Annotated in this window: 112 protein-coding genes and 1 pseudogene (2 of these 113 running past the window's edge); 51 read left to right on the forward strand and 62 right to left on the reverse strand. The window is 63.1% G+C overall.

Annotated features, from left to right (window positions below; translation table 11 throughout):
- The 6 genes from AC1RCO_RS11635 to AC1RCO_RS11660 all read right to left on the reverse strand — a co-directional run.
- Positions 1 to 350, reverse strand: partial view of an ExbD/TolR family protein gene (locus tag AC1RCO_RS11635; RefSeq protein ID WP_011059344.1) — the 5' portion only. It extends 58 nt beyond the left edge of the window; the window shows 350 of its 408 coding nt (coding positions 1-350); its start codon is at positions 348 to 350; its stop codon lies off the left edge, out of view.
- Positions 351 to 518: 168 nt separating this feature from the next.
- Complete coding sequence (locus tag AC1RCO_RS11640; protein WP_015634214.1) at positions 519 to 1,508, reverse strand: FecR family protein; 990 nt, start codon at positions 1,506 to 1,508, stop codon at positions 519 to 521.
- The gene (locus AC1RCO_RS11645) at positions 1,505 to 2,083 is read right to left on the reverse strand and encodes an RNA polymerase sigma factor (RefSeq protein ID WP_011059342.1); all 579 of its coding nucleotides are present in this window, start codon (positions 2,081 to 2,083) and stop codon (positions 1,505 to 1,507) included. The genes AC1RCO_RS11640 and AC1RCO_RS11645 overlap by 4 nt, the downstream gene beginning before the upstream one ends.
- Positions 2,084 to 2,094: 11 nt before the next feature.
- A complete protein-coding gene (locus tag AC1RCO_RS11650; RefSeq protein ID WP_047283981.1) occupies positions 2,095 to 2,421 on the reverse strand; it encodes a DUF3325 domain-containing protein in 327 nt (108 codons plus the stop codon).
- Positions 2,422 to 4,005 carry a PepSY-associated TM helix domain-containing protein gene (locus AC1RCO_RS11655; protein WP_492617718.1) on the reverse strand — a complete coding sequence of 528 codons (1,584 nt, stop codon included), beginning with the start codon at positions 4,003 to 4,005 and terminating at the stop codon, positions 2,422 to 2,424.
- Positions 4,002 to 4,307, reverse strand: a complete 306-nt coding sequence (locus AC1RCO_RS11660) for a DUF3649 domain-containing protein (RefSeq protein WP_011059339.1) — start codon at positions 4,305 to 4,307, stop codon at positions 4,002 to 4,004. Before AC1RCO_RS11660 ends, AC1RCO_RS11655 begins: the two co-directional genes overlap by 4 nt.
- A 219-nt stretch (positions 4,308 to 4,526) precedes the next feature.
- Between AC1RCO_RS11660 and AC1RCO_RS11665 the strand changes: the two genes are divergently transcribed.
- The 3 genes from AC1RCO_RS11665 to fecA all read left to right on the forward strand — a co-directional run bounded on the left by AC1RCO_RS11665 (position 4,527) and on the right by fecA (position 8,552).
- Positions 4,527 to 5,015 carry a sigma-70 family RNA polymerase sigma factor gene (locus tag AC1RCO_RS11665; RefSeq protein WP_019093370.1) on the forward strand — a complete coding sequence of 163 codons (489 nt, stop codon included), beginning with the start codon at positions 4,527 to 4,529 and terminating at the stop codon, positions 5,013 to 5,015.
- Positions 5,016 to 5,023: 8 nt separating this feature from the next.
- Positions 5,024 to 5,989 carry a FecR domain-containing protein gene (locus AC1RCO_RS11670; protein ID WP_053156423.1) on the forward strand — a complete coding sequence of 322 codons (966 nt, stop codon included), beginning with the start codon at positions 5,024 to 5,026 and terminating at the stop codon, positions 5,987 to 5,989.
- Between the two features lie 202 nt (positions 5,990 to 6,191).
- Positions 6,192 to 8,552 (forward strand): TonB-dependent Fe(3+) dicitrate receptor FecA, encoded by a 2,361-nt coding sequence (gene fecA / locus AC1RCO_RS11675; protein WP_492617719.1) that lies wholly within the window; start codon positions 6,192 to 6,194, stop codon positions 8,550 to 8,552.
- A 70-nt stretch (positions 8,553 to 8,622) separates the two neighbouring features.
- Here fecA and AC1RCO_RS11680 read toward each other — a convergent pair whose 3' ends face one another.
- Positions 8,623 to 9,030, reverse strand: coding sequence for an HPF/RaiA family ribosome-associated protein (locus tag AC1RCO_RS11680; RefSeq protein WP_011059335.1), 408 nt, complete (start codon positions 9,028 to 9,030; stop codon positions 8,623 to 8,625).
- A gap of 213 nt (positions 9,031 to 9,243) precedes the next feature.
- Positions 9,244 to 10,191: a LysR substrate-binding domain-containing protein gene (locus AC1RCO_RS11685; RefSeq protein ID WP_011059334.1), complete on the reverse strand. Its 948-nt coding sequence runs from the start codon at positions 10,189 to 10,191 to the stop codon at positions 9,244 to 9,246.
- A 136-nt stretch (positions 10,192 to 10,327) separates the two neighbouring features.
- Between AC1RCO_RS11685 and AC1RCO_RS11690 the strand changes: the two genes are divergently transcribed.
- From AC1RCO_RS11690 to AC1RCO_RS11700, 3 genes are all read left to right on the forward strand, one after another.
- On the forward strand, positions 10,328 to 11,704 hold the full coding sequence (locus AC1RCO_RS11690) for an L-serine ammonia-lyase (protein ID WP_492617720.1): 1,377 nt from the start codon (positions 10,328 to 10,330) through the stop codon (positions 11,702 to 11,704).
- 63 nt (positions 11,705 to 11,767) lie between these two features.
- Positions 11,768 to 13,063, forward strand: a complete 1,296-nt coding sequence (locus AC1RCO_RS11695) for a serine/threonine transporter (RefSeq protein ID WP_492617721.1) — start codon at positions 11,768 to 11,770, stop codon at positions 13,061 to 13,063.
- A gap of 218 nt (positions 13,064 to 13,281) precedes the next feature.
- Positions 13,282 to 13,599, forward strand: coding sequence for a DUF3509 domain-containing protein (locus tag AC1RCO_RS11700; protein WP_011059331.1), 318 nt, complete (start codon positions 13,282 to 13,284; stop codon positions 13,597 to 13,599).
- Here AC1RCO_RS11700 and AC1RCO_RS11705 read toward each other — a convergent pair.
- Positions 13,596 to 14,096 carry a phosphate-starvation-inducible protein PsiE gene (locus AC1RCO_RS11705; protein ID WP_011059330.1) on the reverse strand — a complete coding sequence of 167 codons (501 nt, stop codon included), beginning with the start codon at positions 14,094 to 14,096 and terminating at the stop codon, positions 13,596 to 13,598. The genes AC1RCO_RS11700 and AC1RCO_RS11705 overlap by 4 nt on opposite strands.
- Before the next feature lie 266 nt (positions 14,097 to 14,362).
- Here AC1RCO_RS11705 and AC1RCO_RS11710 point away from each other — a divergent pair.
- A pseudogene (locus tag AC1RCO_RS11710) lies at positions 14,363 to 14,617 on the forward strand (YebG family protein); the annotation flags it as partial.
- 135 nt (positions 14,618 to 14,752) lie between these two features.
- On the opposite strand, the gene AC1RCO_RS11715 reads toward AC1RCO_RS11710, so the two are convergent.
- The 3 genes from AC1RCO_RS11715 to AC1RCO_RS11725 form a co-directional block, all read right to left on the reverse strand.
- A complete protein-coding gene (locus AC1RCO_RS11715) occupies positions 14,753 to 15,205 on the reverse strand; it encodes a hypothetical protein (RefSeq protein WP_401334245.1) in 453 nt (150 codons plus the stop codon).
- An 11-nt stretch (positions 15,206 to 15,216) separates the two neighbouring features.
- Complete coding sequence (locus tag AC1RCO_RS11720; protein ID WP_019093365.1) at positions 15,217 to 15,471, reverse strand: hypothetical protein; 255 nt, start codon at positions 15,469 to 15,471, stop codon at positions 15,217 to 15,219.
- 79 nt (positions 15,472 to 15,550) lie between these two features.
- A complete protein-coding gene (locus AC1RCO_RS11725; protein ID WP_011059327.1) occupies positions 15,551 to 16,570 on the reverse strand; it encodes a Leu/Phe/Val dehydrogenase in 1,020 nt (339 codons plus the stop codon).
- Positions 16,571 to 16,752: 182 nt separating this feature from the next.
- Here AC1RCO_RS11725 and AC1RCO_RS11730 point away from each other — a divergent pair, with 182 nt between their 5' ends.
- Positions 16,753 to 17,556 carry a SirB1 family protein gene (locus tag AC1RCO_RS11730; RefSeq protein ID WP_011059326.1) on the forward strand — a complete coding sequence of 268 codons (804 nt, stop codon included), beginning with the start codon at positions 16,753 to 16,755 and terminating at the stop codon, positions 17,554 to 17,556.
- Positions 17,557 to 17,786: 230 nt separating this feature from the next.
- Positions 17,787 to 18,254, forward strand: a complete 468-nt coding sequence (locus AC1RCO_RS11735) for a GNAT family N-acetyltransferase (protein ID WP_015634198.1) — start codon at positions 17,787 to 17,789, stop codon at positions 18,252 to 18,254.
- 13 nt (positions 18,255 to 18,267) lie between these two features.
- On the opposite strand, the gene AC1RCO_RS11740 is transcribed toward AC1RCO_RS11735, so the two are convergent.
- From AC1RCO_RS11740 to hmgA, 4 genes are all read right to left on the reverse strand, one after another.
- Positions 18,268 to 19,635: an MFS transporter gene (locus AC1RCO_RS11740; protein WP_065364607.1), complete on the reverse strand. Its 1,368-nt coding sequence runs from the start codon at positions 19,633 to 19,635 to the stop codon at positions 18,268 to 18,270.
- A gap of 138 nt (positions 19,636 to 19,773) precedes the next feature.
- Positions 19,774 to 20,412, reverse strand: a complete 639-nt coding sequence (gene maiA, locus AC1RCO_RS11745) for a maleylacetoacetate isomerase (RefSeq protein WP_015634196.1) — start codon at positions 20,410 to 20,412, stop codon at positions 19,774 to 19,776.
- A 12-nt stretch (positions 20,413 to 20,424) separates the two neighbouring features.
- Positions 20,425 to 21,729, reverse strand: coding sequence for a fumarylacetoacetase (gene fahA, locus AC1RCO_RS11750; protein WP_123473911.1), 1,305 nt, complete (start codon positions 21,727 to 21,729; stop codon positions 20,425 to 20,427).
- A gap of 3 nt (positions 21,730 to 21,732) precedes the next feature.
- The gene (gene hmgA / locus AC1RCO_RS11755) at positions 21,733 to 23,037 is read right to left on the reverse strand and encodes a homogentisate 1,2-dioxygenase (RefSeq protein ID WP_011059321.1); all 1,305 of its coding nucleotides are present in this window, start codon (positions 23,035 to 23,037) and stop codon (positions 21,733 to 21,735) included.
- A 167-nt stretch (positions 23,038 to 23,204) separates the two neighbouring features.
- On the opposite strand from hmgA, the gene AC1RCO_RS11760 reads away from it, so the two are divergent.
- Positions 23,205 to 24,005: an IclR family transcriptional regulator gene (locus AC1RCO_RS11760; protein ID WP_401334252.1), complete on the forward strand. Its 801-nt coding sequence runs from the start codon at positions 23,205 to 23,207 to the stop codon at positions 24,003 to 24,005.
- 10 nt (positions 24,006 to 24,015) lie between these two features.
- Here AC1RCO_RS11760 and AC1RCO_RS11765 read toward each other — a convergent pair whose 3' ends face one another.
- The 9 genes from AC1RCO_RS11765 to AC1RCO_RS11805 all read right to left on the reverse strand — a co-directional run bounded on the left by AC1RCO_RS11765 (position 24,016) and on the right by AC1RCO_RS11805 (position 34,996).
- Positions 24,016 to 26,571 carry a LuxR C-terminal-related transcriptional regulator gene (locus tag AC1RCO_RS11765; protein WP_410036438.1) on the reverse strand — a complete coding sequence of 852 codons (2,556 nt, stop codon included), beginning with the start codon at positions 26,569 to 26,571 and terminating at the stop codon, positions 24,016 to 24,018.
- A gap of 261 nt (positions 26,572 to 26,832) precedes the next feature.
- Positions 26,833 to 28,200 (reverse strand): DUF1329 domain-containing protein, encoded by a 1,368-nt coding sequence (locus AC1RCO_RS11770; protein ID WP_015634191.1) that lies wholly within the window; start codon positions 28,198 to 28,200, stop codon positions 26,833 to 26,835.
- A gap of 24 nt (positions 28,201 to 28,224) precedes the next feature.
- Positions 28,225 to 30,015, reverse strand: a complete 1,791-nt coding sequence (locus tag AC1RCO_RS11775) for a DUF1302 domain-containing protein (protein ID WP_053156403.1) — start codon at positions 30,013 to 30,015, stop codon at positions 28,225 to 28,227.
- 497 nt (positions 30,016 to 30,512) lie between these two features.
- On the reverse strand, positions 30,513 to 30,872 hold the full coding sequence (locus AC1RCO_RS11780) for a hypothetical protein (protein ID WP_019093356.1): 360 nt from the start codon (positions 30,870 to 30,872) through the stop codon (positions 30,513 to 30,515).
- Between the two features lie 183 nt (positions 30,873 to 31,055).
- Positions 31,056 to 31,967: an SDR family oxidoreductase gene (locus AC1RCO_RS11785; protein WP_492617722.1), complete on the reverse strand. Its 912-nt coding sequence runs from the start codon at positions 31,965 to 31,967 to the stop codon at positions 31,056 to 31,058.
- Positions 31,968 to 32,105: 138 nt separating this feature from the next.
- Complete coding sequence (locus AC1RCO_RS11790; protein WP_019096053.1) at positions 32,106 to 33,008, reverse strand: alpha/beta fold hydrolase; 903 nt, start codon at positions 33,006 to 33,008, stop codon at positions 32,106 to 32,108.
- The gene (locus AC1RCO_RS11795; RefSeq protein ID WP_011059313.1) at positions 33,008 to 33,790 is read right to left on the reverse strand and encodes a class II aldolase/adducin family protein; all 783 of its coding nucleotides are present in this window, start codon (positions 33,788 to 33,790) and stop codon (positions 33,008 to 33,010) included. The genes AC1RCO_RS11790 and AC1RCO_RS11795 overlap by 1 nt, the downstream gene beginning before the upstream one ends.
- A 143-nt stretch (positions 33,791 to 33,933) precedes the next feature.
- Complete coding sequence (locus tag AC1RCO_RS11800) at positions 33,934 to 34,620, reverse strand: LrgB family protein (protein ID WP_011059312.1); 687 nt, start codon at positions 34,618 to 34,620, stop codon at positions 33,934 to 33,936.
- Positions 34,610 to 34,996 (reverse strand): CidA/LrgA family protein, encoded by a 387-nt coding sequence (locus AC1RCO_RS11805; protein WP_169892792.1) that lies wholly within the window; start codon positions 34,994 to 34,996, stop codon positions 34,610 to 34,612. Before AC1RCO_RS11805 ends, AC1RCO_RS11800 begins: the two co-directional genes overlap by 11 nt.
- Before the next feature lie 98 nt (positions 34,997 to 35,094).
- Here AC1RCO_RS11805 and AC1RCO_RS11810 point away from each other — a divergent pair, with 98 nt between their 5' ends.
- Complete coding sequence (locus AC1RCO_RS11810; RefSeq protein WP_011059310.1) at positions 35,095 to 35,991, forward strand: LysR family transcriptional regulator; 897 nt, start codon at positions 35,095 to 35,097, stop codon at positions 35,989 to 35,991.
- Here AC1RCO_RS11810 and AC1RCO_RS11815 read toward each other — a convergent pair.
- Positions 35,972 to 36,427 carry a flavodoxin gene (locus AC1RCO_RS11815; RefSeq protein ID WP_011059309.1) on the reverse strand — a complete coding sequence of 152 codons (456 nt, stop codon included), beginning with the start codon at positions 36,425 to 36,427 and terminating at the stop codon, positions 35,972 to 35,974. The genes AC1RCO_RS11810 and AC1RCO_RS11815 overlap by 20 nt on opposite strands.
- A 154-nt stretch (positions 36,428 to 36,581) precedes the next feature.
- Here AC1RCO_RS11815 and AC1RCO_RS11820 point away from each other — a divergent pair, with 154 nt between their 5' ends.
- Both AC1RCO_RS11820 and AC1RCO_RS11825 read left to right on the forward strand, forming a co-directional pair.
- Entirely contained in the window at positions 36,582 to 37,040 is a 459-nt protein-coding gene (locus AC1RCO_RS11820; protein WP_011059308.1) for a PAS domain-containing protein, read from the forward strand.
- Positions 37,041 to 37,108: 68 nt separating this feature from the next.
- The gene (locus AC1RCO_RS11825) at positions 37,109 to 37,714 is read left to right on the forward strand and encodes a hypothetical protein (RefSeq protein ID WP_011059307.1); all 606 of its coding nucleotides are present in this window, start codon (positions 37,109 to 37,111) and stop codon (positions 37,712 to 37,714) included.
- A gap of 11 nt (positions 37,715 to 37,725) precedes the next feature.
- On the opposite strand, the gene AC1RCO_RS11830 is transcribed toward AC1RCO_RS11825, so the two are convergent.
- Complete coding sequence (locus AC1RCO_RS11830; RefSeq protein ID WP_492617723.1) at positions 37,726 to 38,667, reverse strand: MerR family transcriptional regulator; 942 nt, start codon at positions 38,665 to 38,667, stop codon at positions 37,726 to 37,728.
- Between the two features lie 211 nt (positions 38,668 to 38,878).
- Here AC1RCO_RS11830 and AC1RCO_RS11835 point away from each other — a divergent pair, with 211 nt between their 5' ends.
- The 6 genes from AC1RCO_RS11835 (at position 38,879) to AC1RCO_RS11860 (ending at position 41,991) form a co-directional block, all read left to right on the forward strand.
- Positions 38,879 to 39,448 (forward strand): antibiotic biosynthesis monooxygenase, encoded by a 570-nt coding sequence (locus AC1RCO_RS11835; RefSeq protein WP_311167498.1) that lies wholly within the window; start codon positions 38,879 to 38,881, stop codon positions 39,446 to 39,448.
- 176 nt (positions 39,449 to 39,624) lie between these two features.
- Positions 39,625 to 40,335: a dihydromonapterin reductase gene (gene folM, locus AC1RCO_RS11840; RefSeq protein ID WP_220223710.1), complete on the forward strand. Its 711-nt coding sequence runs from the start codon at positions 39,625 to 39,627 to the stop codon at positions 40,333 to 40,335.
- Positions 40,336 to 40,358: 23 nt separating this feature from the next.
- Positions 40,359 to 40,919: a GTP cyclohydrolase I FolE gene (gene folE, locus AC1RCO_RS11845; RefSeq protein WP_011059303.1), complete on the forward strand. Its 561-nt coding sequence runs from the start codon at positions 40,359 to 40,361 to the stop codon at positions 40,917 to 40,919.
- Between the two features lie 2 nt (positions 40,920 to 40,921).
- Entirely contained in the window at positions 40,922 to 41,302 is a 381-nt protein-coding gene (gene folX, locus AC1RCO_RS11850) for a dihydroneopterin triphosphate 2'-epimerase (RefSeq protein ID WP_011059302.1), read from the forward strand.
- 60 nt (positions 41,303 to 41,362) lie between these two features.
- A complete protein-coding gene (locus AC1RCO_RS11855; protein ID WP_011059301.1) occupies positions 41,363 to 41,656 on the forward strand; it encodes a DUF1244 domain-containing protein in 294 nt (97 codons plus the stop codon).
- Positions 41,653 to 41,991: a HopJ type III effector protein gene (locus tag AC1RCO_RS11860; RefSeq protein ID WP_019093350.1), complete on the forward strand. Its 339-nt coding sequence runs from the start codon at positions 41,653 to 41,655 to the stop codon at positions 41,989 to 41,991. The genes AC1RCO_RS11855 and AC1RCO_RS11860 overlap by 4 nt, the downstream gene beginning before the upstream one ends.
- Before the next feature lie 146 nt (positions 41,992 to 42,137).
- Here AC1RCO_RS11860 and trxB read toward each other — a convergent pair whose 3' ends face one another.
- On the reverse strand, positions 42,138 to 43,100 hold the full coding sequence (gene trxB, locus AC1RCO_RS11865) for a thioredoxin-disulfide reductase (RefSeq protein WP_011059299.1): 963 nt from the start codon (positions 43,098 to 43,100) through the stop codon (positions 42,138 to 42,140).
- A gap of 310 nt (positions 43,101 to 43,410) precedes the next feature.
- Here trxB and cysZ point away from each other — a divergent pair, with 310 nt between their 5' ends.
- On the forward strand, positions 43,411 to 44,160 hold the full coding sequence (cysZ, locus tag AC1RCO_RS11870; RefSeq protein ID WP_011059298.1) for a sulfate transporter CysZ: 750 nt from the start codon (positions 43,411 to 43,413) through the stop codon (positions 44,158 to 44,160).
- A gap of 45 nt (positions 44,161 to 44,205) precedes the next feature.
- Positions 44,206 to 45,486, forward strand: a complete 1,281-nt coding sequence (locus AC1RCO_RS11875; RefSeq protein ID WP_492617724.1) for a glycosyltransferase family 4 protein — start codon at positions 44,206 to 44,208, stop codon at positions 45,484 to 45,486.
- Here AC1RCO_RS11875 and AC1RCO_RS11880 read toward each other — a convergent pair.
- The 3 genes from AC1RCO_RS11880 to AC1RCO_RS11890 form a co-directional block, all read right to left on the reverse strand.
- The gene (locus AC1RCO_RS11880; RefSeq protein WP_011059296.1) at positions 45,483 to 46,586 is read right to left on the reverse strand and encodes an NADH:flavin oxidoreductase; all 1,104 of its coding nucleotides are present in this window, start codon (positions 46,584 to 46,586) and stop codon (positions 45,483 to 45,485) included. The two genes, AC1RCO_RS11875 and AC1RCO_RS11880, sit on opposite strands and share 4 nt — an antisense overlap.
- A gap of 187 nt (positions 46,587 to 46,773) precedes the next feature.
- Positions 46,774 to 47,256 carry a glutathione peroxidase gene (locus tag AC1RCO_RS11885; RefSeq protein WP_015634175.1) on the reverse strand — a complete coding sequence of 161 codons (483 nt, stop codon included), beginning with the start codon at positions 47,254 to 47,256 and terminating at the stop codon, positions 46,774 to 46,776.
- Between the two features lie 121 nt (positions 47,257 to 47,377).
- Entirely contained in the window at positions 47,378 to 47,863 is a 486-nt protein-coding gene (locus AC1RCO_RS11890; protein WP_011059294.1) for an FKBP-type peptidyl-prolyl cis-trans isomerase, read from the reverse strand.
- On the opposite strand from AC1RCO_RS11890, the gene AC1RCO_RS11895 reads away from it, so the two are divergent.
- Genes AC1RCO_RS11895 through yihG form a run of 3 tightly spaced genes read left to right on the forward strand, consistent with a single transcriptional unit; the run spans position 47,832 to position 51,232 of the window.
- Entirely contained in the window at positions 47,832 to 48,170 is a 339-nt protein-coding gene (locus AC1RCO_RS11895) for a DUF3565 domain-containing protein (protein WP_011059293.1), read from the forward strand. The two genes, AC1RCO_RS11890 and AC1RCO_RS11895, sit on opposite strands and share 32 nt — an antisense overlap.
- Positions 48,171 to 48,226: 56 nt before the next feature.
- Complete coding sequence (gene pta, locus AC1RCO_RS11900) at positions 48,227 to 50,326, forward strand: phosphate acetyltransferase (RefSeq protein ID WP_492617725.1); 2,100 nt, start codon at positions 48,227 to 48,229, stop codon at positions 50,324 to 50,326.
- On the forward strand, positions 50,327 to 51,232 hold the full coding sequence (gene yihG, locus AC1RCO_RS11905; protein WP_011059291.1) for a 1-acylglycerol-3-phosphate O-acyltransferase, YihG family: 906 nt from the start codon (positions 50,327 to 50,329) through the stop codon (positions 51,230 to 51,232). It begins immediately after the preceding gene.
- A gap of 121 nt (positions 51,233 to 51,353) precedes the next feature.
- On the opposite strand, the gene cysN is transcribed toward yihG, so the two are convergent.
- The 3 genes from cysN to AC1RCO_RS11920 form a co-directional block, all read right to left on the reverse strand.
- The gene (gene cysN, locus AC1RCO_RS11910) at positions 51,354 to 53,252 is read right to left on the reverse strand and encodes a sulfate adenylyltransferase subunit CysN (RefSeq protein WP_011059290.1); all 1,899 of its coding nucleotides are present in this window, start codon (positions 53,250 to 53,252) and stop codon (positions 51,354 to 51,356) included.
- Positions 53,253 to 53,261: 9 nt separating this feature from the next.
- Positions 53,262 to 54,179 (reverse strand): sulfate adenylyltransferase subunit CysD, encoded by a 918-nt coding sequence (gene cysD / locus AC1RCO_RS11915; RefSeq protein ID WP_011059289.1) that lies wholly within the window; start codon positions 54,177 to 54,179, stop codon positions 53,262 to 53,264.
- 235 nt (positions 54,180 to 54,414) lie between these two features.
- Complete coding sequence (locus AC1RCO_RS11920) at positions 54,415 to 55,173, reverse strand: Nif3-like dinuclear metal center hexameric protein (protein WP_019093347.1); 759 nt, start codon at positions 55,171 to 55,173, stop codon at positions 54,415 to 54,417.
- A 102-nt stretch (positions 55,174 to 55,275) separates the two neighbouring features.
- Between AC1RCO_RS11920 and algW the strand changes: the two genes are divergently transcribed.
- The 3 genes from algW to AC1RCO_RS11935 all read left to right on the forward strand — a co-directional run bounded on the left by algW (position 55,276) and on the right by AC1RCO_RS11935 (position 59,362).
- Positions 55,276 to 56,430: a Do family serine endopeptidase AlgW gene (gene algW / locus AC1RCO_RS11925; RefSeq protein ID WP_011059287.1), complete on the forward strand. Its 1,155-nt coding sequence runs from the start codon at positions 55,276 to 55,278 to the stop codon at positions 56,428 to 56,430.
- Positions 56,431 to 56,515: 85 nt separating this feature from the next.
- On the forward strand, positions 56,516 to 58,621 hold the full coding sequence (locus AC1RCO_RS11930; RefSeq protein ID WP_258611476.1) for a TonB-dependent siderophore receptor: 2,106 nt from the start codon (positions 56,516 to 56,518) through the stop codon (positions 58,619 to 58,621).
- Positions 58,622 to 58,633: 12 nt separating this feature from the next.
- Positions 58,634 to 59,362, forward strand: coding sequence for a DUF4198 domain-containing protein (locus AC1RCO_RS11935; protein ID WP_011059285.1), 729 nt, complete (start codon positions 58,634 to 58,636; stop codon positions 59,360 to 59,362).
- A gap of 33 nt (positions 59,363 to 59,395) precedes the next feature.
- Here AC1RCO_RS11935 and hisC read toward each other — a convergent pair whose 3' ends face one another.
- The 10 genes from hisC to AC1RCO_RS11985 all read right to left on the reverse strand — a co-directional run bounded on the left by hisC (position 59,396) and on the right by AC1RCO_RS11985 (position 67,386).
- A complete protein-coding gene (gene hisC / locus AC1RCO_RS11940; RefSeq protein WP_011059284.1) occupies positions 59,396 to 60,448 on the reverse strand; it encodes a histidinol-phosphate transaminase in 1,053 nt (350 codons plus the stop codon).
- Positions 60,449 to 60,450: 2 nt separating this feature from the next.
- Complete coding sequence (gene hisD, locus AC1RCO_RS11945) at positions 60,451 to 61,779, reverse strand: histidinol dehydrogenase (protein ID WP_011059283.1); 1,329 nt, start codon at positions 61,777 to 61,779, stop codon at positions 60,451 to 60,453.
- Positions 61,780 to 61,933: 154 nt separating this feature from the next.
- Positions 61,934 to 62,569, reverse strand: coding sequence for an ATP phosphoribosyltransferase (gene hisG / locus AC1RCO_RS11950; protein ID WP_011059282.1), 636 nt, complete (start codon positions 62,567 to 62,569; stop codon positions 61,934 to 61,936).
- A 129-nt stretch (positions 62,570 to 62,698) separates the two neighbouring features.
- Entirely contained in the window at positions 62,699 to 63,964 is a 1,266-nt protein-coding gene (gene murA / locus AC1RCO_RS11955; protein WP_011059281.1) for a UDP-N-acetylglucosamine 1-carboxyvinyltransferase, read from the reverse strand.
- Positions 63,965 to 63,986: 22 nt separating this feature from the next.
- Positions 63,987 to 64,226 (reverse strand): BolA family protein, encoded by a 240-nt coding sequence (locus AC1RCO_RS11960; protein WP_011059280.1) that lies wholly within the window; start codon positions 64,224 to 64,226, stop codon positions 63,987 to 63,989.
- A gap of 116 nt (positions 64,227 to 64,342) precedes the next feature.
- Entirely contained in the window at positions 64,343 to 64,651 is a 309-nt protein-coding gene (locus AC1RCO_RS11965; protein ID WP_011059279.1) for an STAS domain-containing protein, read from the reverse strand.
- Positions 64,648 to 65,301, reverse strand: coding sequence for an MlaC/ttg2D family ABC transporter substrate-binding protein (locus tag AC1RCO_RS11970; RefSeq protein ID WP_019093344.1), 654 nt, complete (start codon positions 65,299 to 65,301; stop codon positions 64,648 to 64,650). Before AC1RCO_RS11970 ends, AC1RCO_RS11965 begins: the two co-directional genes overlap by 4 nt.
- An 11-nt stretch (positions 65,302 to 65,312) precedes the next feature.
- On the reverse strand, positions 65,313 to 65,780 hold the full coding sequence (gene mlaD / locus AC1RCO_RS11975) for an outer membrane lipid asymmetry maintenance protein MlaD (protein ID WP_011059277.1): 468 nt from the start codon (positions 65,778 to 65,780) through the stop codon (positions 65,313 to 65,315).
- Positions 65,780 to 66,577, reverse strand: a complete 798-nt coding sequence (mlaE, locus tag AC1RCO_RS11980; protein ID WP_011059276.1) for a lipid asymmetry maintenance ABC transporter permease subunit MlaE — start codon at positions 66,575 to 66,577, stop codon at positions 65,780 to 65,782. Before mlaE ends, mlaD begins: the two co-directional genes overlap by 1 nt.
- Complete coding sequence (locus tag AC1RCO_RS11985) at positions 66,577 to 67,386, reverse strand: ATP-binding cassette domain-containing protein (protein ID WP_011059275.1); 810 nt, start codon at positions 67,384 to 67,386, stop codon at positions 66,577 to 66,579. Before AC1RCO_RS11985 ends, mlaE begins: the two co-directional genes overlap by 1 nt.
- Before the next feature lie 264 nt (positions 67,387 to 67,650).
- Here AC1RCO_RS11985 and AC1RCO_RS11990 point away from each other — a divergent pair, with 264 nt between their 5' ends.
- From AC1RCO_RS11990 to AC1RCO_RS12035, 10 genes are all read left to right on the forward strand, one after another.
- A complete protein-coding gene (locus tag AC1RCO_RS11990; protein ID WP_011059274.1) occupies positions 67,651 to 68,625 on the forward strand; it encodes a KpsF/GutQ family sugar-phosphate isomerase in 975 nt (324 codons plus the stop codon).
- Positions 68,625 to 69,149 carry a KdsC family phosphatase gene (locus AC1RCO_RS11995; protein WP_015634163.1) on the forward strand — a complete coding sequence of 175 codons (525 nt, stop codon included), beginning with the start codon at positions 68,625 to 68,627 and terminating at the stop codon, positions 69,147 to 69,149. The genes AC1RCO_RS11990 and AC1RCO_RS11995 overlap by 1 nt, the downstream gene beginning before the upstream one ends.
- A gap of 9 nt (positions 69,150 to 69,158) precedes the next feature.
- Complete coding sequence (lptC, locus tag AC1RCO_RS12000) at positions 69,159 to 69,731, forward strand: LPS export ABC transporter periplasmic protein LptC (RefSeq protein WP_492617726.1); 573 nt, start codon at positions 69,159 to 69,161, stop codon at positions 69,729 to 69,731.
- Complete coding sequence (gene lptA / locus AC1RCO_RS12005; RefSeq protein WP_011059271.1) at positions 69,718 to 70,263, forward strand: lipopolysaccharide transport periplasmic protein LptA; 546 nt, start codon at positions 69,718 to 69,720, stop codon at positions 70,261 to 70,263. Before lptC ends, lptA begins: the two co-directional genes overlap by 14 nt.
- On the forward strand, positions 70,263 to 70,988 hold the full coding sequence (lptB, locus tag AC1RCO_RS12010) for an LPS export ABC transporter ATP-binding protein (protein WP_011059270.1): 726 nt from the start codon (positions 70,263 to 70,265) through the stop codon (positions 70,986 to 70,988). The genes lptA and lptB overlap by 1 nt, the downstream gene beginning before the upstream one ends.
- Before the next feature lie 182 nt (positions 70,989 to 71,170).
- Entirely contained in the window at positions 71,171 to 72,664 is a 1,494-nt protein-coding gene (locus AC1RCO_RS12015) for an RNA polymerase factor sigma-54 (RefSeq protein WP_011059269.1), read from the forward strand.
- Positions 72,665 to 72,789: 125 nt separating this feature from the next.
- Positions 72,790 to 73,095 (forward strand): ribosome hibernation-promoting factor, HPF/YfiA family, encoded by a 306-nt coding sequence (gene hpf, locus AC1RCO_RS12020; RefSeq protein ID WP_011059268.1) that lies wholly within the window; start codon positions 72,790 to 72,792, stop codon positions 73,093 to 73,095.
- Between the two features lie 12 nt (positions 73,096 to 73,107).
- Positions 73,108 to 73,572, forward strand: a complete 465-nt coding sequence (gene ptsN / locus AC1RCO_RS12025) for a PTS IIA-like nitrogen regulatory protein PtsN (RefSeq protein ID WP_011059267.1) — start codon at positions 73,108 to 73,110, stop codon at positions 73,570 to 73,572.
- A gap of 2 nt (positions 73,573 to 73,574) precedes the next feature.
- On the forward strand, positions 73,575 to 74,432 hold the full coding sequence (gene rapZ, locus AC1RCO_RS12030; RefSeq protein WP_011059266.1) for an RNase adapter RapZ: 858 nt from the start codon (positions 73,575 to 73,577) through the stop codon (positions 74,430 to 74,432).
- Positions 74,433 to 74,448: 16 nt separating this feature from the next.
- On the forward strand, positions 74,449 to 74,721 hold the full coding sequence (locus AC1RCO_RS12035) for an HPr family phosphocarrier protein (RefSeq protein WP_492617727.1): 273 nt from the start codon (positions 74,449 to 74,451) through the stop codon (positions 74,719 to 74,721).
- A 29-nt stretch (positions 74,722 to 74,750) separates the two neighbouring features.
- Here the strand turns inward: AC1RCO_RS12035 and AC1RCO_RS12040 are convergent, their stop codons facing one another.
- The 6 genes from AC1RCO_RS12040 to pmbA form a co-directional block, all read right to left on the reverse strand.
- Entirely contained in the window at positions 74,751 to 75,644 is an 894-nt protein-coding gene (locus AC1RCO_RS12040) for a ZIP family metal transporter (RefSeq protein ID WP_011059264.1), read from the reverse strand.
- Between the two features lie 34 nt (positions 75,645 to 75,678).
- The gene (locus AC1RCO_RS12045; RefSeq protein WP_011059263.1) at positions 75,679 to 76,290 is read right to left on the reverse strand and encodes a superoxide dismutase; all 612 of its coding nucleotides are present in this window, start codon (positions 76,288 to 76,290) and stop codon (positions 75,679 to 75,681) included.
- A gap of 1 nt (position 76,291) precedes the next feature.
- Positions 76,292 to 76,741: a DUF2753 family protein gene (locus AC1RCO_RS12050; protein ID WP_011059262.1), complete on the reverse strand. Its 450-nt coding sequence runs from the start codon at positions 76,739 to 76,741 to the stop codon at positions 76,292 to 76,294.
- 28 nt (positions 76,742 to 76,769) lie between these two features.
- Positions 76,770 to 78,146, reverse strand: coding sequence for a class II fumarate hydratase (locus AC1RCO_RS12055; RefSeq protein ID WP_015634159.1), 1,377 nt, complete (start codon positions 78,144 to 78,146; stop codon positions 76,770 to 76,772).
- Positions 78,139 to 78,534, reverse strand: coding sequence for a hypothetical protein (locus tag AC1RCO_RS12060; protein WP_011059260.1), 396 nt, complete (start codon positions 78,532 to 78,534; stop codon positions 78,139 to 78,141). Before AC1RCO_RS12060 ends, AC1RCO_RS12055 begins: the two co-directional genes overlap by 8 nt.
- 238 nt (positions 78,535 to 78,772) lie before the next feature.
- Complete coding sequence (gene pmbA / locus AC1RCO_RS12065) at positions 78,773 to 80,119, reverse strand: metalloprotease PmbA (protein WP_445494558.1); 1,347 nt, start codon at positions 80,117 to 80,119, stop codon at positions 78,773 to 78,775.
- Positions 80,120 to 80,227: 108 nt separating this feature from the next.
- On the opposite strand from pmbA, the gene yjgA reads away from it, so the two are divergent.
- A complete protein-coding gene (gene yjgA, locus AC1RCO_RS12070) occupies positions 80,228 to 80,749 on the forward strand; it encodes a ribosome biogenesis factor YjgA (RefSeq protein WP_011059258.1) in 522 nt (173 codons plus the stop codon).
- A gap of 49 nt (positions 80,750 to 80,798) precedes the next feature.
- On the opposite strand, the gene tldD is transcribed toward yjgA, so the two are convergent.
- The 8 genes from tldD to mreB form a co-directional block, all read right to left on the reverse strand.
- Positions 80,799 to 82,241, reverse strand: a complete 1,443-nt coding sequence (gene tldD / locus AC1RCO_RS12075) for a metalloprotease TldD (protein WP_207239817.1) — start codon at positions 82,239 to 82,241, stop codon at positions 80,799 to 80,801.
- 26 nt (positions 82,242 to 82,267) lie between these two features.
- Positions 82,268 to 83,107: a carbon-nitrogen hydrolase family protein gene (locus AC1RCO_RS12080; RefSeq protein WP_011059256.1), complete on the reverse strand. Its 840-nt coding sequence runs from the start codon at positions 83,105 to 83,107 to the stop codon at positions 82,268 to 82,270.
- A gap of 58 nt (positions 83,108 to 83,165) precedes the next feature.
- Positions 83,166 to 86,969 carry a YhdP family protein gene (locus tag AC1RCO_RS12085; RefSeq protein ID WP_492617728.1) on the reverse strand — a complete coding sequence of 1,268 codons (3,804 nt, stop codon included), beginning with the start codon at positions 86,967 to 86,969 and terminating at the stop codon, positions 83,166 to 83,168.
- Positions 86,970 to 87,044: 75 nt separating this feature from the next.
- A complete protein-coding gene (gene rng, locus AC1RCO_RS12090) occupies positions 87,045 to 88,502 on the reverse strand; it encodes a ribonuclease G (protein ID WP_011059254.1) in 1,458 nt (485 codons plus the stop codon).
- 56 nt (positions 88,503 to 88,558) lie between these two features.
- A complete protein-coding gene (locus tag AC1RCO_RS12095; protein ID WP_011059253.1) occupies positions 88,559 to 89,164 on the reverse strand; it encodes a Maf family protein in 606 nt (201 codons plus the stop codon).
- Between the two features lie 43 nt (positions 89,165 to 89,207).
- Positions 89,208 to 89,699, reverse strand: coding sequence for a rod shape-determining protein MreD (mreD, locus tag AC1RCO_RS12100; protein ID WP_011059252.1), 492 nt, complete (start codon positions 89,697 to 89,699; stop codon positions 89,208 to 89,210).
- The gene (gene mreC / locus AC1RCO_RS12105; protein WP_072443017.1) at positions 89,699 to 90,796 is read right to left on the reverse strand and encodes a rod shape-determining protein MreC; all 1,098 of its coding nucleotides are present in this window, start codon (positions 90,794 to 90,796) and stop codon (positions 89,699 to 89,701) included. The genes mreD and mreC overlap by 1 nt, the downstream gene beginning before the upstream one ends.
- Before the next feature lie 142 nt (positions 90,797 to 90,938).
- Positions 90,939 to 91,976, reverse strand: a complete 1,038-nt coding sequence (gene mreB / locus AC1RCO_RS12110) for a rod shape-determining protein MreB (RefSeq protein ID WP_002555108.1) — start codon at positions 91,974 to 91,976, stop codon at positions 90,939 to 90,941.
- A 211-nt stretch (positions 91,977 to 92,187) separates the two neighbouring features.
- Here mreB and gatC point away from each other — a divergent pair, with 211 nt between their 5' ends.
- From gatC to AC1RCO_RS12140, 6 genes are all read left to right on the forward strand, one after another.
- Positions 92,188 to 92,475, forward strand: a complete 288-nt coding sequence (gene gatC / locus AC1RCO_RS12115; protein ID WP_011059250.1) for an Asp-tRNA(Asn)/Glu-tRNA(Gln) amidotransferase subunit GatC — start codon at positions 92,188 to 92,190, stop codon at positions 92,473 to 92,475.
- A 16-nt stretch (positions 92,476 to 92,491) separates the two neighbouring features.
- A complete protein-coding gene (gene gatA / locus AC1RCO_RS12120) occupies positions 92,492 to 93,943 on the forward strand; it encodes an Asp-tRNA(Asn)/Glu-tRNA(Gln) amidotransferase subunit GatA (protein ID WP_492617729.1) in 1,452 nt (483 codons plus the stop codon).
- Between the two features lie 10 nt (positions 93,944 to 93,953).
- Entirely contained in the window at positions 93,954 to 95,399 is a 1,446-nt protein-coding gene (gatB, locus tag AC1RCO_RS12125) for an Asp-tRNA(Asn)/Glu-tRNA(Gln) amidotransferase subunit GatB (RefSeq protein ID WP_011059248.1), read from the forward strand.
- A gap of 187 nt (positions 95,400 to 95,586) precedes the next feature.
- Positions 95,587 to 95,961, forward strand: a complete 375-nt coding sequence (locus AC1RCO_RS12130; protein WP_019095661.1) for a septal ring lytic transglycosylase RlpA family protein — start codon at positions 95,587 to 95,589, stop codon at positions 95,959 to 95,961.
- Positions 95,962 to 96,011: 50 nt separating this feature from the next.
- Positions 96,012 to 97,076 (forward strand): calcium/sodium antiporter, encoded by a 1,065-nt coding sequence (locus tag AC1RCO_RS12135; protein ID WP_492617771.1) that lies wholly within the window; start codon positions 96,012 to 96,014, stop codon positions 97,074 to 97,076.
- Positions 97,073 to 97,453 (forward strand): carboxymuconolactone decarboxylase family protein, encoded by a 381-nt coding sequence (locus AC1RCO_RS12140; protein ID WP_011059245.1) that lies wholly within the window; start codon positions 97,073 to 97,075, stop codon positions 97,451 to 97,453. The genes AC1RCO_RS12135 and AC1RCO_RS12140 overlap by 4 nt, the downstream gene beginning before the upstream one ends.
- 54 nt (positions 97,454 to 97,507) lie before the next feature.
- Here AC1RCO_RS12140 and AC1RCO_RS12145 read toward each other — a convergent pair whose 3' ends face one another.
- Positions 97,508 to 98,449, reverse strand: a complete 942-nt coding sequence (locus tag AC1RCO_RS12145; RefSeq protein ID WP_011059244.1) for an AEC family transporter — start codon at positions 98,447 to 98,449, stop codon at positions 97,508 to 97,510.
- 259 nt (positions 98,450 to 98,708) lie between these two features.
- Here AC1RCO_RS12145 and AC1RCO_RS12150 point away from each other — a divergent pair, with 259 nt between their 5' ends.
- A complete protein-coding gene (locus AC1RCO_RS12150) occupies positions 98,709 to 100,349 on the forward strand; it encodes a hypothetical protein (RefSeq protein ID WP_015634152.1) in 1,641 nt (546 codons plus the stop codon).
- A gap of 13 nt (positions 100,350 to 100,362) precedes the next feature.
- On the forward strand, positions 100,363 to 100,554 hold the full coding sequence (locus AC1RCO_RS12155; protein WP_015634151.1) for a hypothetical protein: 192 nt from the start codon (positions 100,363 to 100,365) through the stop codon (positions 100,552 to 100,554).
- Between the two features lie 98 nt (positions 100,555 to 100,652).
- On the opposite strand, the gene AC1RCO_RS12160 is transcribed toward AC1RCO_RS12155, so the two are convergent.
- The 3 genes from AC1RCO_RS12160 to AC1RCO_RS12170 form a co-directional block, all read right to left on the reverse strand.
- The gene (locus AC1RCO_RS12160) at positions 100,653 to 102,380 is read right to left on the reverse strand and encodes an ABC transporter ATP-binding protein/permease (RefSeq protein ID WP_053156367.1); all 1,728 of its coding nucleotides are present in this window, start codon (positions 102,378 to 102,380) and stop codon (positions 100,653 to 100,655) included.
- A gap of 98 nt (positions 102,381 to 102,478) precedes the next feature.
- Positions 102,479 to 103,039 carry a response regulator transcription factor gene (locus AC1RCO_RS12165; protein WP_011059240.1) on the reverse strand — a complete coding sequence of 187 codons (561 nt, stop codon included), beginning with the start codon at positions 103,037 to 103,039 and terminating at the stop codon, positions 102,479 to 102,481.
- Positions 103,032 to 104,294 carry an ATP-binding protein gene (locus AC1RCO_RS12170; RefSeq protein WP_015634149.1) on the reverse strand — a complete coding sequence of 421 codons (1,263 nt, stop codon included), beginning with the start codon at positions 104,292 to 104,294 and terminating at the stop codon, positions 103,032 to 103,034. Before AC1RCO_RS12170 ends, AC1RCO_RS12165 begins: the two co-directional genes overlap by 8 nt.
- A gap of 229 nt (positions 104,295 to 104,523) precedes the next feature.
- Here AC1RCO_RS12170 and AC1RCO_RS12175 point away from each other — a divergent pair, with 229 nt between their 5' ends.
- The 5 genes from AC1RCO_RS12175 to AC1RCO_RS12195 all read left to right on the forward strand — a co-directional run.
- Positions 104,524 to 105,240: an SIMPL domain-containing protein gene (locus tag AC1RCO_RS12175; protein WP_011059238.1), complete on the forward strand. Its 717-nt coding sequence runs from the start codon at positions 104,524 to 104,526 to the stop codon at positions 105,238 to 105,240.
- A gap of 196 nt (positions 105,241 to 105,436) precedes the next feature.
- Entirely contained in the window at positions 105,437 to 106,000 is a 564-nt protein-coding gene (locus tag AC1RCO_RS12180) for a helix-turn-helix domain-containing protein (RefSeq protein WP_015634148.1), read from the forward strand.
- A 265-nt stretch (positions 106,001 to 106,265) separates the two neighbouring features.
- Positions 106,266 to 106,673 carry a hypothetical protein gene (locus AC1RCO_RS12185; protein WP_019096050.1) on the forward strand — a complete coding sequence of 136 codons (408 nt, stop codon included), beginning with the start codon at positions 106,266 to 106,268 and terminating at the stop codon, positions 106,671 to 106,673.
- Positions 106,674 to 106,786: 113 nt separating this feature from the next.
- On the forward strand, positions 106,787 to 108,412 hold the full coding sequence (locus AC1RCO_RS12190; RefSeq protein WP_011059237.1) for an ABC transporter substrate-binding protein: 1,626 nt from the start codon (positions 106,787 to 106,789) through the stop codon (positions 108,410 to 108,412).
- Between the two features lie 309 nt (positions 108,413 to 108,721).
- Positions 108,722 to 110,041, forward strand: partial view of an ABC transporter substrate-binding protein gene (locus AC1RCO_RS12195; RefSeq protein ID WP_011059236.1) — the 5' portion only. Its footprint extends 282 nt past the window's final position; the window shows 1,320 of its 1,602 coding nt (coding positions 1-1,320); it begins with the start codon at positions 108,722 to 108,724; the stop codon falls past the right edge of the window.

Raw genomic sequence — 110,041 nt, forward strand, 5'->3', positions numbered from 1 at the left:
ATCACCGAAACCAGGCGTTTAACTTCCACGCCCTGATCGCTGTTGATAATGATCACCAACTTTTCACTGCTGTCGTTCAACACTTTGAGTTGCGCCAGCAATGCACTTTCATCCAGGTCCTGGCCATCGAGTTGCAGGCGCTCTTGCAGACCCAGGGTAATCACTGCCTTGTTTTGCGGCTTCAACTGTTGCGCGGTACTGGCGACCGGCAACTGCGTCTTGATCCCTACGGCCGGGATCACGTTGAGGCTGATGAGTACGAAGAACACCAGCAGAAACATCATCACATCGATCATCGGAATGATCTCGATATGAGCTTTTTTCTTTTTAGCTACATCCCAGCTGCGCATCGTCTTGCTCCCGCTTCAGCCATCCCTCCCTTGTGAGAGCTGAATCACAACCCTCGCCGATCCTGACCATGTGCTCAGGAATGCGCAGATCATCCCCGTCTGATGTAACGGTTTGGTGACAGAACGGAGTGATAACGATGAATGTTCGGGAGCTCTGGGACGCGGTTCTCAGCGCAGGACGATGAACCTCCCGAGCACCCGATGCTGCTGGAAGCCGAGCACCGCCTGCAGTGAATCGAGGACCGCCTGCGGGTCCTTGCTGGAGAAACTGCCACTGATGCGCCGCGCCGCCAGTTCATCGTTGAGCAGCAGGATACGCCCGGGGAAATAGCGCCGCAGGTCGTCCACCACCTCGGCCAGAGGCGCGTGGTAATAGTTCAGCCAGCCCTGGCGCCAGGCCAGTTGCGCCTCACTGTCGACAGCGTGTAGCGGGGCCGCAACGCCATGTCCGTAGGCCACTTGCTGCCCGGCGCCGAGCACCTGCTGCGCCGCGCCCTTGGCCGGCGTGACCCCCACCCGGCCGGACAGCACCGTGACCTGGGCCCCGCCCGGCTGCAGGCGCACTTCGAACTGGGTGCCCAGCACCCGCGCCTCCCCCTCTTGCGCGTCCACCACAAAGGGCTCGCCGGTGTGGCTGACGCTGAAGAAACCGGCGCCGCGACGCAGCTGCACATGCCGCTCGCCGCGGCTGAAATCCACGGCAATGGCGCTGTCGGCATCCAGGGTCACCTGGCTCTGGTCGGCCAGGATCAGGGTGCGCACCTGGCCCGGCGCGGAAACGTAGTCGGCCCCCAGGTCATCGACCCAGCGCCCGGGCTGCCAGCCGGCGCCCAGGGCCACCGCCAGCAATACACTGGCGGCCAGCGCCAGCCCCGCCGACCAGCGCCGCCGGGCCCGGCCCCTGGCAGCATCCATGGAACGCAGCAGGCCGTGCAGGGCAAAGGCGTCTTCATCGGCCAGGGTGCGCGCCGGCTGCTCGCTCAGCTCCCACACCACCTGGGCCTGGGCATAGGCCTCGATATGCGCGGGGTCGGCCTGCAACCACTGGCTGAAGGTGGCCTGGTCGCCACTGCTGGGCTGATCGTGGAGCAGGCTCAGCCAGGCCAGCGCGGCCTGCTCCTGAGCGGGCGTCGGGCAGATACTCGTGCGGTGGTTCACGGTGCATTCCTTGGCGTGCGCGTGCCCGGGGCTTCCCGCAGGCTGGCCTTGCAGGCTTCGAGGGCGCGCATCATATGTTTTTCCACGGCGCTTTGGGACAAGCCCATGGCCTTGGCGATCTCGGCGTACTTGCGCCCGTGGATGCGGTTGAGCAGGAAGATCTGCCGGGTGCGCTGCGGCAGGCTGCGCAGGGCCGCTTCGACATGCCGCAGGTCGTTGCCGGCTTCCAGCGCCGCCTGGGGCTCGCTGCCCTGGTTGTCCTGCTGCTCTGGCAGCCAGCCTTCATTGACCCGCACTCGTGCGCCCTCGCTGCGCAGGTGGTCGATGGCGATATTGCCGGCGCAACGCAGCAAGTAGGTGCTGAGTTCCTCGACCTGCACCAGGGGCCGGCGCCAGAAGCGCAGGAACAGGTCCTGCACCAGGTCGGCGGCGGTAGCCCGGCAACCGACCCGGCGGCTGACCAGGGCCTCCATCTGCGAACGCTGGGACAGGAACACCTGGAGAAAATGCGCACGGCTGCCCTGCGGATCAGGGTGATCCCCCTCGGCAGGCTCCGGTGGCAGGGTGCTCATCATCGTCGGTCCGCTCAGAAGTGGGCCAGGGCCGCGACCGGGCTGGCCAGCAGGCTGGCCCCCGCCATCGTCAGCACCAGGCGCGGCCGATAGGGCAACAGCAGCACCAGCAGCAAGGCGCTGAACATCAGCACCGCGCACCACTGCACCAGCCCCAGGCTCCAGCCGGTGCCCTGCACTGCTGCTGCCAGCGACAGGCCCAGCAGCATCCAGCCGCCCAGACGCAGGCCGTGGCGGCGCAGGGCCGAAGGCTTGTGCCCGAGCAGCTCGCCGTGATGCCGGTCCAGGGACAGGCACAGGCCGGTAAAGCCGGCATAACAGAGCAACAGCACCAGGAGCATTCAATTCACCTCGGTTTCAGGAGCCGGCGGGCGTTGCCGGGGCACCCGGGGCGTGGCTGTGGCGGCGGCCCCCGCGCGATGCAGCTTGCGCGCCGCCCAGGCCAGGAACAGGCCACTGCCCAGGCACGCCAGGTCGAAGCTCGCCATGGCCCAGTCGCCCCGGACCATGAAGCCATCCATCAGGCTCGGACTGGTGAGCACGCTGAGTACCGGCACCCCGGCGAACAGCAAGGCGCCAAGGCCCAGTTGTTCAACCCAGGCGCGACGGCCAGGGCGGACGCAGGCGTGCAACAGGCTCAGGCCCCAGGCCCAGAAGAAGCTGTTGACCTCCCAGTCGGCACGTTCGGCGAAGCCTGCGGGCAACAGGCGGTTGGCCCAGAAGAACGCCACCACCGCCAGCAGCAGCCCAGCCATGCTGGCGATGTTCAACACTTCCACCAGGCGCAGTTCGAAAGGCTGGGCGGCACTCTTGGCATGCTTGAGCTGGCGCTTGCCCAGCCAGATCACCAGCCCGGTGCCGATCATCGCGGTGCTGGCCAGCCCACAGAGGAAGTACAGCCAGCGCAACACCGGCCCGGCGAAGCGACCCATGTGCAAGCCATAGAAGCTGCCGCCGATGGCCAGCGGCAGGGATTGCTCGGCAGAGGCCTGCAACGGCTGGCCGGTCACGCCGTTGAACGCCACTTGACTGCCGAAATCCCGGGCCACCCGGTCGGCTTCATGGCGAAACACCTGCACCGAGGCATTCAGGTCCCCCGGGTAACTGACTACCAGGCGCTGCGCATGGCCGCCCGACCAACGTTCCCGGGCCTGCTTCAGCATGGGTTCGAGGGGGGCCAGCGGGGCACTCTGCCCGGCGGCCGAGGCAGCGGCAGCAGCGGGCCGCAAGTCCTCGAAGAAGGCATCGGAATCCCCTTTGTAGGCCACCAGGATGCTCGCCGGCATGACCATGTACATGAAGATCACCAGGCTGCTGTAGGTGATCATCAGGTGAAACGGCAGCACCAGCACGCCCACCGCGTTGTGCCCGTCGAGCCAGGTGCGCTGGCCCTTGCGCGGGCGGAAGGTGAAGAAGTCCTTGAAGATTTTCTTGTGGGTGATGATGCCGCTGATCAGCGCCACGAACATCACCATGGCTGCCATCGTCGACAGCCAGCGGCCCCAGGGATAGGGCATCTGCAGCTGGAAGTGGAAGCGGTAGAAGAACTCGCCGCCGCGGGTGTCGCGCACCTGCACTTCGCTGCCGGTGGCCGGGTCCAGCAGTTTCTCGGTGAAGGCACCGCGCTCGCCGGGTTTGCCGGGCGCCTGCCAGCCCACCGACAGGCTCGGCTGGCGGGCATCGGGCAGGCCGATGAACCAGCGTTGCGCGCCCTGGGCATGGCGTTCCAGGTAGCGTTGGGCCAGCCCCAGGCTGGCATCGGCGTTCAGGACCCGGGCCGGCGCCTCCGGCTGCATCCAGTGGGTGATCTCATCCTTGAAGTAGGACAGGGTCCCGGTGAGGAAGATCGCAAACAGCAACCAGCCGAACAGCAGCCCGCTCCAGGTGTGCAGCCAGGCCATGGACTGGCGAAATCCTTCCTTCATAGCAGGGCCACCCAGTAGGCGCTGCCGGCGACCAGCGCCAGCACCAGGCTCGGCAGCAACAGGCCCAGCCAGGCCTGCCAGGCACTGCGACAGGCAAAGCACCAGAGCACTGCCACCAGATAGAACAGGAAGGACGTCACCATTCCGCTGACCACCGCATCGGCCCTGGGCAGGGGCAGCAGCAAGGTCAGGCAGACACTGCCCAGCGCCGCCAGCAGATAGCCCCCCAGCACCGCGGCGAATACCCGCGAAGCCACCGCCAGACGATAGGAAGCGGAAAGACCGCCAGCCTTGCTTTTCATGTTTCGACCTTGACGCGAGGGGAGGTCCGGCACAGCACACAGGCGGCCGGGGGAAGTAGGCGGGCAAGTTTAATGATAAATATTCTCATATGCAAAAAGCAGCGACGAACCCGATGCAAACCCGTCGGTCCGACCTGATTGCCGAATGCCATGTCGCCCCACTACAATGCGAACAATTCTTGTTCTCTTATGCGCCATCTCGGTGCAGGAGCGTCCGGTTTGTCCCACACCGCTACCGTCGAAGGCCTCTACCAGGCCCATCACAGCTGGTTGAACACCTGGTTGCGGCGCCGGCTCGGCTGCCCCCACAGCGCCGCAGACCTGGCCCAGGACACCTTCATCCGGGTACTCAGCGCCCGGGAAACACCGGCCCTGATCGAGCCCCGGGCGTTTCTCACCACCATCGCCAAGCGCGTGCTGTTCAACCACTACCGGCGCCAGGACCTGGAGCGGGCCTATCAGGAAACCCTGGCGCAGATGCCTGAACAGGTGGCGCCCTCCGAGGAAGAGCGGGCCATCATCCTGCAAACCCTGATGGATCTGGACAGCCTGCTCGACGGCCTGCCGCGGCCGGTCAAGCGAGCCTTTCTGCTGTGCCAGCTGGACGGCCTGACCTACGGCGAAATCGCCCGGGAGCTGAATATCTCCATCGCCACGGTCAAACGCCACCTGAACAAAGCGGCGATGCGCTGCTACTTCGCCCTGTGAGTGCCTCGATGAACCCACACCTCAATGGCCAGCCCGATTTCAGCAACCAGGTGGCCGAACAGGCCGTGCACTGGCTGATCGAAATGCAGGGCGGGCCCTTGAGCGCGCGCCAGCAACAGGCCTGGCAGCAATGGCACGATGCCCACAGCGAACATCAGCGGGCCTGGGAGCATATCCAGCGCGTCAACCAGCGCCTGCGTGGCCTGTCTTCGCCCCTGGCCCACGCCGCCCTGAACGCGCCGAAATCCGCCAGCCGGCGCCAGGCACTGAAGCTGCTGCTGATTCTCGGCGCCGGCTCGGCCGCCGCCTGGGGCCTGCGCGAACACAACCCGCTGCCGCCACTGCTGGCGGATTACCGCAGCCCCCTGGGGCAGCGGCGCAAACTGCAACTGAGCGACGGCAGCCAATTGCAGCTCAATACCAGCAGCGCGGTGGATGTGCGCTTTGATGGCCAGCAACGGCTGATCCGCCTGCTGGAGGGCGAGATCATGCTCACCAGTGCCCAGGATGCCCGGCCGCTGCGGGTGCAGACCGCACAAGGGCAGGTAAGCCCGCAAGGCGCGCGGCTGAACCTGCGCCAATTCAAGGACTACACCCAACTGGCGGTGTTCTCCGGAACCGTCGGCGTGACGCCCCTGGACTACGCCACAACCCCGCCCCAGGTGGCGGCCGGGCAGCAACTGAATTTCACCGGCAACAGCTGGCAAGCTCCCCGGGCCCTGGATGCCGGCAGCGGCGCCTGGAGCGAAGGCATGCTGGTGGCAGCGCACATGCGCCTGGCGGACTTTCTCGACGAACTGGGGCGCTACCGCCGCGGCCAGCTCAACTGTGATGCACAGGTGGCGGACCTGCTGATTTCCGGCAGCTACCCCCTGGATGACAGCGAGCGGATTCTCGACCTGCTGGAGATCAGCCTGCCGGTCAAGGTACGTCGCTTCACCCGCTATTGGGTCACCGTCCAGGCCCGCGCCTGACGGCACTCTGTCGCCGCTGCCGCGGGCTGCAACCGGCTCCGCAGGGGACGCGCCCTTGACCCGGGCCGCACCCAAGCCCCCGCAAACCAATCGCCGCCCGCCCCGGCACCGAAAAAAAACCACCGCCCATGAGCCGTTTCCCCAGGTTCAAGTGACAGAGAAGGAAAGCCACCTTGATTCCCCCTTCTCAGGACCCACCTTCATGACCGAGCAACCCACCTGCCTCACGCCTCTGGCCCGTACCCTGCGCCACTTGCTCCTGGGGGCCAGCCTGAGCCTGGCCAGCCTGCCCCTGGTCCAGGCCGCCGAGGCCCAGGCCCAGAGTTATCACATCGCCCCGACCTCGCTGGAAAACGCCCTGAACCAGTTCGGCCGGCAAGCCGGGGTGCTGATCTCTTTCGGCTCACACGTCACCAGTGGCGTGCAAAGCCGTGGCCTGCAAGGCCAGTACAGCCCGCAGGAAGGCCTGAACGTTCTGCTGCAAGGCACCGGCCTGCAAGCCCGGGCCGAGGGCAACAATGCCTTCAGCCTGCAACCGGCCAACCCCGAGGCCGCTGCGCAGCCGCTGCACCTGGGCGCCTCCAGCGTGGTCGGCGACTGGCTCGGCGATGCCCAGCAAAGCGATGTGTTCGAGCACCCAGGGGCCCGGGACGTGATCCGTCGCGAGGAGTTCGAACGCCAGGGCGCCACCCAGGCGCGGGACGTGCTCAATCGGATTCCCGGGGTCAACGCACCGGACAACAACGGCACCGGCAGCCACGACATGGCGCTGAACTTCGGCATCCGCGGCCTCAATCCGCGCCTGGCCTCGCGCTCCACGGTGCTGATGGACGGCATCCCGGTACCCTTCGCCCCCTACGGTCAGCCGCAACTGTCGTTTGCCCCCATCAGCATGGGCAACATGGATGCCGTGGACGTGGTGCGCGGTGGTGGCGCGGTGCGCTATGGCCCGCAGAACGTCGGCGGCATCGTCAACTTCGTGACCCGGGCAATTCCCGACGCGCCGACGGTCAAGGGCGGCTTCCAGACCGAAACCAGCCCCTCCTCCAGCCATGACGGTTTCAAGACCACCGGCAACCTGCTGGCCGGTGGCACCGCCGACAACGGCCTGGGCGGCGCCCTGCTGTACTCCGGCACCCGCGGCGGCGACTGGCGCGAACACAGCGACACGCAGATCGACGACCTGATCCTCAAGGGCAAGTACCAGCTCGATGAAGCCAACAGTTTCAATGCCATGGCCCAGTACTACGAAGGTGAGGCGGACATGCCCGGCGGCCTGAACGTGGCGGACTACAAGGCCGACCCGTACCAGTCGACCCGCCCCTACGACAAGTTCTGGGGCCGGCGCACGATGTTCAACGTCGGCTACCGCTACCAGGAAGACCGCCGCGAATTCACCGTCAACAGCTTCTTCACCAAGACCCTGCGCAGCGGTTACCTGGACCAGGGCAGCTTCCTCTCCCTGTCGCCTCGCGAATACTGGGTACGCGGCCTGGAAACCCGTTTCGCCCAAGGCTTCGACCTGGGGGACAGCAGCCACGAAGTGGGCGTCGGTTACCGCTACATCAACGAAGCCGGTCATGAACTGCGCTATCGCACGCCGTTGACCGCCAATCAGCAACTGCCCACCACCAACAGTCGCAACGACCGGGACACTCGTGGCGGCACCGAGGCTCACGCTTTCTTCGTCGACGACCGGATCGATATCGGCAAGTGGACCCTGACCCCGGGCATCCGCTACGAGATGATCGAGTCGCAGCAGAGCAACAACCTCACCCACGTCAAATACAAGGGCGACTACAACACCGCGCTGCCGGCGCTGAATGTGATGTATCACCTCAACGAGAGCTGGAACCTCTACGCCAACACCGAAGGCTCCTTCGGCAGCGTGCAATACAGCCAGATGCCCAACCGCGTGGCCAGTGGCGAGGTCAAGCCGGAGAAAGCCCGCACCTGGGAACTGGGCACCCGCTATGACGACGGCACCCTGCGGGCGGAGATCGGCGCTTTCCTGATCAACTTCGACAACCAGTACGACAGCAACCAGACCAACGACACGGTGATCGCCCGGGGCGAGACTCGCCACCAGGGTATCGAGAGCAGCGTCAGCTACGCCCTGGATGGCCTGGCCCCGGCGCTGGCGGGCTTCGATGTCTACGCCACCTACGCCTATGTCGATGCCACCATTCGTGAAGACGGCCCGAACAAGGGCAACCGCGTGCCCTTCTCTTCCAAGCACAAGGGCACCCTGGGGGTGAGCTACACCGAAGGCCCGTGGAAGCTCAACCTCGACAGCAGCTACCAGAGCAGCCAGTTTGCCGACAATGCCAACACCCGTGCCGAAAGCGCCGATGGCAGCACCGGGCGCATCCCCGGCTACATGCTGTTCAGCACCCGCGCCGGGTATGACTTCGGCCCGCAACTGTCGGACCTGAACGTGGCGGTGGGGGTGAAGAACATCTTCAACCACCAGTACTTCACCCGTTCCTTCGACGACAACAACAAGGGCAAGTACGTAGGCGAGCCCCGCACGCTCTATGTGCAGACCTCCGTGGCGTTCTGATTAATTTTCCCCACAAAGCAAAACGGGCCTGCAATGCAGGCCCGCCCGGTTGGGGGGTGAAACTCGGCCGTCAGCTATTGAGCGCGGCCTGTTGGTTCTCCAGGAATTCTTCTTCGAGCAGGGCATCTGCCTCGCTGCCATCGGCTGTGGGCACCGCTGCCGCACGTTTGCCGCGCAATTTGCCGAACATGTGCTCCAGGGCACTTTCCAACTTGACGGTGGCGCCGTCGAGGGCCTGCTCCAGGGTGTCGGCCTTGTGGGTCACGGAAACCGGTTGGTGACCTTTCGGACGGGCTTCCAGCTGGCAGCGCATATCGTCCGGACCCGACTTGCCGCCGTTCTCGTCCCGCAGGTGGACCACTACCCGGGTCAGGTCTTCTTCGTAGCGTTCGAGCGTGCTTTCAACGGTGCTGCGCACCCACTCCTCCATCCGAAGGCTGCTTTGAATATGGTTATCGCTATGGACTTGGATTTGCATAGTTCTTCCCTTATTTCAGCTTGCTCGTAAGAGGGTCAAGGCAATGCGTATGAACCTGCATTTCGTGACCTCTTGATTACACAATTAGGCACGGCGACGAACATTTCAACCCCTTAAAAAAGATAAATATTCATACGCAAATAAAGCCGGACAAACCGCAAAGGCGCTGTTAAGGTCGGGAGTTAGCCCGCCCTATGCGTCAGTCAAAACCGCTCACAGCTGCCCCTCGCCCAGAGGGTGCAAGCCGCGAAAGATCTCCGCTTCCTCCACCAGCCAGTCATGCACCGCGCGTACGCCCGGATGGCTCAGTGCGCCCGGCGCATAGAGCAGCACGTAGCGTTTGTGGTTGGGCACCGCCAGGCCGAAAGGCACGATCAGGGTGCCACGCTCCAGTTCGTCATTGAGCAGGGTGCGCCGGGCAATCGCCACGCCCATGCCGGCAATCGCCGCCTCGATGGTCAGGTGGTTGCGATTGAAGGTATGGCCACGACGCACGTCCGCGCCCTCGAAGCCGATGGCATTCAGGTAGAACTCCCACTCGGCGTATTCATAGCTGCCGCGCCAGGCGGTGATGTCGTGCAACAGCGCAAAGTGCGCCAGGTCCGCCGGACCGTGCAGCGGCGGGCGCCCACGCAGCAGGCTCGGGGCGCACACCGGGAAGATCTGCTCGTCCAGCAGCGCGGTGGACTGCAAGCCGGGGTAGCTGCCGTCGTTCAGGTCGATGGCCAGGTCGAAGTCGCCCTCGTGCAGGGCCACGCTGCTGTCTTCGGCCACCAGCCGCAGCTGGATCTCCGGATAACGCTGCTGCAGGCGCGGCAGGCGCGGAGTCAGCCACTTGCCGAGAAACGACGGAATCGAGCGCAAGCGCAAGGTCCCCCCGATCATCCCCGCATCCAGGCGCCGCAGTTCCGCGTCGATGCTGCCGTAGGCCTCGCTCACCGTCAGCGCCAGCCGCTGGCCTTCGGCACTCAGCTCCACCCCCCGGGGCCGCCGGTGAAACAGGCGAAAACCCAGGCGTTCCTCCAATTGGCGGATCTGCTGGCTGACCGCCCCTGGCGTGATGTGCAGCTCTTCTGCACAACGGGTAAAAGACAGGTGCCGCGCGGCACAGGAAAACACATGCAGCCAGACATAGGTCTGGGCATGAAATTGTCGGCTCATCGTTTAGCCCTGCTAAAGGATCTCTTAGGAAGTTTCGTTGGTCAGTGCTGACCGAGGCGGGCAGTATCGCCGACATTGCGCTTGGCCTACAAAAAAATGGCAGCGATCCACCTTCCATTGCTTGTAAGGCTTTAGCATGGCTATCAGTGTTTTCGATCTCTTCAAAGTCGGTATCGGCCCCTCCAGCTCCCACACCGTGGGCCCGATGCGCGCCGCCGCGACCTTCGCCCAGGCGCTGTTCGAGCAGGGCCTGCAAGACCAGGTGCAGCGGGTACAGATCCGTCTCTATGGTTCGCTGTCCGCCACCGGCGTCGGCCATGCCACCGACCGCGCCAGTGTCATGGGGCTGATGGGTGAACGGCCAGACAGCATCGACCCCACCAGCATCAACCCGCGCATCCAGCAGTTGCGCGACAGCGGCCAACTGCTGCTGGGCGGGCACAGCCCCATTGCCTTTGACTGGCAGCAGGACCTGCTCCTGCTGGACGAAAGCCTGCCCTACCACCCCAATGCCATGTCCCTGACCGCCTTTGGCGAGCAAGGCACGCTGCTGGAGCAGACCTACTACTCGGTGGGTGGCGGCTTCATCATCGAAGCGGCCCAGGTCGAGGCCGGTGCCGAAACCACCACCGGTGTCCAACTGCCCTACGACTTCAACAGTGCCGCTGAACTGCTGGCCCTGTGCAAGACCCATAAGCTGCGGGTCGGCGAACTGATGCTGGCCAATGAACGGGCCTGGCGCAGCGACGCCGAGATCCGCAGCGGCCTGCTGCACATCTGGTCGGTGATGCGCGAATGCGTGGAACAGGGCCTGCGCCACGAAGGCATCCTGCCCGGCGGCCTCGACGTACCCCGCCGCGCCGCCAAGCTGCACCGCAGCCTGCTGGAAATCGGCAAGCCGAATGTCATCACCTCGACCCTCTCGGCCATGGAGTGGGTCAACCTCTATGCCCTGGCCGTGAACGAGGAAAACGCCGCCGGCGGGCGCATGGTCACCGCGCCCACCAACGGCGCGGCGGGGATCATCCCGGCGGTGCTGCACTACTACATGAAGTTCAACCCGCAGGCCTGTGACGACGACATCCTCAACTTTTTCCTCGGTGCCGCCGCCGTGGGCATCCTGTGCAAGAAGAACGCCTCCATCTCCGGCGCCGAAGTCGGCTGCCAGGGCGAAGTGGGCTCGGCCTGCGCCATGGCTGCCGCCGGGCTGGCGGAGATCCTCGGGGCGACCCCGGAGCAACTGTGCAATGCCGCGGAAATCGGCCTGGAGCACAACCTCGGCCTGACCTGCGACCCCGTAGGCGGGCTGGTGCAGGTGCCCTGCATCGAACGCAACGCGATTGCCGCGGTGAAGGCGATCAACGCCACCCAGATGGCCCTGCGCGGCGACGGCAAGCACTTCATCTCCCTGGACCGGGTGATCCGCACCATGCGCGATACCGGCGCCGACATGCATGACAAATACAAAGAGACTTCACGGGGCGGCCTGGCGGTGAGCTGGGTGGAATGCTGAGGAGCCTTCCCTGACCGTCCGCACTACGCGAGCCCGAGCAAAAATAATAACGAGGCGATAACGATGACCGATGTACCGACACCTGCTGCCCAAAACCCTGCTGTAGCCACACCCCGCGACACCACCAGCGCCCGCCAGGGCTGGAGCAAGCACGACACCACCTGGATGCTCGGCCTGTATGGCACCGCCATCGGCGCCGGCACCCTGTTCCTGCCGATCAACGCCGGGGTTGGCGGCTTCTGGCCGCTGATCGTGCTGGCGCTGCTGGCCTTCCCCATGACCTTCTTCGCCCACCGCGGCCTGACCCGCTTCGTTCTTTCCGGGCGCTCCGGAGACATCACCGAAGTGATCGAGGAGCATTTCGGAGTCGGCGCCGGCAAGCTGATCACCCTGCTCTACTTCTTTGCCATCTTCCCGATCCTGCTGGTGTACAGCGTGGCGCTGACCAACACCCTGAGCAATTTCATGGAACACCAGCTGCACATGACTCCACCGCCGCGGGCGCTGCTGTCGCTGCTGCTGATCCTCGGCCTGATGGCCATCGTGCGCTGCGGCCAGGGCGTGATCGTGCGGGCCATGAGCCTGCTGGTCTACCCGTTCGTCGCCGCGTTGCTGCTACTGGCCCTGAGCCTGATCCCCAACTGGAACGGCGCGTTCTTCGCCTCGGCCGGCGAAGGCATGCCCCTGCCGCTGTTCTTCAAGACCCTGTGGCTGGCGATCCCGGTGATGGTGTTTTCCTTCAACCATTCGCCGATCATCTCGGCCTTCGCCCTGGATCAGAAGCGCCATTACGGCCCACAGGCCGAAGCCAAGAGCAGCGGTATCCTGGCCACGGCCCACGGCATGATGGTGCTGACAGTGATGTTCTTCTGCTTCAGTTGCGTGCTGGCCCTGTCGCCGGCGGACCTGGTAGCGGCCAAGGAGCAGAACATCTCGATCCTGTCCTACCTGGCCAACCACTTTCAGACCCCGGTGATTGCCTATGCCGCCCCGCTGATCGCCCTGGTGGCCATTACCAAGTCGTTCCTGGGCCACTACATCGGCGCCAGCGAAGGCTTCCAGGGCCTGATCGTGAAAAACCTGCGGGGGCGCTCGCTGTCCTCCAGCAGCCTGGAAAAGATCACCGCGCTGTTCATGATCCTCACGTGCTGGGCCGTGGCCACCTTCAACCCGAGCATCCTGCACATCATCGAGACCATGGGCGGACCGGTAATCGCCTGCCTGCTGTTTCTGATGCCGATGTATGCGATCCGGCGGGTGCCTTCACTGCGCCAGTATTCGGGCCAGTTGTCGAACCTGTTCGTGGTGCTGATCGGGCTGGTCGCACTGTCTGCGATCATTTATTCAGTCGTGCCCTGAATCGGGCCGGGATAAAAAAAGCGGACCTCGTGGTCCGCTTTTTTGTCCCCGTATTCATTGCCCGGCGCGTTTCCCGGCATGTCCCTTGCTTTGTCCCGGGGGAGGAATACGGACGTTGGCCACCCTCGGCGAACGACTGGCCAGTGGTCCGGAATCGCGAACTAATTCCGCGCCCTGCCGGTCAATGACTGCACGATCCAATCAGGCGGTGACGCATCATGGACAACCCTTTTCAACTGATTACCGACACCTTCACCCCGCAATACCAGGTCAACCTGAGCATCCAGGGCCTGGACGGCAGCATCATGCTGACCTTGTCCGAAGGTGGCCGGGTGGTGGCCAAGCGCATGATCAGCGCGGCCCAGCGCAATGACCCGCAGCGCATCAAGCGCCTGGTGCAAAGCATTCAGTTTGGTATCGCCATCGAGCAGGGCCACAGTGCCGTGGCCATTCTCGAAGCCATGACCAACGGCGACAGCCTGGGCCTGCCGCCGCCCACCGGCCAGAAGCTCGCGCCGCCGGCCCTGAGGTTCTAGAGCTCGCCCTTCTCCACTTCCGGGTGTTCGCCGGAGCCCGCGCCGATCTTGCGCTGTGGATGCTCGATCTTCACCGAAGGGAACTGCGACGAAGCGTAGCGCACCACCAGGATGGCGAAGGCCAGCAACAGGATGCCGCCGCACAGGTAGATGATGCCCAGGTCCGGCGGGTTGTGGTGCGAGACGTTGGAGATCAGCAACCGGGTCAGCGCGGTGATCGCCACGTAGATCAGGAAACGCACCGGCATGTGGTTGGTCTTGAAGTAGATGCCGACCATCGCCCCCAATTCCAGGTAGATGAACAGCAGCAGGATGTCATCGATCTTGATGTGGCCCACCTCGATCATCTGCAAAAATTCCATCACCGCCGCCCAGGCGGTCACCGCACCGATGGCGAACAGCGCCAGGTAGTGGAACGACTCGACGAACAGGTTGCCCAGGGATTCGGCCAGCTGGTGGACGTTCTGTCGCAGGTTCTCGGCCCAATTGATTTTCACGATGGTTTTTCCTTAGGTCGTTTCGACCGGATGATGCGGATTGGACGTGACGGTTGTTCTGCATGCAGAAAAAAGGCCAGGAGCCTTCAATGAGATGGTGGCCGCCGGCAACGAGGCACGGCCTGGTAACAATCGGCCCGGGAAAAAAATTGCGTCTACATTAAAAAGCCACTATCCAAGGGAAAAGGTTTCGCCTATTCTCTCGACCTGTATATAGATACAGTGTTTATACAGACCCATTATCGTGAAGGCATGTGAGGTGGTGAATGGCCGTCGAAGTGGTATACCGCAGCAGCCGAGATCTGGAGCGCTTGTTCATGGATAAAGCCGAAGCTGACCGTCATGACAAAATGCTCGAACTGGCTGAATTGCTCGCTGAAGTGTTGCACAAAGCCGTGCCGTCGCTGAGCGAACAGCAGGTGGAAGAAGCCGGGATCTACATGGCGAAGAACCGCGATGTGTTCGCCAAGGCGTTCAAGAGCCAGCCGGACGCGTTGTCCGAGTTGCTCAGTGCCCCTGCTCCCGTAGTGGAGGCTGTGGCAGAGCCGCAACCTGTTGAAGCCGAGGCGCCAGCCAAACCGGCGAAAGCGGCCAAGGCCGCAAAATAGGCTCTACGCGAATTGAATAGGCCCTGTGCCCCTGGCACAGGGCTTTTTTCATGCCTGCGAAGGCAAGAGTGGCACTTGTGCGGTGGCCGGTTGAAGCGCTGTCGCCCCTGGCGGATCAGGCAATTCGATAGCGTTGCGATGCAGCAGGGAAGTGATCTTGCCCAGGAAGGCCAGGGGCATCTCAGTCGAGTCGCCATACAGGTCAACCATTCCTACCTCAACTGCGCTGTCAACGATGCAGGAGAACGCCTCGACCTCTTCAGGCGCTATCAAGGCGACAAGCTCCTGGGGCCAATCATCTCCGCGACCATTGAGTGCCAGCAGCGCCCCGGCTCTCTCCCACGCCAGTAGATCGCCCTTTGGCGGGTAGCCCTCAAGGTGCTTTATCAACTCATCGATGAACGGGTGAGCAATGCCTTTTCGTTCGCAGTAAACCGCCAGGCATGCCGCTGCGTACAACTGCAGTTGCCTGATGGAGCAGCCAATCAATGGTGGGGCCATATCTGGCGCTGTCATTGCGCGACGTCCCAGACCCTGGAGCCTGCGGAACAAAAACCTGATGCGATATCCATGGCTTCCAGAATTCGGTCCTCCAGCTCTTCTGATGCGCCAGGGCGGAGTGATGCCAGATGCTTGTATACGGCCTCTGCGCAAAAGCCCTTGTCCCGGTATGCCACAAGAACATCACGAACCGCCTGAATGTCCGCCCCCGCCCGCAACAGGCAGGACAACTGCTCATCCAGCCCGGTCTCCAGCGCTTCACGCATCGTCGATACATTCCTTGTCAGTGGGCACTCCACAGCCGGATGGTACACAGAGCCTGGCCAAGGGTTAAGGCAAGAATGCCTAGCGGTACAGCACACGTTCCGCCAGTTCATCGGCCACTCGCGCCGGGGAGCGCTTTTCGGCCTGGGCGTGGGCGAAGATTTCCGTCAGCCGCTGGCTGATCTTCGACAGGTGGGCGGTGATGACCGGCAGTTCCGTGTTGCGGTGCTTGAGGGACACATAGATCAGCCCCCCGGAATTGATCACGTAGTCCGGCGCATAGAGAATCCCGCGGCGCTCCAGTTGATCGGCCACCTGCAGGTTGGTCAGTTGATTGTTGGCCGAACCCGCCACCGCCGAGCAGCGCAGTTGCGCCACGCTGAGGCTGTTGAGCACCGCCCCCAGGCCGCAGGGTGCGAGGATGTCGCAAGGGGTGCTGAGCAGAGAATCGTTGGCGATGGGATGGGCGCCCAGTTGCTCCATGGCCAGTTGCACCTTGCCGGCATCGATATCGCTGACCAGCAACTCCGCCCCGGCAGCGTGCAACTGCTCGGCCAGGGCATAGCCGACATTGCCCAGCCCCTGGATCGCCACCCGCAGGCCTTCCAGGTTGTCGCTGCCCAGGCGCGCCATGGCGGTGCTGCGAATGCCGGCGAACACTCCCATGGCAGCATGGGGGGCCGGGTCGCCCGCGGCACTGGTGCTGGTGACGTAACGGGTCTGCTGGGCGATGCAGTCCATGTCGGCCACCGAGGTGCCGCTGTCGATGGCGGTGATGTAGCGCCCGTCCAGTTGCTCGACGCATCGGCCGAAGGCTTCGAACAGGGCGGCGCGGCTTTCCACATGGGCGGGGCGGATGATCACGGCGGTACCGCCCCCCTGGGGCAGGCCGGCCAGGGCGGCCTTGTAGCTCATGCCCTGGGCCAGGCGCGCGGCATCCGTCACGGCACTGCTGTCGTCGGGGTAGGCGAGGTAACGACAGCCGCCCAGGGCGGGCCCCAGGCGGCTGTCGTGGATGGCGATCACTGCCTTCAACCCGGTACAGGGGTCGACGCTGAGGTGCAGCGATTCAAGGCGGGTGCTGTGCATGAGAGCGAACATCGACGGGCTCCCGAATCACTTCTTGTAGACGCCAGTATAGGCTTGCGCCTGGAATTTGCTGCGCCGCGCAGGAATAAGCCCCGGGGTTTTGCAGGCTTTGGGAAATAACCTGCTACCACGCATTTCAACACTGGACGAAGCTTCGTCACGAGGCTAAAACGAGGCATCCGTCGGAGATCGAGATGAACCCGCGCCAAGCTTTTTTCGCCTGTCTGCACCGCTCGCCACCCGCCCTGCTGGAAGCTGCCCTGTGGATTGCCGCCGAGCATGATCCCCAGGTGGTGCCCGGCCTGTTGCTGGAGGAGTTCAAGCAACTGCAGCAGCAAGTGGGCAGCAGCCTGCCGACGCTGCCGGCGAACGAGCTTGGCCAACCGCTGTTGCGCCGGCTCAACGACCTGGGTTTCCAACAGGACGAACACCTGCCCCTGCGGCCCCAGGCGGCGCTGATGGACAAGGTCCTGGAGCGTCGGCGCGGCCAGCCCCTGGCCCTGGCCCTGATCGCTCTGGAACTGGCGCAGCGGCTGCAGGTGCCGCTGGCGGGGGTGAACTTTCCCGGGCACTTCCTGCTGCGGGTGCCCGGTGCCGACCACCTGCTGGACCCGTGCGGCGGGCGCCGGCTGTACCCCAACGATTGCCGGGAACTGCTGCAACGCCAGTACGGCGCCCATATCAAGCTCAGCGCCGAGCACCTGGCCAGCGCCGAACCGCTGCAGATGTTCCAGCGCCTGTCACGCAACCTGCGCCAGTTGCACCTGTCCTACGACGACCACCTGGGGGCCCTGATCAATGCCGAACGGGTCCTGGAAATCGGCAACGGCAGCGCCGCCGACTACCTGGCCCGGGCCAGCCTCTACCAGCGCCTGGAATGCCCGAATGCCGAACGCTTCGACCTGGAGCACGCCCTGCTGCTCAGCGACGACCCGATCCAGCGCCTGCGCCTGACCGAACGCCTGGGGCACCTGCCGCCCAACACCATCGTGCACTGAATCCCCCCGCTGTTTCGCGCCTGCCGTGCAACAAGGCCCGCCGCCCTTCTGCCTGCTGCAAGGATGAAAAAGCATGAACAGCGCCGAACGCTTCCTCCAGGATTTCCACCCGCGCCACCCCGGCACCACGCCAACGGCTGGGGGCTGTTGCTGATCCAGGCCAGGGCCGCATGACAGCAGCGCCCGGGCTCTGGCAGGATGGGCGGCTAACCCCAGGGAACGGACACAGCATGCTTATCAGAAAAGCCCACGGCGCCGACGCACAACGGGTCTTCGACATTCGCAACCAGGCCATCAACCAGCAGTGCGCCGGCCACTACCCCGAAGCGGACCTCCAGGTCTGGACGGCTGGCGAACTGAGCGACTACTTCATCGAAGTGGTGGAAAACACCGGCCATGTCGCGGTCATCGACAATCAGGTGACCGCCAGCGGCATGCTCGACCTGGAGACCGGGCAGGTCGACGCGGTGTTCGTCGACCCGGCCTACATGGGACGCGGCATCGGCCGCAAGATGATGGAGTACCTCGAAGAACGGGCGCTGGAAGCCGAGTTGCCCCACCTGATCCTGGATTCGACCCTCAACGCCGCCGACTTCTATCGCCGCTGCGGCTTCGTCGGTGAGCGCATCGCCCAGTATCAGTCGCCCCGGGGCCTGACCCTGGCCTGCGTGCCGATGATCAAGCACCTGGCACGCTGAACCACCCTGCCCCTCAGGACTTGAGCGGGGCCTGCCGTTGCGCGGCCGGCCCCGCCTCACCCGAGGCCGACGCCAGGGGCGAACGCACCTGGATGATCAACAACGCCGCAAGCAGGGCCGGAATCGCACAGAAGAAGAAAATCTGCTGCACCGGAATATGCATCGCCAGCAGCATGCTGCCGAACAGCGGACCGAGGATCGAACCAAAACGCCCCACGCCCAAAGCCCAGCCGGTGCCGGTGGCGCGCACCTGGGCCGGGTAGAAGTTGCTGGCGAAGGCATTCAGGGTCAACTGGCCACCTATGATGCAGAAGCCCGCGGCAAACACGAACACCACCAGGTAGCGCGGGTTGTCGTGGTTCAACCCCAGTAGCACGGTGCACAGTGCGGCGGCGCTGAGCACCGCGGCCAGCAGGCGCACCTTGCGTTTCAGGCGGTCGGCGAACCAGGCCATGCAGATCGCGCCGAGGGTGCCGGCGAAGAGGAACATCGAAGTCACCAGGTTGGCCTGCTTCAGGGCCAGGCCACTCTCCAGCAACAGCGTCGGCAACCAGCTGATCATGAAATACAGCAGGATCAGGCTGACGAAAAAGGTCGCCCAGATCAGCAAGGTCGGCCGTGCATAGCCGTGGCGGAACAGCTCCAGCACCGTGAGCTTGCTGTCCACCTGCTCACCGCTGTTGAGCACTGCGGCCGGCGGTTGCCAGTCCGGGAGCATCTGTGCGGTGACCTTGCGCAGCCGCGCATAGGGCGGCGCGTCCCGCAGCAGGCGCGGCAGCGATTCGGGCAGGCGCCAGAGCAGGAAAGGAAACAGCAGCAGCGGCGTGATGCCGCCGGCGAGGAACACCGCTTCCCAGCCAAAGCGATCGATGAAGCCGGCGGCAACGAAACCACCCGCCGCGCCGCCAAAGGAGAAACCGCAGGCGGCCAGGGTCACCATCAGGGTGCGCAGGCGCGGCGGCGAATATTCGGACATCAGCGCCATCGCGCTGGGCATCGCCCCGCCCATGCCGATGCCACAGATAAAACGGGCGGCCATCAGGCTTTCAAGGGAATTGGCGAACACCATCAGCACCGTCAGGCTGGCGTAGATCAGCACGCAACAGAGCAGGATCCGGCGCACGCCAAAACGGTCGGCCAGGGGCGTCACCGCCAGGGACCCCAGGGTCAGGCCCAGCAGGTTGGCGCTGAACACCGGGCCGAAGGCGGCCTTCTCCAGCCCCCAGTCCTGGGCCAGGGCCGGCACCACATAGCCCAGGACCTGGGCGTCGTAGCCATCGGTGACCAGCAGCAAGGCGAGAAGCAACAAGAGCAACCACTGGTAGCGGGACACCGGGCGGGCGTCGAGCGCAGCACGAAAGCTGGCAATCTGATTTTGCATCGCAAGGTACCTGTTCGGTTTTTTATGGTTATGGGCAGCAGTGTTGCGCAGGTCACAGGCGGTGACCGCTCAGGCCCCGTTGCGGGGCCTGGGTGATGCGGATGCCACGCTGCCCCGGATACCGGGCAGCGTGCGGGTTCAGGCTGGCGTATCCGGCTGGTTGGCCGGGTGCGCGGCCTGGAACGCCGGGTGCTCGGCGGCCAGGGCCGCGACCCGGAGGATCCGCGGATAAGCGTCCAGGGACACCTTGAAACGCTCGGCCGCATACAGCTGGGGAATCAGGAACACATCGGCCAGCCCCGGCTCATCGCCAAAACAGAAGCCCTGGTCGCCGATCAGTTGCTCCAGGGCCGCCAGCCCCTGGCTGATCCAGTGGTCGATCCACACCAGCAGTTGCGCTTCCTCATGGCCCCATTCCCGTAGCAGGTTCTGGGTGCTGGAGTTGTGCAGCGGATGAATGTCGCAGCCGATGATCGCGGCAACCGCCCGTTCCCGGGCGCGGCTGACCAGGTCCGTGGACAGCAGCGGCACCTGTGGATAACGCTCCTCCAGGTACTCGATGATTGCCAGCGACTGGATCAGCAGGTCGCCTTCATCGGTCCGCAGGGCCGGCACCCGGCCCTGCGGGTTGATCTCCAGGTACTCCGGCTGGCGATTCGCACCGCCCTTGGGCACCAGCAGATTGACCGGTATGGCCTGGAACTCCAGGCCCTTGAGGGCCAGAGCGATGCGCACCCGGTAGGACGCAGTGGAGCGGTAGTAGGTATAGAGCTGCATGGGGGCTCTCCCTTAACGTGCCGGCTGGACCGTGCCACGGCATTCGCCGAAGCCGATGGAGGCGAAACCCTCACGGCTGCAACGCCCGCGCAGGATGATTTCATCGCCGTCCTCGAGGAACTTGCGCACCTCACCGGACGCCAGTTCGATGGGTTTCTTGCCGCCTTCGGTGATCTCCAGCAGGCTGCCGAACTGGCCGTTCTGCGGGCCGGACAAGGTGCCCGAACCGAACAGGTCGCCGGCCTGCAACTGGCAGCCGTTGACGCTGTGGTGCGCAACCATCTGCGCCACGGTCCAGTACATGTACCGGGTGTTGCTCAGGGTCAGGCGGTGTGCCGGCAGGCCCTGCTCGCGCATGGTGCGGGTGGTCAGCAGCACTTCCAGTTCGATGTCGAAGCCACCGGCGGCCTGGTCGCGCTTGTCCAGCAGGTACGGCAGCGGTTGCGGGTCGCCTTCAGGGCGCGGGGCCTGGGCCTGGCGGAACGGCTCCAGGGCCTCGGCGGTCACCACCCAGGGCGAAATACTGGTGATGAAGCTTTTCGACAGGAACGGGCCCAGCGGCTGGTATTCCCAGGCCTGGATATCCCGCGCCGACCAGTCATTGAGCAGGCAGAACCCGGCGATGTGTTCGGCGGCGTCGCCAATGGCGATGGGCTCGCCCATCTCGTTGCCCTGGCCGATCCAGATGCCCAGCTCCAGTTCGTAGTCCAGGCGCGCGCAGGGGCCGAAGGTCGGTTCGGACTGCCCGGCCGGTAAGGTCTGGCCCTTGGGCCGGCGCACGTCGGCACCGGAAGTACGGATAGTGGATGCGCGACCGTGGTAGCCGATCGGCACGTACTTGTAGTTGGGCAGCAGCGGGTTGTCGGGGCGGAACAGCTTGCCGACGTTCTGCGCGTGTTCGATGCCCACATAGAAGTCGGTGTAATCGTTGATCTTGGCCGGCAGGTGCATCTGGCAGTCCGCGGCCAGGGGCAGCAGTTTCGCCCCCTGGGCCTCGATCTTGCCGCGCAGGCTGCTGCCTTCGCCGAGCAGTTCCAGCAGGCGTTCGCGCAAGGCGACCCGGGCCGGGCGGCCGAGTTCGAAGAACGCATTCAGCTGGCCGCCACGGGCCGCCTGCACCGCAGCCTGGGCCTGGCCTTCGAACAGCCCGGCATCCAGCGCCGCTTCCAGGTCGAAAATCTGTTCGCCAATGGCGACCCCGCTGCGGGGCGCCGAACCCTGGGTGCTGAAGACGCCCAGGGGCAGGTTCTGCAACGGGAAGTCGGGGTGACCGTTGGCGGACTCGACCCAGCTACGGGTGATGGTGGGCAAGGTCATGGGTTATCTCCGATTCGGGTTGAAGGTGACGGGCAGCGAGGCCCAGCAAGCATCGTAGTCGTTCTGCAGCTCTGGGCACTCCAGGGCGAACTGGCTCGGGCGCAGCACCTGGCTGGTCTCGAACATGAAGGCCATGGTGTTGTCGATCTTGGCCGGCTGCAACTGGGCGTTTATCGCCTTGGTGCAGGTCTCGCCGTCCGGGCCGTGGGCGCTCATGCAACTGTGCAGCGACGCGCCGCCGGGCAGGAAGCCTTCGGCCTTGGCATCGTAGGCACCCTGGATCAGGCCCATGAACTCGTTCATCAGGTTGCGGTGGAACCACGGTGGACGGAAGGTGTTCTCGGCCACCATCCAGCGTGGCGGGAAGATCACGAAGTCCAGGTTGGCCAGGCCCGGCACGCTGGTGGGCGAGGTCAATACGGTGAAGATCGACGGGTCCGGGTGGTCGAAGCTGACGGTGCCAATGGTGTTGAAACGACGCAGGTCGTATTTGTACGGCACGTTGTTGCCGTGCCAGGCCACCACGTTCAGTGGCGAGTGGTCGAGCTCGCAGCCCCAGAGCTCGCCGAGGTACTTCTGGACGAGCGTGGTGGGCTGGCGCAGGTCTTCGTAATGAGCCACGGGGGCCAGGAAGTCCCGAGGGTTGGCCAGGCCGTTGCTGCCAATCGGCCCAAGGTCCGGCAGGCGCAGCGGCGCACCGTGGTTCTCGGCGACGTAGCCACGGGCTTGCGGGTCCAGCAATTCGATGCGGAATTTCAGCCCGCGAGGCAACACGGCGATTTCCAATGGCTCCAGGTCCAGCATGCCCAGTTCGGTGACGATGCGCAGGCGGCCCAGCTCCGGCACCAGCAGCAGCTCGCCATCGGCATTGAAGAACACCCGCTCCATCGAGCGGTTGGCACGGTAGTGATAGACGCTGATACCCGCCGGCTTCTGCGCAGCCGAGTTGGCCACCATCGCCACCAGGCCGTCGATGAAATCGGTGGGCTCGCTTGGAATCTGCAGGGGGCTCCAGCGCAGGCGGTTGGGGGTGACCTCACCCAGGGGGCCGCCTGCCAGCTGGCGCGCAAGCTTGGCGAAAGCCGGGTGCTTGGCCGAGGGCTGGATGCGGTACATCCAGGTACGCCGGGCTTCGCTGCGGGTCATGGTGAAGGCGGTGCCGGAAAACAGTTCGGCGTACAGGCCATAAGGGGCTTTTTGCGGGGAGTTCTGGCCGACGGGCAGCGCCCCTGGCAGGGCCTCGCTGGCAAATTCGTTGCCGAAGCCCGATTGGTAGCTGAGGGCCGACGCCGAAGAATCGAGGTTCATGGAGCCTCCTGGAAGTTGGAATAGGCAGGGGCCCACCACTCCCTCACAAGAGCTATCGGCACGCCTGGGTTATTTTTATCGTAATCCAATTACGCATAACGTAATTTGATTGCCCAGGAGCGTCAAGCTATAAAGACCGCCACTTGTCACGGGACCCCAATGCCTCCATGGAAAAGCCGCGCAGCATCAGCGACAGCACCGGTAAACAGAAAGTCCGCTCGGCCGAGGTCGGTACCGACATCCTCAAGGCCCTGGCCGAACTGTCGCCGGCCACTTCCCTTTCGCGCCTGGCCGAACATGTGCAGATGCCGGCAAGCAAGGTGCATCGCTACCTGCAGGCCTTGATTGCCAGCGGCTTTGCCGAACAGAACAGCGCCACCAATCACTACGGCCTGGGCCGTGAAGCCTTGCGGGTGGGGCTGGCGGCCCTGGGCAGCATGGATGTATTGAAAGTGGGCGCCCTGCCCCTGGCGGAACTGCGGGACGAATTGAACGAAACCTGCTTCCTCGCGGTGTGGGGCAATCAGGGCGCGACCGTGGTGCACATCGAGCCGGCGGTGCGGGCGGTGACCGTGGTCACCCAACTGGGCTCGGTGCTGCCCCTGCTCAGCTCATCCACCGGACTGGTGTTCAACGCCTACCTGCCACAGCGGGAAACCCTCGATCTGCGCCAGCAGGAACTGTCCACAAGCAACCCCCATGCGCTGGCCGACCCACAGGTCCACGACGCACTGGCCGAGCAGATTCGCCAGCGCGGCCTGCACCATGTCCACGGTTTGCTGATGCCTGGGGTCGATGCCCTGTCGGCGCCGGTGTTCGATGCCACCGGCAAGATCGCCGCGGTGCTGACAGTGGTAGGACCGACCTCACTGTTCCACGCCGATGAACATGGACCCGCAGCCCAACGCCTGCTGGCGGCCAGCTCTGCAGTGAGCTGGCGCATGGGTTATCAACCGCAGCCCGAGTAACCGGCGCGCCTCAACTCATCAGCCCCAGGGCCTGGGCCTTGGCTACCGCCTGGGTACGCCGCTCCACCCCCAGTTTGCTGTGAATCCGGCGCCCGTGGGTCTTCACGGTATGCAGGGAAATGAACAATTGCTCGGCGATCTGCTGGTTTGAACAGCCCTGGGCGATCAGTTGCAGCACTTGCAATTCCCGCAGGCTGAGCAGGCTTTCGCGGTTTTCCAGGGGGCCTGCCGATGACGGCGTCTGCAGCGTTTCCCCCGCAGCCAGCAAGAGTGGTTGCCGCAGGCGCAGTTCGTGCAGTGCCTGCGGCAGGTTGCATCGCTGCACCAGTGCCTGCCCGGCCTGCAATGCTTCCTGCGCCAGCGCCGGGTTGCCTTGCAGGTGGGCGACCTCGGCCAGGGCCAGTTGCACCTCGGCCTCCAACCCCTGCATGCCGTGGCGTTGGGCCCGGGCCAGCAGCCCCTGCAAGGTAGCGATCGGCGCCTGGGCCCGCCCCAGGTGCACCTCGGCCAGCACCAGCAGGTATTCGATCCCCGGAATCAACTCCAGGGTGGCCGGTGGCGCCTGTAGCGCCTGGGGGCCGCGAAAGTGCCGGAGCAAGCGGCTCAAGGCCTCCTGAGCCAGCTCCGGTCGCCCCTGTTGCAGCCAGAGCTGGCTGCTGACCTGCAACAGCACGCCCCGGTACACCGTGTCGGGAATCTGCCGCTGCTGCATCAGCCGCTCCGCATCCCGCAGGCGTACGAAGGCCTGGGCATAATCACCCTGGTTGGCCGCCAGTTGGGCCTGGCCGAGGAAACCATACAAGGCACGCTTGTCGTGGCTCAGCAGGCAATCCTCGAGGCCGCTGCGAAAGTAGCCGGCCGCCTGCTCTGCATGCCCCTGGCGCAAGGCCAGGCGACCGAGACGCAGGGCGATGCGACCGAGCAGCGGGGTCGCCCGCAGCGCCTGCATCGACAAGCGCTCACAGACCTGCTCCAGCAGGCTCTGGGCCCGATGCGGCGCGCCCCTTTGCTCCAGCAACTGGGCATGGTCCAGTTCCAGCAGGCCTTCGAACAGCTGGGCATCCTGGGCCCGGGCCAGGCACAGGGCTTCACGATTGAGGGCCTGGGCCACATCCAGCTCCGCACCCAGCAGGGCCTGCTGGGTCAGCCCCGACAGGCACAGCAGGCGGGTGGTCCAGGCGCTGTCCGCCAGCTCATCCAGGGCCTCGATAAAATGCTGCCGCGCCGCCACCATCCGCCCGCTCAGGTGCAGCAGCCAGCCCTGCTGTGCCTGCCAGCGGGCCAGCAACTGACGCTGCTGCGCTGCCGAGGGCTGGGGGGCGAACCGGGCCATCTGCGCCATGCACTGCCCGGCCTGCTCGAAGCGCCCGGCAAACAGCATGGCCGCAACCAGCAGCCCCACCAGGTGCGGCGACACCAGCAAGAGTTCACCACCGTGGCGCTCATGCAGTTGCAGCAACAGCAGCGCATTGTCCTGCTGGAACAGGAACTCGAAACTGAAATGCTCCAGCAGGCTGACCGCGACTTCATACTCTTGGGCCCGCAGCGCCTGCTCAAAGGCCGACTGCCAATCCTCCTGGGCAATGAACCACTGGCAGGCCCGGCGATGCCAGGAGCGCCCCCCCGGCCAGGCTTCGTCGCGCATCAGCCGGGCCAGCGGCGGAAACACCTGGAGCCAGTCGCCGCCACCGTCCCAGGGTTCGATGAAGCAGGCCATGTCCTGCAAGGTCCGCAGGTACTGGGCACCCTCCCCGACGCCGAACAGATGCTCGCACAGCTCGGCGTTGAAACGTGGCAGGTGCGCCAGTACTTGCCAGACTTGCGCCAGCTCCGCCGGCAGCACGCTGAACAGCTCGTGCTCCAGGTACTCCAGCAAGGTATTGGGGCGCCCCGGCTTGCAGGGCTGAATCGTCAGCTCGCTGCCTTCCAGCAAGGCAATGCGCACCCCGGCGCACCAGCCGCCACTGCGTTGCAGAATGCGACTGGCGGTCTGCGCACACAGGGGTTGCGGCAGCCGTTGCAGCAGTTGCTCGATCTCGATCTGGCTGAATGCCAGTGCCGGGCCGTCCAGCTCGAACAACTGATCGTCCAGCAGCAGGCGTGGCCAGTTGCACAGGGGCCGGCGACGGCAACCCAGCCACCAGGTCAACTGCGGGTTGTCCAGGCTCAGCAGGCGATCGAGCAACAGGTCCAGGTCCGCAGCCGCGACCCGGCAATAGTCATCGATGAAGATCCAGGCCGGCGCCTGCAGGTGCGCCAGGTGCTGCAGCACCGTGGCTTCGTCATCGCGCTCCAGCCCCAGGGCCTGGGCCAGGGCAGCGCACAGCCCCTGCGGGCTATGCCGCCCGCCGGACAACGGCAACCAGCTCACCCGGCAGGTCTCCGGTGCCTGTTGCAGGCACTCAGCCAGCAGCGCCGTCTTGCCGCTGCCGGCAGGCGCGCAAAGCAGCTTGACCCGCGCACCGGAGGCCAGCAACGGCGCGCTCAGGCGGCTGCGGGAAAAATGATGGGAGGACAAACGGGGCATGAACCCGGGACGCTCTGGACAACGAGTCATGGCGGTCATTGCGGCGTGCCTTTTTATAGTTTTAGCCAGCGTAGCCCCACCCTAGCCCCGACCTCCCGGCCAGTTGAAGAAGTATTCAGCAGGCTGATCAGCCCCCATAAAAAAACCGACCAGGCAGTCGGATAACTGCCAGTCAAGAGGAACGCAGTATTGCCGCGACTGTGGCGAGCAAGCTCGCTTGCCAGGACTGGCCGCCATAAAAAACCGCACGCCCCAAGAGCGTGCGGCTCGACCATTGCTCCACTGCAACCCAAGAGGCGCCTAGCGCACTCCGCTGGCGCGCAGGGCCGCCGGGGTGTAGTCGGCCGCCTTGGCGGCAAAGCCGAACTCCAGGCTGTGCTTCTCTTCGTTCTTCATGCCCAGGGCCAGGTAACGGCCGGCGTTCAGGTCATACAGGGCCTCCAGGGTGTAGGCCGGTACCTGGTGGTCGTAGTAGTACTGCGCATGACCTTCGGCTACCCGCCACAGTTGGCCGCGTCCGTCATAGTGGTCTACCAGGGCCACCTGCCAGCTGTCCTCGTCGATGTACATGTGCCGAGTGGCGTAGATGTGCCGCTGGTTGGGCTTGACCGTGCCCACCACTTCCCACACCCGGTGCAGTTCATAGCGGGTCAGGTCCTGGTTGATGTGCCCGGCCTTGACGATGTCGTCGTACTTGAGGCTCGGGGAATCCAGCTTGTAGCTGTTGTAGGGGATGTACATCTCCTTCTTGCCCACCAGCTTCCAGTCGTAACGGTCGGGAGCACCGGAGAACATGTCGAAGTTGTCCGAGGTGCGCAGGCCGTCGGCGGCGGTGCCCGGGCCGTCGTAGGCCACTTGCGGGGCGCGGCGCACGCGACGCTGGCCCGCGTTGTAGATCCATGCCGAACGCGGTTCCTTGACCTGGTCCAGGGTCTCGTGGACCAGCAGCACGTTGCCCGCCAGCCGCGCCGGGGCGGTCACCGACTGCTTGAAGAAGTTCTGCACGTTGGCCGCCTTGGCCGGGTCCAGGTCCGGGATCAGTTGCGGCGCCGCCACCTCTTCCTCGAAACGGATCGAGGTGTAGCTGCCGTTGGTCTGCGGGGTGACCTGGGTGACGATGCGCTTCTGGTTGCCGCCGTGATAACGGGTCAGGTGGTTCCACAGCACCTCGATGCCGTTCTTCGGAATCGGGAAGGCGTAGTAGCGGTTGCCGGTAAAGTTGGCCAGGCCGTTGCCGTCGTTGGTAGTGGTCACGCTCAAGGCGCTGCGCTTGGCCGACTCGTAGATCTCGGGTGGCAAGCCGACGCTGCGGTGAGTGGGGTAGACCGGGATCCGATAGCTGTCCGGGTAGCGCTTGAACATCGCCACCTGGCCGTCCGAAAGCTTGTCCTTGTATTTGTCCACCGTCGCCGCGGTGATGATGAACAGCGGTTTTTCATTGGCGAACGGGTCGGCGAGAAAGCCCTTGCTGTCCACCGCCCCGGCATTCTTGGGAATGCCTCCGGTCCAGGCCGGGATCGAGCCGTCGGCATTACCGGCTTTTTCCGCACCCACCGGGGTCAGGCTGGTTCCCAGCTTGGCGGCTTCTTCCGGGCTCACGGCGGCCATCAGATTGGCCGCCCACAACCCCAGTGCCAGGGCGCTGCATTGCAGAATCATCTTGCGCATTCAAATGCTCCTTCTTGTGCCGGTTCAGAAGTTCACGCCAAAGCTCAACGCGAGGAAGTCCCGGTCGGTCAGGGTGTTGTAGCGCCCGCCAAAAAAGTCGGTGTAGCTGAGGCTGGCGGTGTAGGTGTTGCGGTAGTCGGCATCCACGCCAACGCTCAGGGCCTTGGCGCCTTGGTTGAACAGGCCGTTGGGCCCGTAGCCGTTGACGTCATGGGACCAGGAAAGGTTGGGCTTGAAGTTGATGCCGGCGATCACGTTGCTGTAGTCGAGGATGGCCCGGGCGCGATAGCCCCAGGAGGTGGCCGTGACGAAACCGTCGGTGTCGCCCCCGTAGCCGTATTGGCCGTACACCGAGTCCCGGCCGTAGCGCAGCTTGCTCTTGTCTTCCAGGCCTCCGACGTGGACCACTGCCGCCTCGCCCACCAGGGTCAGGCGGTCGGCCCCCAGCACCTGATCGAAGAACTGGGTCATGGAACTCTGGATCTGAGTGATTTCCTTGCGCCGGTAGCCGGTGTTGTCAGCCCCCATGGCGGTCTTGATCGGCGACGCCGCGCCCCCGGAAATAGGGTTGAGCAGGGCCAGGGTCAGGTCGTTGGTGTTGACCTGCACCGGCGCGTTGGGCCGATAGCTGATCTCGCCGGTCCAGGCGGTGCCGGTGGGCAGGGTGGTGGAGAAACTGGCGCCATACAGGCGGATGTCTTCCGGGTATTCGAGGTAGTACTGGCCACGGCCAAGCATCACGCTTTGCACCAGGCCACTGCCAGAACCCGGAACGATGCCGTTGGCGACGCCGGCAATGGCGCCCAGGGTCGTCGCGCTGACATTGGCCGTGGTGGTACTCACCACCGGGCTGCGGGAGTGGTAGTTCATGAAGTACAGGCCGTACTCGGTGTCATCGCCGAGCCAGCGCAGGGCGGCGCCCCACTGCCCGGAGTCGCGGGCATCACGATCACCGCCGCGGGGCAGGATCACCCCTTCGCGGGTCACCTGGAAGCCCTGGCCGAAGGCCGCCGCCACCGGCTGCAACGGCGCGATGGCCGGGCTGCCGACGGTGTAGCCGGTGGTGCAGCCATCGGCCACCACGTCGTTGCCGAAGAAGGTGCCGCAGTTGTCCACCACGGTCTGGTCCCACTCCAGCTGATAGAAGCCTTCCACGGTCAGCTGGTTGGTCAGGCCCTGGGACGCGAACAGCATGTTCACCGGCACCAGGCCTTCCTTGATTTCGGCGCCGGGGCGGCGAAAGGCCGAGACATCCACAGGGTTGATGCTGTTGATGGAGTTGCCGATGAAGGTGCTCTCGCCCCAGCTGACCACCTGCTTGCCAGCACGCACGGTACCCGGCAGGTCGGCAATGGAATAGTTGTGGTAGACGAAGGCATCGAGGATCTGCGCCCCCGATGACTTGGCGCCCTCCTTGCGGTTGTGGTCGCTGATGGGCTTGAACTCGCGGTCTTCGTCCTTGAGCTCGAAGTCGTACCAGTACTTGCCGCGAACGAAGACCCCGGTGTCGCCGTACTTGAGTTCCAGGTCATGCAGGCCCTTGAAGATCTTCGAGAAGGTTTCGCCCTTCTTGAAGTTCAGGCGGCCATCGTCGCCGGTGGACGACTGGGCGGTACCGCCATTGACCGTTCCGACGAAGGCGCGGTCGGCATTGCGCATGCCCCAGCTGGCACCAACCGATAGCGACGAGTCGAACTGCCCTTCGATTTCCCCGATGTTGAACGACACCGCCTGCGCCTGGGCGCAGCAGCCCAGCGCCACCGCGACGGCCAGCGCCTGCGGTTTGAAGATGGCGCGCATTGTTATTCTTGTCATGCGTCTTCCCCGGTGAGTGACAGGAGGCCTCACCCTACTGCCGGGGTAGCACGGTCGATAAGCGCACCAAGGAGGTATTCGCGCTGTCACTCGAAGGGATTAGTGCCCTTGCCATCACGGCCGTTCAAGGGGTTATCCAGCGGCTGGATGCAGGCTTATCAGGGGCGTCGATGCAGGGGGATGACCGGGGCGAAAAAACGCTCAGACTGTTGCTCAGGCTGTAACAGTCCTTGTCCTGAATCGCTATTTTTCCGTACCCGGCCAGGGCTTATTCTTCACTCGCAGTCACGGCAAACAACCGCTTGCCACTGACCTTGCAAGTACCGGGCACGAGCTGTTCCCGGGAATGATTTCCAGCCGCTTGAAGGCGTGTGATTCAAGCTGCTGCCCCTGGTTCACCGACGTTGATTTTGTAGCTCCTTGATCTAACGTCTTGCTTCGGCCGCTGCTCTTGCAGCGGCCTTTTTTATGCCTGGAACACCAGAGGAAAGTGGCAACTACGCCGCGTCGTCCTCGCTCTCGTCGTAATGAAACTTGTGCAGCAGACGGTGCGCCACTGGGGACAGGATCAAGCCCAGGGTGGCAGCGAAGACCAGGTTGGTATAAAGCCCGTAGCTGGCAAAAAACAGTTTGCCACCCGGGGTTTGCGGCATGTTGATGGGGCCGATGCCGCCGAGGATCATGGCCGCGTCATACAAGGCGTCATGGAAGGAAATGTCTTGTTCGAAGTACAGCAGGCCGCTGATACCCAGCAGCACCGAGAAGATGATCAGCGCCAGCACCACCAGCCCATGCATGCATAAACGGCGGATGAACAGCAGCCGCGACAATACCGGCTGATCCTTTGACTCATACATATGCAGCACTCCCTGTTCGTTCGCGGACCGTCGAGCATAGTGACGAACGCTGCAGGAGTAAAACCGCCGGGGCCAGGGCCCGACGGGGTGATGCATCCAGTGCTGAAAACCCGGCGCACTTAGCGCTAGAAGCCGGCCCCTATCACCCTGGCACAGGCGATAGGGGATGGACAAAGGGGCGCTTCAGAGGGCGTACTTTTGCAGATTCTGCATCATCTCCTTCAACGCCTCGATATTGTCCTTGGGGTGAGCCGCGCCCTCGAAGTCGCAGATCTGCTGCCAGTGGGCCGCCACGTCTTCCGGGGAAAAGCCCTGGCGAGGATCGAAGCCGGCGCCCAGGCTGCGCTCCCAGCGCACCTTGCCGATCCAGCCGCCGCCCACTTCGAACAGGCCGGAGGTTTCCTGGCACTGCTCGCTGCCCAGGTACACCACCAGCGGGCTGACCAGTTCGGGCTTGAGCTGCTCGAACACCTGGGGCGGAATCAGCCCCTCGGTCATCCGCGTACCGCCGGTGGGCGCGATGGCGTTGACCAGGATGTTGTTCTTGCGCCCTTCGATGGCCAAAGTCCGGGTCAGGCCGTACAGGCCGAGCTTGGCCATGCCGTAGTTGGACTGGCCGAAGTTGCCATAGATGCCCGAGGTGGAAGCGGTGAAGATCACCCGGCCATACCCCTGGTCGCGCAGGTATGGCCAGGCGGCGCGGGTGACCTTGTAGGCCCCCTCGACATGCACCCGATACACCAGGTCCCAATCGGCGTCCTCCATCTTGTGGAAGGTCTTGTCCCGCAGGATCCCCGCGTTGTTGACCACCACATCGACCCGACCAAACACATCCAGGGCGTTCTGCACGATCTTTTCACCGTCGGTGACCGAGTCATGGCTGGCTTCGGCGATACCGCCGGCCTCGCGGATCTGCGCCACCACGCGGTCGGCGGCCGAAGCGCTGGCGCCTTCGCCCTGGGCCGAGCCGCCGAGGTCGTTGACCAGCACCTTGGCGCCGTGCCGGGCGAACAGCAGTGCATGGGCCCGGCCCAGGCCACCGCCGGCCCCGGTGACGATCACCACTTTATCTTCCAAGCGCACAGACTCACTCATACCGAACTCCAGCAGGGCCAATGGACAATGCTTCGAGTGTCAGGCAGCCAGCCTTTGGTCACAATAAAAACGTTTAGACCTGAATGGTGCGCAATAAGGCAGCGGGATAATCGCCTTGCCCGCTCAAGGCCGCGGGGTTCAGGAACACGCCAACCGTGATGATGGCGACAGCAGATTGTCGCGAAACTCCAGGTAATGCTTGAGCACCGCCAGGGGCGCTTCGATCTGCGGGTAATGCCCGATGCTCGGCAGCAGCACCGTGTCGGCCCGTGGGATCAATTGCCGATAGCGCTCCACCATGTGTGCCCCGGAAATCGGGTCCAGGGCACCATCGATCACCCGCAGGGGCACCTCGCCGCGCTGCATGGCACTGACCCAACGTTCACGCCGGGCCCGGCGTTCAGGGATATAGCCGATCAGCTTGTGCAGGATTCGCGGGCCATCGTTGCTCTGCACCAGGCTCCAGAAATCATCCAGCACCGACTCGCTGGGGCGGTTCTGGGGGCCGAATATCTGCCGGAAACTCTTGGCCAGGCCCTGGCGGCTGAACGTTCTCCCGAGCATCCAGCCCAGCGGGCTGAGCAGCAGCTTCTGGGTCAGCACCGGGCGATGGGTTTCCGGGAACAGGCCGCCGTTGAGAAACACGCAACTGGCGATATCGATCCGCTCTTCGTAGTGCCGGGCCAGCAACTCCTGGGCAACGCTGTCGCCGTAGTCGTGGGCCAGCAGATGCACCGGCTCGGCGATACCCAGATGGGCCAGCAGCGCCTGCTGCAGGTCAGCCTGCTCCAGCAGGCTGTAGTCATGCTCCAGGGGCTTGGCCGAATCGCCGAAGCCCAGCATGTCGCAGGCGATCACCTGATGATGCCGGGCCAGGGGCTGCCACAGGTAGTGCCAGTCCCAGCTGGCGGTGGGAAAGCCATGGATCAGCAGCAGCGGCTCGCCCTGCCCGGCCACCCAGTAACGGATGCGCTGGCCGCGAAAGAGCAGGTCATGTCCGCGTGTACGCCACACGCACAGCGGGATCTCGGCAATAGGCATCAGAGTGTGTAACCCGGGTCGAGTTGATCGAGTTTGCGCAGCAGGGCCGGCCAGGCCAGAGCGCCGCCCATGCCCTGAGCGCTGCGGGTGACACCAGCGATCATCGCCCTGGCCCCGGCCAGGATCGGCGCAGGGATGGCAATCAGCTCGGCGCCGCCGTTCTGCGCCAGCACCTGGATCTCGCAGGCGCGCTGGAAGGTGAACATCATCAGGAAGGTGTCGGCGATGGTCGCGCCGCAGGTGAGCAGGCCATGGTTGTGCAGCATCAGGAAACTGTTGTCCCCCAGGTCGGCCTGCAGCCGGACCTTCTCCTCGGGGTTCAGGGCCACACCTTCATAGGGGTGGTAACCCAGGCTCGACAACACGAACAGCGACTGCTGGCTGATGGGCAACACGCCCTGCTTCTGCGCCGACACCGCAACCCCGGCCGCGGTATGGGTGTGCAGCACGCAAACCACATCGTGACGCACCGCATGCACCGCGCTGTGAATGGTGTAGCCCGCCGGGTTGATCTCGTAGGGGCTGTCCATCAGCTTGTTGCCGGCCTGGTCGACCTTCACCAGGCTCGACGCGGTGATCTCGTGGAACATCAGGCCAAACGGGTTGATCAGGAAATCTTCGGTGCCCGGCACCTTGGCGGATATGTGGGTGAAAATCAGGTCGTCCCAGCCATGCATCGCCACCAGGCGATAGCAGGCGGCCAGGTCCACGCGGGTTTGCCACTCGATGGCGCTGACCTGGTTTTTTACACTCGGTGTCGATTGAACGGGGGCTAGGCTCACGGCAAGGACCTCGGTGATGGTTCTTATAGGAAGAGGACCTCCAGAGTCTAGACAGCTCACGCCGCTGGCGGAGTTGCATTGGCAGCCAGCTTGATGGCCGTGCGGGTCAGCCGGGAATCAGGCCCTGGCCCGGGGCTTGCGCGTCAAAGCAACGACGCCAGCAAAGGGGCGGCGAACAGGTTCAGAAGCCCGGTCAGGACCATCACCAGCCCTGCCACCGAACCTTCTTCGCCCCCCACTTCATGGGCCCGGCTCACCCCTGCACCATGGGCCCCGACGCCAAACAGGGCACCGCGGGCCAGGGCGCTGCGCAGCGGCAGCCAGCGCAGCAGCACACCGCCGAGCATGGCCCCGAATACCCCGGTGAACATCACGAATACCGCAGTCAGCTCGGGTACGCCGCCCAGGTCATGGGCCAGGGGCATGGCGAACGGCGTGGTGATGGAGCGCGGCACCAGGGACAGGGTCACCGAGCTGTCCAGGGCCAGGGCCTTGGCCAGGCCGAACGAGCTGCCAATGGAAGCCGCGCTGCCCGCCAGCATGCCCAGCAGCAATGCCGACCAGTGGCGCATCAGCAGTTGCCGCTGCTGCCAGATGGGAATGGCGAAGGCCACGGTCACCGGCCCCAGTACCAGCATCAGCCAGTGGGTGTTGGCGGCGTATTCGGCGTAGGCAGTGTGCAGCGGCACGGCGACCGCCAGCAGCAGGGCCGGCACCAGAATCAGCGGCGACAGCAGGTAGCGCCCGGTGCGCCGGTAGATCCAGCGGCTGAACAGGTAGGCGCCCAGGGTCAGGGCCAGCCAGAACACCGGCATGGCTTCAAGCTTCATGGCGCATCCTCCAGCGGCACACCAGTTCCACGGTCAAGGCTGTCACCAGCATCACCAGCAGGGTGCTGACACCTATTACCAGCAGAATTCGCCAGCCGTCCTGGCGCAGCAGGCCGCCGTAGTCCAGCAGGCTCATCAGTGCGGGAATAAAGAACAGCAGCATCTCGGCCATCAACAGGCCGGCCCCCAGTTGCAGGGCCGCCGGCTTGACCCAGCCCAGGGCGAAGGCCAGCAGCAACAGCGCAAGGCCCATGACCCCACCGGGAATCGGCCAGGGCAGCCAGCTGGCCAGTTGGCTGCCGAGAAAATAGATGGCCAGCAGCACCGCCAGTTCAAGAATCAGGCGGCCCAGGCGTTTGCAGGTGGAAATGTTCATGGTGGTTCGGTCCTCTCAGGGGCTTATTTTATGAAAAGCCCCATCATTACCGAAGCGAATTGTTAGACTGGAAGCCATTCCAATCTGGAATCAACGCCATGGATTTCAAGCAACTGCGCAGCTTTGTCGAGGTGATCCGCCAGGGCGGCTTCACCCAGGCGGCCAGGACCCTGCACATCAGCCAGTCGGCGGTCAGCAAGCAGATAGCCCAGCTGGAACAGAGCCTCGGCACGCCCTTGCTGGAGCGCCAGGGTTCGCATATCCACCTCACCGCCGCCGGCAACGTGGTGCTGCAACGGGCCGAAGGCATGTTGCGCCTGCGCCACGAACTGCTCAGCGAACTGGACGACCTGAGCCAGCTGGCACGGGGTGAACTGCGCCTGGGGCTGCCGCTGCTAGGCAGTGACGCGCTGTTCGCCAGCCGTTTTGCCGAATACCGCCGGCGCTATCCGAATATCCAGGTGCAGTTGCTCGAAGGCGGCAGCCTGAATGTCGAACAGGCGGTGCGCAACGGCGAACTGGAACTGGGGGGCAGCCTGACCCCCAAGGACCCGGCGTTCGCCTACCAGCCCTTCTGCGATGAACCGCTGGATGCCTTGCTGCCCGCCGATCACCCCTTGGCGATGAACGCCCAGGTACGCCTGGAAGAACTGGCAGACACGCCGTTCCTCCTGTACCAGCGCAGTTTCGTGCTCAACGACCGGCTGTTGCAGGCCTGCCAGCAGGTGGGTTTCACCCCCAGGGAAGGCGGGCGCAGCGGCCAGGCGGATTTCCTGGCGGCGCTGGTGGCCGCCGGCCAGGGCGTGGTGCTGTTGCCCAGTGTGGTGGCCCGTGGCCTGGTGCGGCCTGGGGTGGTGCGCCTGACCTTGAAGGCGCCGGACTACCTGCGATGGGATATCGCCTTCATCTGGCGCCAGGGCGCTTATCTGTCCAAGGCAGCGCAAGCCTGGCTGGCGCTGCTGCGGGAACAGCCGGTCAGCCCCGCAGGGCGCTGATCAGCTCGGCCAGCCAGGGCTCGGCGTCGGTTTCCGGGGTCACGCTCTCGCTGGCGTCCAGGCGCAGCATGGGCAGCACTTCCTGCACGCCCAGCTCGGCGAACAGCTCGCGCATCTGCTCGCCACCGCCACAGAAGGTATCGCCGTAGCTGGAATCTCCCAGGCCGATGACCGCTCCGGGCAACCCGCGCCAGGCGGCGGGCAACTGATCGCGAATACTCGAATACAGCGGCAGCAGGTTGTCCGGCAACTCGCCCATGCCGGTGGTGGAGGTCACGGCCAGAAACGCCTGCGGGGCGAAGGCCTGAAGCTCGGCCAGAGTGGCGCGCGAGTTGTGCCAGGCCTCGAAACCTGCGGCGTTGAGGAGTTTGGCGGCATGCCGGGCGACTTCTTCAGCCGTGCCGTACACCGAGCCGGAAAGGATGGCGACTTTCATCAATCTGATCCTGAAGCTGACTAAAAGGCTGGGATATTAACAGCTACGGAGTAAAATCCCGCCTGTGCCGCCACCTCTGCTGCAAAGCGCTGGTGGACAGCGGGCCAGCCTCTCTTACACTCCAGCACTTGCTGATCGAAAGCGGAACTTCAGGATGATCAACGCTCATCTGCTGCAACGGATGATCAACGCCTCCAACGACGGGATTGTGGTCGCCGAGCAGGAAGGCGAAGACAACATCGTGATCTATGTGAACCCGGCCTTCGAGCGGCTGACCGGCTACAGCGCCGACGAAGTGCTGTACCAGGATTGCCGCTTCCTGCAATCCGGGGACCGTGACCAGCCAGGCCTGGAAGTGATCCGCCAGGCCCTGCGACAAGGCCGGCCGTGCCGCGAGGTACTGCGCAACTACCGCAAGGACGGCAGTCACTTCTGGAATGAGCTGTCGATCACCCCGGTATTCAATGACAGTGATCAACTGACCTATTTCATCGGCGTGCAGAAAGACGTCAGCGTCCAGGTCAAGGCCCAGCAACGCTTGCTCCAGCTGGAGCAGCAACTGGCCGAAGTGCAAGCTGAACTGGCCGCCCTCAAGGCGACCAGCGGCCACTAATAAATCGCGGAATTCGTGGTCGTAGGGATATTCCCCGCCGATCTGTCCTCCACCCTCCGAGCAACATCATGCAGCGTGACGCCCTCCTCACCCAGGATGAACTGGACTTCATCCAGACCATGCAGCACAACCCGCAGCTCAATGTGCGTGATACCACCTCGAGCCTGATGGTCAATGGCGGCGCGCAGATCCGTGACCTGCTGACGCGCCTGGCGGCCAATGAAAAGGTCACCATCCAGGCCCGTTTCGACAATCAGCAGATGACCTTCCCGCTGCAGTTGGTGGAAGACGAATTCCATGCCCTGCACCTGCGGCTGGGGGTGCCGAGCATCTTCGAGGATGGGCCCATGGTGCGCCCCTGGCGCCTGGCCCTGGAGCAGCCGGTGGCCCTGGAAAATGCCAGGGGCCAGCCTGGCCGCCTGTGGGTTCGGGAGGTCTCGTTCAAGGGAATATTGGTGGAGATCCGCAACGGTACCCGGCCACCGCGGCAGTTCGCCCAGTGGTTCAGCCCCTCGGGCTATGAACGGATTGCCCTGCACGGGCGCTTCGAGCGCCAGACCGAAGCCGGTTTCTACGCCTACCGCCTGGATCAGAGCGACCTGGAGGAAACCGAGCGCCTGCGCCAGTTCATCCTCCAGCAGCACCGCCACAGCCATCCGGCACTGCACGCCTGAAGGCTAGCGCCTCAAAGGAACCCGCGCAGGCGCTGCTGCATCAAGCGCCCCTCGTTACCCAGGCAAGCCACCGGCGAACCGACCAGGCTGTCCTGAGCCAGGTCCGCCGCGTCCCCGGCCAGCAGCAATGGGCAATCCAGGGTCAGTGCCAGGCGCTTGAGGCGCTTGGGCAACTCGGCCGAGGGTGCGTGATTGGAAAACACCACCAGGGCTACCGGCGCGACCTTTTCGCAGACCAGGGTCAGTTCCTCCAGCGGCACACCCGCGCCTAGAAGGCGCACACCGATCGGGTCCTGCCCGAGCATCAGCGCCGCCACCAACAGTTCCAGTTCGCGGCATTGCTCATTGAGCGCCGTCAGCAGCAGATAGCGGCTCTGGGTGGCGCGTTGCAACAGCAGGCGCTGGGTAATCCGCGCCCGCAGGAAGCCATCCAGGAACAGCCATTCGCTGGTCTGGCCAAAAGCCTCGCGCGCCAGCAGTAACTGCTTCCAGAACGGCAGGAAGATGTCCTGGAACACCACCGGCAAGGCATAGCTGGAGAAGATCTGCCCGTAGAGGCGCTCAAGCTGATCCTCATCGAACGCGCTGACCGCCAGCTTCAATTGATCGCGCCACTGGCCGTATTCGCCCTGCAAGCCGCCATCCACCGGAGCCTTGAGCTGGGCCTGGGCAGCCCGGCCCTTGGCCAGGATCTTGCCCACTTTGCTCACCGCCACGCCGCGTTCGATCCAGCCGAGAATCTCACGCACCGCCTCAACATCGTGCATGGAGTACAGGCGATGCCCACTTTCGGTGCGTGTCGGCTGAATCAGACCGTAGCGTCGTTCCCAGGCCCGCAGGGTCACCGGGTTGATTCCGGTCAGGCGCGCCACCTCACGGATCGGAAACAACTCGTCCTGACGAACGGCTTCGGGGGCGTGAGGGGCGGGGGCAAGTTCAGTCATGACGGGCATCTGGGAAGAAAACACCGGGAAACAAAGTGGCGATCATTCTACTCCCCTCAGGTGGCGATGCTTCAAGCACGAGAAAAACCGACCGCCGTCATTGGTGCCTGGGCAGCAATCAGGAATAATCCTTGCTTGCTTCAGGCGCGGCCCGCCACCCCGGTGCCTCGTCAAGCGACTGCCTTACCCAGGCAGCGCATTGGTTTTACGGAGATACATAATGTCTACCTCACCCGTCACCCTGATGGTTGCCCGGCGCGTTGCCGACGGCCGTTACCAGGACCTGATCGCCTGGCTGCGCGAAGGCGAACAACTGGCTACCGACTTTCCCGGCTACCTGGGTTCCGGCGTTCTTGCGCCGCCCCCCAACGATGACGAATTCCAGATCATCTTCCGCTTCGCCGACGAATCCACCTTGCATACCTGGGAACACTCCGCCTCGCGTACGGCCTGGCTGGCCCGGGGCAGCGACCTGTTCGCCCACCCTTCGGAGCACCGGGTCAGCGGTATCGACGGCTGGTTCGGCGCCGCCGGCCATCGCCCGCCGCGCTGGAAGCAGGCCGTGGCCATCTGGCTGGCATTCTTCCCGGTGTCGCTGCTGTTCAACTTTGTCCTGGGCCCGTTGCTCGGCGACCTGAGCCTGCTGCCTCGGGTATTTGTCAGCACCCTGGCCCTGACCCCGCTGATGGTCTATATCTTCATTCCGCTGTCCACCCGGCTGCTGGCCAACTGGCTCAACAGCACACCGGCCCGACCGCTGCCGGCCACCCCCTCGACGCAGAATCCGTGATTCGCCGGCAAGCCGGCTCCTACCACACCTCGCGCAATATTTGCGCCTACCGTAGAAGCTGGCTTGCCAACGAAAAAACCCCGCAAGATCGCATTCGCCGGCAAGCCCGTTGCCTGCAGGCACAGGGCCTTCCCTCGCTGGTATAGTTTTCCCACTACCCGCGACGCGAGCCCTTCATGAACACCTCTCCTGCCCCGATCCTGATCACCGGCGCCAGCCAGCGAGTCGGCCTGCATTGCGCCCTGCGCCTGCTCCAAGACGGGCAGCCGGTGATCATCACCTACCGCAGCCAGCGCCCGGGCCTTGAGGCCCTGCGGGAAAAGGGCGCGACCCTGCTGTTCGCCGATCTCTCCAGCGAAGCCGGGATCCTGGCCCTGATCACCGAGCTGAAAAACCGTACCCAGAGCCTGCGGGCCATCGTCCACAACGCCTCGGAATGGCTGGAGGAGAGCCCAGGCGACGAAGCAGCGGCCTTTGCCCGGATGTTCGGCGTGCACATGCTGGCGCCCTACCTGATCAACCTGCATTGCGCCGAGTTGCTGCAGCGCTCGAGCCCGGCAGACATCATCCACATCAGCGACGACGTGACTCGCAAGGGCAGCAGCAAGCACATCGCCTACTGCGCCAGCAAAGCCGGCCTGGACAGCCTGACCCTGTCCTTCGCAGCGAAATACGCCCCGACAATCAAGGTCAACGGCATTGCCCCGGCCCTGCTATTGTTCAACCCCGACGACGACGCGGCGTACCGCGCCAAGACCCTGGCCAAATCCGCGCTGGGCATCGAACCCGGCAGCGAAGTGATTTACCAGAGCCTGCGCTATCTGCTGGACAACCCCTATGTCACCGGCACCACCCTGACCGTCAACGGCGGGCGGCACCTCAAGTAAGCCGGCCCCTGTGAGGACCTTGCATGACCCTTTCCCTGCCCCAGCACTATCGCGAGATCCTCAAGGACCTGGGCGAAGACCCCGAGCGCGAAGGCCTGCTCGATACCCCCAAGCGCGCGGCCAAGGCCATGCAGTACCTGTGTCACGGCTACGGCCAGTCGCTGGAGGACATCGTCAACGGCGCGCTGTTTGCTTCCGACAGCGATGAAATGGTGATAGTCGCCGACATCGAGCTGTATTCCCTGTGCGAACATCACCTGCTGCCCTTCATCGGCAAGGCCCATGTGGCTTATATTCCTACCGGCAAGGTCCTGGGGCTGTCGAAGATCGCGCGGATCGTCGACATGTTCGCCAGGCGCCTGCAGATCCAGGAAAATCTCACTCGGGAAATCGCCGACGCGGTACAGAGCGTGACTCAGGCCGCCGGCGTCGCGGTGGTGATCGAGGCCAAGCACATGTGCATGATGATGCGCGGCGTCGAGAAACAGAATTCCACCATGCACACCTCGGTGATGCTCGGCGCCTTCCGCGATTCGAGCACCACTCGCCAGGAATTCCTGCAATTGATTGGACGGAGCAAGTAGCAATGCCACAACTTCAGCCAGGAATGGCTCGTATCCGAGTCAAGGACCTGCTCCTGCGGACCTACATCGGAATCAACGAGGAAGAGATCCTCAACAAGCAGGATGTGCTGATCAACCTGACCATCCTCTACGCGGCCCAGGACGCGGTGCGGGACAACGACATCGACCACGCACTGAACTACCGCACCATCACCAAGGCGATCATTGCCCATGTCGAGGGCAACCGCTTTGCCCTGCTGGAGCGCCTGACCCAGGAGCTGCTGGACCTGGTGATGAGCAACGCCTCGGTGCAGTACGCCGAAGTCGAAGTCGACAAACCCCACGCCCTGCGTTTTGCCGAGTCGGTGTCGATCACCCTCGCGGCCAGCCGCGCCAGCGCCTAGAAAACTGCCACAAGTGGCAAGGGCCCGCCTGGGCGCTTGCCCCTGTCCCGGAGAAACCCCATGACTGAACAACAACGCCTGGAACTGGAAGCCGCGGCCTTTCGCCGCCTGGTGGCCCACCTGGACAGCCGCAAGGACGTACAGAACATCGACCTGATGAACCTCGCCGGGTTCTGCCGCAACTGCCTGTCCAAGTGGTACAAGGCCGAGGCCGACGAACGCCAGATCGAGGTCAGCCTCGATGACGCTCGTGAAGTGGTGTATGGCATGCCCTACGCCGAATGGAAAAATCTCTACCAGAAAGAAGCCAGCGCCGAGCAGCAAGCGGCGTTCGCCAAAGGAAAACCCCAATGACTGACCTGAACACCCTGCGCGCCAGCCTGAACAGCGGTGAACACGCTTTTGCCGACACCCTGGCCTTTGTCGCCGCCGGCTATGACTACCAGCCCCAGGCCTTCAACAACGGCGGCGTGGAAAACGCCGCCGGGCAGAACGAAGGTTCGTGCAAGACCTTGGGCCTGGCCCTGCTGGAAGGCCTGAGCGACGAAGAGGCCCTGCTGGCCTTCGGCGAACACTACCGCTCGGTACTGGCCACCCCCGAAGGCACTGACCACGGCAATATCCGCGCCCTGATCGTTCACGGCCTGGCCGGGGTCAAGTTCTCCGCCCAGCCGCTGACCCGCCGCTGATCCGCATTCTGTAGGAGCTGGCTCGCCAGCGAAGGCGTCAGCACAGCGGCGCAAGGCTCGAGGGCCTGTTCGCCGGCAAGCCGGCTGCTACCGTGCAACACCCATAAAAAAACCGGCTTGCGCCGGTTTTTTTTATGGGTGGCAAATCAGAACGAAGCGTTCTGCAGGCCGTCCAGGTAACGCTCGGTGTCCAGTGCCGCCATGCAACCGGCACCGGCCGAGGTGATCGCCTGGCGGTAAACGTGGTCGGCCACGTCGCCGGCAGCAAAGATGCCCTCGACGCTGGTGGCGGTGGCATTGCCGTCACGGCCGCCCTGCACGACCAGGTAACCGTCCTTGAGGGTCAACTGGCCTTCGAACAGCGAGGTGTTCGGGGTGTGGCCGATGGCGATGAACACACCGTCGACCTTCAACTCGTCGAAGCTGCCGTCGTTGTTCTTCAGGCGGGCACCGGTCACGCCCATGTTGTCACCCAGGACTTCGTCCAGGTTGGCATTGAGCTTGAGGATGATCTTGCCTTCGGCCACCCGGGCGTTGAGCTTGTCGATCAGGATCTTCTCGGCGCGGAAGGTTTCGCGGCGGTGGATCAGGGTCACGGTGCTGGCGATGTTGGCCAGGTACAGCGCTTCTTCAACAGCGGTGTTACCGCCACCGACCACTGCCACCGGCTTGTTGCGATAGAAGAAGCCGTCGCAGGTGGCACAGGCGGAAACACCCTTGCCCATGAACGCTTCTTCCGAAGGCAGGCCCAGGTAGCGAGCGCTGGCACCGGTGGCGATGATCAGGGCGTCGCAGGTGTAGGTCGCGCTGTCACCGGTCAGGGTGTAGGGCTTGGCTGCGAAGTCCACGGCATTGATGTGATCGAAGACGATTTCTGTCTCGAAACGCTCGGCGTGCTCGCGCATCCGCTCCATCAGGGCCGGGCCGGTCAGGCCGTGCACGTCACCGGGCCAGTTGTCGACTTCGGTAGTGGTGGTCAGCTGGCCACCGGCCTGCATGCCGGTGATCAGCAGCGGCTTCAGGTTGGCACGGGCGGCATAGACGGCGGCGCTGTAACCGGCAGGGCCGGAACCGAGAATAATCACACGCGAATGGCGTACTTCAGACATGACTCACTCCTATCGACCGGCCCGGCTAGCCTGGCGCGGAACGCCGGATTGCCGGCTGGAATAAAAAAGGACGGCGAAACCTTGGGGAAGGCTTGAACTCGTCCGTCCAAAAAATAATGGGTGAAGCGTATAGAGGGGGCGAAGATTAAGGAAATACGGTTTAACAATCCAGCTCATAGGCGGTCTCTATCCTCAGGAGGCCTATTTGAAAGGGTCTTTGTTACCGTTGATGTCGGCCGCTTCGCCGTGCTTTCGCCCCCAGGACAAAGCCGGTAAGGTCGGCGCGTTTTCATTCTGCTCGGAGCGCTCTATGCCCGCCCCTGTCCTGTCCGGCCCGCAATACCTGCGTGAAGGCCTGAAGCTGGTCCTCAGCCCCGGCCTGCGCCTGTTCGTGCTCCTGCCCCTGGCAATCAACCTGGTGCTGTTCGTCGGATTGATCTATTTCGCCGGCCATCAATTCAGCCTCTGGGTCGATGCGCTGATGCCGTCCCTGCCCAGTTGGCTGAGTTTCCTCAGCTATGTCATCTGGCCGCTGTTCGTGGTGCTGGTGGCCTTCATGGTGTTTTTCAGCTTCACCATGCTGGCCAACATCATCGCCGCACCCTTCAACGGCTTCCTCTCGGAAAAAGTCGAAACCGTGGTGCGCGGCACCGATGATTTCCCGCCCTTCAGCTGGGGTGAGCTGATTGCCATGATCCCCCGCACCCTGGCGCGGGAAATGCGCAAGCTCGGCTACTTCCTGCCCCGGGCCATCGGCCTGTTCATCCTCTCGCTGATTCCGGTGGTCAACCTGATTGCCGCGCCGCTGTGGCTGCTGTTCGGTATCTGGATGATGGCTATCCAGTACATCGACTACCCGGCGGACAACCACAAGATGAGCTGGCAGGACATGCTCGCCTGGCTGCGCCAGAAGCGCTGGCAGAGCCTGGGCTTTGGCGGCATCGTCTACCTGGCGCTGCTGATCCCGCTGGTCAATATCCTGATGATGCCGGCCGCCGTGGCCGGTGCCACGCTGTTCTGGGTGCGTGAACGCGGGGTGGAGAACCTGCCGGCCAAATAAGGCCGGGGCGTCATAAATCCATCATCGCAAGGTCACAATGGCGACATGGCCTCAGCCGACACTGAGGCCATGACGACAGCTCTGCATATCACCCTCATCACTGAAACCTTCCCACCGGAAATCAATGGCGTGGCCAATACCCTTGGCCGCCTCTGCGAGGGCCTGCGTGCCCGTGGGCATCAGGTTGAGCTGGTGCGCCCGCGCCAGGGTTGCGACCAGAGCCGGGCCAGCGACGAAGCCCTGCTGCTGTGCCGGGGCTGGCCGCTGCCGGGCTACCCGGGGCTGCAATGGGGCCAGTCGTCGATGCACAAGCTGCTGCGACGCTGGAAACGCCAGCGCCCGGACGTGCTCTACATCGCCACCGAGGGGCCGCTGGGGCTGTCTGCGCTGCGGGCCGCCAAGCGCCTGGGAATCTCCGTGGTCAGCGGCTTTCACACCAACTTCCAGCAGTACTCCAGCCAATATGGCCTGGGTTTGCTGACCCGCCTGCTGACCCACTATCTGCGCTGGTTCCACAACCGCTCGCAACTGACCCTGGTACCCAGCGCCAGCCAGCACCTGGAGCTGGCGCGCCGGCATTTCGAACGCCTGGCCCTGCTGTCCCGGGGCGTCGACAGCCAACTGTTCCACCCGGCCAAGCGGCTCGATACGCTGCGGGCCGACTGGGGCCTGGGCGCCGATGACCTGGCGGTGATCCACGTTGGGCGCCTGGCGCAGGAGAAGAACCTGGGCTTGCTCAAGCGCTGCTTCGAACGCCTGCAGGCGACTTATCCACAGCGCAGGATGAAGCTGATCGTGGTGGGTGACGGCCCGCAACGTGGGGCTCTGGAAAAAAGCCTGCCCGAGGCCCTGTTCTGCGGCAGCCAGCGGGGCGAAGCCCTGGCCGCCCACTACGCCTGCGGGGATCTGTTTCTGTTTCCCAGCCTCACCGAAACCTTCGGCAACGTGGTGCTGGAGGCTCTGGCCTCGGGGCTCGCGGTGGTGGCCTACGATCAGGCTGCCGCAGCCCAGCATATCCGCCATGGCTACAACGGTGTGCTGGCCATGCCCGGCGACGAAAGCGCCTTCTGCGACGCTGCCAGCTGGCTGCTGGAAGAACCGGAAACCTTGCGCCGGGTACGCCTCAACGCCCGCCAGCATGCCAGCCGCCAGGGCTGGGCCGCGGTTATCGAGCAGTTTGAAGATCGCCTGCGCAGTGCCTGCGAGCACGGGCCGGCCGAGGATTACGAAGGGCTTATCGAAGCGACGGTCAAACCCCGCAGCGCCGTGGAGACACTCGGCACGGCAAGGGGGCTCCCCCCCTCGCCGCCCGGAGCCGGCAGTTAAACCAGGGTCGTCAGCGCGTCACGGCTGAACGGCAGGATGTCCTGCTCGCGACCTTCACGGACTTTCTGCGCCCAATCCGGATCCACCAGCAGTGCACGGCCCACGGCCACCAGATCGAACTCGTCGTTATTCAGACGCTGCAGCAGGTTTTCCAGGCTGGCCGGCTGCGCCACCTTGTCGGTGTTGACCATGAACTGCAGGAACTCGCCGTCCAGGCCGACGCTGCCCACGGTGATGGTGGGCTTTCCGGTGAGTTTGCGGGTCCAGCCCGCCAGGTTGAGGTCGGAACCTTCGAACTCCGGCTCCCAGAAGCGGCGGGTCGAGCAATGGAAGATATCCACACCGGCATCCGCCAGCGGCTTGAGGAAGGCCTCCAGAGCTTCCGGGGTCTGCACCAGGCGCGCGCTGTAGTCCTGCTGCTTCCACTGGGAAAACCGCAGGATGATCGGGAAATCCGGACCGACAGCAGCCCGCACGGCCTGGATCAGCTCAATGGCGAAGCGCGAGCGCTGGGCCAGGTCGCCACCGTATTCATCGGTACGCTGGTTGGTGCCTTCCCAGAAGAACTGGTCCACCAGGTAACCGTGGGCACCATGGATCTCCACGCCGTCCATGCCGATGCTCTGGGCATCCTTGGCGGCCTGGGCAAAGGCAGCGATCACCTCCTGGATGTCCTGGTGGGTCATGCCGTGCACCAGCACCTTGCCGTCCTTGAGCTTCTCGGTGGGGCCGTAGCCGGGCACGCTGGCGTCCGGCTCGGTGCCCAGGCGCCGCACATTGCCCACATGCCAGAGTTGCGGGACGATCTTGCCGCCTTCGGCGTGGACCGCATCCACCACCTTCTTCCAGCCGGCCAGGGCCGCCTCGCCATGGAACTGCGGCACATTGGGGTAACCATTGGCAGCCTGGTGACCCACCGTGGTGCCCTCGGTAATGATCAGGCCGACACCCGCAGCAGCGCGGCGGCGGTAATACTCGATGACCTTGGAGTTGGGCACGCCACCGGGGGAAAACGACCGGGTCATTGGTGCCATCACCACGCGGGTCGGCAGTTCCAGCGCGCCGAGTTGAAAGGGTTTGAACAAGGCTTGAACAGGCATGCTGCGCTCCGAGAAAAAGGCTTGAGTCGATATTCGACGCACAAGACTGCGCCGGGTACCGGCCCCGGCGCACTTATGATGAGGATAATATTCCCCCCTCAATGCGCTGCACAGCATTATTGATTTGAGTGATTTAGATGCAAAAACGCCGCATTGAAGCGGCGTTAAACAAGGGCCCGGCGCGGGTTCAGCTCAAGGCTTTTTCAATCGCCTGGATCACTGTCGGATCATCGGGAGCGGTACGCGGCGAGAAACGCGCCAGTACCCGGCCGTCCTTGCCCAATAGGAATTTCTCGAAGTTCCAGGTGATGTCCCCGGGAAACTCGGCGCCTTCGCCCGCCAGCAGGCGGTACAGCTGATGGCGCTCGGGACCGTTCACGTCCAGTTTGCTGCTCAAGGGAAAGGTCACCCCGTAGTTGAGGCTGCAAAATTCCTGGATCTCCTGCTCGGTGCCCGGTTCCTGCCCGGCGAACTGGTTGCAAGGCAACCCCAGCACGCTGAATCCCTGGGCCTTGTATTGCTGGTAGAGATTCTCCAGCGCCGCATATTGTGGTGTCAGACCACATTTGGAGGCGACGTTGACCACCAGCACGACGTGCCCCTTGAAGGGCGCGAGCGGCAGCTCCTGACCATCCAGGGCTTTCAATTTAAGGTCGTGAAAAGCACTCATGACGAACTCCAAATTCCTGTGTTCTTACAGAAAACAGCCTCTCGACAGTACAGCCAAAAGCCGCGGACTAAAAAGGCGCCCTCGGGCGCCTCTCCAGTAAGCTTGAGCTTAGCGCAGAAAATCAGTGGTGATGGCCACCTTCGCCATGGACGTGACCATGAGCGATTTCTTCCTGGCTGGCGTCACGGATGGCAACGATCTTGACCTGGAAATTCAGGCGCTGACCGGCCAGCGGGTGGTTGCCGTCGACGGTAACGTCGTCGCCGTCCAGGTCACGGATAGTCACGATCTGCATCTGGCCGTCCGGAGCGGAAGCGTGGAACTGCATGCCCACTTCCAGTTCGTCGACGCCTTCGAACATGCTGCGGCTCAGGGTGCTGACCAATTCGGCAGCGTATTCGCCGTAGGCATCTTCAGGTTCTACGGAGACTTTCAGTTCGTCACCAACTTGCTTGCCTTCCAGGGCCTTTTCCAGACCAGGAATGATGTTACCTGCGCCTTGCAGGTAAACCAGCGGGGCGCCGCCGGCAGAGCTGTCGATGACCTCACCAGCGTCGTTGGTGAGGGTATAGTCGATGGAGACAGCCTTATTGGCGGCGATCAGCATGGGGCGGGACCTTTTGCATAAGAATGAAGAACGTCCAAGTTTAGCGAAGCAATCGCTCGAAAGCGAACGGAACCCGGACCAACGGAACGTGAAAAATCACTCGACAATCTGCGGTTTTCATCAGGATGAAGAAGGCCATTGGGTGGCTGAACTGTCCTGCGGGCATACCCAGCACCTGCGCCACCAACCGCCCTGGCAGTCCCGGGCCTGGGTCCTGGAGCCGCAGTTGCGAGCCAAAAAAATAGGCCAGCGCTTTGCCTGCGGCTGGTGTGCTCAAGCCCCGGATAACGATAACCTTAGCGCCTGACTTCAGGCAGACGGCCAAAGACCGTCGCCTTTGCCATGCACCTTCTGAGAATTCGCATGCAAACTTTTTTCATCGCGCCCACCGATTTTGGAGTGGGTCTGACCTCCATCAGCCTCGGGCTGGTGCGTACGCTGGAACGGGCTGGCCTCAAGGTCGGCTTCTTCAAACCCATAGCCCAACCTCACCCCGGTGACACCGGCCCCGAGCGTTCCACCGAACTGGTGGCGCGCACCCATGGCCTGAAACCGCCACAACCCCTGGGCCTGGCCCATGTGGAGCGGATGCTCGGCGACGGCCAGCTGGATGAGTTGCTGGAAGAAATCATCACCCTCTACCAGCAGGCAGCCATCGGCAAGGATGTATTGATCGTCGAAGGCATGGTGCCGACCCGCAGTGCCAGCTACGCCGCCCGGGTCAACCTGCACCTGGCAAAAAGCCTGGATGCCGAGGTGATCCTGGTATCCGCCCCGGAAAACGAAGTGCTCACCGAGCTGTCCGGCCGGGTCGAGTTGCAGGCCCAGCTGTTCGGCGGTCCGCGGGACCCGAAAGTGCTGGGGGTGATCCTCAACAAGGTGCGCACCGACGAAAGCATGGAGGCGTTTTCCGCGCGCTTGAAGGAACATTCGCCCTTGCTGCGCAGCGGCGACTTCCGCCTGCTGGGCTGCATTCCCTTCCAACCGGAACTGAACGCGCCGCGCACCCGTGACGTAGCGGACCTGATGGGCGCCCAGGTGCTCAACGCCGGCGACTACGAAAGCCGGCGCATGACCAAGATCATCATTTGCGCCCGCACCATGCGCAACACTGTGGAACTGCTCAAGCCCGGCGTGCTGGTGGTGACCCCGGGCGACCGTGACGACATCATCCTCGCCGTGAGCCTGGCGGCCATCAACGGCGTGCCCCTGGCCGGCCTGCTGCTGACCAGCGACACCCTGCCCGACCCGCGGATCATGGAGCTCTGCCGGGGCGCCCTGAACGCCGGCCTGCCAGTGCTTTCGGTGAGCACCGGATCCTACGACACCGCCAACCAGCTCAATGGCCTGAATAAGGAAATTCCCATCGATGACCGCGAGCGCGCGGAAATCATCACCGACTTCGTCGCCAGTCACCTGGACGCCAACTGGCTGCACCAGCGCTGCGGCACCCCACGGGAAATGCGCCTGTCACCTGCGGTGTTCCGCTACCAGTTGATCCAGCGCGCCCAGCAGGCCAACAAGCGTATCGTCCTGCCTGAAGGCAGCGAGCCGCTGACCGTGCAGGCCGCCGCCATCTGCCAGGCCCGGGGCATCGCCCGCTGCGTGCTGCTGGCCAAGCCCGAGGACGTGCACGCGGTGGCCCGGGCCCAGGGCATCGAACTGCCCGAAGGCCTGGAGATTCTCGACCCGGACCTGATTCGCCAACGCTATGTGGAGCCCATGGTGGCCCTGCGCAAGAGCAAGAGCCTCAACGCTCCCATGGCCGAGCAGCAGCTGGAAGATCCGGTGGTGATCGGCACGGTGATGCTGGCCCTGGATGAAGTCGATGGCCTGGTTTCCGGGGTCATCCACTCCACTGCCAACACCATCCGCCCGGCCCTGCAGTTGATCAAGACCGCGCCGGGCTGCAGCCTGGTGTCCTCGGTGTTCTTCATGCTGTTCCCCGAGGAAGTGCTGGTGTATGGCGACTGCGTGATGAACCCGCACCCCAGCGCCAGCGAGCTGGCGGAAATCGCCCTGCAGAGCGCCGACTCGGCAGCCGCCTTCGGTATCACCCCGCGCGTGGCGATGATCAGCTACTCCAGCGGCGACTCGGCTAGCGGCGAGGAAGTGGAGAAAGTTCGCGAAGCCACTCTGCTGGCCCACGAAGCCCAGCGTTCGCTGCTGATCGACGGGCCGTTGCAATACGACGCCGCGGCCAACGAAAACGTCGCCCGGCAACTGGCCCCCAGCAGCCAGGTCGCGGGCAAGGCCACGGTCTTCGTGTTCCCTGACCTCAACACCGGCAACACCACCCACAAGGCGGTGCAACGCAGCGCCGATTGCGTGAGCCTGGGGCCGATGCTGCAAGGCCTGCGCAAACCGGTGAACGACCTGCCCCGGGGCGCCCAGGTGGACGACATCGTCTACACCATCGCCCTTACCGCGATTCAAGCCGCCAACCGACCTATGGATGTCTAAATGCTGGAATTCCTACCTGCCGTGGTGCGCGGAGTCATCGCCTCGCTCCTGTTGGCGCTGAACACCATCCTGCTGTGCTCGTTCCTGTTCTGCGTGGCGTTGGTCAAGGCCCTGCCGTTCGCCCTCACCCAGCGCTTGAGCCTGTGGCTGATGAACCACACCCACGAAGCCTGGATCAGCAACAACAAGGCCTGGATGCAGTTGGTATGCCGTACCCGTTGGCACGTGCAGGGCCTGGAAGGCCTGGATTACCAGCACTCCTACCTGGTCACCAGCAACCACCAGAGCTGGGTCGACATCATGGTCCTGCAGTACGTGCTCAACCGGCGTATCCGCCCCCTGAAGTTCTTCCTCAAGCAGGAGCTGATCTGGGTGCCGGTGATTGGTCTGGCCTGGTGGGCCCTGGGCTTTCCGTTCATGAAGCGCTACTCCAAGGCGTACCTGGAGAAGCACCCGGAAAAGAAAGGCAAGGACCTGGAAACCACGCGCAAGACCTGTGCGAAGTTTCGCAACAACCCGGTGGGCATCTTCAACTTCGTCGAGGGCACGCGCTTTACCGACGCCAAGCACGCCCAGCAGCAATCGCCGTTCCGCTACCTGCTCAAGCCCAAGGCCGGCGGCATCGCCTTTGTCCTGGATGCCATGGGCGAGCAACTGCAGTCGATCATCGATGTGACCATCCACTACCCAGCGGGCCGCCCCGGTTTCTGGGACCTGCTGTGCGGCAGGGTCAAGGATGTGGTGGTGCGTTTCGAAGAGGTGCAGATCCCGGCGCAGTTCCTTGGCAAGAACTACGAGCAGGACACGGCCTATCGCCAGGAATTCCAGGGCTGGATCAACCAGCAGTGGCTGGACAAGGATGCGCTGCTCGAAACGCTGCATCGGGAGTATCCGGCAAGACCCTGAGGGCCTTTTCGCTGGCAAGCCAGCTCCTGCGGTCCTGCACCCTACTTACCGGCGAACGCTATCTGAAGCGCACAAAAAAGCCCGCAGCCGATCACTCGGCTGCGGGCTTTTTTGCTATGGCTTAGATCGCGCCGCGGCTGCGCAACAGGTCCAACACCTGCTTGACGCTTTCTTCCAGCGACAGCGACTGGGTGTCGATCACCAGATCGGCATTGAGCGGCACGTCATAGGGGAAGGACTCGCCCGGGATGTTATCCCCGCCGGCCGCGTACAGGCCCTGCGGATCACGCTCGGCGCACACCGCAGGCGATGCCTGGACGTAGACCGTCAGCAGACGCTCCTTGCCGATCAGGTCCTTGGCCTGCTCGCGCCCTTCGGCACTCGGTGCCACGAACGCCGCCAGGGTCAGCAGCCCGGCTTCGTTGAACTGACGGGCCACATGGGCCGCGCGCCGCCAGTTCTCGGTACGCCCGGCACGGTCCTGGGGCAGGCCCTTGTTCAGGTCATGCCGCAGGTTCTGGCCATCGAGCACATACACCGCGCGCCCCATGTCGAACAGCTTGCGCTCGACCGCGTAGGCCAGGGTGCTCTTGCCCGCACCCGACAGGCCGCTGAACAGCACGGTAGCCGGTTGCTGGCCGAAACGCTGGGCACGCTCTTCGGTGGCTACATGAGCCAGCTTGCCGTGTTGGGTGACGCTGCCATGGGCCACCGGCTGGGCGATGATCATGCCGGCGCCGACGGTGCCGTTGGTCAAGCGGTCGATGACGATGAAAGCACCGGTGGTGCGATTGCTTTCGTAACCATCCAGGGCAATCGGCGCGTCGAGGCTGATCTTGACCTTGCCGATCTCGTTCAGTTGCAGCGCGCTGGCCGCGCCCTCTTCCAGGGTGTTCACATCGACCTTGTGATGGATGCTGGCAATCGAGCCCGGCACATAGCTGGTGGCGCGCTTGATGTCGTACTTCTTGCCCGGCAGCATCGGCTCTTCGGCCATCCATACCAGCATGGCTTCGAAGCTGTCGGTGACCGGCGGCACGTTGTCGGCATGCACCAGCAGGTCGCCGCGGGAGATATCGATTTCATCTTCCATGGTCAGGGTCACGGCCTGGCCCGGGCCGGCCTGCTCCAGTTCACCTTCGAAGGTGACGATGGACTTGACCCGGCTGCTCTTGCCCGACGGCAACACGACGATCTCGTCGCCCTTGTGCACAATGCCGCTGGCCAGGGTGCCGGCAAAACCACGGAAGTTCAGGTTCGGACGGTTGACATACTGCACCGGGAAACGCAGGTCGGTGAAGTTGCGGTCGCCGGCCACTTCCACGGTCTCGAGGATTTCCATCAGCGACTGGCCGGTGTACCAGGGCGAGCGCTCGCTCTTGTTCACCACGTTGTCGCCCTTGAGCGCCGACATCGGCACGAAGTGCAGGCTGGTGGGCTGCAGCTTCAGGCCCTTGGCGAACTTCAGGTAGTCGGCCTTGATCGATTCGAACACGCCTTCATCGAAGTCCTTGAGGTCCATCTTGTTGATGGCCACGACGATGTGCTTGATGCCCAGCAGGGAGGCGATGAAGCTGTGGCGACGGGTCTGGGTCTGCACGCCGTAGCGGGCGTCCACCAGGATGATCGCCAGGTCACAGGTGGATGCACCGGTGGCCATGTTGCGGGTGTACTGCTCATGGCCGGGGGTGTCGGCGATGATGAACTTGCGCTTGGCGGTGGAGAAATAGCGGTAGGCGACATCGATGGTGATGCCCTGCTCACGCTCGGCCTGCAGGCCGTCGACCAGCAACGCCAGGTCGATGTCGTCACCGGTGGTGCCGACCTTCTTCGAGTCCCGGGTGATGGCTTCCAGATGGTCTTCGTAGATCATCTTCGAGTCGTGCAGCAGGCGCCCGATCAGGGTGCTCTTGCCGTCGTCGACGTTACCGCAGGTCAAAAAGCGCAGCAGCTCCTTGCGTTCGTGCTGGCCCAGGTACGCGAGGATGTCCTCGCTGATCAAATCAGATTGATGCGACATGACAGCCCCTTAGAAATAACCTTGACGTTTCTTGTCTTCCATTGAGCCGGCGCCATCGTGGTCGATGACCCGGCCCTGGCGCTCGGAAGTTCGCGTCAGGAGCATTTCCTGGATGATGTCCGTCAGGCTCTCGGCCTCGGACTCCACCGCGCCCGTCAACGGGTAGCAGCCAAGGGTACGGAAACGTACTTTCTTTTTGACGATGCGGGCTTTCTCTTCATCGGACAGATGCTCGAGGATGCGCTCGTCATCGATCATGATCAGGGTGCCGTTCTTCTCGATCACTTCACGCTCGGCGGCGAAGTACAGCGGCACGATCGGGATGCCTTCGAGGTAGATGTACTGCCAGATGTCCAGCTCGGTCCAGTTGGACAGGGGGAACACACGGATCGACTCGCCCTTGTTGACCTTGCCGTTGTAGACGTTCCACAGCTCGGGGCGCTGGTTCTTCGGGTCCCAGCGGTGCTTGCTGTCGCGGAACGAGTAGACGCGCTCCTTGGCGCGGGACTTCTCTTCATCGCGGCGGGCACCGCCGAACGCGGCGTCGAAACCATGTTTGTCCAGAGCCTGCTTGAGGCCCTCGGTCTTCATGATGTCGGTGTGCTTGGCACTGCCGTGGGTGAAAGGGTTGATGCCCTGGGCCACGCCATCCGGGTTGACGTGGGTGATCAGGTCCAGGCCCAGCTCTTCGACCATACGGTCGCGGAACTTGTACATTTCCTGGAATTTCCACTGGGTATCGACGTGCATCACCGGGAACGGCAGCTTGCCGGGGAAGAACGCCTTGCGAGCCAGATGCAACATCACGGCGGAGTCTTTACCGATGGAGTACAGCATCACCGGGTTGTCGAACTCGGCGGCCACCTCGCGGATGATGTGGATGCTTTCCGCCTCCAGCTGTTTCAGATGCGTCAGTTTGTCGACCATGGCTACTCACGAAAGCTTTCTTATGGACGGCCATCGGGCCGTGTTCGAGCGGGGCATGCTAGCACAGCGACCTGCTTCTAATCAGGGAGCCAACTAGAACGAAACGGTATATGAATATACCGCTCCGTTAGGCCCCAGGCGCCGCTCTGCAGGAGCTGGCTTGCCAGCGAAGGCGCTTTCAAGCGCACCTTCGGGCTGAAGATCTTTTCGCCGGCAAGCCGGCTCCTGCCGGGGGTCAGATGGGGTTGGGGCAGTCGATGAACAGGTGCTCCAGGGCGAAGCGCCGAGCCAGGTAGTCACCCAGGGCCTGGACGCCATAACGCTCGGTGGCGTGATGGCCGGCGGCAATGAAGCTGATGTCGTTTTCCCGGGCACTGTGGAAGGTCTGCTCCGAGGCTTCGCCACTGAGGTACAGGTCGACGCCGGCCTGCACCGCCTGGTCGATGTAGCCCTGGCCGCCACCGGTGCACCAGCCGACCCGACGGATCATCTCGCTGCCTTCGATCAGCAGCGGCTCTCGCCCCATTGCCTCTTGCACCCGGCGGGCAAAGTCCCGCGCGGTCATCGGCTCGCCGAGGGAACCAACCAGGCCGACGACCTTGGGGTTTTCCGGGTCCAGCGGGCCTTCCACGGTGATGTCCAGCTGACGGGCCAGTTGCACGTTGTTGCCCACTTCCGGGTGCAGGTCCAGGGGCAAGTGATAGGCCAGCAGGCTGATGTCGTGCTTGAGCAGGGTTTTCAGCCTACGCTGCTTCATGCCGGTGATGCAGGGGTTCTCGCCCTTCCAGAAGTAGCCGTGATGCACCAGCACCAGGTCGGCCTTGGCCTCCACCGCAGCGTCCAGCAACGCCTGGCTGGCGGTCACGCCACTGACGATGCGCATCACCTGCGGGCGCCCTTCGACCTGCAGGCCATTGGGGCAGTAATCGGCAATACGTGAACTGCCCAGGTAACGGTCCGCTTCTTCCACCAGTGTGCTCAGGGCAACGGCCATAAAAGACTCCTAAATATCCCGTTCAGAGGCACGCGCGGCCTCGTATAATGCGCGACATTATGGGCCGTGCGCAGCCCTTCGTAACCACCCAGGACTTGCTCAATGCTCAAGGCTCTGCGTTTTTTTGGCTGGCCGCTACTGGCCGGCGTGCTTATCGCGTTGTTGATTATCCAACGCTACCCGCAATGGGTGGGCCTGCCCAGCCTCGACGTCAATCTGCAGCAAGCCCCGCAAACCACCAGCACGCAACAGGGGCCGGTGTCCTACGCCGACGCCGTGGTGATCGCCGCGCCCGCGGTGGTCAACCTGTACACCACCAAGGTCATCAACAAGCCGGCTCACCCGCTCTTTGAAGACCCGCAGTTCAGGCGCTTTTTCGGCGACAACCTGCCCAAGCAGCAGCGCATGGAATCGAGCCTGGGCTCGGGGGTGATCATGAGCCCCGAGGGCTACCTGCTGACCAACAACCATGTGACCTCCGGTGCCGAGCAGATCGTGGTGGCACTCAAGGACGGTCGCGAGACCCTGGCCCGGGTGATCGGCAGCGATCCGGAAACCGACCTGGCGGTGCTCAAGATCGACTTGAAGAACCTGCCTTCGATCACCGTCGGCCGTTCGGAAAACGTCCGCGTCGGCGACGTCGCGCTGGCCATCGGCAACCCGTTCGGGGTCGGCCAGACCGTGACCATGGGCATCATCAGTGCCACCGGGCGCAACCAGCTGGGCCTGAACAACTACGAAGACTTCATCCAGACCGACGCCGCCATCAACCCGGGCAACTCCGGTGGCGCCCTGGTGGACGCCAACGGCAACCTGACCGGGATCAACACCGCGATCTTCTCCAAGTCCGGCGGCTCCCAAGGCATCGGTTTTGCGATCCCGATCAAGCTGGCCATGGAAGTGATGAAGTCGATCATCGAGCACGGCCAGGTCATCCGCGGCTGGCTGGGGATCGAAGTGCAACCCTTGACTCAGGAGCTGGCAGAGTCCTTCGGCCTGGCCGGGCGCCCGGGAATCGTGGTGGCGGGGATCTTCCGCGACGGCCCGGCGCAGAAAGCCGGGATGCAACTGGGTGACGTGATCCTCAGTATCGATGGCGAACCTGCCGGCGACGGCCGGCGTTCGATGAACCAGGTGGCGCGGATCAAACCGACGGACAAAGTCTCGATCCTGGTCATGCGCAACGGCAAGGAACTCAAGCTGACGGCAGAAATCGGCCTGCGACCACCGCCCGCGCCCGTCAAAGAAGAAGAGTGAAGCTGGGCCCGGCCACGCCGGGCTAACAGCATACATTCTCATTAGTCATGTTATATTGTTTCAATATCGCTATTGGAACAGCCCCATGACGTCCCGAAGAATCCTCCCCTTGGCAGGCCTGACCCTGGGCCTGCTGGCAGATCCGCTGCTGGCCAAAGAACCTGAGCCGCTGGAACTTGAAACCACCCGTATCAGCACCGAATACGAATCCGCCACGGGCCCGGTCAAGGGCTATCGGGCCACACGCTCGGCCAGCGCGACGAAGACCGATACGGCGATCCGCGACATTCCCCAATCCATCAGCGTGATCCCCGCCAGCGTGCTCAAGGACCTGGGCAGCAACAACGTCGAACGCGCCCTGGAGTTTGCCGGCGGGGTTTCCAAGCAGAACAACTTCGGCGGGCTGACCCTGTATGAATACAGCGTGCGCGGCTTCACCACCTCGGAGTTCTACAAGGACGGCTTCAGCGCCAACCGCGGCTATCCCAGTACCCCGGACGCCGCCACTGTCGAGCGCATCGAAGTGCTCAAGGGGCCGGCCGCCAGCCTCTACGGCCGTGGCGACCCCGGCGGCACGGTGAATATCGTCACCAAGAAACCCCAGCCCGAAGCCTTCGCGACCTTGCAGACCAGTGCTGGCAGCTGGGACCGCTACCGCACCGCCCTGGACCTCAACACCCCGCTGGATGCCCAGGGCAACCTGCTGTCCCGAGTCAACCTGGCCGTGGAGGACAACCACAGCTTTCGCGACCACGTGGACAGCCGCCGGGTGTTCGTCGCGCCTTCCTTCAGCTGGCAGTTGAACCCGGACACCAGCCTGCTGCTGGAAAGCGAATGGGTGCGCCACAGCTCGACCTTCGACCGCGGCATCGTGGCCCCGAACAATCGCTGGAGCGGCGTCTCCCGCTCGACCTTCCTCGGCGAACCCAACGACGGCAACATCGACAACCACAACAACATGCTCCAGGCCACCCTGGAACACCACCTCAATGACAGCTGGAAACTGCGTCTGGCCAGCCACTACAAGGAAGGCAAGCTCTGGGGCTTCGCCTCCGAAACCCGACCGCTGAACGCCGACCGGCACACGGTCAACCGGCGCTACCGCGAGCGGGACAACAACTGGCATGACAGCATCACCCAGCTGGAACTGCGCGGCCTGTTCGACCTCGGCAGTTGGCAGCATGAACTGCTGATCGGCAGCGAATACGAGAACTACCGCAAGAACGAGCGGGTCACCAGCATTGCCGGCGGCGCCTATGCCATCGATATCTACGACCCGATCTACGGTCAGGCCAAGCCCAACGGCAAACGCTCTGGCACGGACTTTTTCGAGCATGTCGAAAGCCAGGCCCTCAACCTGCAGGACCAGATCATCTTCACTGACCGCCTGCGAGGCATGGTCGGCGCCCGCTTTGAACACTTCGAGCAAAAGATCGACGACCACACCACCGGCAAGCGCAGCCGCCAGAACCACGATGCCCTGACCCAGCGCGCCGGCCTGCTCTACCAACTGACCCCGCAGGTGGGGCTGTTCGCCAACGCCTCCACCTCGTTCAAGCCCAACAATGGGCTGGATGCGGGCGGCAAGACCTTCAAGCCCGAGGAAGGCGTTGGCTATGAAGTGGGGATCAAGAGCGAGCTGTTCGACGAGCGCTTGAGCGCCACCCTCGCCGCCTTCCATATCGACAAGGAAAACGTCCTGGCCCTGGACCCTGGCACCGACTCCAGCCGCGCCATGGGCAAGGCCCGCAGCCAGGGCTTCGACCTGCAGTTCAGCGGCCAGTTGACCGACGCGGTGCGCGTGATAGGCGCCTATGCGCTGATTGATGCGCAAGTCACCAAGGGCGACCCGGCAATCCCCGCCGGCAGCCGCATTCTCGGCGTGGCCAAGCACAGCGCCAGCCTGCTGGGGGTCTATGAATTCCAGGACGGCCGGCTCAAGGGCTCGGACATCGGCGCAGCCCTGACCTATGTCGGCGACCGCTCGGGCGAGGCCGGAGGCAGCTTCGAGCTGCCCGCCTACCGCACCCTGGACCTGCTGGCCCACTACAAGGCCAGCGACAACCTGACCCTGGGCCTGAACCTGAACAACCTGTTCGACGAGAAGTACTACGAACGCTCCTACAGCAACTACTGGGTCAATCCCGGCGAACCGCGCAATTTCACCCTCAGCCTCACACTCAACCTGTAGAAGAGAGCCGCCATGCACAGCCTCAAATCCATCGCCCTGCTGGGCCTGCTCGCCACACTGGGCGCCACCCAGGCCTCGGCCCACGGCCTGTGGACCGAACAACGACGCGGCAATATCGAAGTGATCTACGGCCACGGCGCCGAAGACGACGCCTTCAAGGCCAAGAAAATCAGCGGTGCCTGGGCCTATGACGGCGCGGCCAGAATGATTCCGGTGACCGTGCAACGCCTGGCGGACCACGCACGCCTGCAACCGCTCAAGCCGCCGGCGGTACTGGCCGTGGCACTGGACAACGGCCCCTGGTCGCAAACCGCGGACAAGCGCTGGGTCAACCAGGGTCGCAGCAAGGTCCCGGGGGCCATCGCCTCGACTCACACGTACAAGTACAGCCTGGCGATCTATCAACCGGGAGCGAAGCTGCCCAAGCTGGAACAGCTCAAGCTGGTGATCCTGCCGGAAGTCGACCCGCTGACCGTCGGCCCGGGCAAGAACCTGCCGGTGCGGGTGCTGCTGGATGGGCAGCCGGTGGCCGGGGTGAAGTTGATTGGCGATTACCGCAATGCACCGAGCACCCTGAGCACCGAGACCGATGCCCAGGGACGCGCCCAAGTGCTGGTGAGGAACGAAGGCTTGAACGTGATTGCCGCAGAGCTGGAGGTAGCGCTCAAGGACAACCCGGATGTGGCCTCACGCGGACTGTTCAGCTCCCTGACCTTCCTCGGCGAGCCGCACCACGAATGAAGGTACGGCCGCCTCGGAAGCCAGGCGCCTGGACTACAGCTCGCCCAGGCCGTCGATCAGCGCCTGGTTCTGTTCCTGTGTGCCGATGCTGATTCGCAGGAACTGAGCGATCCGCTGCTGCTTGAAGTGGCGCACTATCACCCCTTGCTCGCGCAGCTTGGCCGCCAGGCCGGCTGCGTCGTGCCGCGGGTGGCGGGCAAAGATGAAGTTGGCCGCCGACGGCAGCACTTCGAAGCCCTTGGCCTGCAACTGCGCCACCACCCATTCGCGACTGTCGATCACTTGCTGGCAGGTCTTGGCGAAGTACTCGCGGTCCTCGAAGGCCGCCGCCGCTCCGACGATCGCCAGGCGATCCAGCGGGTAGGAGTTGAAGCTGTTCTTGACCCGCTCCAGGGCCTCGATCAGATCCGGGTGCCCTACCGCCAGGCCCACTCGCAAGCCGGCCAGGGAGCGCGACTTGGACAGGGTCTGGGTCACTAGCAGGTTCGGGTAGCGATCCACCAGGCTGATGGCGGTCTGGCCGCCGAAGTCGATGTAGGCCTCATCCACCACCACCACGGAATCCGGGCTGGCCTTGAGGATCTGCTCCACCGCATCCAGGGCCAACAGGCAGCCGGTGGGCGCATTCGGGTTGGGGAAGATGATCCCGCCGTTGGGCCTGGCGTAGTCGGCCACGCGGATCTGGAACTGCTCGTCCAGTGGCACCGCTTCGTGCTCGATGCCATACAGGCCGCAATACACCGGGTAGAAGCTGTAGCTGATGTCCGGGAACAGCAGCGGTTTTTCCTGCTGCAGCAGGCCATGGAAAATGTGCGCCAGGACTTCGTCGGAACCGTTGCCGAGGAACACCTGGTTACCCTGCACCCCGTAGTAACTGGCCACCGCCTGCTTGAGCAGGTCACTGTTGGGGTCCGGGTACAGGCGCAGGTTGTCGTTGAGTTCGGCCTGCATCGCCGCCAGGGCCCTGGGCGACGGGCCATAGGGGTTTTCATTGGTGTTGAGCTTGACCAGCTTGGTCAGCTTGGGTTGTTCGCCCGGCACGTAGGGCACCAGGTTCTTGACGAACGGACTCCAGAATTTGCTCATGTTCATTGCCCCTGATCTTGGTCATCGACGATGCGGTATTCGGCGCTGCGGGCGTGGGCGGTCAGCGACTCGCCACGGGCCAGCACCGAGGCGGTGCGGCCCAGTTCAGAGGCGCCCTGCTCGGAGCAGAAGATGATCGACGAACGTTTCTGGAAGTCATACACCCCCAGCGGCGACGAGAAACGCGCGGTGCCGGAAGTCGGCAGCACGTGGTTCGGCCCGGCGCAGTAATCCCCCAGCGCTTCGCTGGTGTGGCGGCCCATGAAGATCGCCCCGGCGTGGCGGATCTGCGGCAGCCAGGCTTGCGGGTCGGCCACGGACAGCTCCAGGTGCTCGGGGGCAATGCGGTTGGCCACTTCAATGGCTTGCTGCATGTCACGGACCTTGATCAGGGCTCCACGGCCATTGATCGAGGTGTTGATGATTTCCGCGCGCTCCATGGTTGGCAGCAGCTTGGCGATGCTTGCCGCGACTTTATCCAGGAACTCGGCATCCGGGCTGACCAGGATCGCCTGGGCGTCTTCGTCGTGCTCGGCCTGGGAGAACAGGTCCATGGCGATCCAGTCCGGGTCGGTCTGGCCGTCGCAGACCACCAGGATCTCCGACGGGCCGGCGATCATGTCGATGCCGACCTGGCCGAACACGTGGCGCTTGGCGGTGGCTACATAGATGTTGCCCGGGCCGACAACCTTGTCCACCTGGGGCACGCTTTCGGTGCCGTAGGCCAGCGCGGCCACGGCCTGGGCGCCGCCGATGGTGAACACCCGATCGACCCCGGCGATGCAGGCGGCAGCCAGTACCAGTTCGTTGACCTCGCCACGCGGGGTCGGCACCACCATCACCACCTCGGTAACGCCCGCCACCTTGGCCGGAATCGCGTTCATCAGCACCGACGACGGGTAGGACGCCTTGCCCCCCGGTACGTACAGCCCGGCGCGGTCCAGCGGCGTGACCTTCTGGCCCAGCACCGTGCCGTCGGCCTCGGTGTAGGTCCAAGAGTCCTGTTTCTGCTTCTCGTGGTAGCTGCGCACCCGCGCCGCGGCCTTTTCCAGGGCTTCGCGCTGGGCCACGGTGATCCGGGTCAGGGCCAGCTCCAGGCGCTCGCGCGGCAGGATCAGGTCTGCCATGGAGGCCACTTGCAAGCCGTCAAAACGCTGGGTGAACTCCACCAGCGCCGCATCGCCGCGCTCGCGCACGGCCTTGATGATGTCCAGCACCCGCTGATTGACCGAATCGTCAGAGACACTTTCCCAGCTCAGCAGATGATCCAGATGACGGGCGAAATCCGGGTCGGCAGCGTTGAGTCGGCGAATTGCAGTCGGAGCGGTCATAGCGAAGGCCTCAATGATTGGCGAATGCACAAAAGGGCAAGCTTGGATTTGCAAAGCTCAGGCGCCGCAAGACTACCAAGCCATCCGCGTGGGCACCTGAGCATTCTGGCTATGACGCGGATAGATGGGCGCGGCTCAAGGCCACGCATGTGAATCAGCCGCGGTGTCGCGATTCCACTGCCTTGCGCAGGGTATCGATCAACGCCTGGATACGGGCGTGCTGCATCTTCATCGATGCCTTGTTGACCACCAGGCGGGAGCTGATGGTAGCAATCAGTTCCTGGGGTTCCAGGCCGTTGGCCCGCAGGGTATTGCCAGTGTCGACCACGTCGATGATCTTGTCGGCCAGGCCGATCAGCGGCGCCAGCTCCATGGAACCGTAGAGCTTGATGATGTCCACCTGACGACCCTGCTCGGCGTAGTAGCGCTTGGCTACGTTGACGAACTTGGTGGCCACGCGCAGGCGGCCCTTGGGTTCTGCGGCGCCAATGGCACCGGCAGTCATCAGCTTGCACTGGGCAATCTGCAGGTCCAGTGGCTCATACAGGCCCTGGCCGGTGTATTCCATCAGGACGTCCTTGCCGGCCACCCCGAGGTCGGCAGCGCCATGCTCGACATAGGTCGGCACGTCAGTGGCACGCACGATCAACAGGCGGACATCGTCCTGGGTCGTGGGGATGATCAGTTTGCGGCTCTTGTCCGGATTCTCGGTTGGCACGATGCCCGCTTCAGCCAGAAGCGGCAGCGTGTCGTCGAGGATACGGCCCTTGGACAGTGCGATGGTCAACATGAGTAACGTAAGTCCTTATGCGGCGACTGATGCCCGGACGCAAACGGCGCCAGACATGCGTCGAGCCTGAAGACAGGCTCGACGTGGAACAGATTCGGCAGTGGGCACCTCCCTGTGCCCGTCATGCAACTAGCCCGGTACGCGACGGATCTTGGCGCCGAGCATCTGCAGCTTCTCTTCGATGCACTCGTAACCACGGTCGATGTGGTAGATGCGATCGATCAGGGTGTCGCCTTCGGCCATCAGGGCCGAGATCACCAGGCTGGCCGAAGCCCGCAGGTCGGTAGCCATGACAGGCGCGCCCTTGAGGATTTCGGTACCGGTAACGATGGCGGTGTTGCCTTCGACCTGGATCTTGGCGCCCATGCGGTGCAGCTCATAGACGTGCATGAAGCGGTTTTCGAAGATGGTCTCGATCACCGCGCCAGTACCTTCGGCAATCGCGTTCAGGGAAATGAACTGCGCCTGCATGTCGGTGGGGAACGCCGGGTACGGAGCGGTACGCACGTTGACCGCCTTGGGGCGCTTGCCGTGCATGTTGAGCTCGATCCAGTCGCTGCCGGTGGTGACTTCAGCGCCGGCTTCCTTGAGCTTTTCCAGAACGGCTTCAAGGATGGTGGGATCGGTGTCCTTGACCTTGACGCGGCCACCGGTGACCGCAGCGGCCACCAGGTAGGTGCCGGTTTCGATACGGTCAGGCATCACTTTGTAGATCGCCGAATGCAGGCGCTCTACGCCATCGATGGTGATGGTGTCGGTGCCGGCGCCGGAAATCTTCGCGCCCATGGCGATCAGGAAGTTCGCCAGGTCCACGACTTCTGGTTCGCGAGCGGCGTTCTGCAGCACGCTGCGGCCACGGGCCAGGGCTGCAGCCATCATGATGTTCTCGGTACCGGTCACGCTCACGGTATCGAAGAAGAAATTCGCGCCGCGCAGGCCACCCTCAGGCGCCTTGGCCTTGATGTAGCCGCCTTCGACGTCGATCACCGCGCCCATGGCTTCCAGGCCGCGGATGTGCAGGTCCACCGGACGCGAGCCGATGGCGCAACCGCCAGGCAGGGCCACTTCGGCTTCGCCGAAACGGGCAACCATCGGGCCCAGTACCAGGATCGAGGCGCGCATGGTTTTCACCAGCTCGTAGGGTGCCACCAGGGTCTTGATGGTACGCGGGTCGATTTCGACGCTGAGTTTCTCGTCGATCACCGGCTCGATACCCATGCGACCGAACAGCTCGATCATGGTGGTAATGTCGTGCAGGTGCGGCAGGTTGGCCACGGTGACCGGGCCATCGCACAGCAGGGTTGCCGCCAGAATCGGCAGCGCGGAGTTCTTGGCCCCGGAAATGCGGATCTCGCCATCAAGGCGAACGCCGCCGGTAATAATCAATTTATCCATAACAGTCTCGACGCCCTTGGGCTCAGGTGCGCTCGGCCCAGGCCGCGCGGCTGAAAAATTTCATGGTGATCGCGTGGATGCTGCCATCGGCAATCCATGGATTCAAATGGGCATAGATGCTCTGCTGACGCTTCACCGGGCTCAAGGCCGACAGTTCGTCGCTAATCACGTTCAGCTGAAAGTTGCAGCCTTCGCCCTCAACTTCTACCTGAGCTCCGGGCAGCTTTCCCTCAAGAAAGCTCTTCACTTCGTTGGCCTGCATGCTCAACCTCAATCGGCGCCCTGTGCGCGCGGGTCGGACATCATACAAAAAAGCCCCGCGCCTGCGAACCCCGCATAGCAGGACTCTGACGGGGGGCTTCTATATAGAGATGTGGGTTATTGGGGATGGGCGAAGATTTCGGTGACTCCGGAGACCTCGGCGATCTCGCGCATGTCCTCGGGCAGCGCACGAACGCTCACCGCCTTGCCCAGTGCCTGGCCATCACGCATGAAGGCCAGCAGCAGCGCGAGTCCGACGCTGGAGGACTTCTCCACCGCCGAGCAATCGAGCACCAGCGCCGGTGCCTGGCTCGACTTGATCAGCGCCTGGCCCTGCTTGCGCAGGCCCGGGCCGCTGCGGTAATCCAGCACGCCGCTGATCAACAGTTCCCCGGCATCACCGAGGCGCACGGCCGATTCACTCATTGCGCAGCCTTTTGTGCAGCGTCTTCGGTCACTTCCTTGGCCTTGGCCACCTCACCGGCCCAGCCGTCGATGGTCTTGTCCAGGTTGTTGCCATTGCGCTGCATCGCGTCGGCGAACTGATCACGGAACAGCTTGCCGATATTGATGCCGTTGATGATCACGTTACGCACTTTCCACTCGTCGTTGATCTTTTCCAGGGTGTAGGACACTGGGTAGATCGCGCCGTTGTTGCCCTTGACCTGCATATCGACGCTGGTGCGGGTGCCGCTTTCATCCTTGGCCGGAGAAACCGTGATGCCCTGGTTGTTGTACTCCAGCAAGGCATTGCCATAGAACTGCATCAGGCTGCGCTTGAAGTTTTCCTGGAAGCGCGCCATCTGCTCCGGCGTGGCCTTGCGCGAATACTTGACGGTCATGATGCTGCGGGAAATGCCGTCGGCATCCACCACAGGACCGACGATGCTGTTCAAGGCATTGTAGAAGTCGTTCGGGCTTTGCTTGTACTTCTCTTTATTGGCCGCCAGGTCAGCGAGCAGACGGGTGGTCGTGTCCTGCACCAGATCATGCGCGGAAGGCGTGCTTGCCGCGTTGGCCAGCAACGGCAGAGCCGCCAGCAGCACCAACAGGCCACGTCGCAAGATTGAGATCATCGAAAAACTCCTCATTTGGCGTCTTTGCTAACGGTATTGAGCAGGAATTTACCGATCAGGTCCTCCAATACCAGCGACGACTGGGTGTCGTGGATGGTTCCACCATCCTTGAGCAAGGCTTCTTCCCCGCCCACGCTGATACCGATGTATTTCTCACCCAACAGGCCAGCAGTCAGGATAGATGCAGTGGAGTCAGTCGGCAGATTATCCACGCGCTTTTCCAATTGCATCGTTACCCGGCCAGTGAAGCTGTCACGGTCCAGATCGATCGCCGTGACCTTGCCGATGGTTACGCCGGCCATGGTCACTTTGGCTCTGACCGTCAAACCGGCGATATTGTCGAAGTAGGCGTAAAGTTTATAAGTATCGGTGCTCGCGGTTGGAGACAAGCCACTGACTCGCAGGGCAAGCAACAGCAAAGCCAGGATGCCGGCCAGCAGGAAAAGGCCGACACCGATTTCCAGGGTGCGGTTTTGCATCAGAAATCTCCAAACATCAAGGCGGTCAGAATAAAGTCCAAGCCGAGTACGGCCAACGAGGCATACACCACGGTCTTGGTAGTGGCACGGCTGATCCCCTCTGAAGTGGGCTCACAGTCATAGCCTTGGAAAACGGCGATCCAGGTCACTACAAACGCAAAAACAATACTTTTGATCACACCGTTGAGCACGTCACCACTGAAGGTCACGCTGTTCTGCATGTTCGCCCAGTAGGAGCCGTCGTAGACTCCCAGCCAGTCGACAGCGACCCACGAACCGCCCCAGATGCCCACCACGCTGAAAATCATCGCCAGCAATGGCAGGGAAATGAAGCCAGCCCACAGGCGCGGCGCAATGATGTACTTGAGCGGGTCGACACCGATCATCTCCAGGCTGGAGAGCTGCTCGGTGGACTTCATGTTGCCGATTTCCGCGGTCAGCGCCGAGCCGGCACGCCCGGCGAACAGCAGCGCAGTTACTACCGGCCCCAGCTCCCGCAACAGGGTCAGGGCCACCATCTGCCCCACCGCCTGCTCCGAACCGTAGCTGGAAAGGATATTGAAGCCCTGCAGCGCCAGCACCATGCCGATGAAGATCCCGGACACGACAATGATCACCAGGGACATCACGCCCACTGAGTGCAGTTGCTTGACCAGCAGGCCAAAGCTGCCGCCGATGCCACCGCGGCCCAGCAGCGCATGGAACAGGAACAGCGTGGAACGCCCCAGTACCGCCAGGACATCGATGCCTGAGCGACCGAAGAGGCGAACCCTCTCGATTAGCGATATTTTGCGCATCAGCGCTTCCCCAGAAGATCTGCGCGGTAGTCCGTCGCTGGAAAGTGAAACGGCACCGGGCCGTCGGGATCGCCCTTCATGAACTGACGGATACGCGGATTATCGGAGTCCATCAGCTCTTCGGGAGTTCCCTGGCCCAACACCTGGCCATCGCCCACTACATAGAGGTAGTCGGCAATGCTCGCGGTTTCCGCCAGGTCGTGGGAAACCAGGATGCTGGTGATGCCCAGGGCATCGTTGAGCAGCCGGATCAGGCGCACCAGAACGCCCATGGCAATGGGGTCCTGGCCCACGAAAGGCTCGTCGTACATGAGGATCTGCGGATCCAGGGCAATCGCCCGGGCCAGGGCGACCCGGCGCTTCATGCCGCCGGACAGCTCGTCGGGCATCAGGTCGACCGCGCCGCGCAAGCCCACCGCCTGCAACTTGAGCAGGACGATGTCACGAATCATTTCGTCCGGCAGTTGGGTGTGCACCCGCAGCGGAAAGGCCACGTTCTCGAACACGTCCAGGTCGGTGAACAGTGCGCCGCTCTGGAACAGCACGCCCATCTGCTTGCGCGCGTCGAACAGATCGCTGCGCGAAAGGCTCGGCAGATTCTGGCCATTGACCCACACTTCGCCGCTGCTGGGCCGCAACTGCATGCCCATCAAGCGCAACAGGGTGGTCTTCCCACAGCCGGAAGGCCCCATGATGCCGGTGACCTTGCCCCGCGGAATACGGATATCCACGTTATTGAAAATGCTGCGCGTACCGCGCTTGAAGGACAGTCCCTTCAGCTCGACCGCGTAGGCGTTATCGGCACTCATCTAAACTCCTTGCGATGCAGCCTATCACTCGGACGCTTGGCTCCCTGCCGGGAGTACATGCCCCTGGGCAGGCCGAACTGGCGGCGAACTATATCACTGCTGATACGGAGCCCCCAAGGCCGACGCCACCCCCGTTCAGGTCGACGACAGGCAAAAACCAGACTTTCCTCGCGCCCGGTAGACAAAGCCTGACGAACTTGCGTGAGGGATTTGTTCATTACCGCTATAATCGCCGCCTTTTCATCGGGCTATACGATTTCAGACATGAGCCAATCCAGCGACCTGATTCAATCAGCACAACGCACCATCCGCCTCGAACTACAGGCAGTAGAAGGCTTGCTGCCCCATATCGACGCAGATTTCGTACGCGCTTGCGAGATGATTCTGGCCAGCAAAGGCCGCGTAGTGGTGGTCGGCATGGGCAAGTCCGGGCACGTCGGCAACAAGATTGCCGCTACCCTGGCCAGCACCGGGACCACGGCTTTCTTCGTCCATCCTGCCGAAGCCAGCCATGGCGACATGGGCATGATTACCCGCGATGACGTGATCCTGGCCCTCTCCAACTCCGGCTCCACCAACGAAATCGTCACCCTGCTGCCCCTGATCAAGCGTCTGGGCATCCAGTTGATCAGCCTCACCGGCAACCCCGAGTCGCCGCTGGCCAAGGCGGCTGACGTCAACCTCAACGTCCACGTCGAGCACGAAGCCTGCCCGCTGAACCTGGCACCGACCTCCTCGACCACCGCCGCCCTGGTCATGGGCGACGCCCTGGCCGTGGCGCTGCTGGAAGCCCGCGGCTTCACTGCCGAGGACTTTGCCTTCTCCCACCCGGGTGGTGCCCTGGGCCGTCGTCTGCTGCTCAAGGTGGAGAACGTCATGCACGAAGGCAGTGATCTGCCACAGGTGCAACGCGGCACCCTGCTCAAGGACGCGCTCATGGAAATGACCCGCAAGGGCCTGGGCATGACCGTGATCCTGGAGGCCGACGGCCGCCTGGCCGGGATCTTCACCGACGGCGACCTGCGTCGCACCCTGGATCGGGCCATCGATATACACCATGCCACCATCGATTCGGTGATGACCCCTCATGGCAAGACCGCACGTGCCGACATGCTGGCCGCCGAAGCCCTGAAAATCATGGAAGACCACAAGATCAGCGCCCTGGTGGTGGTGGACAAGGAAGACCGGCCGATCGGCGCCTTGAACATGCACGACCTGCTGCGCGCGGGAGTGATGTGATGAGTGCCGACCTGCTGCAACGCGGTAAAAACATCAAGCTGGCGGTATTCGATGTCGACGGCGTGCTGACCGACGGGCGCCTGTACTTCCTCGAAGACGGCAGCGAGTTCAAGACCTTCAACACTCTGGACGGCCAGGGCATCAAGATGCTCATGGCAGCCGGCGTGCAGACGGCGATCATCAGCGGGCGCAAGACCCCGGTGGTAGAGCGCCGGGCCAAGAACCTGGGGATTCCCCACCTGTACCAGGGCCGCGAAGACAAGCTGGTGGTATTGGACGAGCTTCTTGGCCAACTGGGCCTAAGCTATGAACAGGTCGCCTATCTGGGCGACGATTTGCCCGACCTGCCGGTGATCCGCCGCGTGGGGCTGGGCATGGCAGTGGCCAATGCCGCAGCGTTTGTCCGCGAACACGCCCACGGCGTCACCGCGGCCCGCGGCGGCGAAGGTGCCGCGCGCGAGTTCTGCGAACTGATCCTGCGTGCCCAGGACCGCCTTGAAGCAGCCAATGCCGCTTACTTATAGAGCCTTCCCATGCTGAGCAAAAAGATTCGCAACATCCTGATCTTCGGGACCATCGCCCTGCTGTTCGCAGCGGTCGGTTACTGGAACATCAGCCCGGAACGCTTCCTCGACAAGCCGTTGGCCCAGGTCGACGAAAGCGCCATCGACTACTACGTGATCAACGCCCGCAGCGTGCAGTACCTGCCCGACGGCAAACTGCAGTACGAAATGACCTCGGACAAGGTCGAACACGTCAAGGCCAGCGAAGTGACCCTGCTGACCAAGCCGGACCTGCAGATGTACCGTGGCACCACGTTCCCCTGGCATGTCCAGAGCGAACGCGGCGAGGTCAACCCGGACGGCACCGAGGTCGAGCTGATCGATTCGGTACGGGTTTCCCGCACCGACGAGCGCAACCGCAACCTGCTGATCACCACGACCCGCATGACAGTATTCCCGCAGAAGCAATATGCGCAGACCGAGCAAGCCGTTAGAATCGACGGCGCCGACGGCGTGACTACGGCCAAGGGAATGAAAGCGTATTTGAAAGACGGCAGGATGAACCTGCTATCGAACGTAAGAGGACAGTATGAGGCTCGTTAAAACCCTCCCTATTTTGCTCAGTCTGGGCGCAGCACTGGGAAGCGTGAGCGCCTGGGCTCTGCCGAACGATAGCCAACAGCCGATCCGCATCCAGGCCGACGACGCCCAGCTGGACGACAAGAACGGCGTGGCCACCTACAAGGGCGATGTCATCATCACCCAGGGCTCGATGAAGATCACCGGTAACACCGTGACCATCACCCGGTCCAAGACCGGTGAAATCGACGTGGTGACCTCGGTGGGCAACCTCGCCTACTTCGAGCAACTGCAGAAGCAGACCGACCCGAAACCGGTCCAGGCCTACGCCGTGACCATCCAGTACCATGCCCAGCAGAACCGCATCGTGCTGATCGACAAGGCCAAGGTCATCAACGACGGTAATACCACCGAAGGCGAGAAGATCGTCTACGACACCGTCAAGCAGGTTGCCAACGCCGGTCGCGCCAATGGCAGCTCGGTTACCGCGCCGCGTCCGCGGATCGACATGGTCATCCAGCCGAAAAAGAAAACCGACGAGCAAAAGGCCCAGTAATGGCAACTCTGAAAGCTCAGCACCTGGCCAAGAGCTACAAGAGCCGCCAGGTCGTGCGTGATGTCAGCCTGTCCATCGACAGCGGTCAGATCGTCGGCCTGCTCGGCCCCAACGGCGCCGGCAAGACCACCTGCTTCTACATGATCGTCGGCCTGGTCCAGGCCGATCAGGGCCGCGTCCTGATCGACGACCTGGATGTCAGCCACCAACCGATGCACGGCCGAGCACGCGCCGGTATCGGCTACCTGCCCCAGGAAGCCTCGATCTTTCGCAAACTGTCGGTGGCCGACAACATCATGGCCATCCTCGAGACCCGCAAGGAGCTCGACAAGGCCGGCCGTCGCCAGGAGCTGGAAAGCCTGCTGCAGGAATTCCACATCAACCACATCCGCGACAACCTCGGCATGAGCCTGTCCGGTGGTGAGCGGCGCCGCGTGGAGATCGCCCGGGCCCTGGCCACCGCGCCCAAGTTCATCCTGCTGGACGAACCCTTCGCCGGTGTCGACCCGATCTCGGTGGGCGATATCAAGCAGATCATCCACCACCTCAAGGCCAAGGGCATCGGGGTGCTGATCACCGACCACAACGTCCGGGAAACCCTGGACATCTGCGAGACCGCCTACATCGTCAACGACGGGCAACTGATCGCCGAAGGCGACTCCGAGACCATCCTGGCCAACGAACTGGTCAAGGAAGTCTATCTGGGCCATGAGTTCCGCCTGTAAGGGCTGATGTGTTGGGCTGGACGCCAGGGCGCCGGGAACAATAAAACCCTACAAACTTTATTGTTACAGCGCTCTAGGCAAACACTTCAGTTTCAGGCATATAATTTGCTTATGTTTGGCGCTCCGGCGCCCTGTAGTGGATGGCGCATGTGCGCCGGCAAATAAGGTGTTAAGCCCCTGCCATGAAACCATCGCTAGTCCTTAGAATGGGCCAGCAGCTGACGATGACACCGCAGCTGCAACAGGCCATCCGCCTGCTCCAATTGTCGACCCTGGACCTGCAACAGGAAATCCAGGAAGCCCTGGAGTCCAACCCGATGCTCGAACGCCAGGAAGAAGGCGACGACTTCGACAACAGCGACCCCCTGGCCGACAACACCGAGTCCAAACCCAATACCGAGATCCAGGAGCCCTCCTACCAGGAAACCGCCCCCACGGTGGACAACCTCGAGGACGGTGAGTGGAACGAGCGCATCCCCAATGAACTGCCGGTCGACACCGCCTGGGAAGACGTATACCAGACCAGCGCCAGCAGCCTGCCCAGCAGCGATGACGACGAGTGGGACTTCACCACCCGCACTTCCGCGGGCGAGAGCCTGCAGAGCCACCTGCTCTGGCAACTGAACCTGGCGCCGATGTCGGACACCGACCGCCTGATCGCCGTGACCCTGATCGATTGCATCAACAATCAGGGCTACCTGGACGAAACCCTCGAGGAGATCCTCGAAGCCTTCGATCCGGAACTGGACATCGAACTGGACGAGATAGAAGCCGTCCTGCACCGCATCCAGCAATTCGAACCCGCGGGCATCGGCGCCCGCAACCTGGGCGAGTGCCTGTTGCTGCAACTGCGCCAGCTGCCGGCGAAAACGCCCTGGCTGGGCGAGGCCCAGCGCCTGGTCAGTGACTACATCGACCTCCTGGGCAGCCGCGACTACAGCCAGCTGATGCGGCGCATGAAGCTCAAGGAAGATGAGCTGCGCCAGGTCATCGAGCTGGTGCAGAGCCTCAACCCCCGCCCCGGTTCGCAGATCGAATCCAGCGAAGCCGAATACGTGGTCCCGGACGTCATAGTGCGCAAGGACAACGAGCGCTGGCTGGTGGAACTGAACCAGGAATCCGTGCCGCGCCTGCGGGTCAACGCCCAGTACGCCGGTTTTGTACGCCGCGCCGACACCAGCGCCGACAACACCTTCATGCGCAACCAGTTGCAGGAAGCCCGCTGGTTCATCAAGAGCCTGCAAAGCCGCAATGAAACCCTGATGAAGGTCGCCACCCAGATCGTCGAGCACCAGCGCGGCTTTCTCGAATATGGCGATGAAGCGATGAAGCCGCTGGTTCTGCACGATATCGCCGAGGCGGTGGGCATGCACGAATCGACGATTTCCCGGGTGACCACGCAAAAATTCATGCATACCCCACGCGGCATATATGAGCTGAAATACTTTTTCTCCAGCCACGTCAGCACTTCGGAAGGCGGTGAATGCTCGTCCACGGCGATCCGCGCGATCATCAAAAAATTGGTGGCCGCGGAAAATCAGAAAAAGCCGTTGAGTGACAGCAAGATCGCTGGTTTACTGGAGGCACAAGGCATTCAGGTAGCCCGTCGTACCGTCGCCAAGTACCGCGAATCCCTTGGGATCGCGCCTTCCAGCGAACGTAAGCGGTTGATGTAGCCGCAGGGCTGGCCACAGCGTTTCAGAGTGTGTTTGAAAAGGGCCCGGTGTCGTTTTCAAACGTAGTCTAGGTGGCAGGCAACCCAGCCTGCCGCGTTATGCACTGGCAACGAAGGAGAAGCTGTATGCAAGTCAACATCAGTGGACACCAACTCGAAGTGACTGAACCCCTGCGCGTCTACATCGGCGAAAAACTCGACCGGCTGGAGAGGCACTTCGACAAGATTACCAATGTGCAGGTCACCATGGCTGTCGAGAAGCTGAAGCAGAAAATCGAAGCCACCCTGCACATCCACGGTGGGGAGGTCGTTGCCAACGCAGAACATGACGATATGTATGCCGCAATCGACCTGCTCACGGACAAGCTTGACCGCCAACTGAAAAAGCATAAGGAAAAGCAACTCCACCTTCTCCAAGGCACGGGTCGCTAACACTCCCCTCCCATGATCCGACTTGAAAGCATCCTGACCCCCGGCCGTTCCCTGGTGAACGTGCCGGGCGGCAGTAAAAAACGCGCCCTCGAACAAATTGCCAACCTGATCAGCCGTGAAGTGCCTGATCTGGAGATGCAGGATGTCTTCGAGAGCCTGATTGCCCGTGAAAAACTCGGTTCCACCGGTTTTGGCAACGGCATCGCCATTCCCCACTGCCGCCTCAAAGGCTGCGAGTCGCCCATCAGTGCGCTGATGCACCTGGACGCTCCGATCGATTTCGACGCCATTGATGGCGCACCGGTCGACCTGCTGTTCGTCCTGCTGGTTCCGGAAGCCGCGACCGATGCACACCTGGAACTGCTCCGGCAGATCGCCAGCATGCTCGATCGCAAGGAAGTCCGTGACCGGCTGCGCAGCGCCACCAGCAACGAAGCCTTGTATCAGGTCGTTCTGGACGAGCAAAACGGTCAGTAATCATGCGTTTGATCATCGTTAGCGGCCGCTCCGGCTCAGGTAAAAGCACCGCCCTCGATGTTCTCGAGGACCACGGCTACTACTGCATCGACAACCTGCCAGCCGGCTTGCTGCCGGAACTGGCTGAACGTGCGTTGATCCACACCGAACTGGCGCAACCGCTGGTGGCGGTGTCCATCGATGCCCGCAACCTGCCCAGTCATCTGTCGCGCTTCCCCGAATTGCTGGAAGAAGTGCGCAGCCGGCATATCCAGTGCGATGTGCTGTACCTGGATGCCGACGAAGAGACCCTGCTCAAGCGCTTCTCCGAGACCCGTCGGCGCCACCCGCTGAGCAGCGCCAACCGCTCCCTGGCCGAAGCCATCCACGATGAAACCCAACTGCTGGGGCCGATCGTCGACCTGGCCGATCTCAAGGTCAACACCACCAACCTGAACCTTTACCAGCTGCGCGACACCATCAAGCTGCGACTGTTGAACCAGCCGGAACCCGGTACCGCGTTCCTGGTGGAGTCCTTCGGCTTCAAGCGCGGCATGCCGGTAGATGCAGACCTGGTGTTCGACGTGCGCTGCCTGCCCAACCCGTATTGGAAGCCCGAGTTGCGCGCCCAATCAGGCCTGGATGCGCCCGTGGCCGAGTATCTGGCGGCGCAACCCGATGTCGAGGAAATGTTCCAGGACATCTCCAGCTACCTGCTCAAATGGCTGCCACGCTTTGCCGCCAGCAACCGCGCCTATGTGACCATCGCCATCGGCTGCACCGGCGGGCACCACCGCTCCGTGTACCTGACCGAGCGCCTGGGCCAGGTCCTGCAAAAATCCCTGAAGAACGTCCAGGTTCGCCACCGCGACCTTAGCTGAAAGGATCTACCCCGCGATGCCAGCTCTGGAAATCGAGATCATCAATAAACTGGGCCTGCATGCCCGTGCCTCGGCCAAGTTCGTCGGCGTGGCCGGGCAGTTTCCCTGCCAGATCCGCGCCGGCAGGACCCCGAACTCCATGGTCGACGGCAAAAGCATCATGGCCATGATGATGCTGGCCGCCGGCAAGGGCACCAGGATCCACCTGAAGACCGAAGGCGAGCAGGAACAGGAAGCGATGGATGCGCTGGTGGCACTGATCAACAACTTCTTCGACGAAGGCGAGTAGGCCCGGGCGGGCCCCTCACCATACGGCTCTCAGGCGAGTGCCGTATCCATGACCATCATCAGGCAGAAACCGATACACAGGCCAAGGCTGGCAAGCTTGTCATGGCCATTGCGACGCGACTCCGGAATCACTTCATGAGTGACCACCAGCAGCATCGCCCCCGCCGCCAGGGCCAGGCCCAAGGGCAGCAATACCTGCGCCAGGCTCACCAGCCAGGCGCAGAGCAAGGCAAAGACCGGTTCCACCAGACCTGAAGCCGCACCAATCAGGAATGCCTTGACCCGCGACATCCCCGCCCCCGCCAATACCAGGGCAATCACCAGGCCTTCCGGTACATCCTGCAGGGCAATGCCCATGGCCAGGCTGTCCGCATCCGGCATGCCGCCTCCGGCCGACACCCCCACCGCCATCCCTTCAGGAATGTTGTGGGCAATGATGGCGAAGACGAACAGCCAGATACGCGGGGCAATCACCGGATGCTCTGGCGTGCCCACCAGCACCTCCGGGCTGCCCCCCGAGACCTTGAGATCCACCAGGAACAGGCCAAAGGCCCCGAGCATGATGCCGGCGCAGATCAGGCCGCTGGAGCCCCAGGCAGACAAGCCCAGGTCCTGGGCCGCAGCGATGCCGGGGACGATCAGCGAAAATGCCGTGGCTGCCAGCATCACTCCGGCACCAAAGCCCAGCAGGGTATCGCTCACCGCCACCGGCATCCGCCGGATCACCAGCACCGGGACCGCCCCCAGCGCCGTGCCCAGCGCGCAGATCGAACCGCCCTGCAAGGCGCGCAGCAAGCGCGGCTCCAGGTTCAGCCAGCTCAACCCTTGAGCCACCAGCAACGCCGTGCCCGCCAACAGCAACAGCGAACCGAAGGCATAACGAAACATTCGCCCGCTGCTGATTGCCAGTGTTTCAGTGCCCATAGTCGGCCTTAGATCTTGTTTTGATGGAAAGGTATCAAGCCATCGCGGCCTGGTAGCGCTGAGCGACTTCCGGCCAGTTGATGACGTTGTAGAAGGCGTTGATGTATTCCGGACGGCGGTTCTGGTAGCGCAGGTAGTAGGCGTGCTCCCACACATCCAGACCGAGGATCGGCGTATTGCCGTTCATCAGCGGGCTGTCCTGGTTACCGCTGCTTTCCACCACCAGTTTCTTCTCCGGTGTCACGCTGAGCCAGGCCCAGCCACTGCCGAAACGGGTGAGTGCGGCCTTGGTGAACGCTTCCTTGAAGCTCTCGAAACCACCCAGTTGCTGCTCGATGGCTTGCCCCAGGGCGCCTTGGGGATGACCGCCACCGGCGGGTGTCATCACCGCCCAGAACAGCGAATGGTTGGCATGCCCGCCACCCTGGTTGATCACCGCAGCACGCAGTTTTTCCGGCAGTTGCTGAACGCTGGCTACCAGCTTTTCCACCTCCCACCCTGCCCATTCGGTCCCCTCGACGGCGGCGTTGAGGTTGTTGATGTAGGTCTGGTGATGCTTGGTGTAGTGGATTTCCATGGTTTGCGCATCGATGTGCGGTTCCAGGGCGTCGTAGGCGTAAGGCAGTGCAGGCAAGGTAAAGGACATATCAATGGGCTCCGTAAGAGGGGCTGTCTGGTTGCGGGCTGTCGGCTGACAGGCCCGCGACGTTGCTGTCCAGCAAACGGTGAGTGCGCGGGTATTCGCCGTGATCACCGATGAAATTCAGCAGTTCGACGTAGGTCTTGCTGCTTTGGCGCAAGGCCGCTTCCCGCAGGGCTGTGGGCAAGCGGCTGTCCTGCATGGTCTGCAGCAACCGCTGATGGATGGCGCAGAGGTATTCCGCGCTCTCCTCCGGCTGATTGAGGCGCAGGTGCAGGTCTGCCAGGTTGTGATGGGAAATCACACAGGCCGCCACCGCTTCGTCGGCATCCGACCAGCGCTCGAACAGCACCTGGGCCAGGGCCAGCGCCTGCAGGTAGAACTCGCGAGCATCCACCAGTTCGCCCTGCATAAAGAGGCGATTGGCCCTTTCGATCGTGCGTTTCCAGTGCTCCATGGTGAGCCTCCAAAGCGGTGTCGGTGGGTTACACGCCGCCGGCAGTGAGCTTTTCCGGGTCCAGCAGGACCTCCAGCTGGCTGCGTGGCAGATCGGTATGTTCAAGGGCCACGTCGATCACCGGGCGCCCCTGCTTGTAGGCGGTCTTGGCGATCTGCGCAGCCTTCTGATAGCCGATGATCGGGTTCAGCGCCGTGACCAGGATCGGATTGCGCGACAGCGCTTCCTTGAGCTTGGGCTCGTTGACCTTGAAGCTGGCGATGGCCTTGTCTGCCAGCAGGCGGCTGGAGTTGGCCAGCAACTCGATGCTGCTCAGCAGGTTCTGGGCAATGATCGGCAGCATCACGTTGAGCTCGAAATTGCCCGATTGCCCGGCCACAGTGATGGTGCTGTCGTTGCCGATGACCTGGGCGGCGACCATCGCGGTGGCTTCAGGAATCACCGGGTTGACCTTGCCGGGCATGATCGACGAACCGGGCTGCAAACCTTCCAGCTCGATCTCGCCGAGCCCGGCCAGCGGGCCGGAGTTCATCCAGCGCAGGTCGTTGGCGATCTTCATCAACGACACCGCGGTAGCCTTGAGCTGGCCGGATACCGTCACCGCAGTGTCCTGGGAGCCGATCAGGGCGAAAAGATTCTTGCCCGGGGTGAATTGCACCTGGGTCAGCTTGCTCAACTGCTGGCTGAAACGCGCAGCGAACTCGGGATGCGCATTGATCCCGGTGCCCACAGCGGTGCCGCCCTGAGCCAGGGATTGCAGGCTCGGCAGCAGATCCTGCAGGTGGCTGATATTGGCCTTGAGTTGCTGCGCCCAGCCCTCCAGCACCTGGCTCATGCGCACCGGCATCGCGTCCATCAGGTGAGTGCGGCCGGTCTTGATGAAGGGGTGCACCTGTACCGCCTTGCGCTCGATGACCTCCACCAGATGCACCAGGGCCGGCAGCAGTTGCTCATGCAGGGTCAGCGCGGCGCTGACATGAATGGTGGTAGGGATGATGTCGTTGCTGCTCTGGCCGCAGTTGACATGGTCATTGGGGTTGACCGGTTCACCCAGCAGGCGGCTGGCCAGGGTTGCCAGTACTTCATTGGCGTTCATGTTGGAACTGGTGCCAGAGCCGGTCTGGAAAATGTCCACCGGGAAGTGCGGCATGAAATCACCTTCCAGCAGACCCTGGGCGGCATCGACGATGGCCTTGCCCTGGGCTTCGCTGATCTGCCCCAGTTCGACGTTGGCCTTGGCCGCAGCCGCCTTGGCCAGGATCAGCGCACGGATGAAGGCTGCCGGCATGCGTTGCCCGCTGATGGGGAAGTTGTCCACCGCACGCTGGGTCTGTGCGCCGTACAGGGCCAGTTCCGGTACCTGCAGTTCGCCCATGCTGTCGCGTTCGATACGGGTATTACTCATCGGGAAATCCTTGCACCAGTTCTATCAGGGGAATGGAAGGCAGCAGCGAGCAGGTCGCCAACTGCCAGGCGTGGCTCTGCCAGCGCTTGAGCCGGCAATTGCACAAAGACAACCGCTCCATGTCGCGCAGCGGCCGCCAGGCCTGGTCCAGGCACTGGCTGCGCCAATGCCAGGGCAGCGCTGTATCGGTTGCGGTATCGATCAATAAACGGAAGGAAGTTTCAGCGACGGTCCAGGCCGACATCGCGGTACAGCAGGCCAGGTAGCGGCCTTCGGCGAGGTAATGCTCGATCAGACGGGGTTCGTCCGGTTCCAGTGCGCAACGGATCTGGCGGCTCATCCAGCGCCAGCTTTCGAGGTAAGGCTGCTCGTGCAAGGCAGAACTCATGACCTGGGCTCATCGAATAATGATTTTCATTATTAAATGATATTGAGAATCAAATCAATCTGGCTTGTATGATTTTTGTCCAACTCTTATAGGGCCCGCCTTGCCGGCGAATGAGCCCTTGAGCCTGGTGCCGGATGTCAGGACGCTTTCGCTGGCAAGCCAGCTCCTACAAAAATGGCGGCCATAAAAAACGCGCCACCTCGGGGAGGTGGCGCGTTGGGGGTGAAGCTGGGCGCGGTCAGCTGCCGGCGACGGTCATGCGTTCGATCAGCACCGAGCCGGTGCGGATGTTGCTACGCAGCTCCAGGTCGTTACCCACTGCAAGGATCTGCTTGAACATGTCCCGCAGGTTGCTGGCAATGGTCACTTCCTGCACCGCGAACTGAATCTCGCCGTTCTCGACCCAGAAACCCGCCGCACCGCGGGAGTAGTCCCCGGTGACCATGTTCAGGCCATGGCCCATCAGCTCGGTCACCAGCAGGCCACGGCCCATGCGCCGCAGCAGCGCGGCCTGGTCTTCGTCGCCATGGGTGACGAACAGGTTGTGCACGCCACCGGCGTTGGCGGTGCTCGGCATGCCCAGCTTGCGTCCGGAATAGGTGCCCAGTACATAGGACACCAGCTCACCGTCCTGGATGAACGGCTTGGCGTAGGTGGCCAGGCCATCGCCGTCGAAAGCCGAACTGCCCATGGCGCGCATCAGGTGCGGGCGCTCATCGATGGTCATCCACTGCGGAAACAGTTGTTGACCCAGGGCGCCTTCGAGGAAGGACGACTTGCGGTACAGGTTGCCACCGGAAATCGCCCCGAGAAAACTGCCGAACAGGCCACCGGCCAGTTCTGCGGAAAACAGCACCGGCACCTCACAGGTCGGCACTGGACGGGCACCTAGCCGGCTGGCCGCGCGCTGGGCGGCACGCTGGCCAATGCTCACCGGGTCGGCCAGCAACTGGCCCTGGCGATTGACGTCGTACCAGTAGTCGCGCTGCATCTGGCCATCCGCCTCGGCAATCATCACGCAGCTCAGGCTGTGGCGGGTGGACGCATAACCACCAATGAAGCCGTGGCTGTTGCCATACACCCGACAGCCCTGGTGGGTGCTGAGGGTGGTGCCGTCGGCATTCTTGATCCGGCTGTCGGCAGCAAAGGCCGCTGCCTCACAGGTCAGGGCCTGCTCGATGGCCTGTTCGGGGGTGATGTCCCAGGCGTGGAACAGGTCGAAGTCCTGCAGGTCCTTGGCCATCAGGGCCGCGTCGGCAAGGCCCGAGGCTTCGTCTTCGGAGGTGTGCTTGGCAATCGCCAGGGCCGCCGCCACGGTTTCGCGAATGGCCTCGGGGCCGCTGGCAGACGTACTGGCCGAACCCTTGCGCTGGCCCAGGTAGAGGGTGATGCCAAAGCCCTGGTCGCGGTTGAACTCGACGGTTTCCACTTCCCGCTGGCGCACCGAAGTCGACAGCCCCTGCTCCAGGGACACCGCCACTTCACAGGCGCTGGCCCCCTGGCGCTTGGCCTCGGCGATGATCTGCTCGACTTGCTCCTGCAGGGCCGGCAAAGCCTGTGGGCCGACGCTTTGTGCTGCACTCATGCTGTTCTCCACTCAAATTCTGCTTTCGATTAAGGCCGGCGAGCGACCGGGCCGGACAAGCGGCCCTCGACTGGTTATCATGGCGGCGTTTCTTTGCGGACTGCCACCATGGTTGATTCTTACGACGACTCCCTCGATGGGGAGAAAAGCAAATCCCAGGTCAAACGCGAGCTGCATGCTCTGGTTGATCTCGGCGAGCGCCTTACCACTCTCAAGCCCGACTTGCTGAACAAACTGCCCCTGACCGACGCCTTGCGCCGGGCCCTGGCGGATGCCCCCAAGCACGTCGCCCATATCGCCCGAAAGCGCCACCTGCAGTTCATCGGCAAGCTGATGCGGGACCAGGACACCGACGCGATTCTGCAACTGCTTGACCAACTCGATGCCTCCACCCGGCAGTACAACGAACGCTTCCATAACCTGGAGCGTTGGCGCGACCGCCTGATCGGCGGCGGCGATGACGTGCTGGAAAAGTTCGTCGGCGAATATCCGGACGCCGATCGCCAGCAACTGCGCTCCCTGATCCGTCAGGCCCAGCATGAGCTGGCGCATAACAAGGCACCGGCCTCAAGCCGTAAAATCTTCAAGTACATCCGCGAGCTGGACGAGACTCAACGCGGCCTGCGCTGAGCCTTGCCACGGGTGAGCTGCCCTGCAGCTCACCCGACACCCTCCCTCCTTATGCCCCAGTGCCACCCACGGTGATCGCATCGATCTTCAGGGTCGGCTGGCCGACGCCCACTGGCACCGATTGCCCATCCTTGCCGCAGGTGCCGACGCCACTGTCCAGGGACAGGTCATTACCCACCATCGATACCCGGCTCATGGCTTCCGGACCGTTGCCGATCAAGGTCGCGCCCTTGACCGGGGCGGTGATCTTGCCGTCCTCGATCAGGTAGGCCTCACTGGTGGAGAACACGAACTTGCCGCTGGTGATATCCACCTGGCCGCCGCCGAGGTTGGCGCAATAGATGCCCTTCTTCACCGAAGCGATGATTTCCGCCGGATCGCTTTCGCCACCCAGCATGTAGGTGTTGGTCATGCGCGGCATCGGCAGGTGCGCATAAGACTCGCGGCGACCGTTGCCGGTGCGGGCCACGCCCATCAGCCGGGCATTGAGCTTGTCCTGCATGTAGCCCTTGAGCACGCCGTTCTCGATCAGCGTGGTGCATTCGGTGGGGGTGCCTTCGTCGTCCACGCTCAGGGAACCACGGCGCCCGGCCAGGGTGCCGTCGTCGACGATGGTGCAGAGCTTGGAAGCCACCATTTCGCCCATGCGACCGCTGTAGGCCGAACTGCCCTTGCGGTTGAAGTCGCCCTCCAGGCCGTGGCCCACGGCTTCGTGCAGCAGCACTCCGGACCAGCCGGAGCCCAGCACCACCGGCAGGGTTCCGGCCGGCGCCGGAATCGCTTCCAGATTGACCAGCGCCTGGCGCAGGGCTTCACGGGCATAGCCCATGGCCCGATCTTCGCTGAGGAAATAGCGGTAGTCGGTACGCCCGCCGCCGCCATGGCCACCGCGCTCGCGGCGACCGTTCTGCTCGACGATGACGCTGACGTTGAAACGCACCAGCGGCCGCACGTCCGCCGCCAGGCCGCCATCGGTAGAGGCCACCAGGATCCGCTCCCAGACCCCGGCCATGCTCACGCTGACCTGCTGGATGCGCGGATCCAGGGCGCGGGTTGCGGCGTCAACGCGCTTGAGCAGCTCGACCTTCTCGGCCCGGGTGATGACTTCCAGGGGGTTGTCCGGCGCATACAGCTGCGCCACGTCCTGGGTCGAGAACGCCTGCACGGTGCCGTTTTGCCCGGCCCGGGAAATCGAGCGCGCCGCCCGGGCGGCGAGGCCCAGGGCCTCCAGGGTGATGGCATTGCTGTAGGCGAAGCCGGTCTTCTCACCGGATTGCGCACGCACCCCAACCCCCTGGTCGAGGTTGAAACTGCCTTCCTTGACGATTCCGTCTTCCAGGGACCAGGACTCGGAAATCTGCCCCTGGAAATACAGATCGGCGGCATCGATGCCCGGGCCGGCCAGATCCCCCAGCACGCCTTGCAAGCTTTCGATGGTCACGCCGCCCGGGGCTAGTAGATGTTCACTGACAGAGGACAACAACCCGCTCATATGTTTTGGCCTTAAATTCGTCGTACTTATGCAAGCCGTTGCACGCCTTGCGAGAAAATGCGCCGGTGACTGAACACCGGCATCCGCGCCCGGATGGACGCCTGTTCGCTGCTGTCGCGCTCGGCCAGCAGCACGCCTTGACCTTGATCCTGTTGCGCCACTATCCGCCCCCAGGGGTCGACGATCGCGGCATGGCCGTAGGTTTCCCGTGGGCCGGGATGCACGCCGCCCTGGGCCGCCGCCAGCACATAGCACTGGGTCTCGATGGCACGGGCGCGAATCAGCACCTCCCAATGGGCCGCACCGGTGACCGCGGTAAACGCCGAAGGCGCGGTGATCAACTCGGCGCCAGCGGCGCGCAACTCGCTGTACAGCTCGGGAAAGCGCAGGTCATAACAGACTGTAAGGCCGACCCTCCCCACCGGCGTATCCGCCACCACCACCCGGTCTCCATGAGCATAGTCATCGGATTCACGGTAGCGCCCGCGATTGTCCGCCACATCGACGTCGAACAGGTGCAGCTTGTCGTAGCGCGCCACGAACTGCCCCTGGTCATCCACCAGCAACGAACAGGCATTGGACTTGGCCTCGGGCTGATCGACGGGGGGCAACGGCAAGGTGCCGGCCACTATCCATAACCTGAGGTCGCGGGCGGCCTGTTTCAACCATGGCAGGATCGGACCTTCGCCCAGCGCTTCGGCGCGACCGATGGCCGCCATGTCGCGGCGCCCCATGGCGGCGAAGTTTTCCGGCAGGACGGCCAGCTTTGCACCGCCGGCAGCAGCCTGTTCGAGCAGGCTCCGAGCCTGCTGCAGATTGGCCAGGACATCGCTCTGGCTGACCATTTGAATCACCGCAAGAGACATGGCGAACTCCTTGTAGGGTAGGCCGCCATGCTACTCCATAGGCGCGAATCGAGGATTCTCAAAACGGTTTGTCGAAGGTGATTTTCGGCTCTTTCCATGGGCCTTTGACGTTGTATTTGACGCTGGCGAAGCGCGCCACGCGGTCACCGATCAGCTTGTCGATCAGGAACAACGCCCCGCCCACCGCCGGCGCACCGACAATCAGCGCGGCAATCGGCAGGTTGTTGGTCACCGGCAAGGTCACCAGCAGCTTGGCGTCGACCTGGTCGGCCACCATGTCCAGGGTGCCATTGAGCTCCAGGTTGCTCGACGGCCCGGTCAGGGTGATCGGCTCGCGAGTGACGTAAACGCCATTGCTCGCCGCCAGCACGCCCCGGACCCGGTCATAGCTCAGGCCCTTGCCGAACAGGTCGGAGAAGTCCAGGCGCAGGCGGCGACCGATGGAGTTGAAGTTGAGCAGGCCGAACACCCGCAAGGCCTGGGCCCCGCCCTCGACTTCGACGAACTGGCCCTTGCGCAGGGTAGCGTCCAGGCTGCCGGAGAAGCGCTTCAAGCCCACCCAGGCCGGCGAGCCCGGCCAACGGCCATCGACGTCCAGGTGAAAATCTTCACTGGTCACGGTCGGGGCGAAGCCCCAGCCCTTGAGCACGTCCGCCAGGTTCTTGCCGCCAATGCGGCCCCGGTACCAACTGTTGCTGGCACCGGCCTGGCCTTCCCAGCCGCCCTCGCCCTGCAACTGCATGCCCTTGAGGCCCAGGTCCAGGCCATTGAAGACCATGCCCCTGGACGTCGGCCGCACCTTGAGCGCCCAGCGGCCGATCAGGTCCTGGCCCTGGAACAGCTGGGCAATGGAAATATCCAGGGGCGGAACGCTCTTGGGATCCACCGAGGCCAGGGGGTCGGGCGCATTTTCATCGGCCTGCGCTGCCGGATCGGCAGCCGGCAGGCGCACGTACGCCATGTCGATGGCCATCGGCGCCGCCTTGGCATCGGGAATCCCGACCTTGCCTTTGGCCTGCTGGCTGTCGATCTGCAACTCCCAGGCAGCGGGCTTGCGCGCCAGCAACAGGTTGACCTGGTCCAGGGTGGTGCCGAAGGCACTGAGCTTGCCGACCTTGAAGTCCGCACTGCTGAGCAACTGTTTGGCGCTGCCTCCCGGATCCTGCCCGGCGTAGCGATCCACCAGGGCTTTCCAGGGTTCCACATCCAGCTCGGAGAGAATCCCTCGTATCCGCAGCCCTTTACCCGGCGGCAGCAAGGCCGCGCCATCGCCGAGGAACAGCTCGCCCCGACCCTCGGCGAGCTTGCCGCTGGGCGCCGCAAAGGTGAAGTCGGCCAGTTCGCCGTAGTTGAACCAGTAGCGCCGCTCGCCCCCTTGCAGAGTCATGCGAAATACACTGTTGCGCCCGGTGCTGGCCGCCATGCCGAACGGCGCCGGCAGGTCCACCGCTACGCCCTTGAGACTGGAACTGACCATCAACTGGCTGTCGGCTCCGTCCAGGTTCAGTTGCAACTGGTAGGGCACCTCGCCGGACACCGGCAACGGCTGGCCGACTTGCAACCAGTCGGTAAGTTTCTTGACCGCAACCTGGCCCTTGGCAACCACTCGAGTGTTGGGTTTGCCCGGCTTGCCATCGGCGAAGATCTGCGCCGTGACCGGCCGCTCGAACGCCTGGGCACTGATGCCCTCGCCACTCAGGCCCTTGGCACTATCGAAGCGGAAATCACCCTTGAGCTGGGTCAGTTCCAGCTCAGGCTCACTGAGCTTGAGGCGCGCCTTGTCGGTCTTGAACGCCACCACGATCTTCGGCTCCTGGCCCTTGACCAGGGGAATATCCAGATCCAGCTTGCCTTGCAGATCGCCCTCGCCATGCCAGCCGGCAAAGGTCGAGCCGGTGCCGATCGGCGCTTCCTGGAGAATTTTCACGCCATCGCCCAGGCCACCGGCAAAGGCGCCATCGATGTACATGTGGCTGTCCTGCCCGCTGGCAGCATGGGGAATGTTGACGAAGACATCCCGCACCTTGGTGTCCAGCAACTGGCCTTTGCTGGCGACGATGCGCACGCCGCTGTCTTCGATGAACACATCGCCGCTGACCTTGGTCAGGTGCGGCCAGCCCGGCTGGAACGCCAGCTCGGTGTCATGCACCTTGAAGAACAGGCTGATGCTGCGGGCGGCCTCGACGGCGTCATGGTTCAGCGAACCCTGGTACTGGAAGAAGCCCTGGTCCACCGCGCCCTTGAGGATCGCCGTGCGCAGCCATTCATCCACACCGGCGTTGAGCACCTGGGGCAGGTACTTGGCGGTGTAGCGCCCATCGCCGTCCACCAGGCCGACTCGCAGGTCCATGTAGTCTTCCTGGCTGTGGTCGAAATGCAGGCGGATCAGGAAGTCGCCGGCGATCTTGCCCTCTTCGCCCAGCACCTTCAGGTAGGGGGCAATCAGGGTGAAGCCTTCCTTGTCGAGCTTCCAGGTCAGGGTGGCGTTGGCCTGGATGTACTGCCAGGGCTTGGCGAAGATCGGGTACAGGTGCAGGGAGAAATCCTTGCTGTCCATGCGCAGCTCGCCCTTGCCCAGGTCGCCGCTGATGCTGCCGCTGACATTTCGTGCTGCCGGAGCACCGTGATAGGCATCGAAGCCAACCCGGTCGAGGTTCGCGGCGAAGCTCAGGCGCTGGTCGCCAGTGTTCTGGGGACGGTAGTCGAGCAGCACGTTGCGCAGGCCGCCAGTGACTTTCAGTCGGTCGATGGCCGTGGCCAGGCCTTCCGGCAAGGGCGCCAGGGCATCGAGGATCGGGGTGATCGGCTTCAGGTCCAGGCGGTCGGCCTGCACATGCCAGAGTTCTTCCTGCTGCTCGGTCGCGTTGCGCTGCTGCACCTGCACACGGGATTCCCAGCGGGTCTCGCCGAGGTTCAGCGCCAGGGAGTCAAGCTGCACCTGCAGGCCCTGCTCGTCACGCTGGAAGTAGGCATTCAACGCCAGGTTGCTCAGGGACACCGGCGTGCGCTCGGCATAGGCCCCGGTGAATTGCGGGGCATTCAAGCGCAGCGTGGCGTTTTGCACCCCACCCTTGGCCCACTTCAGCCACAGCTCGCCACCCGCTTTGAGCTCGGAGAGTTTCCACTCCCGGGTCAGCCGGGCCGGCACCCAACGCGACCAGTCGCTTTGCGGCAGGCTCAGGTACAAGTCGGCCTGGGCATCGCGCCAGGCCTCGGCCCGCATCCTGGTCCGCAGGTTCATTGCCAGGGGCTGGCCGTCCGGCAGCGTCAGGCGCAGGTCCAGGCGCTGGCGGCTGGTACCGCTGCGCAGATTGAGCCCGACGTAGGTCAGGGCCACGGGCTGGTGGTCCAGAGGCTGCAAGGTGACCTGGCTGTCCAGCAGCGACAGCTCGGCAACCTGTTGCAGGCGGCCCAGCAACTGCTGGGGGTCCATCGGCTGGTCCTGTTGCACCGGCAGGCCTTCAAGCTGCCACTGGCCGTCCGCGCCCTCTTTCAGGCTCAGGCTCAGGCCGCTGAGCTCCAGGCGGCCGATCCGCAGGTCACGGGCCAGCAGGCTGCCGAGCATATCCGGCGCCACGCTCACCTGATCCAGGCGCAGCGCATTGGCGCCCTCGCCCACCTGCACGTCGTGGGCCAGCAGGATCGGCGACAAGCCGCTCCAGCGCCCCTCCAGGCTACCGATATGCACCGGCAAGCCCACGGCCTGCTGCACCTTGGCCTCGACCTCGGGCTGGTACTCGGCCACCAGCGGGGTCAGTTCCCGGCCCAGACTGACATACAAGGCAGTCGCCACCAGCGCCAGCGCACAGAAGCCAAGCCCCCAGCGAATCAGCGTGGTGAACAGGCGCATCAGCCGCTCCATTTCAGTTGGCTCCCAGGGTAAAAGTCATGCAAAAAGCTGAAGCCAGCCATTTCCACGGATGTAGAACACGCGGAATCAGAGCAGCACCACGTCGTATTGTTCCTGGGAATACATGGTTTCGACCTGGAACCTGATGGTCCGGCCGATAAAACCCTCCAGCTCCGCCACGTTGCCCGACTCTTCGTCCAGCAGCCGGTCGACCACCTTCTGATTGGCCAGCACCCGATATCCTTCTGCCTGATAAGCCCGGGCCTCGCGGAGGATTTCTCGGAATATTTCGTAACAGACGGTTTCCGGGGTTTTCAACTTGCCCCGCCCCTGGCAACTGCTGCAAGGCTCGCACAGCACCTGCTCCAGGCTCTCGCGGGTACGCTTGCGAGTCATCTGCACCAGGCCCAGCTCGGTGATGCCGATGATGTTGGTCTTGGCGTGATCACGCTCCAGCTGCTTTTCCAGGGTGCGCAATACCTGGCGCTGGTGCTCTTCATCTTCCATGTCGATGAAGTCGATGATGATGATCCCGCCCAGGTTGCGCAGGCGCAGTTGCCGGGCAATGGCGGTGGCCGCCTCGAGGTTGGTCTTGAAGATGGTTTCCTCAAGGTTGCGATGACCGACGAAGGCTCCGGTGTTGACGTCGATGGTGGTCATGGCTTCCGCCGGGTCTACCACCAGGTAGCCTCCGGACTTGAGCGGCACCTTGCGCTCCAGGGCTTTCTGGATTTCGTCCTCGACGCCGTACAGGTCGAAGATCGGCCGCTCGCCGGGGTAGTGCTCCAGGCGGTCGGCGATTTCCGGCATCAGTTCGGCCACGAACACCGTGGTCTTCTGGAAGGTTTCCCGGGAGTCGATGCGGATCTTCTCGATCTTCGGGCTCACCAGGTCGCGCAGGGTGCGCAGCGCCAGGCCCAGGTCCTCGTAGATCACATTGGGCGCGCCGATGGTCTTGATCTGCGCGCCGATCTGGTCCCAGAGCCGGCGCAGGTAACGGATGTCCATCATGATCTCATCGGCCCCGGCGCCTTCGGCGGCGGTGCGCAGGATAAAACCACCGGCCTCCTTGATGCCTTCCTGGGCCACGCAATCACTGACGACCTGCTTCAGGCGCTCACGCTCGGCTTCGTCCTCGATCTTCAGCGAGATACCGACATGGGCGGTACGCGGCATGTACACCAGATAGCGGGAAGGGATCGACAACTGAGTGGTCAGGCGCGCGCCCTTGGAACCGATGGGGTCCTTGGTGACTTGCACCACCAGACTCTGCCCTTCGTGCACCAGAGCGCTGATGCTCTCTACCGCCGTGCCTTCGCGGGTGGAAATTTCCGAGGCGTGGATAAACGCGGCCCGGTCCAGGCCGATGTCGACGAAGGCCGCCTGCATGCCCGGCAAGACCCGCACCACCTTGCCCTTGTAGATGTTGCCGACGATCCCCCGGCGCTGGGTGCGCTCGACGTGAACCTCTTGCAGCACTCCGTTTTCGACCACCGCCACGCGTGATTCCATCGGCGTGATGTTGATCAGAATCTCTTCACTCATGGCAGTGTCTCGTTCAGGCGTGTTCATAGAGGGCCGCAGCAATCGGGTACGGCGCTTTAGCGCACTGGAAGGTTTTGCCAACAGGGTATGCCGAAATGCCCGAGCAGTTCTGCGGTTTCGCACACCGGCAAGCCGACCACCGCGGAATAACTGCCATTGAGGCCGGCGACGAACACCGCTGCCAGTCCCTGGATAGCATAGCCACCGGCTTTGTCGCAGGGCTCGCCACTGGCCCAGTAGAGCGCGGCCTCTGCAGGTGAGATCGGGCGAAAACGTACCAGGCTGCGCACCACTCGCGACTCGCAGCGTTCACCGTCAAGCAGGGCAATGGCGGTGAACACTTCATGCTCACGCCCCGAAAGCGCCATGAGCATCTGCAACGCATCAGCCTGATCCAGCGGTTTGCCGAGAATCCGCCCATCGAGCACTACCGCGGTGTCGGCCCCCAGCACACAGGCCGGGGCCTGGGATTCACTGCTGGTGATCAGCCCGCGCCCCGCCGCAGCCTTGCCTCGGGCCAGGCGCTCGACGTAGGCGGCAGGTGACTCATCGGCTAGCGGGGTTTCATCGATGTCCGCACTGATGGCGGTGAACGGCACGCCGATCTGCGTCAGCAACTCACGCCGACGAGGCGAACCGGAAGCGAGGTAAAGCGGATTCATCAAGACATCTCCCTGTCGAGGTGCGGGCCAATGCCTGACCGAATTAATTGATTTTGAAACGTCGACGCAAGCCGCGCAGGCCGAAGCTGACCCAGGGCCACAACAAGGCACTGACCAGGGCCGGCAGCACCAGGGCCAGGGTCGGCTGGCGGTTGCCGGTCAGGGCGCTGAGCCAGAGTTGCACCAACTGCGCCAGGCCGAAGATCACCAGGATCACCAGGCTCTGCTGCCACATCGGGAACATCCGCAGGCGCTGTTGCAGAGACAGTACAAGGAAGGTGATCAGCGTCAGGATCAGGGCATTCTGCCCCAGCAGGGTGCCGTAGAGCACATCCTCTGCCAGCCCCAGGCACCAGGCAGTGACCATGCCGACCTTGTGCGGCAGGGCCAGGGCCCAGAACGCCAGCAACAGCGCCAGCCACAGCGGACGCAGGATCTCCATGAACTGCGGCAGGGGCGAAACGCTGAGCAGCAGCCCGATAAGGAAGGTCAACCAGACGATCCAGCCATTTCGCGAATAGGTGCTACCCGCCATTATTCTCTTCCTCCGGTGGTGGCCGGTGCTGCTGCCGGTGGTTTGGCAGCGGCCGGTTTCACCACAGGTTTATGGACCGGCTTGGCCGGAGCGTGAGCCGCGGGTTTGGCCGGGGTCGCCGGCGCAGCAGGAGTCGCAGTGGCGGGCGCAGCCCCGGCGTTTGCCGCCGCGGCCGGCTTGGGCACGGTGGCCGGGACCACTGGCGCGGCGCCGGCGCCCTGCTGGTCCTGGGCTTCCTGGGCCTGGGCGGCGTCGTTGGCACGCTCTTCGGCGGTACGCGGATCGCTGAATACCAGCAGCAGGTAGCGGCTGCGATTCAGCGCAGCGGTGGGTACCGCCCGCACAATGGCGAACGGCTGGCCGGAGTCGTGGATCACTTCCTTGACCGTGGCCACCGGGTAGCCAGCGGGGAAACGCTGGCCCAGACCGGAGCTGACCAACAGATCGCCTTCCTTTATATCCGCGGTGTCGGCCACATGGCGCAACTCCAGGCGCTCCGGATTGCCGGTGCCGCTGGCGATGGCGCGCAGGCCGTTGCGGTTGACCTGCACCGGAATGCTGTGGGTGGTGTCAGTGAGCAGCAGTACGCGGGAGGTGTAGGGCATCAACTCCACCACCTGGCCCATCAGGCCACGGGCATCGAGCACCGGCTGGCCGAGGAACACGCCATCGCGCTCACCCTTGTTGATGATGATGCGGTGGGTAAAGGGGTTCGGGTCCATGCCGATCAACTCGGCCACTTCAACCTTCTCGTTGACCAGTGCCGAGGAATTGAGCAACTCGCGCAGGCGCACGTTCTGCTCGGTGAGGGCCGCGAGCTTTTGCATGCGCCCCTGCAGCAGCAGGTTTTCGGTCTTGAGTTTTTCGTTTTCAGCGACCAGCTCGGTACGGCTGCCGAACTGACTGGCCACGCCTTGCCATAGCCGCTGCGGCAGGTCGGTGATCCAGTAGGACTGCATCAACACCAGCGACATTTGGCTACGCACTGGCTTGAGCAGTGTGAAGCGGGCATCGACCACCATCAGTGCGACCGAGAGAACGACCAGCACCAGGAGGCGCACGCCTAATGAGGGGCCTTTGGCGAAAAGCGGTTTAATAGGCCGCTCCTCCCAGGCAAATGTTGTGTTTATTCATACGGCATCAAACCGGCCTGGATGCAGATTGACAGAAGATAAACGCCACAGGCAGCACTGCAAAGTGCTGCCTGTGAGCGCAACAGCATAGATGCAACCGGCGAAGTTATTCGCTGGAGAGCAGGTCCATGGTGTGTTTGTCCATCATTTCCAATGCACGGCCACCGCCGCGAGCGACACAGGTCAGCGGGTCTTCGGCAACGATCACCGGCAGGCCGGTTTCCTGGGCCAGCAGCTTGTCCAGATCACGCAGCAGCGCGCCACCACCGGTCAGCACCAGGCCGCGCTCGGCGATGTCCGAGGCCAGTTCCGGAGGCGATTGCTCCAGGGCGCTTTTCACCGCCTGAACGATGGTTGCCAGAGACTCTTGCAGAGCCTCCAGCACTTCATTGGAGTTCAAGGTGAAGGCACGTGGCACGCCTTCGGCCAAGTTACGGCCGCGGACGTCGACTTCACGCACTTCGCCGCCCGGGTAGGCGGTGCCGATTTCCTGCTTGATGCGCTCGGCGGTGGACTCACCGATCAGGCTGCCGTAGTTGCGACGCACGTAGGTGATGATCGCTTCGTCGAAACGGTCGCCGCCAACCCGTACGGATTCGGCATAGACCACACCGTTCAGGGAGATCAGGGCGATTTCAGTGGTACCACCACCGATGTCCACGACCATCGAACCGCGGGCCTCTTCAACCGGCAGGCCGGCACCGATCGCAGCGGCCATCGGCTCTTCGATCAGGAACACTTCACGGGCACCGGCGCCAAGGGCCGATTCACGGATGGCGCGACGCTCAACCTGGGTGGACTTGCATGGAACGCAGATCAGCACACGTGGGCTGGGCTGCAGAAAGCTGTTTTCGTGAACCTTGTTGATGAAGTACTGCAGCATCTTTTCGCAAACGCTGAAGTCGGCGATCACGCCGTCTTTCATCGGACGAATGGCTGCGATGTTGCCCGGGGTACGACCGAGCATGCGCTTGGCCTCAGTACCAACCGCGACAACACTTTTCTGATTACCGTGGGTCCGAATGGCCACAACCGATGGTTCATTCAGGACAATACCGCGCTCGCGCACGTAAATAAGGGTGTTGGCAGTGCCCAGGTCAATGGAAAGATCGCTGGAAAACATGCCACGCAGTTTCTTGAACATGGGAAAGGGACCCTAGGCAACGCGTGGGTAAAAAAGTGCGGCAAACTCTAACAACGACAGGGATTTTGGGCAAGGCGCCAATATGTTAAATTGGCCGCTTTTCTGTGCACCAACCCCCACAATCGCGGCCATAAGACCGTAGAAATGCGGTAGTGTTCCGACAATCTAACACGCGGACGAAATCCGTTTTTGTTTTCCACTGGAGAATCCCATGGCGCTTGAACGCTCCGACGTGGAAAAAATCGCTCATTTGGCCAGCATCAAGCTCAATGAAGGCGATCTTCCACACATCACCTCCGCCCTGAACAGCATTCTCGGGCTGGTGGATGAAATGCAGGCAGTCGATACCGACGGTATCGAGCCCCTGGCCCACCCCCTGGAAGCCAGCCAGCGCCTGCGCGCAGACGTTGTGACCGAGTCCAATCATCGCGAGGCCTATCAGTCCATCGCACCAGCGGTCGAAAGCGGCCTGTACCTGGTTCCGAAAGTCATCGACTAAAGGGAAAGAGCCTGCAATGCATCACATGACTCTGGCCGAGATCGCCCGCGGCCTCGCCGACAAGAAATTCTCTTCTGTAGAACTGACCCAGACCCTGCTGGCGCGCATCGCCCAGCTGGATCCGCAGATCAACAGCTTCATCAGCCTCACCCAGGACCTGGCACTGTCCCAGGCCAAGGCCGCCGACGAGCGTCGCGCCAATGGTGAGAGCGGTGCCCTGCTGGGCGCGCCGATCGCCCACAAGGATCTGTTCTGCACCCAGGGCATCCGCACCAGCTGCGGCTCGAAGATGCTCGACAACTTCAAGGCGCCCTACGACGCCACCGTGGTCGCCAAGCTGGCCGCTGCAGGGGCCGTGACCCTGGGCAAGACCAACATGGACGAATTCGCCATGGGCTCGGCCAACGAGTCGAGCTGGTACGGCGCGGTGAAAAACCCGTGGAACCTGGAACACGTGCCCGGCGGTTCGTCCGGTGGTTCCGCCGCCGCGGTCGCTGCGCGCCTGCTGCCAGCCGCCACGGCTACCGACACCGGCGGCTCGATCCGCCAGCCCGCCGCCTTCAGCAACCTCACCGGCCTGAAGCCGACCTATGGTCGCGTTTCCCGCTGGGGCATGATCGCCTACGCTTCCAGCCTCGATCAGGGCGGCCCGCTGGCGCGCACCGCCGAAGACTGCGCGATCCTGCTGCAAGGCATGGCCGGCTTCGACCCGAACGACTCCACCAGCATCGATGAACCGGTGCCGGACTACAGCGCCGGCCTCACCGGCTCGCTGCAGGGCCTGCGCATCGGCGTGCCGAAGGAATACTTCAGCGCCGGCCTGGACCCGCGCATCGCCGAGCTGATCCACAACAGCATCAAGGAGCTGGAAAAGCTCGGTGCGGTGATCAAGGAAATCAGCCTGCCGAACATGCAGCACGCCATCCCTGCGTACTACGTGATCGCCCCGGCGGAAGCCTCTTCCAACCTGTCGCGGTTCGACGGCGTGCGCTTCGGCTACCGTTGCGAGAACCCGGAAAACCTGGAAGACCTGTACAAGCGCTCCCGCGGCGAAGGCTTCGGCAGCGAAGTGCAGCGCCGGATCATGGTCGGTGCCTACGCACTGTCCGCCGGCTACTACGATGCCTACTACCTCAAGGCGCAGAAAATCCGCCGCCTGGTGAAGAACGACTTCATGACCGCGTTCAACGAAGTCGACATCATCCTCGGCCCGACCACGCCCAACCCGGCCTGGAAGCTCGGCGCCAAGAGCAGCGACCCGGTCGCTGCATACCTGGAAGACGTCTACACCATCACCGCCAACCTCGCGGGCCTGCCGGGCCTGTCGATGCCGGCCGGCTTCGTCGACGGCTTGCCGGTCGGCGTGCAACTGCTCGCTCCGTATTTCCAGGAAGGCCGCTTGCTCAACGTTGCGCACCAGTATCAGTTGAACACTGACTGGCACACCCGCACCCCAACCGGCTTCTGAGGAGACACACATGCAATGGGAAGTCGTGATCGGGCTGGAGATTCATACCCAGCTCACCACTCAATCGAAGATTTTCTCCGGTAGCTCCACCGCCTTCGGTGCCGAGCCCAACACCCAGGCCAGCCTGATCGACCTGGGCATGCCCGGCGTGCTGCCAGTGCTGAACCAGGAAGCGGTGCGCATGGCGGTGATGTTCGGCCTGGCGGTAGACGCCGAGATCGGCCAGCACAACGTGTTCGCCCGCAAGAACTACTTCTACCCGGACCTGCCCAAGGGCTACCAGATCAGCCAGATGGAGTTGCCGATCGTCGGCAAGGGCCACCTGGACATCCCTCTGGAAGACGGCACCATGAAACGCGTCGGCATCACCCGCGCGCACCTGGAAGAAGACGCCGGCAAGAGCCTGCACGAAGAATTCAACGGCGCCACCGGCATCGACCTGAACCGTGCCGGCACGCCGCTGCTGGAAATCGTTTCCGAGCCTGACATGCGCAGCGCCAAGGAAGCCGTGGCCTACGTCAAGTCGATCCACGCCCTGGTGCGCTACCTGGGCATCTGCGACGGCAACATGGCCGAGGGCTCCCTGCGTTGCGACTGCAACGTCTCGATCCGCCCCAAGGGCCAGGTCGAGTTCGGCACCCGCTGCGAGATCAAGAACGTCAACTCGTTCCGCTTCATCGAGAAGGCCATCAACTCCGAGATCCGGCGCCAGATCGAGCTGATCGAGGACGGCGGCAAGGTGATCCAGCAGACCCGCCTGTACGACCCGAACAAGGACGAAACCCGTCCGATGCGCAGCAAGGAAGAAGCCAACGACTACCGTTACTTCCCCGACCCGGACCTGCTGCCCGTGGTCATCGAGGATTCCTTCCTCGACCAGGTACGTGCCACCCTGCCGGAACTGCCACCACAGAAACGCGAACGCTTCCAGGAGCAGTTCGGCCTGTCGGTCTACGACGCCAGCGTGCTGGCCACCAGCCGTGAGCAGGCGGACTACTTCGAGAAGGTCGCCAGCATCGCCGGTGACGCCAAGCTCGCCGCCAACTGGGTCATGGTCGAGCTGGGCAGCCTGCTGAACAAGCAGGGCCTGGAAATCGACGAAGCCCCGGTCTCGGCCGAACAACTGGGCGGCATGCTGTTGCGGATCAAGGACAACACCATCTCCGGCAAGATCGCCAAGACCGTGTTCGAAGCCATGGCCAATGGCGAAGGCAATGCCGACGAGATCATCGACAAGCGTGGCCTCAAGCAAGTCACCGACAGCGGCGCGATCTCTGCGGTGCTCGATGAGATGCTCGCAGCCAACGCCGAACAGGTCGAACAGTACCGTGCCGCCGATGAGGCCAAGCGCGGCAAGATGTTCGGCTTCTTCGTCGGCCAGGCGATGAAAGCATCCAAAGGCAAGGCCAACCCGCAACAGGTCAACGAGCTGCTGAAGAGCAAGCTCGAGGGCTGATCGGGGTTTAACCGCAAGCGGCCCCGGCCGCTTGCGCGTGACGAGGGAGCGAGCTCCCGCTCGGTCCGACAGCGACTGCAAACCGGCCGGCGACGCTCCAGCAAGGAACATCGCCGTCGGCTTGCGGTCTGCCAGACAGACCAGCGGGAGTACGCTCCCTCGCCACATCAACCATCGGAGCTCCCGAATGAAGCGTCTGGTTGCCACTAGCGCCCTGCTCGCTCTGCTCACCGGCTGCGCCACCAGCCACGTCATCGACCCCCGAGGTTATGACACAACCGGCACCGCCTCCTATTACGGCGCTCGGCACCACGGCAATCGCACTGCCAGTGGCGAGCCCTTCGACCAGAACGGCCTGACCGCCGCCCACCGCGAACTGCCATTCGGCACCCGGGTACAGGTCACCAACCTGGGCAACGACAAGAGCGTCGTGGTACGTATCAACGACCGAGGCCCGCACACCCGAGGCCGCCTGATCGACCTGTCCCGCGCCGCCGCCCAACAACTGGACATGCTGCGCAGCGGAACTGCCAAAGTCCGCGTCCAAGCCCTCAGCGACTGACCCCGGGAGCCCACGCCATTACCGCTTTTGCCGAACTGCCCCTGCTCAGCCTGATCCAGCTCATCAGCGGCCTGGTGATGCTGATCGCCGGCGCCGAACTGCTGGTGCGCGCGGCCATCCGCCTGACTGCACGCCTGCACATGCGCCCACTGATCATCGGCCTGAGCATCGTCGCCTTCAGCAGCAGCGCGCCACAAATGGCCATCAGCCTGCAGGCGACCCTGGCCGACAACACCGACATTGCCGTGGGCAGCGTGATCGGCAGCAGCATTTTCAACATCCTGGTGACCCTCGGCCTGTCCGCGCTGATCATCCCGCTGCGGGTCTCGCGGCAACTGGTGCGCCTGGACATCCCGCTGATGATCGGCGCCAGCCTGCTGGTGTTCGTGCTGGCCTACAACGAACAACTCAGCCCCAGCGACGGCCTGATCCTGCTGGCAGCCCTGGTGCTGTACCTGGGCCTGCTGTTGCGCCAGTCCCGCCATTCGCACCGCCCCCACTCACCCGCACCAGCCGGCCAGCGCAGTTGGGCACCGCGCATCAGCAGCCTGCTGATGGTCCTGCTCGGCCTCGGCCTGCTGGTCTTCGCCGGGCACTTGCTACTGGGCGCCGCCGTCTCCGTGGCCGACGACCTGGGGCTTTCCGAGCGGGTCATGGGCCTGACCGTGATCGCCGTCAGCACCTCCCTGCCCCAACTCGCCACTTCGCTGCTGGCGGCCCTGCGCGGCCAGCGCGAGATTGCCGTGGGCAACATCATCGGCAGCAACCTGTTCAACCTGCTGGGAGTGCTGGGCTTCACCGCCCTGGTGGCACCGACACCTCTTTCGGTCTCGCCCAATGCCCTGGACTTCGACCTGCCGGTCATGCTCGGCGTGGCCGTGCTGTGCCTGCCGGTGTTCTATTCCGGATACCGCGTGACCCGGGCCGAAGGCCTGCTGTTTCTGGGCTTGTACCTGGCTTACGGGCTGCATGTGGTGTCCTTCACCACCGGCATGCCTCTGGCCGGCAAGCTGGAACACCTGATGCTGTTTTTCGTCCTGCCAGCGCTGGTGGCGTTCCTGCTGTTCAGTTCGCTGCGAGCCTGGCGCCGCCAACACAAGAAGGAAGCACCATGAGCGAGAACAAGAAAAGCGGATTGCAGATGCGTCGCCAGGTCATGGGCGATGCGTTCGTCGATCGCGCCCTGGGCAACGCCACCGAATTCACCCAGCCCTTGCAGGACTTCGTCAACGAGCATGCCTGGGGCGGTGTATGGAACCGTGAGGGCCTGCCGCTCAAGACCCGCAGCCTGATCACCCTGGCGACCCTGACCGCACTCAAGTGCCCACAGGAACTCAAGGGCCACGTGCGCGGCGCACTGAACAACGGCTGCAGTGTCGAAGAGATTCGTGAAGCGCTGCTGCATTGCGCGGTGTATGCCGGAGTGCCGGCGGCCATCGATGCGTTTCGCGCGGCCCAGGAAGTGATAGACACCTATCAGCAACCGCAGTGAACCTGCTGCCGGCTCCTACGCAATAGCCGTGCAGGAGCCGGCTCGCGGCAAAGCCTAGATCCACCCACCCCACTGCAACAGGAAAATCCCGATATTGGTGGTCACCGCCGCCATCACCGTGGTGATGACGATGATCGCCGCCGCCAGTTCGTGGTTGCCATTGGCCGCCCGGGCCATGACAAAACTGGCCGCCGCGGTGGGGCTGCCAAAGTACAGGAACAGGATCCCCAACTCCGCCCCGCGAAACCCGCACAGCCAGGCCCCCAGGGTCGCCAGGGCCGGCAGGCTGACCATCTTCAGCAAACTGGAGCTCATCGCCAGCTCGCCGCTGTTGCGCAAGGCTGCCAGGGACAAGGTGCCGCCAATGCAGATCAGCGCCAGGGGCAGAGTCATCTGCGCCAGGTAGCGCCCCGAAGTTTCCAGCCAGTTGGGAATGCCGATCTGCCAGTAGGCGAACGGTGCGGCCACCAGCACACTGACAATCAGCGGGTTGCTGACAACGCTCTTGAAGATGCTCCAGGGATCGGACTTGATCACCGGGCTGTAGACCGCCAGGACGATGGTCGAGAGGGTGTTGTAGAACAGGATCACCAGGGCTGCGAGCACTGCGCCCAGGGAAATGCCGTAATCGCCGTACATGCTGGCTGCCAGGGCCAGGCCGATGATCGCGTTATTGCCGCGAAACGCGCCCTGGGTATAGATCCCGCGGTCGGCCTTGGGGCAACGCCAGATCGCCCAGCCCCAGGCCAGCCCAAAGCACGCCAGGGTGGCCAATGAGAAATAGATCAGCACCCCGGGTTTCAACGATGAATGCAGATCGGCATGGACAATGCCGAGAAACAGCAGCGCCGGCATGGTGACGTTGAACACCAGGGCCGAGGCCGTATGAATGAAGTTGTCGTCGATCCATTCCACCCGCTTGAGCAACAGGCCGAGCAGCAACATGGCAAAGACCGGCGCCGTGATCGTCAGGGTTTCGAGAAAAATAGCCAGCATGGGCGGGTGGACCTTGAGCCTGTCGTTAGGGCGCTAATGATAATTCAATCCGCACGCTGGCGTCTGGAGCCTCGCTTCCATGGGATCTGCCTGCCCCACGCAGTACCCAGCCTGCGGCTCCATTGCGGGTCGAAAGAAAAAATGCTGCAGCGGTGCATTCGCTTCTTGACGGGAAAACGTTTTCCTCTATGCTCGATTTAACTGTATATGCATACAGTTAAATAAGGATATATCCCCATGACATATCAAGGAGCTAGAAATGTCAGGACTCTCTGCACAGAAGCAGCAACAGCCACAACACGCGGGCAAGATCGTCGCCGACCTGGACCGCCTGTTCAGTGAACAAGGCATCGCCATTTCCGGCGATGGCGACACCCTGGTACTGGTCGCCGATGGCCACCACACCATCAAGTACCACCGCCCGGAAGACCTGCCTCGTTCTGCACAAAAAACCACCAAGGGCCAGCCACAGCTGCGTTTCGAGGGCGGCGAACACACAGCCATCGGCGACAGCACCCTGCTGCGCTTCGTCAAGGATGCACCGGCCATCCCGGCGTGGCAGGTCGAACTGCACCTGCCTAACGGCCTGGCGCTGACCTACGGCCAGGTGGTGGCCCTGGGGGGCGACTTCTATGGCATTCCCGAGCAGCCGATCTGCGAAGGTGCAACCCCCAGTGATCGAGTGCAGCGCTTTATCGCGGCGTTCAACTCCCTTGCGGTACTGCCGGCGGCGAAAGACGAAGCCCGGCAGATCCTTGCAGTGATGCAAAAGGAAATCGTCGCCGCCAACCAGGCGATCCGCGACGGCAAGCAGCCCCATGAAGCCTATGACGCCCTGGGCGACACCCTGTCCGAGGAGTGGAACAAGATAACCGGCGGCGGCAGCGTGGTATCCGCCCTGTTCCCCCTGGGGCGCTACCTGAAGCTGGCGGCCAACAACGCCGATCACTTCGGCGAGTGGGCCCTGGCTGCCTACACCGCAGGGCATACCGCAGCGCTGCAGCAAGCGGTACTGGCGGGCAAGAGCGCGGACGACAAGCAACTGGAACTGGCTTACGCAATGAACGCCTTCGCCGACCATTTCCTCACCGATCTGTTCTCCTCCGGCCACGTACGGGTGCCGCGCAAACAGGTGGCGGCAGTCGTCACCCCCAGCGACCTGGGTTCGCTGATTACCCGCTTCATGCATGACGAGGACAGCAAGTTCGGCCTGAATGTCAGCAACGCCCAGGGCGATCGCTGGCACGCCTATGGCGACAAGCGCTACTTCGACAGCGTCGACCATCGCAATCGCCAGCAAGTGAAGATGGCTGTGCAGAGTTCGGCAGACGAAATCTTCGCCAGCTACCTCAGCGGCAACCTCCCCGCACCCGCCAGCTACGCAGCCCTGAAAACCCTGCCGGACCTGAATGCCGCGAAAACCGGCAACTTCTCGCCACTGTTCGTGATGAGTGGCGACAAGGTCCTGCGCCGCAGCGACGTCAACAACCTCAATGACAGCAAGACCATCGACAACTGGTGGGGCTGGAGCACCTACCTGCTGCTGCAGAACTACAGCCCGAACAAGCCGACCGGCTACCTGGAAACCCCCAGCGCGGTTCCGGTGATCCTCGCCGATGGCTGGCAGAGCCACAGCCCCAGCGAACCCAACTGGCTGCCAGGCCACGCGGTGCGCTACGCCCTCAGCGAAACCAACGGGTTGAACGAGTCCTACATCGGCCCCTGGTCGGCCTATGTGGAACTGAGCGACAGCTTCCAGCCAACCCTGAGCATTCCGGCCGGTACCAGCAACAGCAGCGCCACCGGGCGCAATGTGTTCCGCCAGTTCCGTGGTGGTTCACCGGAGCTGGTCGGCTCCATCGACAAGAACGCCAGCCACTTCATCGACAGCAACGCCTGATAAGGAGATCACCATGGCTATCAACCTGAAACTGCAACTGGCCTCCGGCCAGTCTCTCAAGGATGCACCACTGGAGCTGCTGCTCAATGGCGCCCCGATCGCCCGAGCCAGCGTGGATGAACATGGCAACGTGGCCTTCAACGCGAAGCCGGGCAGCGGCCAGTTGGCCGTACGTGTGGACCGTTCGATCCTGCACCAGGGCTGATCGCGGCCTGTAGGAACAGGCTCGCTCGCGAAACGGCCCAGCGCCCTTGCACCGGCGGTGCAAGGGCGCTGGGCTTGAGGCTAGCGCTCGGCCCTCCGTCAGGCCGTGAGAGTCTGCTCTTGCAGATGCCCCTGCTCGATACGAACGAGCCGTGGATGGAAGCGCTTGAGGCTGCTGCGATGGCCGACGCTGACAATGCTCAGGCCCGGCAACTGATCGATCAGCGCCTGATACAAGGTGGCTTCGTCCTCTTCGTCCATGGCCGAGGTGGCCTCATCCATGTACAGCCACTGCGGTGCATAGAGCAAGGCCCGGGCAAAGGCCAGGCGTTGCTGCTCGCCCGGCGACAACATGCGCTGCCAGTGATTGCTCTCGTCCAGGCGCGCCACCAGATGGGGCAAGCGGCAGGTTTCCAGGACCTGTGCATAACGCTCCTGGGGGTAGCTGTCGCCAGACTGTGGATAACTCAAGGCTTCGCGCAGGCTGCCAATGGGCAGATAGGGCTTTTGCGGCAGGAACAGGTAACGCTGGTTCGGCAGCAGGATGCTCCCGTGCCCGGCCGGCCACAGCCGGCCCATGGCCCGCAGCAAGGTACTCTTGCCGCTGCCGGAACGGCCGCTGAGCATGAGCCGCTCACCTGGGTTCACGGTCATTTCGGCGCCGGCCAGCAGATGCCGGCCATCGGCCAGGTCCAGGCCCAGGTCACGTACGCACAATTGTTCGCCCTGATGCTGCACGTCGATAGCCGGGGGCCGTTCTTCGTTATCACTCATGGCCTGGCGGAAACTCAGCAGACGATCACAGGTGGCGCGCCAGGCCGCCAGGTCCGAATACGCACTGATGAACCAGCTGAAGTTCTCCTGAACGTTCCCGAATGCCGAGTTGATCTGCATCAGCTCACCCAGCTCGATCTTGCCGGAAAAGTACCGCGGGGCTGCCACGATAAAGGGGAAAATGATCGCAATCTGGCCATACCCGGCGGTGAAGAAGGTCAGGCGCTTGGAGACCTTCATGATGTCCCAGAAGTTGTGCCAGACCTTGCCGAAACGGCTGCTCAGACGCTGGTTCTCGTTCTTCTCGCCGTCATACAGGGCAATGCTCTCGGCATTCTCCCGTACCCGCACCATGGAAAAACGCAGGTCGGCTTCGAAGCGCTGTTGCTGGTTGTTGAGGCCGATCAGGCGGCGCCCGATCAAGTGGGTCAGCCAGCTGCCGACAGCGGCGTAGACCAGCGCGCACCAGAACATGTAGCCGGGAATGGTGTAGCCGAACACCTCGATACTGCCGGACACCCCCCACAGGATGATCGAGAAGGACACCAGGCTGACAATGTTGCGGATCAGCCCCAGGCCCAGGGACAGCGTATTGCTGGTAAAGCTGTTGAGGTCTTCGGAAATCCGCTGGTCCGGGTTGTCGGTGTAGCCGCCCTGCTCCAACTGGTAGTAGTTCTTGTGGCCCAGCCAGCGGGCAAAGTGCTTCTCGGTGAGCCAGGCCCGCCAGCGGATGGTCAGCATCTGGGTCAGGTACAGACGATACACCGCCCCCAGGATCGCCACCGCGGCAATTCCGCAGAAATACAGGATCAAGTGCCAGAACGCCGCTTCGTCCTTTTTCTGCAAGGCGTTGTAGAAGTCCTTGTACCAGCTGTTGATCCACACCGAGATGGCCACGCTGAACAGCGACAGGCCGATCACCGCAACCAGCAACAGCCAGGCCTTGCCCTTTTCCTCACTGCGCCAGTACGGCGTGATCATGGCCCAGACCCGGCGAAAGAATTGCCCGCGCACGGCATCGTTGACCGCGGAGTATTCAGCGTTCTGATTCATCGTTGAGGCTCGATAGGAAGAAGGGCAAGCGTTGAGCCGATCATAGTAGATCGGCTCGCTTTTTCACGACGCCCAGCGGACATTCGTTCAGTCGCGGTTCAGCGACGCACGGGACGCTTCTGCAATTTGCGCTGCAAGGTACGGCGGTGCATGCCCAGGGCCCGGGCAGTGGCGGAGATGTTGCCTTCGTGTTCGGTCAACACGCGCTGAATGTGTTCCCACTGCAAGCGGTCCACCGACATCGGGTTTTCCGGCACCAGGGTGTCGAGATCGGCGTGTTCGGAGAGCAGCGCGGCCAGTACATCGTCGGCATCCGCCGGCTTGCACAGGTAGTTGCAGGCGCCACGCTTGATCGCTTCCACCGCGGTGGCGATGCTCGAATAGCCGGTGAGTATCAGTACCCGCATCTCCGGGTCCAGCTCCAGCAGCTTGGGCAACAGCACCAGCCCGGAGTCGCCATCCATCTTCAAGTCCAGCGCGGCGTAGTCCGGCAGGTCCTGCTGGGCAATGACCAGGCCCTCCTCGGCGGAACCGGCGGTGCTCACGCGAAAACCGCGGCGGCTCATGGCACGGGCCATCACGCGGGTAAAGGTGGCGTCATCATCCACCAGCAACAGGTGCGGCAGTTCCTCGCCTTCGACTTGGATCTCTTCACTCATGGTCGTCTCCTCGGGCGGCACGGGGCAGGCGCAGCTCGGTGAGCGTTCCGCCTTCCTCATGACTGTAGAGTTTCACTGAGCCTCCAGCGCGGGTCACGCTGGCCTTGCTCAAAAACAGGCCCAGGCCGAAGCCTTTGCCCTTGGTGGTAAAAAACGGTTTGCCGATCTGTTCGGCGATGGCCAAGGGTACTCCGGCACCGTGGTCACGAATACTGATGGTGAGGTTTTCCGCGTCCCAGTCCAGGCGTACTTCCAGGCCTTCGGGGCAGGCATCGGCGGCATTGTTCAGCAGATTGAGCAGGGCCTGGGTCAGGTCCGGCGGCGGCGCCAGGCGCGGCACCGGCCCCTCGCCCAACAGATGGAAACGGTAGCTGGCTTCCGGGCGCATCAGGTGCCAACGGTTCAAGGCTTCGTCCAGCCACTGGGTGACTTCCTGCATGTCCACCGCCAGGCGGCGATTGGCCTCGGCCGCGCGCACCAGTTGCTGCAGGGTTTCCTTGCACAGCTTGACCTGGTCCTGGAGCACGCCGAGGTCATCCTGCAGCAGCGGGTCGGAATGGTCCTGGCGCATTTCCTTGAGCAGCACGCTCATGGTCGCCAGGGGCGTGCCCAATTCGTGGGCGGCACCGGCGGCCTGGGTCGCCACTGCCAGCAATTGCTGGTCGCGCAGCCCCTCTTCGCGCCGGATCGCCCGCAGTTCTTCCTGGCGGCGCAGCTCTTCTGCCATGCGTGCAGCGAAGAAGGTGATCACCGCCGCAGCCAGGGCAAAGCTCAGCCACATGCCGTAGACCTGGAGGTTCTCCCGGGCGATGGGGAAGGTCTGCAACGGGTAGAAACGCGCCAGCAACAGGGTATAGAGCGTCAGGGCGATACCCGACAGGACCACCGAGTAGCGCCACGGCAAGGTCACCGCGGCAATGGTCAGGGGCACCAGGTAATAGGAGACGAAGGGGTTGGTGGAACCACCGGAGAAGTACAGCAGGACACTGTGGATAAACAGGTCACAGGCCAGTTGCAGGGCGTATTCCAGCTCCGTCACCGGCCACGAGGTGCGCAGGCGGATCGCGGTGAAAGCGCACAACACCATGGAAAACATTAGGGTCACGCCCAGTTGCAACCAGGGCAGCGGCAGCAGGTCCAGCCAGTAGGCGAGCCCCACCGAACCGGCCTGAGCGGCCAGCACCAGGGTACGGATAAAGGTCAGGCGCCAGAGGTTCTGACGGGTTGCGGACAGCAATTTTACGGGGGCGAGCATGAGCTCTCCTGATGAGCGCTCCAGGGCAATCGCCGGGAGTATAACCAAGCAGCCCCCGGCACAGGCAAAACTGCGGCAAAGCGCCACACTGGCTTGAGCGGCCGCGGACGATCCATGGCGATCATGTGTATCAAAGTTGTAATTGGCCGCAACGAGGAATAAAAACCACAGTCTGAAGGTTTCACCCAGGCTCTGACCTTATCCTGCGGACCGCACTCAAGGAGTTTTCATGCAGCATTTCAGTCGCAGCGTCGCCCTTCTCGCACTCAGCGCCGGCACCCTCACCAGCCTGCCCGCCCTGGCCGCCGATGAACTGCACTACAACCAGATTTCCCTGCGCGCCGAAGTCAGCCAGGAAGTGGCTCGGGATCTGATGATCGTGACCCTCTACAGCGAATCGCAGAACACCGACCCGGCCAAGCTCGCCGCAGAAATCACCACCACCATGAACAAGGCCCTAGACCAGGCGCGCCAGGTCAAGGACGTGACCCTGCGCCAGGGCAGCCGCAACAGCTACCCGATCTACGACGGCAAGGGCCAGAAGATCACAGGCTGGCGTGAGCGCGCCGAACTGCGCCTGGAAAGCTCCGACTTCGCCGCGCTGTCCAAGCTCACCGGTGAACTGCTGGGCGACCTGAAGATGGGTGGCATGGACTTCGCCATCGCCGACCCGACCCGCAAGGCCAGCGAAGACGCGTTGCTCAAGGATGCGGTCAAGGCCTTCAAGGCCCGAGCGCAACTGGCCACCGAGGCCCTGGGCGGCAAGGGCTACAAGATCGTCAACCTGAACCTCAACAGCAATGGCTATCCACAGCCTTACATGCGCGCGCCGATGATGATGAAGGCCGCCAGCATGGATTCAGCCCCAGTGACACCAGAAGTCGAGGCCGGCACCAGCCAGGTCAGCATGACCGCCGACGGCGCCATCGAAGTGCTGATGCCCTGACCTTTTCCCTGCGTCTTCCAACGGCGATAACCTGCGGCATCAAGGTTATCGCCGTTTTTCGTTACCGGCTATTTCAACCCGGACCCGGGGGGAACCCGGCTTTGTGGTGTTAGAGTTATGCCCCGCGGTACGCAGCAGCTCAGATGTTGCTGACGTCCGCCGGGTATACTGCTTCTTTCCTATAAGAGTCTCTTCAATGACCGCAGATCGCATCGGCGAACGCCTGCGTCGCTATCGCCGCGCCGCCAAGAAAACCCTGCGCCAGATCGCCAGCGAATCCGGTCTGACCGCCAGTTTCCTCTCCCAGGCAGAGCGTAATCTCACGGGTGTATCGATCTCTTCCCTGGTCAATATCGCCAAGTCTCTGAACGTTCCGCTGAACGCCCTGTTCGACCAGCCGATCCAGGCGCAACCCGACTCCCACGACGGCAAGCGGGTGCGCTACACCATCGAAGGCCAGCCACTGGCCTACGAGCGCCTGTCCAGCTCCTTTCCCGGAAACCTGATCAACGCGGTCAAGATGAACATACCGGTGGGCTACCAGTCCGAGCTGATTTCCCATGACGGCTCGGAGTTCTCCTACGTGCTTTCAGGACAGATCGTCTACACCATCGAGGGCAGTCAATATCCCCTGAGTGCCGGTGACTCGGTGCACTTCGACGCCACCAAGACTCATTGCCTGGCCAACGTCGGCAATGGCCCGGCAGAAGTCCTGACCGTCACCACCATGGGCCTGTTCGACGACCATTCCGCGGCCTGAGCCCAGCGCACGGCCGTCAGTCGAACCCCTGGGACAAACCTGTGCACAAGGAGAAATGTTAGTCACGCTTAATTTTCGTTGACCACGATTTCAGCATGACTTAATTTCGGCATCGGCGAATCGACTATCAACAACACAACAAAGCGATCGCCGTCGCCGCACAGGGTCCATGGGGCTGCATCCACTCCCCATAAGAAGGCGAGTTTCCATGGCCCACAAGGCCAATCCTCAGATATGCCCTAGAAAAAGAAAAAATGAGGTTTGCATGGATAAGACCTTTCCGCTCCAGGTTTGGCAGACAACTGGTCTGATCCGCGGCACTACGCCGTCACAAACCCGCAGCGACCTCCACAGTGACAACCTCACTGCGAGCCCCGAATTCAGCACCTGCGACGATGTGCCGAGCACGCGCCATCGCCAGCAAAATTGCGGGCATCCGTTCTCCACGGCCTCCCTCACCCAGCCGCCCATCTCCATCCGGTCAGACAAGGCCGGGCGCCTGGGCCAAGCATCACCCGGCACACCAGCCAGCACCGCACCAAGAGTGGGCGCGATGGGCTTCGATTGCCCCGTGAAAAGGCAGCGCATGCACCACAAAACACCGGCGCAAACGATCAAATGCGTCAAGATTTATACAAATGCGTCATTCCTGTACGTTCGTTCCACTCTTTGAGACTTGTGGCAGCCCTGCATCTTGCATTGGGTATGAGGGCTGCATAAGTATCGGCGGGTCGACTCACAAGGTCGCCCTCTACACCAAAAATGACAACAAATCATGAGGCCACCATGTTCAAGAAAGCAGTCCTTCCGTTATTAGTCAGCGCCGGCTTGCTCGCCAGCGCACCCTTCGCCCAAGCGGCGACTAACCTGGTGTTCTGCTCTGAAGGGAGCCCGGCCGGTTTCGACCCTGGCCAGTACACCACCGGAACCGACTTCGACGCCTCAGCCGAAACCCTCTACAACCGCCTCAGCCAGTTCGAACGTGGCGGCACCGCGGTCATTCCGGGCCTGGCCACCAGTTGGGACATCTCGGACGACGGTCTGACCTACACCTTCCACCTGCGCGAAGGCGTCAAGTTCCACACCACGCCGTACTTCACCCCGACCCGTACTTTCAACGCCGACGACGTGCTGTTCACCTTCAACCGCATGATCGACAAGGACATGCCGTTCCGTAAGGCCTACCCCACCGAATTCCCGTATTTCACCGACATGGGGATGGACACCAACATCACCAAGGTCGAGAAAGTCGACGACAAGACCGTCAAGTTCACCCTCAAGACCGTGGACGCAGCCTTCATCCAGAACCTGGCCATGAGCTTCGCCTCGATCCAGTCCGCCGAATACGCCGACAAGCTGCTCAAGGAAGGCAAGGCCAGCGACATCAACCAGAAGCCGATCGGCACTGGCCCCTTCGTGTTCAAGAGCTACCAGAAAGACTCCAACATCCGCTACACCGGCAACAAGGACTACTGGAAGCCTGAAGACGTGAAGATCGACAACCTGATCTTCGCCATCACCACCGACCCCTCGGTGCGTATCCAGAAGCTGAAGAAGAACGAATGCCAGGTCACCCTCTTCCCGCGTCCGGCCGACCTCAAGGCCCTCAAGGAAGACAAGACCCTGAAGATGCCTGAGCAGGCAGGCTTCAACCTCGGCTACATCGCCTACAACGTGATGCCGGTCCTCAAGGGCCGTACCGATGCCAACCCGCTGGCCGACCTCAAGGTGCGCCAGGCGCTGGACATGGCGGTGAACAAGCCGCAGATCATCGATTCGGTGTACCAGGGCGCCGGCCAGCTGGCGGTCAACGCCATGCCTCCAACCCAGTGGTCCTATGACACCACCATCAAGGACGCCAAGTACGACCCCGAGAAAGCCAAGGAGCTGCTCAAGGAAGCCGGCATCAAGGAAGGCACCCAGATCACCCTGTGGGCCATGCCGGTACAGCGTCCCTACAACCCCAACGCCAAGCTGATGGCCGAAATGCTGCAGTCGGACTGGGCGAAGATCGGCCTGAAAGTGAACATCGTCAGCTACGAGTGGGGCGAGTACATCAAGCGCTCCAAGGGCGGCGAGAACCAGGCGATGATCATCGGCTGGAGCGGCGACAATGGTGACCCCGACAACTGGCTCGGCACCCTGTTCGGTTGCGATGCAATGAACGGCAACAACTTCTCGAAATGGTGCGACAAGCCTTACGACGCCCTGATCAAGCAAGCCAAGGCTACCTCTGATGTAGCCAAGCGCACCGAGCTGTACAAGCAGGCGCAACACATCCTCAAAGATGCAGTACCGATGACACCTATCGCTCACTCGACGGTGTTCCAACCCATGCGCGCCAACGTGCAGGATTTCAAAATCAGCCCCTTTGGCTTGAACTCCTTCTACGGCGTCAGCATCGGCAAATAAGGTTCTGCAACGGCGACGTCCATGACGTCGCCGTTGCTTTACCAGCCCGGCCCGCTGGAGCTCGGTCTCTACTGCGCAACGACCCGCCACTGGCGCACTGTCTTGCGAATTCAGAGCCGATTCCTACAGGCATTTCAGGTACGACGCAGTTACCGCCCGGCCCTCGACCCTCAAGGTCGGTGCAAGGCGAAGCTGCGTCTGCCAACGGGCACCTGCCGCACGTAGTGGTTTGGCATCAATGGCCTGTACAGGCTCCAGGAAGGAGTCATGGCCCATTGTTCATCACAACAAAAATGGAGAAGTACGGTCATGCGTCATTCCTGGATTTTCCCGGCCCTGCTGGGCAGCGGCCTGTTGGCCGCCAGTTCGTTCGGCACCGCCGCCGAACGCAGCCTGGTGTTCTGTTCCGAAGGCAGCCCGGCGGGCTTTGACACCGCCCAATACACCACTGCTACCGACAACGATGCCGCCGAGCCGCTGTACAACCGCCTGGTGGAGTTCGAAAGAGGCGCCACCAACGTGCTGCCAGCGCTGGCCAAGAGCTGGGACATTTCCGAGGACGGCCTCACCTACAGTTTTCACCTTCGCGAAGGGGTGAAGTTCCATAGCACGCCCTATTTCAAGCCGAGCCGAGACCTCAACGCCGACGACGTACTGTTCACCTTCAACCGCATGCTCGACGCCGAACATCCATTCCGCAAGGCTTACCCGACGGAGTTTCCCTACTTCAACGGCATGAGCCTGAACAAGAACATCGCCCGGGTCGAAAAGACCGACCCGCTGACCGTAGTCATGACCCTCAATACCGTGGATGCGGCCTTCATCCAGAACCTGGCCATGAGCTTCGCCGCGATCCTTTCCGCCGAATACGCCGAGCAACTGCTCCAGGCCGGCACCCCGAGCCAGATCAACCAGAAACCCATCGGCACCGGGCCCTTCGTGTTCCAGCGTTACCAGAAAGACTCACAGATCCGCTACAGCGCCAACCCGCACTACTGGGACCCAAGCCGGGTCAAGCTCGACCGGCTGATCTTCGCCATCAACACCGACGCCTCGGTACGGGTACAAAAGCTGCGGGCCGGCGAATGCCAGGTGACCCTGCACCCGCGCCCCGCCGATATCGACACGCTGAAAAACGACCCGAAACTGCAAGTCATCGAAAAGCCCGGGTTCAATCTGGGCTACATCGCCTACAACGTGCAGCACAAACCCTTCGACCAGCTCGAAGTGCGCCAGGCGCTGGACATGGCGGTGAACAAGCCAAGCATCCTCAACGCTGTGTACCAGGGTGCCGGGCAGCTGGCAGTCAACGCCATGCCACCGACCCAGTGGTCCTACGACGAAACCATCAAGGACGCCGCCTACAACCCGGAAAAAGCCCGGGAGCTGCTCAAGGCCGCCGGGGTCAAGGAAGGCACGCAAATCACCCTCTGGGCCATGCCGGTACAACGCCCCTACAACCCCAACGCCAAGCTGATGGCCGAGATGCTGCAGTCCGACTGGGCGAAGATCGGCCTCAAGGTGAAGATCGTCAGCTACGAGTGGGGCGAGTACATCAAGCGCACCAAGAACGGCGAACACGACATCAGCCTGATCGGCTGGACCGGCGACAACGGTGACCCGGACAAC

It is taken from the genome of Pseudomonas sp. GW823-FHT03E05 (assembly GCF_058796855.1).

Excerpts from the sequence above, each read along its gene's own strand:
- AC1RCO_RS11660 (WP_011059339.1), bottom strand. The coding sequence starts at position 4,307 with ATGAAAAGCAAGGCTGGCGGTCTTTCCGCTTCCTATCGTCTGGCGGTG.
- folM (WP_220223710.1), top strand. The coding sequence starts at position 39,625 with ATGAACACCTCTCCTGCCCCGATCCTGATCACCGGCGCCAGCCAGCGA.
- mreB (WP_002555108.1), bottom strand. The coding sequence starts at position 91,976 with ATGTTCAAGAAACTGCGTGGCATGTTTTCCAGCGATCTTTCCATTGAC.
- AC1RCO_RS11960 (WP_011059280.1), bottom strand. The coding sequence starts at position 64,226 with ATGCAGGCCAACGAAGTGAAGAGCTTTCTTGAGGGAAAGCTGCCCGGA.
- AC1RCO_RS11790 (WP_019096053.1), bottom strand. The coding sequence starts at position 33,008 with ATGCCTATTGCCGAGATCCCGCTGTGCGTGTGGCGTACACGCGGACAT.
- hmgA (WP_011059321.1), bottom strand. The coding sequence starts at position 23,037 with ATGAACCTCGATTCTTCGGCGTCGGCCCTCAGCTACCAATCGGGCTTC.
- folX (WP_011059302.1), top strand. The coding sequence starts at position 40,922 with ATGCCACAACTTCAGCCAGGAATGGCTCGTATCCGAGTCAAGGACCTG.
- lptB (WP_011059270.1), top strand. The coding sequence starts at position 70,263 with ATGGCAACTCTGAAAGCTCAGCACCTGGCCAAGAGCTACAAGAGCCGC.
- AC1RCO_RS12170 (WP_015634149.1), bottom strand. The coding sequence starts at position 104,294 with ATGCTCGCCCCCGTAAAATTGCTGTCCGCAACCCGTCAGAACCTCTGG.
- AC1RCO_RS11715 (WP_401334245.1), bottom strand. The coding sequence starts at position 15,205 with ATGGCCCCACCATTGATTGGCTGCTCCATCAGGCAACTGCAGTTGTAC.
- AC1RCO_RS11770 (WP_015634191.1), bottom strand. The coding sequence starts at position 28,200 with ATGCGCAAGATGATTCTGCAATGCAGCGCCCTGGCACTGGGGTTGTGG.
- trxB (WP_011059299.1), bottom strand. The coding sequence starts at position 43,100 with ATGTCTGAAGTACGCCATTCGCGTGTGATTATTCTCGGTTCCGGCCCT.
- AC1RCO_RS11920 (WP_019093347.1), bottom strand. The coding sequence starts at position 55,173 with ATGGCCGTTGCCCTGAGCACACTGGTGGAAGAAGCGGACCGTTACCTG.
- lptA (WP_011059271.1), top strand. The coding sequence starts at position 69,718 with ATGAGGCTCGTTAAAACCCTCCCTATTTTGCTCAGTCTGGGCGCAGCA.
- AC1RCO_RS12180 (WP_015634148.1), top strand. The coding sequence starts at position 105,437 with ATGACCGCAGATCGCATCGGCGAACGCCTGCGTCGCTATCGCCGCGCC.
- pmbA (WP_445494558.1), bottom strand. The coding sequence starts at position 80,119 with ATGAGTGCAGCACAAAGCGTCGGCCCACAGGCTTTGCCGGCCCTGCAG.
- AC1RCO_RS11780 (WP_019093356.1), bottom strand. The coding sequence starts at position 30,872 with ATGTATGAGTCAAAGGATCAGCCGGTATTGTCGCGGCTGCTGTTCATC.
- AC1RCO_RS11855 (WP_011059301.1), top strand. The coding sequence starts at position 41,363 with ATGACTGAACAACAACGCCTGGAACTGGAAGCCGCGGCCTTTCGCCGC.
- AC1RCO_RS12185 (WP_019096050.1), top strand. The coding sequence starts at position 106,266 with ATGGATAAGACCTTTCCGCTCCAGGTTTGGCAGACAACTGGTCTGATC.
- AC1RCO_RS11765 (WP_410036438.1), bottom strand. The coding sequence starts at position 26,571 with ATGACCGCCATGACTCGTTGTCCAGAGCGTCCCGGGTTCATGCCCCGT.
- rapZ (WP_011059266.1), top strand. The coding sequence starts at position 73,575 with ATGCGTTTGATCATCGTTAGCGGCCGCTCCGGCTCAGGTAAAAGCACC.
- AC1RCO_RS11735 (WP_015634198.1), top strand. The coding sequence starts at position 17,787 with ATGCTTATCAGAAAAGCCCACGGCGCCGACGCACAACGGGTCTTCGAC.
- AC1RCO_RS11760 (WP_401334252.1), top strand. The coding sequence starts at position 23,205 with ATGGAAAAGCCGCGCAGCATCAGCGACAGCACCGGTAAACAGAAAGTC.
- AC1RCO_RS12040 (WP_011059264.1), bottom strand. The coding sequence starts at position 75,644 with ATGGGCACTGAAACACTGGCAATCAGCAGCGGGCGAATGTTTCGTTAT.
- hisD (WP_011059283.1), bottom strand. The coding sequence starts at position 61,779 with ATGACCGCTCCGACTGCAATTCGCCGACTCAACGCTGCCGACCCGGAT.
- AC1RCO_RS11805 (WP_169892792.1), bottom strand. The coding sequence starts at position 34,996 with ATGAACATTTCCACCTGCAAACGCCTGGGCCGCCTGATTCTTGAACTG.
- AC1RCO_RS11820 (WP_011059308.1), top strand. The coding sequence starts at position 36,582 with ATGATCAACGCTCATCTGCTGCAACGGATGATCAACGCCTCCAACGAC.
- AC1RCO_RS12175 (WP_011059238.1), top strand. The coding sequence starts at position 104,524 with ATGCAGCATTTCAGTCGCAGCGTCGCCCTTCTCGCACTCAGCGCCGGC.
- AC1RCO_RS11830 (WP_492617723.1), bottom strand. The coding sequence starts at position 38,667 with ATGCCCGTCATGACTGAACTTGCCCCCGCCCCTCACGCCCCCGAAGCC.
- gatB (WP_011059248.1), top strand. The coding sequence starts at position 93,954 with ATGCAATGGGAAGTCGTGATCGGGCTGGAGATTCATACCCAGCTCACC.
- lptC (WP_492617726.1), top strand. The coding sequence starts at position 69,159 with ATGCTGAGCAAAAAGATTCGCAACATCCTGATCTTCGGGACCATCGCC.
- AC1RCO_RS11860 (WP_019093350.1), top strand. The coding sequence starts at position 41,653 with ATGACTGACCTGAACACCCTGCGCGCCAGCCTGAACAGCGGTGAACAC.
- mlaD (WP_011059277.1), bottom strand. The coding sequence starts at position 65,780 with ATGCAAAACCGCACCCTGGAAATCGGTGTCGGCCTTTTCCTGCTGGCC.
- AC1RCO_RS12155 (WP_015634151.1), top strand. The coding sequence starts at position 100,363 with ATGGCTATCAACCTGAAACTGCAACTGGCCTCCGGCCAGTCTCTCAAG.
- gatC (WP_011059250.1), top strand. The coding sequence starts at position 92,188 with ATGGCGCTTGAACGCTCCGACGTGGAAAAAATCGCTCATTTGGCCAGC.
- hisC (WP_011059284.1), bottom strand. The coding sequence starts at position 60,448 with ATGAGCAAATTCTGGAGTCCGTTCGTCAAGAACCTGGTGCCCTACGTG.
- AC1RCO_RS11970 (WP_019093344.1), bottom strand. The coding sequence starts at position 65,301 with ATGATCTCAATCTTGCGACGTGGCCTGTTGGTGCTGCTGGCGGCTCTG.
- folE (WP_011059303.1), top strand. The coding sequence starts at position 40,359 with ATGACCCTTTCCCTGCCCCAGCACTATCGCGAGATCCTCAAGGACCTG.
- AC1RCO_RS11655 (WP_492617718.1), bottom strand. The coding sequence starts at position 4,005 with ATGAAGGAAGGATTTCGCCAGTCCATGGCCTGGCTGCACACCTGGAGC.
- AC1RCO_RS12060 (WP_011059260.1), bottom strand. The coding sequence starts at position 78,534 with ATGAGTTCTGCCTTGCACGAGCAGCCTTACCTCGAAAGCTGGCGCTGG.
- AC1RCO_RS11890 (WP_011059294.1), bottom strand. The coding sequence starts at position 47,863 with ATGCTGATCGCCGCCAATAAGGCTGTCTCCATCGACTATACCCTCACC.
- AC1RCO_RS12160 (WP_053156367.1), bottom strand. The coding sequence starts at position 102,380 with ATGAATCAGAACGCTGAATACTCCGCGGTCAACGATGCCGTGCGCGGG.
- AC1RCO_RS11885 (WP_015634175.1), bottom strand. The coding sequence starts at position 47,256 with ATGAGTGCTTTTCACGACCTTAAATTGAAAGCCCTGGATGGTCAGGAG.
- AC1RCO_RS11775 (WP_053156403.1), bottom strand. The coding sequence starts at position 30,015 with ATGACAAGAATAACAATGCGCGCCATCTTCAAACCGCAGGCGCTGGCC.
- AC1RCO_RS11670 (WP_053156423.1), top strand. The coding sequence starts at position 5,024 with ATGAACCCACACCTCAATGGCCAGCCCGATTTCAGCAACCAGGTGGCC.
- AC1RCO_RS11800 (WP_011059312.1), bottom strand. The coding sequence starts at position 34,620 with ATGAAGCTTGAAGCCATGCCGGTGTTCTGGCTGGCCCTGACCCTGGGC.
- AC1RCO_RS11700 (WP_011059331.1), top strand. The coding sequence starts at position 13,282 with ATGGACAACCCTTTTCAACTGATTACCGACACCTTCACCCCGCAATAC.
- AC1RCO_RS11895 (WP_011059293.1), top strand. The coding sequence starts at position 47,832 with ATGGAGACAGCCTTATTGGCGGCGATCAGCATGGGGCGGGACCTTTTG.
- AC1RCO_RS12145 (WP_011059244.1), bottom strand. The coding sequence starts at position 98,449 with ATGCTGGCTATTTTTCTCGAAACCCTGACGATCACGGCGCCGGTCTTT.
- AC1RCO_RS12035 (WP_492617727.1), top strand. The coding sequence starts at position 74,449 with ATGCCAGCTCTGGAAATCGAGATCATCAATAAACTGGGCCTGCATGCC.
- AC1RCO_RS11690 (WP_492617720.1), top strand. The coding sequence starts at position 10,328 with ATGGCTATCAGTGTTTTCGATCTCTTCAAAGTCGGTATCGGCCCCTCC.
- AC1RCO_RS12045 (WP_011059263.1), bottom strand. The coding sequence starts at position 76,290 with ATGTCCTTTACCTTGCCTGCACTGCCTTACGCCTACGACGCCCTGGAA.
- AC1RCO_RS12190 (WP_011059237.1), top strand. The coding sequence starts at position 106,787 with ATGTTCAAGAAAGCAGTCCTTCCGTTATTAGTCAGCGCCGGCTTGCTC.
- AC1RCO_RS11725 (WP_011059327.1), bottom strand. The coding sequence starts at position 16,570 with ATGTTCGCTCTCATGCACAGCACCCGCCTTGAATCGCTGCACCTCAGC.
- AC1RCO_RS11875 (WP_492617724.1), top strand. The coding sequence starts at position 44,206 with ATGGCCTCAGCCGACACTGAGGCCATGACGACAGCTCTGCATATCACC.
- AC1RCO_RS12085 (WP_492617728.1), bottom strand. The coding sequence starts at position 86,969 with ATGGAGCGGCTGATGCGCCTGTTCACCACGCTGATTCGCTGGGGGCTT.
- AC1RCO_RS12055 (WP_015634159.1), bottom strand. The coding sequence starts at position 78,146 with ATGAGTAATACCCGTATCGAACGCGACAGCATGGGCGAACTGCAGGTA.
- rng (WP_011059254.1), bottom strand. The coding sequence starts at position 88,502 with ATGAGTGAAGAGATTCTGATCAACATCACGCCGATGGAATCACGCGTG.
- cysN (WP_011059290.1), bottom strand. The coding sequence starts at position 53,252 with ATGTCGCATCAATCTGATTTGATCAGCGAGGACATCCTCGCGTACCTG.
- tldD (WP_207239817.1), bottom strand. The coding sequence starts at position 82,241 with ATGAGCGGGTTGTTGTCCTCTGTCAGTGAACATCTACTAGCCCCGGGC.
- AC1RCO_RS12130 (WP_019095661.1), top strand. The coding sequence starts at position 95,587 with ATGAAGCGTCTGGTTGCCACTAGCGCCCTGCTCGCTCTGCTCACCGGC.
- ptsN (WP_011059267.1), top strand. The coding sequence starts at position 73,108 with ATGATCCGACTTGAAAGCATCCTGACCCCCGGCCGTTCCCTGGTGAAC.
- AC1RCO_RS11810 (WP_011059310.1), top strand. The coding sequence starts at position 35,095 with ATGGATTTCAAGCAACTGCGCAGCTTTGTCGAGGTGATCCGCCAGGGC.
- pta (WP_492617725.1), top strand. The coding sequence starts at position 48,227 with ATGCAAACTTTTTTCATCGCGCCCACCGATTTTGGAGTGGGTCTGACC.
- fecA (WP_492617719.1), top strand. The coding sequence starts at position 6,192 with ATGACCGAGCAACCCACCTGCCTCACGCCTCTGGCCCGTACCCTGCGC.
- cysZ (WP_011059298.1), top strand. The coding sequence starts at position 43,411 with ATGCCCGCCCCTGTCCTGTCCGGCCCGCAATACCTGCGTGAAGGCCTG.
- AC1RCO_RS11880 (WP_011059296.1), bottom strand. The coding sequence starts at position 46,586 with ATGCCTGTTCAAGCCTTGTTCAAACCCTTTCAACTCGGCGCGCTGGAA.
- AC1RCO_RS12015 (WP_011059269.1), top strand. The coding sequence starts at position 71,171 with ATGAAACCATCGCTAGTCCTTAGAATGGGCCAGCAGCTGACGATGACA.
- AC1RCO_RS11985 (WP_011059275.1), bottom strand. The coding sequence starts at position 67,386 with ATGAGTGCCGATAACGCCTACGCGGTCGAGCTGAAGGGACTGTCCTTC.
- AC1RCO_RS11965 (WP_011059279.1), bottom strand. The coding sequence starts at position 64,651 with ATGAGTGAATCGGCCGTGCGCCTCGGTGATGCCGGGGAACTGTTGATC.
- AC1RCO_RS11930 (WP_258611476.1), top strand. The coding sequence starts at position 56,516 with ATGACGTCCCGAAGAATCCTCCCCTTGGCAGGCCTGACCCTGGGCCTG.
- fahA (WP_123473911.1), bottom strand. The coding sequence starts at position 21,729 with ATGACCTTGCCCACCATCACCCGTAGCTGGGTCGAGTCCGCCAACGGT.
- AC1RCO_RS11785 (WP_492617722.1), bottom strand. The coding sequence starts at position 31,967 with ATGAGTGAGTCTGTGCGCTTGGAAGATAAAGTGGTGATCGTCACCGGG.
- AC1RCO_RS11825 (WP_011059307.1), top strand. The coding sequence starts at position 37,109 with ATGCAGCGTGACGCCCTCCTCACCCAGGATGAACTGGACTTCATCCAG.
- AC1RCO_RS11835 (WP_311167498.1), top strand. The coding sequence starts at position 38,879 with ATGTCTACCTCACCCGTCACCCTGATGGTTGCCCGGCGCGTTGCCGAC.
- AC1RCO_RS11680 (WP_011059335.1), bottom strand. The coding sequence starts at position 9,030 with ATGCAAATCCAAGTCCATAGCGATAACCATATTCAAAGCAGCCTTCGG.
- AC1RCO_RS12050 (WP_011059262.1), bottom strand. The coding sequence starts at position 76,741 with ATGGAGCACTGGAAACGCACGATCGAAAGGGCCAATCGCCTCTTTATG.
- AC1RCO_RS11685 (WP_011059334.1), bottom strand. The coding sequence starts at position 10,191 with ATGAGCCGACAATTTCATGCCCAGACCTATGTCTGGCTGCATGTGTTT.
- AC1RCO_RS11695 (WP_492617721.1), top strand. The coding sequence starts at position 11,768 with ATGACCGATGTACCGACACCTGCTGCCCAAAACCCTGCTGTAGCCACA.
- mlaE (WP_011059276.1), bottom strand. The coding sequence starts at position 66,577 with ATGCGCAAAATATCGCTAATCGAGAGGGTTCGCCTCTTCGGTCGCTCA.
- AC1RCO_RS11720 (WP_019093365.1), bottom strand. The coding sequence starts at position 15,471 with ATGCGTGAAGCGCTGGAGACCGGGCTGGATGAGCAGTTGTCCTGCCTG.
- mreD (WP_011059252.1), bottom strand. The coding sequence starts at position 89,699 with ATGGCGGGTAGCACCTATTCGCGAAATGGCTGGATCGTCTGGTTGACC.
- hpf (WP_011059268.1), top strand. The coding sequence starts at position 72,790 with ATGCAAGTCAACATCAGTGGACACCAACTCGAAGTGACTGAACCCCTG.
- AC1RCO_RS11935 (WP_011059285.1), top strand. The coding sequence starts at position 58,634 with ATGCACAGCCTCAAATCCATCGCCCTGCTGGGCCTGCTCGCCACACTG.
- maiA (WP_015634196.1), bottom strand. The coding sequence starts at position 20,412 with ATGCAGCTCTATACCTACTACCGCTCCACTGCGTCCTACCGGGTGCGC.
- AC1RCO_RS11730 (WP_011059326.1), top strand. The coding sequence starts at position 16,753 with ATGAACCCGCGCCAAGCTTTTTTCGCCTGTCTGCACCGCTCGCCACCC.
- yjgA (WP_011059258.1), top strand. The coding sequence starts at position 80,228 with ATGGTTGATTCTTACGACGACTCCCTCGATGGGGAGAAAAGCAAATCC.
- AC1RCO_RS11645 (WP_011059342.1), bottom strand. The coding sequence starts at position 2,083 with ATGATGAGCACCCTGCCACCGGAGCCTGCCGAGGGGGATCACCCTGAT.
- yihG (WP_011059291.1), top strand. The coding sequence starts at position 50,327 with ATGCTGGAATTCCTACCTGCCGTGGTGCGCGGAGTCATCGCCTCGCTC.
- gatA (WP_492617729.1), top strand. The coding sequence starts at position 92,492 with ATGCATCACATGACTCTGGCCGAGATCGCCCGCGGCCTCGCCGACAAG.
- AC1RCO_RS12150 (WP_015634152.1), top strand. The coding sequence starts at position 98,709 with ATGTCAGGACTCTCTGCACAGAAGCAGCAACAGCCACAACACGCGGGC.
- AC1RCO_RS11740 (WP_065364607.1), bottom strand. The coding sequence starts at position 19,635 with ATGCAAAATCAGATTGCCAGCTTTCGTGCTGCGCTCGACGCCCGCCCG.
- AC1RCO_RS12095 (WP_011059253.1), bottom strand. The coding sequence starts at position 89,164 with ATGAATCCGCTTTACCTCGCTTCCGGTTCGCCTCGTCGGCGTGAGTTG.
- AC1RCO_RS12080 (WP_011059256.1), bottom strand. The coding sequence starts at position 83,107 with ATGTCTCTTGCGGTGATTCAAATGGTCAGCCAGAGCGATGTCCTGGCC.
- algW (WP_011059287.1), top strand. The coding sequence starts at position 55,276 with ATGCTCAAGGCTCTGCGTTTTTTTGGCTGGCCGCTACTGGCCGGCGTG.
- AC1RCO_RS11995 (WP_015634163.1), top strand. The coding sequence starts at position 68,625 with ATGAGTGCCGACCTGCTGCAACGCGGTAAAAACATCAAGCTGGCGGTA.
- AC1RCO_RS12165 (WP_011059240.1), bottom strand. The coding sequence starts at position 103,039 with ATGAGTGAAGAGATCCAAGTCGAAGGCGAGGAACTGCCGCACCTGTTG.
- AC1RCO_RS11650 (WP_047283981.1), bottom strand. The coding sequence starts at position 2,421 with ATGCTCCTGGTGCTGTTGCTCTGTTATGCCGGCTTTACCGGCCTGTGC.
- murA (WP_011059281.1), bottom strand. The coding sequence starts at position 63,964 with ATGGATAAATTGATTATTACCGGCGGCGTTCGCCTTGATGGCGAGATC.
- cysD (WP_011059289.1), bottom strand. The coding sequence starts at position 54,179 with ATGGTCGACAAACTGACGCATCTGAAACAGCTGGAGGCGGAAAGCATC.
- AC1RCO_RS11990 (WP_011059274.1), top strand. The coding sequence starts at position 67,651 with ATGAGCCAATCCAGCGACCTGATTCAATCAGCACAACGCACCATCCGC.
- AC1RCO_RS11815 (WP_011059309.1), bottom strand. The coding sequence starts at position 36,427 with ATGAAAGTCGCCATCCTTTCCGGCTCGGTGTACGGCACGGCTGAAGAA.
- AC1RCO_RS12140 (WP_011059245.1), top strand. The coding sequence starts at position 97,073 with ATGAGCGAGAACAAGAAAAGCGGATTGCAGATGCGTCGCCAGGTCATG.
- hisG (WP_011059282.1), bottom strand. The coding sequence starts at position 62,569 with ATGTTGACCATCGCACTGTCCAAGGGCCGTATCCTCGACGACACGCTG.